At 60.6% G+C, this 115343-nt stretch carries 109 protein-coding genes, 1 tRNA gene and 1 riboswitch (1 of these 111 only partly in view); of the genes, 62 read left to right on the forward strand and 48 right to left on the reverse strand.

The window, feature by feature from the left end; genetic code table 11:
* Window positions 1-6 precede the first annotated feature (6 nt).
* The 8 genes from motA to HY795_09285 all read right to left on the reverse strand — a co-directional run bounded on the left by motA (window position 7) and on the right by HY795_09285 (window position 5494).
* Window positions 7-867, reverse strand: coding sequence for a flagellar motor stator protein MotA (gene motA / locus HY795_09250; GenBank protein MBI4805408.1), 861 nt, complete (start codon window positions 865-867; stop codon window positions 7-9).
* Between the two features lie 20 nt (window positions 868-887).
* Window positions 888-1862 (reverse strand): OmpA family protein, encoded by a 975-nt coding sequence (locus HY795_09255; protein ID MBI4805409.1) that lies wholly within the window; start codon window positions 1860-1862, stop codon window positions 888-890.
* A gap of 362 nt (window positions 1863-2224) precedes the next feature.
* Window positions 2225-2494 carry a 50S ribosomal protein L27 gene (rpmA, locus tag HY795_09260; protein MBI4805410.1) on the reverse strand — a complete coding sequence of 90 codons (270 nt, stop codon included), beginning with the start codon at window positions 2492-2494 and terminating at the stop codon, window positions 2225-2227.
* A 10-nt stretch (window positions 2495-2504) separates the two neighbouring features.
* The gene (rplU, locus tag HY795_09265; protein ID MBI4805411.1) at window positions 2505-2816 is read right to left on the reverse strand and encodes a 50S ribosomal protein L21; all 312 of its coding nucleotides are present in this window, start codon (window positions 2814-2816) and stop codon (window positions 2505-2507) included.
* A gap of 65 nt (window positions 2817-2881) precedes the next feature.
* Window positions 2882-3409 (reverse strand): ComF family protein, encoded by a 528-nt coding sequence (locus HY795_09270; GenBank protein MBI4805412.1) that lies wholly within the window; start codon window positions 3407-3409, stop codon window positions 2882-2884.
* A 185-nt stretch (window positions 3410-3594) separates the two neighbouring features.
* A complete protein-coding gene (locus HY795_09275) occupies window positions 3595-4221 on the reverse strand; it encodes a flavodoxin family protein (GenBank protein MBI4805413.1) in 627 nt (208 codons plus the stop codon).
* A gap of 117 nt (window positions 4222-4338) precedes the next feature.
* Window positions 4339-4965, reverse strand: coding sequence for an MBL fold metallo-hydrolase (locus HY795_09280; protein ID MBI4805414.1), 627 nt, complete (start codon window positions 4963-4965; stop codon window positions 4339-4341).
* Window positions 4955-5494, reverse strand: coding sequence for a nitroreductase family protein (locus HY795_09285; GenBank protein MBI4805415.1), 540 nt, complete (start codon window positions 5492-5494; stop codon window positions 4955-4957). Before HY795_09285 ends, HY795_09280 begins: the two co-directional genes overlap by 11 nt.
* A 121-nt stretch (window positions 5495-5615) precedes the next feature.
* Here HY795_09285 and HY795_09290 point away from each other — a divergent pair, with 121 nt between their 5' ends.
* Window positions 5616-8003 (forward strand): diguanylate cyclase, encoded by a 2388-nt coding sequence (locus HY795_09290; GenBank protein MBI4805416.1) that lies wholly within the window; start codon window positions 5616-5618, stop codon window positions 8001-8003.
* Window positions 8004-8091: 88 nt separating this feature from the next.
* On the opposite strand, the gene HY795_09295 is transcribed toward HY795_09290, so the two are convergent.
* Together HY795_09295 and HY795_09300 are read right to left on the reverse strand one after the other, a co-directional pair.
* The gene (locus tag HY795_09295) at window positions 8092-9000 is read right to left on the reverse strand and encodes an MCP four helix bundle domain-containing protein (GenBank protein MBI4805417.1); all 909 of its coding nucleotides are present in this window, start codon (window positions 8998-9000) and stop codon (window positions 8092-8094) included.
* A 107-nt stretch (window positions 9001-9107) separates the two neighbouring features.
* Window positions 9108-11573, reverse strand: a complete 2466-nt coding sequence (locus HY795_09300; protein MBI4805418.1) for a copper-translocating P-type ATPase — start codon at window positions 11571-11573, stop codon at window positions 9108-9110.
* A 35-nt stretch (window positions 11574-11608) separates the two neighbouring features.
* On the opposite strand from HY795_09300, the gene HY795_09305 reads away from it, so the two are divergent.
* On the forward strand, window positions 11609-12424 hold the full coding sequence (locus tag HY795_09305) for a sirohydrochlorin cobaltochelatase (GenBank protein ID MBI4805419.1): 816 nt from the start codon (window positions 11609-11611) through the stop codon (window positions 12422-12424).
* On the opposite strand, the gene corA is transcribed toward HY795_09305, so the two are convergent.
* Window positions 12414-13499 carry a magnesium/cobalt transporter CorA gene (gene corA / locus HY795_09310; GenBank protein MBI4805420.1) on the reverse strand — a complete coding sequence of 362 codons (1086 nt, stop codon included), beginning with the start codon at window positions 13497-13499 and terminating at the stop codon, window positions 12414-12416. The two genes, HY795_09305 and corA, sit on opposite strands and share 11 nt — an antisense overlap.
* Before the next feature lie 99 nt (window positions 13500-13598).
* Window positions 13599-16172 carry an alpha-glucan family phosphorylase gene (gene glgP, locus HY795_09315; GenBank protein ID MBI4805421.1) on the reverse strand — a complete coding sequence of 858 codons (2574 nt, stop codon included), beginning with the start codon at window positions 16170-16172 and terminating at the stop codon, window positions 13599-13601.
* 187 nt (window positions 16173-16359) lie between these two features.
* On the opposite strand from glgP, the gene dut reads away from it, so the two are divergent.
* From dut to HY795_09365, 10 genes are all read left to right on the forward strand, one after another.
* A complete protein-coding gene (dut, locus tag HY795_09320) occupies window positions 16360-16803 on the forward strand; it encodes a dUTP diphosphatase (protein MBI4805422.1) in 444 nt (147 codons plus the stop codon).
* Window positions 16804-17004: 201 nt separating this feature from the next.
* Window positions 17005-18204: an aspartate aminotransferase family protein gene (locus HY795_09325; GenBank protein MBI4805423.1), complete on the forward strand. Its 1200-nt coding sequence runs from the start codon at window positions 17005-17007 to the stop codon at window positions 18202-18204.
* Between the two features lie 69 nt (window positions 18205-18273).
* The gene (locus HY795_09330; protein MBI4805424.1) at window positions 18274-19173 is read left to right on the forward strand and encodes a 50S ribosomal protein L11 methyltransferase; all 900 of its coding nucleotides are present in this window, start codon (window positions 18274-18276) and stop codon (window positions 19171-19173) included.
* 93 nt (window positions 19174-19266) lie between these two features.
* On the forward strand, window positions 19267-19968 hold the full coding sequence (locus tag HY795_09335; protein ID MBI4805425.1) for a hypothetical protein: 702 nt from the start codon (window positions 19267-19269) through the stop codon (window positions 19966-19968).
* A 75-nt stretch (window positions 19969-20043) separates the two neighbouring features.
* Window positions 20044-20994, forward strand: a complete 951-nt coding sequence (locus tag HY795_09340) for an SDR family oxidoreductase (protein ID MBI4805426.1) — start codon at window positions 20044-20046, stop codon at window positions 20992-20994.
* A gap of 167 nt (window positions 20995-21161) precedes the next feature.
* Window positions 21162-22112 carry a glycosyltransferase family 2 protein gene (locus HY795_09345; protein MBI4805427.1) on the forward strand — a complete coding sequence of 317 codons (951 nt, stop codon included), beginning with the start codon at window positions 21162-21164 and terminating at the stop codon, window positions 22110-22112.
* Window positions 22113-22115: 3 nt separating this feature from the next.
* The gene (locus HY795_09350) at window positions 22116-23102 is read left to right on the forward strand and encodes a glycosyltransferase (GenBank protein MBI4805428.1); all 987 of its coding nucleotides are present in this window, start codon (window positions 22116-22118) and stop codon (window positions 23100-23102) included.
* A complete protein-coding gene (locus HY795_09355; protein MBI4805429.1) occupies window positions 23103-24575 on the forward strand; it encodes a radical SAM protein in 1473 nt (490 codons plus the stop codon). It begins immediately after the preceding gene.
* Window positions 24576-24712: 137 nt separating this feature from the next.
* Entirely contained in the window at window positions 24713-25639 is a 927-nt protein-coding gene (locus HY795_09360; GenBank protein MBI4805430.1) for a glycosyltransferase, read from the forward strand.
* A 91-nt stretch (window positions 25640-25730) separates the two neighbouring features.
* On the forward strand, window positions 25731-26816 hold the full coding sequence (locus HY795_09365) for an NAD-dependent epimerase/dehydratase family protein (protein MBI4805431.1): 1086 nt from the start codon (window positions 25731-25733) through the stop codon (window positions 26814-26816).
* A 60-nt stretch (window positions 26817-26876) separates the two neighbouring features.
* Here HY795_09365 and HY795_09370 read toward each other — a convergent pair whose 3' ends face one another.
* Window positions 26877-28553: a hypothetical protein gene (locus HY795_09370; GenBank protein MBI4805432.1), complete on the reverse strand. Its 1677-nt coding sequence runs from the start codon at window positions 28551-28553 to the stop codon at window positions 26877-26879.
* Between the two features lie 66 nt (window positions 28554-28619).
* Window positions 28620-29798: a GGDEF domain-containing protein gene (locus tag HY795_09375; GenBank protein MBI4805433.1), complete on the reverse strand. Its 1179-nt coding sequence runs from the start codon at window positions 29796-29798 to the stop codon at window positions 28620-28622.
* 205 nt (window positions 29799-30003) lie between these two features.
* Here HY795_09375 and HY795_09380 point away from each other — a divergent pair, with 205 nt between their 5' ends.
* Together HY795_09380 and HY795_09385 are read left to right on the forward strand one after the other, a co-directional pair.
* Entirely contained in the window at window positions 30004-31140 is a 1137-nt protein-coding gene (locus HY795_09380) for an MFS transporter (GenBank protein ID MBI4805434.1), read from the forward strand.
* Window positions 31141-31222: 82 nt separating this feature from the next.
* Window positions 31223-32302: an NAD-dependent epimerase/dehydratase family protein gene (locus tag HY795_09385; protein ID MBI4805435.1), complete on the forward strand. Its 1080-nt coding sequence runs from the start codon at window positions 31223-31225 to the stop codon at window positions 32300-32302.
* A 127-nt stretch (window positions 32303-32429) separates the two neighbouring features.
* Here the strand turns inward: HY795_09385 and HY795_09390 are convergent, their stop codons facing one another.
* The 9 genes from HY795_09390 to HY795_09430 all read right to left on the reverse strand — a co-directional run bounded on the left by HY795_09390 (window position 32430) and on the right by HY795_09430 (window position 43697).
* Window positions 32430-33557, reverse strand: a complete 1128-nt coding sequence (locus HY795_09390; GenBank protein MBI4805436.1) for an acyltransferase family protein — start codon at window positions 33555-33557, stop codon at window positions 32430-32432.
* A 118-nt stretch (window positions 33558-33675) separates the two neighbouring features.
* Window positions 33676-34200, reverse strand: coding sequence for a DUF488 domain-containing protein (locus HY795_09395; GenBank protein ID MBI4805437.1), 525 nt, complete (start codon window positions 34198-34200; stop codon window positions 33676-33678).
* A gap of 45 nt (window positions 34201-34245) precedes the next feature.
* Entirely contained in the window at window positions 34246-34848 is a 603-nt protein-coding gene (locus HY795_09400; GenBank protein ID MBI4805438.1) for a hypothetical protein, read from the reverse strand.
* 68 nt (window positions 34849-34916) lie between these two features.
* Window positions 34917-36986, reverse strand: coding sequence for a ribonucleoside triphosphate reductase (locus tag HY795_09405; protein MBI4805439.1), 2070 nt, complete (start codon window positions 36984-36986; stop codon window positions 34917-34919).
* Window positions 36901-37641 (reverse strand): radical SAM protein, encoded by a 741-nt coding sequence (locus HY795_09410; protein MBI4805440.1) that lies wholly within the window; start codon window positions 37639-37641, stop codon window positions 36901-36903. The genes HY795_09405 and HY795_09410 overlap by 86 nt, the downstream gene beginning before the upstream one ends.
* A gap of 225 nt (window positions 37642-37866) precedes the next feature.
* Window positions 37867-38064, reverse strand: a riboswitch (cobalamin riboswitch).
* A gap of 17 nt (window positions 38065-38081) precedes the next feature.
* Entirely contained in the window at window positions 38082-38669 is a 588-nt protein-coding gene (gene plsY, locus HY795_09415) for a glycerol-3-phosphate 1-O-acyltransferase PlsY (GenBank protein MBI4805441.1), read from the reverse strand.
* A 138-nt stretch (window positions 38670-38807) separates the two neighbouring features.
* Window positions 38808-40865, reverse strand: coding sequence for an RNB domain-containing ribonuclease (locus tag HY795_09420; GenBank protein MBI4805442.1), 2058 nt, complete (start codon window positions 40863-40865; stop codon window positions 38808-38810).
* Between the two features lie 204 nt (window positions 40866-41069).
* The gene (locus HY795_09425; protein ID MBI4805443.1) at window positions 41070-42266 is read right to left on the reverse strand and encodes a DUF697 domain-containing protein; all 1197 of its coding nucleotides are present in this window, start codon (window positions 42264-42266) and stop codon (window positions 41070-41072) included.
* A gap of 153 nt (window positions 42267-42419) precedes the next feature.
* Window positions 42420-43697, reverse strand: a complete 1278-nt coding sequence (locus HY795_09430; protein MBI4805444.1) for an IMP cyclohydrolase — start codon at window positions 43695-43697, stop codon at window positions 42420-42422.
* Between the two features lie 122 nt (window positions 43698-43819).
* Here HY795_09430 and HY795_09435 point away from each other — a divergent pair, with 122 nt between their 5' ends.
* Window positions 43820-44170 (forward strand): hypothetical protein, encoded by a 351-nt coding sequence (locus tag HY795_09435; GenBank protein MBI4805445.1) that lies wholly within the window; start codon window positions 43820-43822, stop codon window positions 44168-44170.
* Here the strand turns inward: HY795_09435 and HY795_09440 are convergent.
* Window positions 44160-45140 carry a hypothetical protein gene (locus HY795_09440; protein MBI4805446.1) on the reverse strand — a complete coding sequence of 327 codons (981 nt, stop codon included), beginning with the start codon at window positions 45138-45140 and terminating at the stop codon, window positions 44160-44162. The two genes, HY795_09435 and HY795_09440, sit on opposite strands and share 11 nt — an antisense overlap.
* A gap of 385 nt (window positions 45141-45525) precedes the next feature.
* On the opposite strand from HY795_09440, the gene HY795_09445 reads away from it, so the two are divergent.
* Both HY795_09445 and HY795_09450 read left to right on the forward strand, forming a co-directional pair.
* On the forward strand, window positions 45526-46806 hold the full coding sequence (locus HY795_09445; protein ID MBI4805447.1) for an adenylosuccinate synthase: 1281 nt from the start codon (window positions 45526-45528) through the stop codon (window positions 46804-46806).
* 3 nt (window positions 46807-46809) lie between these two features.
* Entirely contained in the window at window positions 46810-47667 is an 858-nt protein-coding gene (locus HY795_09450) for a DNA polymerase III subunit delta' (protein ID MBI4805448.1), read from the forward strand.
* Window positions 47668-47794: 127 nt separating this feature from the next.
* Here HY795_09450 and HY795_09455 read toward each other — a convergent pair whose 3' ends face one another.
* A complete protein-coding gene (locus tag HY795_09455; protein ID MBI4805449.1) occupies window positions 47795-48007 on the reverse strand; it encodes a hypothetical protein in 213 nt (70 codons plus the stop codon).
* Window positions 48008-48010: 3 nt separating this feature from the next.
* Here HY795_09455 and HY795_09460 point away from each other — a divergent pair, with 3 nt between their 5' ends.
* From HY795_09460 to pyrF, 4 genes are read left to right on the forward strand one after another with little or no spacing between them, the layout of a single operon-like run.
* Window positions 48011-49171, forward strand: a complete 1161-nt coding sequence (locus HY795_09460) for an amino acid ABC transporter substrate-binding protein (protein MBI4805450.1) — start codon at window positions 48011-48013, stop codon at window positions 49169-49171.
* Window positions 49172-49174: 3 nt separating this feature from the next.
* Entirely contained in the window at window positions 49175-51433 is a 2259-nt protein-coding gene (locus tag HY795_09465) for a response regulator (protein MBI4805451.1), read from the forward strand.
* A 40-nt stretch (window positions 51434-51473) separates the two neighbouring features.
* Complete coding sequence (locus tag HY795_09470) at window positions 51474-53759, forward strand: DUF3536 domain-containing protein (protein MBI4805452.1); 2286 nt, start codon at window positions 51474-51476, stop codon at window positions 53757-53759.
* Complete coding sequence (gene pyrF / locus HY795_09475; protein ID MBI4805453.1) at window positions 53756-54481, forward strand: orotidine-5'-phosphate decarboxylase; 726 nt, start codon at window positions 53756-53758, stop codon at window positions 54479-54481. The genes HY795_09470 and pyrF overlap by 4 nt, the downstream gene beginning before the upstream one ends.
* Before the next feature lie 64 nt (window positions 54482-54545).
* Here the strand turns inward: pyrF and trmFO are convergent, their stop codons facing one another.
* Entirely contained in the window at window positions 54546-55856 is a 1311-nt protein-coding gene (gene trmFO, locus HY795_09480) for a methylenetetrahydrofolate--tRNA-(uracil(54)-C(5))-methyltransferase (FADH(2)-oxidizing) TrmFO (protein MBI4805454.1), read from the reverse strand.
* A 78-nt stretch (window positions 55857-55934) separates the two neighbouring features.
* Here trmFO and HY795_09485 point away from each other — a divergent pair, with 78 nt between their 5' ends.
* From HY795_09485 to HY795_09495, 3 genes are read left to right on the forward strand one after another with little or no spacing between them, the layout of a single operon-like run.
* Window positions 55935-56912, forward strand: a complete 978-nt coding sequence (locus tag HY795_09485; GenBank protein MBI4805455.1) for an ABC transporter ATP-binding protein — start codon at window positions 55935-55937, stop codon at window positions 56910-56912.
* Window positions 56909-57856 (forward strand): ABC transporter ATP-binding protein, encoded by a 948-nt coding sequence (locus HY795_09490; protein MBI4805456.1) that lies wholly within the window; start codon window positions 56909-56911, stop codon window positions 57854-57856. Before HY795_09485 ends, HY795_09490 begins: the two co-directional genes overlap by 4 nt.
* A gap of 32 nt (window positions 57857-57888) precedes the next feature.
* Complete coding sequence (locus tag HY795_09495; GenBank protein MBI4805457.1) at window positions 57889-58383, forward strand: hypothetical protein; 495 nt, start codon at window positions 57889-57891, stop codon at window positions 58381-58383.
* Between the two features lie 217 nt (window positions 58384-58600).
* Here the strand turns inward: HY795_09495 and HY795_09500 are convergent, their stop codons facing one another.
* From HY795_09500 to HY795_09515, 4 genes are all read right to left on the reverse strand, one after another.
* Window positions 58601-59959: an NAD-dependent succinate-semialdehyde dehydrogenase gene (locus HY795_09500; GenBank protein MBI4805458.1), complete on the reverse strand. Its 1359-nt coding sequence runs from the start codon at window positions 59957-59959 to the stop codon at window positions 58601-58603.
* Between the two features lie 72 nt (window positions 59960-60031).
* Window positions 60032-61141 (reverse strand): D-alanyl-D-alanine carboxypeptidase, encoded by a 1110-nt coding sequence (locus HY795_09505; protein MBI4805459.1) that lies wholly within the window; start codon window positions 61139-61141, stop codon window positions 60032-60034.
* A gap of 259 nt (window positions 61142-61400) precedes the next feature.
* Complete coding sequence (locus HY795_09510) at window positions 61401-62024, reverse strand: hypothetical protein (protein ID MBI4805460.1); 624 nt, start codon at window positions 62022-62024, stop codon at window positions 61401-61403.
* 191 nt (window positions 62025-62215) lie between these two features.
* Window positions 62216-62734 (reverse strand): hypothetical protein, encoded by a 519-nt coding sequence (locus HY795_09515; GenBank protein ID MBI4805461.1) that lies wholly within the window; start codon window positions 62732-62734, stop codon window positions 62216-62218.
* 265 nt (window positions 62735-62999) lie between these two features.
* Here HY795_09515 and HY795_09520 point away from each other — a divergent pair, with 265 nt between their 5' ends.
* The 10 genes from HY795_09520 (at window position 63000) to HY795_09565 (ending at window position 71226) form a co-directional block, all read left to right on the forward strand.
* Window positions 63000-63236 carry a hypothetical protein gene (locus tag HY795_09520; protein MBI4805462.1) on the forward strand — a complete coding sequence of 79 codons (237 nt, stop codon included), beginning with the start codon at window positions 63000-63002 and terminating at the stop codon, window positions 63234-63236.
* Between the two features lie 73 nt (window positions 63237-63309).
* Window positions 63310-63522: a hypothetical protein gene (locus HY795_09525; protein ID MBI4805463.1), complete on the forward strand. Its 213-nt coding sequence runs from the start codon at window positions 63310-63312 to the stop codon at window positions 63520-63522.
* Window positions 63523-63530: 8 nt separating this feature from the next.
* Entirely contained in the window at window positions 63531-64262 is a 732-nt protein-coding gene (locus HY795_09530) for a 1-acyl-sn-glycerol-3-phosphate acyltransferase (GenBank protein MBI4805464.1), read from the forward strand.
* Window positions 64250-65899, forward strand: coding sequence for a ribonuclease J (locus HY795_09535; protein MBI4805465.1), 1650 nt, complete (start codon window positions 64250-64252; stop codon window positions 65897-65899). The genes HY795_09530 and HY795_09535 overlap by 13 nt, the downstream gene beginning before the upstream one ends.
* Before the next feature lie 261 nt (window positions 65900-66160).
* The gene (gene rpsB, locus HY795_09540) at window positions 66161-66961 is read left to right on the forward strand and encodes a 30S ribosomal protein S2 (GenBank protein MBI4805466.1); all 801 of its coding nucleotides are present in this window, start codon (window positions 66161-66163) and stop codon (window positions 66959-66961) included.
* A 2-nt stretch (window positions 66962-66963) separates the two neighbouring features.
* Window positions 66964-67575: a translation elongation factor Ts gene (tsf, locus tag HY795_09545; GenBank protein ID MBI4805467.1), complete on the forward strand. Its 612-nt coding sequence runs from the start codon at window positions 66964-66966 to the stop codon at window positions 67573-67575.
* Between the two features lie 335 nt (window positions 67576-67910).
* Window positions 67911-68624: a UMP kinase gene (locus tag HY795_09550; GenBank protein ID MBI4805468.1), complete on the forward strand. Its 714-nt coding sequence runs from the start codon at window positions 67911-67913 to the stop codon at window positions 68622-68624.
* 10 nt (window positions 68625-68634) lie between these two features.
* Window positions 68635-69189, forward strand: a complete 555-nt coding sequence (frr, locus tag HY795_09555; protein ID MBI4805469.1) for a ribosome recycling factor — start codon at window positions 68635-68637, stop codon at window positions 69187-69189.
* A 172-nt stretch (window positions 69190-69361) separates the two neighbouring features.
* Window positions 69362-70093 (forward strand): di-trans,poly-cis-decaprenylcistransferase, encoded by a 732-nt coding sequence (gene uppS / locus HY795_09560; protein MBI4805470.1) that lies wholly within the window; start codon window positions 69362-69364, stop codon window positions 70091-70093.
* A 47-nt stretch (window positions 70094-70140) separates the two neighbouring features.
* Window positions 70141-71226 carry an acyltransferase gene (locus HY795_09565; GenBank protein ID MBI4805471.1) on the forward strand — a complete coding sequence of 362 codons (1086 nt, stop codon included), beginning with the start codon at window positions 70141-70143 and terminating at the stop codon, window positions 71224-71226.
* Here HY795_09565 and HY795_09570 read toward each other — a convergent pair.
* The gene (locus tag HY795_09570) at window positions 71210-72598 is read right to left on the reverse strand and encodes a HAMP domain-containing histidine kinase (protein ID MBI4805472.1); all 1389 of its coding nucleotides are present in this window, start codon (window positions 72596-72598) and stop codon (window positions 71210-71212) included. The genes HY795_09565 and HY795_09570 overlap by 17 nt on opposite strands.
* A 196-nt stretch (window positions 72599-72794) precedes the next feature.
* Between HY795_09570 and HY795_09575 the strand changes: the two genes are divergently transcribed.
* Both HY795_09575 and HY795_09580 read left to right on the forward strand, forming a co-directional pair.
* Window positions 72795-72871, forward strand: a tRNA-Pro gene (locus HY795_09575).
* A 399-nt stretch (window positions 72872-73270) separates the two neighbouring features.
* Window positions 73271-74077, forward strand: a complete 807-nt coding sequence (locus tag HY795_09580) for an inositol monophosphatase (protein MBI4805473.1) — start codon at window positions 73271-73273, stop codon at window positions 74075-74077.
* Here the strand turns inward: HY795_09580 and HY795_09585 are convergent.
* Entirely contained in the window at window positions 74074-74799 is a 726-nt protein-coding gene (locus HY795_09585) for a GntR family transcriptional regulator (protein MBI4805474.1), read from the reverse strand. The two genes, HY795_09580 and HY795_09585, sit on opposite strands and share 4 nt — an antisense overlap.
* A gap of 716 nt (window positions 74800-75515) precedes the next feature.
* Between HY795_09585 and HY795_09590 the strand changes: the two genes are divergently transcribed.
* The 4 genes from HY795_09590 (at window position 75516) to HY795_09605 (ending at window position 79186) form a co-directional block, all read left to right on the forward strand.
* Entirely contained in the window at window positions 75516-76046 is a 531-nt protein-coding gene (locus tag HY795_09590; protein MBI4805475.1) for a DUF4337 domain-containing protein, read from the forward strand.
* A gap of 11 nt (window positions 76047-76057) precedes the next feature.
* Window positions 76058-76927, forward strand: coding sequence for a radical SAM protein (locus HY795_09595; protein ID MBI4805476.1), 870 nt, complete (start codon window positions 76058-76060; stop codon window positions 76925-76927).
* Between the two features lie 148 nt (window positions 76928-77075).
* Window positions 77076-78467: a PilZ domain-containing protein gene (locus tag HY795_09600; protein ID MBI4805477.1), complete on the forward strand. Its 1392-nt coding sequence runs from the start codon at window positions 77076-77078 to the stop codon at window positions 78465-78467.
* 140 nt (window positions 78468-78607) lie between these two features.
* Window positions 78608-79186 (forward strand): lytic transglycosylase domain-containing protein, encoded by a 579-nt coding sequence (locus HY795_09605; protein ID MBI4805478.1) that lies wholly within the window; start codon window positions 78608-78610, stop codon window positions 79184-79186.
* Window positions 79187-79189: 3 nt separating this feature from the next.
* Here the strand turns inward: HY795_09605 and HY795_09610 are convergent, their stop codons facing one another.
* The 6 genes from HY795_09610 to HY795_09635 all read right to left on the reverse strand — a co-directional run bounded on the left by HY795_09610 (window position 79190) and on the right by HY795_09635 (window position 86449).
* Window positions 79190-80143 (reverse strand): hypothetical protein, encoded by a 954-nt coding sequence (locus tag HY795_09610; protein ID MBI4805479.1) that lies wholly within the window; start codon window positions 80141-80143, stop codon window positions 79190-79192.
* A 12-nt stretch (window positions 80144-80155) separates the two neighbouring features.
* Entirely contained in the window at window positions 80156-80575 is a 420-nt protein-coding gene (locus HY795_09615) for a response regulator (GenBank protein ID MBI4805480.1), read from the reverse strand.
* Window positions 80576-80836: 261 nt separating this feature from the next.
* Window positions 80837-81826, reverse strand: coding sequence for a type I glyceraldehyde-3-phosphate dehydrogenase (gap, locus tag HY795_09620; GenBank protein MBI4805481.1), 990 nt, complete (start codon window positions 81824-81826; stop codon window positions 80837-80839).
* 102 nt (window positions 81827-81928) lie between these two features.
* Entirely contained in the window at window positions 81929-82852 is a 924-nt protein-coding gene (gene fba, locus HY795_09625; GenBank protein ID MBI4805482.1) for a class II fructose-1,6-bisphosphate aldolase, read from the reverse strand.
* Between the two features lie 286 nt (window positions 82853-83138).
* Window positions 83139-85391 carry a PAS domain-containing protein gene (locus HY795_09630; protein MBI4805483.1) on the reverse strand — a complete coding sequence of 751 codons (2253 nt, stop codon included), beginning with the start codon at window positions 85389-85391 and terminating at the stop codon, window positions 83139-83141.
* 29 nt (window positions 85392-85420) lie between these two features.
* Window positions 85421-86449: a sensor domain-containing diguanylate cyclase gene (locus HY795_09635; protein MBI4805484.1), complete on the reverse strand. Its 1029-nt coding sequence runs from the start codon at window positions 86447-86449 to the stop codon at window positions 85421-85423.
* A gap of 115 nt (window positions 86450-86564) precedes the next feature.
* Here HY795_09635 and HY795_09640 point away from each other — a divergent pair, with 115 nt between their 5' ends.
* From HY795_09640 to HY795_09660, 5 genes are all read left to right on the forward strand, one after another.
* Window positions 86565-86885: a carboxymuconolactone decarboxylase family protein gene (locus HY795_09640; protein MBI4805485.1), complete on the forward strand. Its 321-nt coding sequence runs from the start codon at window positions 86565-86567 to the stop codon at window positions 86883-86885.
* A gap of 174 nt (window positions 86886-87059) precedes the next feature.
* Window positions 87060-88499, forward strand: a complete 1440-nt coding sequence (locus HY795_09645; GenBank protein MBI4805486.1) for a UTP--glucose-1-phosphate uridylyltransferase — start codon at window positions 87060-87062, stop codon at window positions 88497-88499.
* A 3-nt stretch (window positions 88500-88502) separates the two neighbouring features.
* Entirely contained in the window at window positions 88503-89189 is a 687-nt protein-coding gene (locus tag HY795_09650; GenBank protein ID MBI4805487.1) for a response regulator transcription factor, read from the forward strand.
* Window positions 89170-90537 carry a HAMP domain-containing protein gene (locus tag HY795_09655; protein MBI4805488.1) on the forward strand — a complete coding sequence of 456 codons (1368 nt, stop codon included), beginning with the start codon at window positions 89170-89172 and terminating at the stop codon, window positions 90535-90537. Before HY795_09650 ends, HY795_09655 begins: the two co-directional genes overlap by 20 nt.
* 106 nt (window positions 90538-90643) lie before the next feature.
* The gene (locus HY795_09660) at window positions 90644-92023 is read left to right on the forward strand and encodes a DegQ family serine endoprotease (GenBank protein MBI4805489.1); all 1380 of its coding nucleotides are present in this window, start codon (window positions 90644-90646) and stop codon (window positions 92021-92023) included.
* Window positions 92024-92187: 164 nt separating this feature from the next.
* Here HY795_09660 and HY795_09665 read toward each other — a convergent pair whose 3' ends face one another.
* A complete protein-coding gene (locus HY795_09665) occupies window positions 92188-92613 on the reverse strand; it encodes a hypothetical protein (GenBank protein ID MBI4805490.1) in 426 nt (141 codons plus the stop codon).
* A 127-nt stretch (window positions 92614-92740) separates the two neighbouring features.
* Here HY795_09665 and HY795_09670 point away from each other — a divergent pair, with 127 nt between their 5' ends.
* Complete coding sequence (locus HY795_09670) at window positions 92741-94630, forward strand: potassium transporter Kup (protein ID MBI4805491.1); 1890 nt, start codon at window positions 92741-92743, stop codon at window positions 94628-94630.
* 93 nt (window positions 94631-94723) lie between these two features.
* On the opposite strand, the gene HY795_09675 is transcribed toward HY795_09670, so the two are convergent.
* Together HY795_09675 and surE are read right to left on the reverse strand one after the other, a co-directional pair.
* Window positions 94724-95140 carry a response regulator gene (locus HY795_09675; GenBank protein ID MBI4805492.1) on the reverse strand — a complete coding sequence of 139 codons (417 nt, stop codon included), beginning with the start codon at window positions 95138-95140 and terminating at the stop codon, window positions 94724-94726.
* 122 nt (window positions 95141-95262) lie between these two features.
* On the reverse strand, window positions 95263-96015 hold the full coding sequence (gene surE, locus HY795_09680) for a 5'/3'-nucleotidase SurE (protein MBI4805493.1): 753 nt from the start codon (window positions 96013-96015) through the stop codon (window positions 95263-95265).
* A gap of 119 nt (window positions 96016-96134) precedes the next feature.
* Between surE and HY795_09685 the strand changes: the two genes are divergently transcribed.
* The 7 genes from HY795_09685 (at window position 96135) to HY795_09715 (ending at window position 100985) form a co-directional block, all read left to right on the forward strand.
* A complete protein-coding gene (locus HY795_09685; GenBank protein ID MBI4805494.1) occupies window positions 96135-97166 on the forward strand; it encodes an HD domain-containing protein in 1032 nt (343 codons plus the stop codon).
* A complete protein-coding gene (tmk, locus tag HY795_09690) occupies window positions 97142-97786 on the forward strand; it encodes a dTMP kinase (GenBank protein MBI4805495.1) in 645 nt (214 codons plus the stop codon). The genes HY795_09685 and tmk overlap by 25 nt, the downstream gene beginning before the upstream one ends.
* 115 nt (window positions 97787-97901) lie before the next feature.
* The gene (locus HY795_09695; GenBank protein MBI4805496.1) at window positions 97902-98702 is read left to right on the forward strand and encodes a transporter substrate-binding domain-containing protein; all 801 of its coding nucleotides are present in this window, start codon (window positions 97902-97904) and stop codon (window positions 98700-98702) included.
* A gap of 45 nt (window positions 98703-98747) precedes the next feature.
* Window positions 98748-99530, forward strand: coding sequence for an amino acid ABC transporter permease (locus tag HY795_09700; GenBank protein MBI4805497.1), 783 nt, complete (start codon window positions 98748-98750; stop codon window positions 99528-99530).
* Window positions 99527-99778, forward strand: a complete 252-nt coding sequence (locus HY795_09705) for a glutaredoxin family protein (GenBank protein MBI4805498.1) — start codon at window positions 99527-99529, stop codon at window positions 99776-99778. The genes HY795_09700 and HY795_09705 overlap by 4 nt, the downstream gene beginning before the upstream one ends.
* Window positions 99779-99781: 3 nt before the next feature.
* The gene (locus HY795_09710) at window positions 99782-100129 is read left to right on the forward strand and encodes a ferredoxin:thioredoxin reductase (GenBank protein MBI4805499.1); all 348 of its coding nucleotides are present in this window, start codon (window positions 99782-99784) and stop codon (window positions 100127-100129) included.
* A gap of 208 nt (window positions 100130-100337) precedes the next feature.
* Complete coding sequence (locus HY795_09715) at window positions 100338-100985, forward strand: response regulator transcription factor (protein MBI4805500.1); 648 nt, start codon at window positions 100338-100340, stop codon at window positions 100983-100985.
* 28 nt (window positions 100986-101013) lie between these two features.
* Here the strand turns inward: HY795_09715 and HY795_09720 are convergent, their stop codons facing one another.
* From HY795_09720 to HY795_09740, 5 genes are all read right to left on the reverse strand, one after another.
* A complete protein-coding gene (locus tag HY795_09720) occupies window positions 101014-101280 on the reverse strand; it encodes an Hpt domain-containing protein (protein MBI4805501.1) in 267 nt (88 codons plus the stop codon).
* A 53-nt stretch (window positions 101281-101333) separates the two neighbouring features.
* Window positions 101334-102704 (reverse strand): sigma-54-dependent Fis family transcriptional regulator, encoded by a 1371-nt coding sequence (locus HY795_09725; protein ID MBI4805502.1) that lies wholly within the window; start codon window positions 102702-102704, stop codon window positions 101334-101336.
* A 54-nt stretch (window positions 102705-102758) separates the two neighbouring features.
* On the reverse strand, window positions 102759-104426 hold the full coding sequence (locus HY795_09730) for a PAS domain-containing protein (protein MBI4805503.1): 1668 nt from the start codon (window positions 104424-104426) through the stop codon (window positions 102759-102761).
* Between the two features lie 3 nt (window positions 104427-104429).
* Window positions 104430-105704: a DUF4405 domain-containing protein gene (locus HY795_09735; GenBank protein MBI4805504.1), complete on the reverse strand. Its 1275-nt coding sequence runs from the start codon at window positions 105702-105704 to the stop codon at window positions 104430-104432.
* A 153-nt stretch (window positions 105705-105857) separates the two neighbouring features.
* On the reverse strand, window positions 105858-106367 hold the full coding sequence (locus HY795_09740; protein ID MBI4805505.1) for a periplasmic heavy metal sensor: 510 nt from the start codon (window positions 106365-106367) through the stop codon (window positions 105858-105860).
* A gap of 255 nt (window positions 106368-106622) precedes the next feature.
* Here HY795_09740 and HY795_09745 point away from each other — a divergent pair, with 255 nt between their 5' ends.
* Window positions 106623-107600: a GDP-mannose 4,6-dehydratase gene (locus HY795_09745; protein ID MBI4805506.1), complete on the forward strand. Its 978-nt coding sequence runs from the start codon at window positions 106623-106625 to the stop codon at window positions 107598-107600.
* Window positions 107597-108688 (forward strand): GDP-mannose 4,6-dehydratase, encoded by a 1092-nt coding sequence (gene gmd / locus HY795_09750; protein MBI4805507.1) that lies wholly within the window; start codon window positions 107597-107599, stop codon window positions 108686-108688. The genes HY795_09745 and gmd overlap by 4 nt, the downstream gene beginning before the upstream one ends.
* A 198-nt stretch (window positions 108689-108886) precedes the next feature.
* Here the strand turns inward: gmd and gltX are convergent, their stop codons facing one another.
* Window positions 108887-110263: a glutamate--tRNA ligase gene (gene gltX, locus HY795_09755; GenBank protein ID MBI4805508.1), complete on the reverse strand. Its 1377-nt coding sequence runs from the start codon at window positions 110261-110263 to the stop codon at window positions 108887-108889.
* Window positions 110264-110558: 295 nt separating this feature from the next.
* Here gltX and HY795_09760 point away from each other — a divergent pair, with 295 nt between their 5' ends.
* The 3 genes from HY795_09760 to HY795_09770 are packed head-to-tail and all read left to right on the forward strand — an operon-like array spanning window position 110559 to window position 112814.
* Window positions 110559-110963 (forward strand): DUF2318 domain-containing protein, encoded by a 405-nt coding sequence (locus HY795_09760; protein MBI4805509.1) that lies wholly within the window; start codon window positions 110559-110561, stop codon window positions 110961-110963.
* Between the two features lie 10 nt (window positions 110964-110973).
* Entirely contained in the window at window positions 110974-112134 is a 1161-nt protein-coding gene (locus HY795_09765) for an ABC transporter permease (GenBank protein ID MBI4805510.1), read from the forward strand.
* A gap of 11 nt (window positions 112135-112145) precedes the next feature.
* Window positions 112146-112814, forward strand: coding sequence for an ABC transporter ATP-binding protein (locus HY795_09770; protein MBI4805511.1), 669 nt, complete (start codon window positions 112146-112148; stop codon window positions 112812-112814).
* Between the two features lie 100 nt (window positions 112815-112914).
* On the opposite strand, the gene HY795_09775 is transcribed toward HY795_09770, so the two are convergent.
* Entirely contained in the window at window positions 112915-113127 is a 213-nt protein-coding gene (locus tag HY795_09775) for a 50S ribosomal protein L28 (protein ID MBI4805512.1), read from the reverse strand.
* Between the two features lie 148 nt (window positions 113128-113275).
* Here HY795_09775 and HY795_09780 point away from each other — a divergent pair, with 148 nt between their 5' ends.
* The 4 genes in view from HY795_09780 to HY795_09795 are tightly spaced (at most 17 nt apart) and all read left to right on the forward strand, a layout consistent with a single transcriptional unit that may run on beyond the window.
* Complete coding sequence (locus HY795_09780; protein ID MBI4805513.1) at window positions 113276-113812, forward strand: DUF177 domain-containing protein; 537 nt, start codon at window positions 113276-113278, stop codon at window positions 113810-113812.
* 17 nt (window positions 113813-113829) lie between these two features.
* Window positions 113830-114015: a 50S ribosomal protein L32 gene (gene rpmF, locus HY795_09785; GenBank protein ID MBI4805514.1), complete on the forward strand. Its 186-nt coding sequence runs from the start codon at window positions 113830-113832 to the stop codon at window positions 114013-114015.
* Window positions 113999-115051, forward strand: coding sequence for a phosphate acyltransferase PlsX (gene plsX / locus HY795_09790; GenBank protein MBI4805515.1), 1053 nt, complete (start codon window positions 113999-114001; stop codon window positions 115049-115051). Before rpmF ends, plsX begins: the two co-directional genes overlap by 17 nt.
* An 11-nt stretch (window positions 115052-115062) precedes the next feature.
* Window positions 115063-115343 carry the start of a ketoacyl-ACP synthase III gene (locus HY795_09795; protein ID MBI4805516.1) on the forward strand. Its footprint extends 715 nt past the window's final position, so 281 of the gene's 996 nt are visible here — the first part of the coding sequence; its start codon is at window positions 115063-115065; its stop codon lies beyond the right edge, outside the window.

The raw sequence follows: 115343 nt of genomic DNA on the forward strand, positions 1-115343 counted from the left end.
TGCGGGCTATTTGCCCTTTGAGGCTTTGATGGCTTCCTCAAGCTCAACGAAGCTCGGGCGGTGGTGGTTGGGAATGGCCCGCCGACCGGCTTCCAGAGCCACAGGAGGGGGGTTGCCGCCCACGAAGGCCGCCAAAGCGCACTTCACCACCACCAGGCAGTGCTCGCCGTCCTTGGCCTTGGAGTCCATGTTGGCGGCGATGGGACCCACGATGCCGTAGCACATGAGCACGCCCAGAAAGGTGCCCACCAGGGCCGCGCCGATGTGATGGCCGATGACCTCGGGGGGCTCGCTGATGACGCCCATGGTGATGACAACGCCCAGCACCGCGGCCACGATGCCAAGGCCCGGAAGGGCGTCGGCCATTTTATTGATCGCTGCGGCCGGGGCGGCTGCTTCGTGAGAGTAGGCCTCGATATCGGCCTCCATGATGTTCTCGAACTCATGCTGCTCGATATTCACAGTTGAGAACACCCGCATGGTGTCGCACACGAAATCAACGATGAACGCGTTGGACTTGTCCTTTAAAAAAGCCGCGAATATCTGGCTGGATTCGGGCCCATCGATGTCTTTTTCGATGGCCACCAGGCCTTCGCGCCGGATCTTCATAAACAACATGGACAGCATGATGAGCATGTCCATGAAAAACGCCTTGCTGACCTTGGAGGAGCCGAACACGCCCCCCACGCCCTTGAGGGCTGCGATCACAACGCTCTTCGGTGAGCCAAGAATCATGGATCCAAAGGCCGCACCAAAGATGATCACCAATTCCGCAGGCTGCCAGAGCACGCTGAAATTGCCGTGTTCCAGCATATAGCCGAGAACGACCGCGCCCAGAACCGTTGCTATCCCGATGATGGCGAGCATGCGTTACGCTTCCGTACCCATTATTGTTTCCCTTTGATGGACTCGTCGTAAAGCCTTTCAATCTGCTGGTCCAGGATTTCCCGTTTCTCCTGTGGGATAGGAGACGGGGGAGGAGCGGGCGGCTCCTTGGGCTTGGCGAAAATGTTGTCCTTCTCCTTGGCTGCCGGGGCTGGCTTCTCGGCTTTCTTGGCCGGCTCCGGTGGCGGCGGAAGTTCCACAACCAGACGAATGCGCCGGTTTTTGGGGGCCAGCGGATTTTCGGGAACAAGGGGGCGCGTGGCCGCGTACCCGGCCACCACTCCGACGGAGTCTGAAGACACTCCCGATTTTTCCAGTTCACGCCTGGCAGCGGACGCCCTGTCCGTGGAGAGCTCCCAGTTGGTGAAGCGATCCCCGGCGTAGGTATAGGCGTCTGTATGGCCCTCAATAGTCAGTTTGCCCTTGCCTGCCTTGCCCACCTGAGGAGCCACGGCTGCCAGGGCACGCTTGGCGTCCACGGTCAGATCAGACTTGCCCAGGGCGAAAAGGGGCTTGCCTTTCACGTCCTCGGTCACTTCGATGATGAGCCTGCCAGCCTCGGTCTTGACGATGATCTGGTCCTTCAGGTCGGGAGTCGTGGCTTCGATGGCCTCTTTTACGGCCTCGGCAGCCTTTTCCTCCTCGGGCTTTTCCTTGGCCGGCCCGGAGGGGCTTTCTGATATGGGCTCCACGATGGCCATGGGATTTTGCTCAGGTGTGATCTGGGAGAGATCCGTAGCCGGGATGAGATTGGGTTTGCCGCCGGTGTCTATCAGGCTGAATGACTGGAAATATTGGGCAATTTGCTCGCGCTTCTCCACAGTGACGGAGTTGACCAGCCACATGACCAGGAAAAAGGCCATCATGGCGGTGACGAAGTCGGCGTAGGCCACCTTCCAGCTGCCGCCATGAGCGCCGCCGTGACCGCCCTTCTTCACCTTCTTTATGATGATCTTTTTGTGTTCCTTGTCTGCCATGGAGTTCCCTTCCGGGGCAAATTCATTGCAAAAACGAGGCCATGCAAGACGCACTGCTAAACAATCAAGGTATAGACGCTGCCAACACAAGGCGCAAGTGCTTCGGCGCAGACTTTCATGCGTTTCTGCGGCAACTGCGTCCGCACGTTGCCGGAAGCGGTTCGGAGGTCTGCACAGGTGTTGCGAAAGCTCCGCACATACGGTGCGTCATGATTTTGAAACCCAAATCGAACGTCGAATTTTCATGGCCGGGTTCATAGTGGGCCTTGCCGGCTGAAGCGTCAGCACCGCACTGATACAGTGAGCAATAAAAAAGGCGGCTCGCTTGAGCCGCCTTTTTTATGGAACTTTCGCAAACCTGCTTATGCAGCAGCGGGGACCACGTGAACGCGGGTCTTCACCTTGCGGTTGCGGGTGTACTTTTCAAAGGCCACGGTACCGTCCACCAGGGCGAACAGGGTGTAGTCCCTGCCCAGGCCGACGTTGTCACCGGGGTGAAACTTGGTGCCCAACTGGCGCACCAGGATGTTTCCGGCCCTGACCACCTGGCCGCCGTAGCGTTTTACGCCCCGGCGTTGTCCGGCGCTGTCGCGGCCGTTGCGGGAACTGCCGCCTGCTTTTTTATGAGCCATGGTGTTCCTCCTAGCCCTGGATCGACTTGATCTTCAGAGTGGTAAGGTCCTGGCGGTGACCGGTCTTCTTGTGGGAGTCGTTACGACGCCACTTGTGGAAGACCACAACCTTGGGCCCGCGCAGGTGTTCAACCACCTCGCAGGTCACCTTGGCGCCGGCGACATAGGGAGCACCGACCTTCAGGCCGCTGTTTTCGCCAACCAGGAGCACCTTCTCCAGAGCCACTTCCGCGCCAGCATCCGCCGTGAGCTTTTCCACGGTGATTTTGGCGCCTTCCTCGACGCGGTATTGCTTACCGCCAGTTTCAACAATAGCGTACATGATAGACCTCCGCAAACGGGGAAGCCGTATTTACGGACGGCCCCCAAAAAAGTCAACACCCTTTTTCAATCTCTTGCGAGAACGAGGATCTCCACCCGGCGCACCCCGGCCTGGCGCAGCGCCCGGCTCGCGGCTTCCAGCGTGGCTCCGGTGGTCATCACGTCGTCCACAAGAAGAACGTTCTTACCAGCCACCCGCGAAGCGTCCGCCACGAAAACTCCGGCCAGGTTCGCCTTACGCTCCCTGGCGCTGAGCTTGCTCTGGGGCTTGGTGTGACGCTTTTTGCACAGCACCCGGGCATCCAAGGGAACGCCGAGCAGCCTGGCTACGCCACGAGCCAGCTCCACGCTCTGGTTGTACCCCCGGGTCAAAAGCCTTCGCCAGTGCATGGGCACAGCGGTCACCAGGTCCGGCCCCTCCGGGGTGAAACCATCCTTACGATCCCGATGGATTTCGTACGCGCGCCAGATAAGCCCGCGTACAAGCCCCAGGCCCGCGAGCCTGCCTCCGAATTTAAGCTGAAGCACCGCGTCGCGCAGGGCGCCTGCGTACTCACCATAGAAGCCGAGCGCGTCCCAGGGTCTGGGTTCCATACGGCAGCTCGCGCACAAGGCGGCGGGCTGTTCGGCCACCTCCGCCAGGGCTCCGCATGCGGTACAATAGCCAGTAAGGCGCGGGGCGAGACGCTTGGAACACTCCGGGCACGGCCCGCTCTCACTGGTCGCGCAGGCGCATACCGGACAGCGCTTCCCCGACAAGCCCCGCAAGAATCCGAGCATTACCGGCCCGGGCCCTGCCAGGCCTCATATGCGTACCGCACCACCCGGTCCTTCGCTGGCTCAGCGCTGTCCAAATCGCCGGGCCTGTCCACCCCGGGCAGGCAGAGCGGTTCGGCCAGAGTAACGTTGAATGGCCAGAGAAAGTAGCGCAGGGTTAGAAGCGACCCTTCGAACAGACGCTCGCCCTTGGGCCGGCCCGCCACCAGGCAGACGTGCGCACGCCGGGACTCAAGCGACTCAAGCCCCGGGTCCCCCGCGATTTTCGCCTCGTAATAGCGCTGAGCCCTGTCGATGAAACCCTTGAAGGAGGCGGGCAGGTGGTAGAAATAGATGGGTGATGCGAAAAACAGCATGGGCGAGGCGACAATCAGCTGAAAGAGCATTTCGGACTGGTCTTTCTCCATGAGCACGCACCGGTGCCCGGCACTCTGGCCGCATGTCTGGCAGCCACGGCAGGGCAGAAGATCCAGGTCGCGCAGATGGATGAGCCTGGGCTCCGCTCCCGCGGACTTGAGCCCCCTGGCTATGAGCTCGGCGGCAAGATCGGAATTTCCTCCCTTGCGGGGGCTGCACCCCAGCACCAGCGGGGAATGCTCCTTTGGGAGATTCTGAATGACGCTTTCCATTACTTTGCCCCCAACCGTTCCGCGCCCGCATGGCTGGAACTTACAGGCGATGCGCCAGCTCCAGGCAGAGATTGCCGGGAACTCTCACGGCTCCAAAATCCACGGTCCAGACCGGCCTCAGCCGGTGAAGTCGCTGAAATGGGGGTTGTGCAGCCGCTCGTCTCCCACCACGGTTTCCAGCCCGTGCCCGGAATAGATGACCGTCTCGTCCGGCAGGGTGAATATCTTGGCCGTAACCGAATTAAGGAGAGATGGCAGGCTTCCCCCGGCGAAATCCGTGCGCCCGATGGAGCGGTAGAAGATGAGGTCGCCCGCGAAGACAACCCCTGCCTTTGGGAAATAAAACGACAGGCTGCCCAGTGTATGCCCCGGCGTGGCCAGCACGTGGCACGGTTGGCCCAGGAGCTCGGTCTCGCCTTCAGCTATCGGCGTGTAGGAGAACGCTTTTACTTTGGGGAAGCCCATGAACCCGCCTTGGCCAAGGTCGGATTGAAGCAGGTAGGCATCGTCGGCGCCAGCCAGTATGGGCGCCCCCGTGGCCTCGTGCAGGGCCTGGGCTCCATAGATGTGGTCAAAGTGCAGGTGCGTGAGCAACACATGGGTGAGCGTAAGCCCATTCTTCTCGATGTGCCGGAGCATGGGAGCGGGATTGCCGCCAGCATCCACGGCCACCGCCTCTGATCCCTGCACCGCCAGATAGCTGTTGGTCTCCAGCGGTCCAAGGGAAAAAACCTCAATCTTCATGTTCCCCATCCTCCTTCACCGGCTCCAGCAAAAGTTCGCTCATGGGTTTGCGCTGCGAAGAGCCCTTCTGCTCCGGCCTGCCCACGGCCAGGACGGCCATCAGCTCCAGGGCCTGCTCGTCAAGACCCAGGGCTTTGGTAACAGCGGGCTCCTGATTGATTATCTCCCCCAGCCAGACCGCCCCGAGGCCCAGGGAATGCGCTGCCAAAAGCATGTTCTGCAGGCAGGCGCCGATTCCCTGAAGATCCTTCGCCCTGTTGTAGACTCCCTCCCGGTCCAGAAACACGCAGAAGAGAACCCGGGCCTGGCGGACTATGTGGGCGTATTTGGTGTGCGTTGCGAGCGTTTCCTGGCGCGCCTCGCCCGCGCGCACCACCAGAAAGCGCCAGGGCTGGTTGTTCAAGCCGCTCGGAGCCCAACGCCCGGCTTCCAGTACGGCTTCGATCTCGCCTGCCGATACAGGCTCGGGCGTGTAGCGCCTGATGCTGCGCCGTTGGTGAATGGCGTCTAGAACGGGGTTGTCTGTCATGGGCACTGCTCCGGATGGAGCCTATAGCCCATGGCCTGTCCATGGGCAACCCCGGCACCTGTCCACTTGCCGTGGCTGGCCGCGCAAGCTACAGTCACTCATGCGACAGAGCACTCCCCACATGCGCCCATTGGGCGCCCGCCTTACCCGGCAGGACCTCATCGCTGGAGAGCACGCCCTCAAGGACTCACTCCAGGCATTTGTCACCTTCAAGTCATACAGCCTCTACTTCCCGCCGCCGGACTCCACGGGAGGGCCCTTGGAGGCCGAGTACCTTCGAGGCGAACAGAAGCTCTTGCTGCCGCTCATACTCGACGGCGTTTTTTTGGGCATGTTCATGGCGCGCGGGGTGAAGGCCGTCCAACCAAAAACGTTGCCTCTGCTCACCAGCGCCGCATCGCTGTGCCTGGAGAATATGCTTCTGGCCAAGATCTGCCGTTCAGACCCGGTCACAGGCCTCAACAACAGGGCCAACCTGATGCTGGCCATGGAGCGCGAGATAGAACTCGTGCAGGCCTGCATCCTGCCTGGCTCGGCCAGCTGTCTGGAAGCCGGCCCGGGTGAGGGGCGCGGCGGCTTCGGCCTGTTGCTCTTCGACGTGGACTTCTTCTCCTGGGTGAACCAGAACTACGGCTACCTCTTCGGCGAGACACTTCTGGCCGCCCTTGGTTCCATGCTGGCCGCCAAAGCTCCTGAGGACGCACTGTGCTCGCGGCTTGGGGAGGACATCTTCGCCGTGCTGCTGCCGGGAGCCTCGGCCGCCCGCTGCATGGAGCTGGCTGAATCCTTCCGTTCGGCAGTGGCCAAGGAGATTTTCGAATACCCGGTCAACGGCGAGCGCATCCAGCTCACGGTGAGCGCCGGGTTCGCCCTCTATCCCCGCGACCTGCATGGCGGGCAGTTGGCCGCGCCCGTGGGCGAAGCTGCCCGCATCCTGGTGCAGAAGGCTCGCAAGACCCTTTCTTGCGCCAAGGACCTTGGACGCGACCAGGTGATGAGCTTCTCCAAGCTTTTGCGCGAAGGGGGCCAAGTGCTCGAATGCCTGCCGCTCGGGCGCGTGGCCGTGAGCCTTGGGCGGGCTGTGGACGCCAAGGAGGGGCAGCGTTTCCTCGTGTGGTCGCCACGCTTCGACGGAGCGCACCAGTTGGTTCGCGAGGGCGGGCATCGTGTGTCCGGGCGCTATCCGGCCATGGTCAAGGGCGAGATCATCCTCATGGAAACCCAGGAGGACGTGTCGTTCGCCGAGGTGTTGCATCTGACCGACGCATCCTGGTCCATCGAACCGGGCGACAGGCTGCTGCTGGCCCAGGAGCCAGAAGACCGCTACGCCTCCGACCCGGAACCATCTGCTCCTCCCCAGCGCGACATGGTCAGCGGACTCTTGAATCACCGCGATTTCATCCGCCACATCTCGCTGGCCCGCGAAACCCAGACCGTTTTCACCCTTGCCCTTATCCGCCTGCCCGAGCCCGGCAAGGAGCGCCATCCTTCGGGCGGCTCCTCGGCCGAGGTCCGGGTACAGGAGGTAACCGCCCTGTGCCGCGAATGCTTCGGCCAGGACGCCCTGGGCGGCCGATTTTCCACTGGCAGCCTCATACTGTTCATTCCGGCCATCGACCCTCTGGTACTCAGGGAACGCTTCGCATCGTTTATGGATCTGGCCGAAGTGCGCCTCTCGCTCAAACTGGCCGTGGGCCTGGCCGGGTACCCGTTCTTAAACTTCGGCAAGGCCGATGTGCTGGATAACTGCCGCAAAGCCCTTGAACACTCGCTGCTCATGTCCAGCGGGCGAAAGCTGGCGGTGTTCGACTCCATCTCGCTCACCATCAGCGCGGACAGACTCTTCACCCTGGGCGACGTGTACGGGGCGGTTGAGGACTATAAGCTGGCCCTCCTTGCGGACGAGCATAACCTGCTGGCGCGAAATTCCCTGGGCATCTGCCTGGCCAGGCTCGGGCGCATGGCCCAGGCCAAAGTCGAGTTCGAACGGGTGCTGGCCAAAGAGCCCAAGAACGTCATGGCCCTCTACAACATGGGACACGCCTGCCACCGTCTGGGAGAGGAAGCATTGGCTCGCAAGGCGTTCCAGCGCTGCCTGAAGCTCAATCCCCAGGACGTGTACAGCCTGCTTCGGCTCGGGCGCATGGCGGAGGAAACCGGCAAGCTGGCTAATGCCCGCAAGTACTATGAGAAAGCGGCGGATCTGCCCTCTGGCAAGGGACTGACAGTGCGCCATTTGGCCAGGGTGGAGCTGGCCTCGGGTCGGGCCGAAAAGGCCAGGGAATACCTGCACCAGGCTCTGGTGCACGACCCCAAGGACGCGTTCTCTCTGAATCTGCTGGCCAAGCTCTATCTGGATGGCGGGGAAGACCCGGCCATTGCCGAAGCCCTTGCCAGGCAAAGCGCGGCGCTTCGCCCAGAACAGAAACAATTCTGGAAGGAATTGGCCAGAGCCTTGGATCTTCAGGGAAAGAAGGAAGAGGCGCAGCAGGCGCGCAGCAGGGCGTGATCCCTAACATGGTGGCCAGATTTGCTCCTTGACCTACCGATGGCCACCTCACTGCGCCGAGCCTTTCCTCCATTCAATTCTTAGACCCTTACTTTGTGGCCTTGAAGCCCCTGTCGAAAGCGGCCTTTTTCAGCGCGCTCAGAGTTTCAGAGCAAGCCGCCGTCAGCACCCTTTTGCGGCTCAAAGAGAGCCTCAGCGAATCGACGTTGGTGTTCTGGCGCGACAAGGCCACTATTTCCGCTGTCACTAAGAGATATTCGTTCAGAATGCTCGTAGCTGCCGCAAGCGAAGACGCTCCCTGGCTGCCTGCCAGAGAAGCCGCCATCTCCAGGGCTTTACGGGCCTTGGACTCCTTGGCCTTCATCTCCTGCTCGAGCGCGTCCATTTTCTTCGCGTCGGCCTCGTCGTTGTGGGAATCAAGCAATATCTGAATCCACTGCACCGCCTGCAATGCCTCGTCTCCCATAAGCCTGGCCTTCATGCTAAGAAGCTGATCTCCGGTCGCTGGAGCAGCGACCATAAGCGCCTCCCCGAACTTGCCGACCAGGGCCAGGGCTTTTCCCTGGGACAGGCGAGCAGCCTTGAGGTTCGTGTTCTTCACGGCCAGGCTAAGTATTTCCGCATCAAGCTTTTTGTATTCCTTCCAGCAGGTGTCGAATTCCGTAAGCAGGGTCATTTCGAATTTGGCCTGGCGCGAAAGTTGAGTGAGTTCATCGCGACTTTTTTCCAACTCCTCGCCAAGAGTCCTGGCCTTATCCGCGAAGGTCTGGGACTCCTCGTCAGTCACGGCCATGACAGCCAGCTTTTCGGCCTCGCTCATGGCGAACAGGGCCGACTCCATGGAGGTTATCAGTTTGATTTCGCGCAGTTGCTCTTCAAAGCGTGTTTGAATGAGGTCGGTCTGCGCCAAGGCCCCCCCTGTACGCCCAAAGAACATGAGCGCCAGGAAGAAAACCAGAAAGACACTCCAGCGGCCAGTGTTTTGGCGTTCCCGCATGCCATCCTCCCTATCGAGCATTTGCTGCAGCACTCCGGTCTCACGGTTTTCCAGATTAAACCTGATGAAGGTTCCTATTTCACCATGGCCTGTCAAGAGTCGCCTTCCTACCCTTTGAAAAACCTGAGCCTAAGGGCGTTGCTCACCACGGACACCGAGCTCGCGGCCATGGCCGCGCCAGCGATCATGGGCGAGAGCGTTGGGCCCCCGAAGGCGTGCAACAGGCCTGCGGCCACTGGGATTCCAAGCACGTTGTAGGCGAAGGCCCAGAACAGATTCTGCTTGATGTTTCGCACTGTGGCTTTGGAAAGCCTTATCGCTGTCAAAACTCCGCGCAGATCTCCGCGCATGAGCACGATGTCCCCGGTTTCGATGGCCACATCTATGCCCGTGCCCATGGAGATCCCCACGTCCGCCGCTGCCAAGGCCGGGGCGTCGTTTATCCCGTCCCCCACCATGGCCACTGTGAGTCCCTCAGCCCTAAGCGCGTTCACCGTGGCAGCCTTGCCCTCTGGCGGCATCTCGGACTGCACTTCAGAGACGCCAGCCGCCAAGGCCACCGCTTTGGCCGTGCGAGTGTTGTCTCCGGTGAGCATGACAACCCGGATGCCCATGGAAGAAAGCTCGCTCACCACTCCGGGGGATTCTGGCCGCAGGGCGTCGGCCACGGCCAGGATGCCGATCACCCGGCCGGACTCGGCCACGTAAAGCGGGGTTTTGCCCGCAGCCGCAAGCGTTGCCCCCTGGGATTCAATATCTTCCGGCCGCAATACCCCTTCCCCGGCGAGCCAGCCGAGACGCCCAACCAGTACGCGAGTTCCAATCACCTTGGCGGCCACTCCCTGCCCGGGCACAGCCACGCCCTCCGATGCGGGCGGAATATCGAGCTGGCGCACCTGGGCCGCCTGCACCACGGCCTGACCCAGAGGATGGGCCGAGAGCATCTCCACCGCTGCGGCCTGAGCCAGAACGTGCTGGCTGGTCTCTTCGGCCAAGGGGATCACATCGGTAAGAAGGGGCTTGCCAAGGGTCAGCGTGCCTGTCTTGTCCAGAACCACGGCGCTCACAGCGCTGGCGGCCTCCAGGGCCCGCCCGCTCTTTATGAGCACTCCGAGCCGGGCTCCGCGCCCGGTTCCCACCATGATGGACGTGGGGGTGGCCAATCCCATGGCGCACGGGCAGGCGATGACCATGACCGAAACGAAGATGCGCAGGGCGAACGGCCAGCCCTCGCCAGCTATGAGCCAGGCCAGGGCCGCGCCCACAGCCAGGGCCATTACCACCGGAACGAAATACAGGCTTACCCGGTCAGCCAGGCTGGCGATGGGTGCCTTGGAGCCCTGAGCCTCCCTGACCAGCCTGATGATGCGGGCCAGCACCGTGTCCTGGCCCACCCGCTCGGCCCGCATGGTAAGCGCTCCAACGGTGTTGAACGTTCCGGAGTTCAGCAGGTCTCCAGCTGCCTTGGCGACCGGCAGGCTCTCTCCTGTGAGCATGGATTCGTCCACTTCCGAGACTCCCTCCACCACCACCCCGTCCACCGGAACCCTCTCGCCGGGCTTTACCAGTACCATGTCACCAGGCCGGACCTTGTTCACCGGAACAGTGGACATGGCCCCATTCGTAATGAGCGTTGCGGTATCCGGAGCCAGGGACAAAAGCGAACGCACCGCTGCCGTGGTCTGGGCCTTGGAGCGGGATTCGAAATACTTGCCCAGGGAAATAAGCGCTATGATCACCGCGGCCGACTCGTAATAGAGTTCGTGGACCTTGTGGCCGGCATCATGGCCCAGGAGAATTTCCAGGGTGCTCCACAGCGAGGCCGCGAATGCCGCGCCCGTTCCCAGGGCGATGAGCGAATCCATGTTGGGCCCGCCTCGCAAAAGCGCTGGGATGCCGCCGGTGTAGAAGCGGCGACCGAGCCAGATCAGGGGGGCGGTCAGGGCCAGCTGGAGCAGGGCGTATGCCGCCGGGGCGCTCTGCGGGGCCATGAACGACGGCAGCGGAAGGCCGACCATGGGTCCCATGGCCACAGTGAGCACCAGAGCGCCGAGAACCAGCTGCGGGCCGAGAGCCCGTTTCTGAGCCGCAAGTTTTTCAGCGGATTCACGCTGCTGCGCCTCGTAGAGCGATTCGTCTTCGTCTTGCAGGGGAGTGGCCGTGAACCCAAGCCCGGCAATGGTGCCGATCACCACATCAAGGGTGGGGCCTTGAGGCAGAAGTTCCACCTCGCCGGTCTCCGTGGCCAGGTTGACCCTCATGGCGGCCACGCCACTTAAGTCTCCCACCACCTTTTCTATGCGCCTGGAACAGGAGGCGCAGTGCATGCCCCCAATGGCCAAACGCACGACACCGGAGGTTTCGGGGAGCACTGCCTCGAAGCCAAGCTCCTTCACCCGCTCCGCGATAACCGGGAGGGTGACCGCCGCCGGGTCGAAAGCCACTTCCATGGTTTCACTGGCCAGGTTGACGCTGGCCTGCGAAACACCTGGCATTTGCCCCACCGCGCGCTCGATGCGGCTGGAACATGAGGCGCAGTGCATCCCCTTGACCGGGACCGTTCTTTTTTCCATGCGACACTCCAGGGCATTGGCTCGGGGAGGGAAGTTTGGTACGCCACCCTCCTCCCATGAACAAACCCGAATCCGTTCTCGTTCTGGCCGCCCACGGCTCCTCGCACCCCTTGGCGCGCCTGTCCTTGGACGGCTTCACCGCGCTCGTTCGCCGGGCACACCCAGGCATCCGCGTTCTTCTGGCCTATACCGCTTTGCGGCGCACCGGCAACCATCCGGCGCTAAATTCGGGAAGCGGACTAGCAGAGGTGCTTGCAGAACTCGAACATCTGGGACCGATTGCCGTGCGCGTGCAATCCCTGCACGTCATCGCCGGGGACGAATTCGACCGCATGCGCGAGATGTTGGACGATTTCTCCCGGCGTTGCGGCGCGGCGCACACTCTTTCTGGCCCGCTGCTTGGAGGGCCGGAAGACATTTACGGCGTGGCTAACGCACTGGTTAAGAGTGTGGGAACGCTTAGGCAGGACGAATCCGCGGTGCTCATGGGCCACGGAACCACCCATGAGGCCCAGGACCTCTACCGCAGTCTGGCGGAATGCCTGAAGGGAATACTTCCCTCCGCCCGCTTGGGCGTACTGGAAGCCGCCGACCCGGCCGATCCGCTCTCCATCCAGGCCATTGCCAGCGACCTGCACGGGCGCGGCGTGCGATCTGCAAAGCTGATCCCGTTTCTCACCGTGGCCGGACGCCACGCCCATAAGGACCTGGCCGGGGACCAGCCCGGCTCTTGGAAGTCTGTACTGGCCGAACACACGATTGCAACCCAGCCCGATCTGGCCGGACTCCTTGAGCGTCAGGCCTTTGCCGCCATATGGCTCAAGAGACTGGGCTCCCTTCTTACCGGCTAGCCTTACCGATCCACCCCTTGCGTCTGAAGAAGAAGAGCATGCACACGGCCGTGGTGCCCATGACGCAAAGCACCCCGTAGTACCCCCACTCCCACTCAAGCTCCGGCATGTGCTTGAAGTTCATTCCATAGAGCCCGGCCAGGAAGGTCAGGGGAGTGAACAGGCTGGCGAACATTGCCAGCACCTTCATGATCTCGTTCATTTTCAAGCTGATGTTGGAGAGGTAAAGCTCCACCATGCTGGCCAGCATGTCCCTGAAGGTCTCCACCGTGTCCATCACCTGGATGGTGTGGTCGTACAGGTCGCGAAGGTAAAATATGGTATTGTCCTTGATCAGGTCGGTACCGCCCTTTTCCAGCTTGGCCACCACCTCGCGCAGGGGGAAGATGTACTTGCGCAGATAGAGCGCCTCGCGGCGAAGCCCGTGCAGCGCTTCCAGATGCTGCGGTTTGGGGGAACTCAGGAGCTTTTCCTCGATGTCCTCTATATCCTCGCCCATGCGCTCCAGCACAACGAAGTAATTGTCGGCCACTGCGTCCATGAGCGCGTACATCAGATAGTCCGGCCCGAGCGTACACACTCTCCCCTTCTGAGACAGGACGCGCTTGCGCACTTCGCCGAACACGTCGCCTCCGGGCTTCTCCTGGAAGGTGAGCAGGTAGTGCTTGCCCAGAATGAAACTCACCTGCTCGTCCTCGATACGGTGTTCCTTCTCATTGTAGGTGAGCATGGTTACGATGACGAAGAGGTTCCCGTCGCGCAGTTCCTCCATTTTAGGTCTCTGCCCGGTATGAACGATATCCTCCATCACCAGGGGATGGATTTTGAAGACTTCGGCCGCCTGGTTGACCACCGTCATGTCGTGAAGGCCGTCGATGTTGATCCAGGTGACCTTGGGACCGTCGCCAAAGCAGGAACATTCGCTGAGGTGCTTGGGAAAAACGGATTCGGCCCCGCCCGCGTCGTAGGTGATCATCTCAACCTTGACGGGGTCGGTGCGATCCGCGCCCATGTACATGGGAGTTCCGGGGGGGTGGCCGGCGGTCTTGCTTCGGCGGCGGAGGTATTCGAACATGGACGTGAATCTCCTTGTTGCCCTGGCTCTAAACGAAAACGGCGCGGAGGCTCAAGCCCCCGCGCCGGAATGCGGCGTTTGATTACCGAATCGTCACGTTCAGCCCTGGTCCGCCCATTTGATAAGCCCGAGCGAGTGTGAATCCAAAAGCAACGGATGGTGCGGCAGGATACGCACGGTGAACCCGAAACGCCCGGCCTCGATAGGCATCACCTCTCCCCTGAATTCCTGCCAGCCGTCCTGCAGGGCACCGCTGGGCTGCATGATGGTGGTTTCGCGCTGGCTGAACTTGCCCTCGAAATCCACTGGCCCGGAATAGATTTCCACCCGGACGTCCTGAGGCCTTATGCCGTTTAAGCTGATCTCCGTGGTGACCACGATGGGCTCGCCCACGAACACCTGCTGCGGGTCAGTGGCGTGGACGTTGCGGATGGCCAGGCTTGACCACTTGGTCATCATTTCCATGCGCCACTGGGCCAGGTCCTTGGCTGCGGCGAAGTCCTTCTTCACCAATCTGTTGTAGTTCTCGATGGCCGGGCCGTAGGCCACCTTGGCGTAGTCCTCCACCATGCGGTGCGAGGAGAACACCGGCCCGAGGAACTTGATCGAGTCCTTCATCTTCCTGATCCAGGTGCGCGGCAGGTTGCCGTGCCCCCGGTCGTAGAAGGTGGGGATGATCTCGTTTTCCAGCACATTGTAGAGGGTCTGCGATTCCACGAAGTCCTGGTACTGCACGTCCTCGTACTCTTCGCCAAGGCCGATGGCCCAGCCGATGGAGTTGTCCGGCCTCCAGGCTTCGGCCCACCAGCCGTCCAGGGTGGAGAAGTTGAGCCCGCCGTTCATCATGGCCTTCATGCCCGAGGTGCCGCAGGCCTCCAGGGGACGGCGAGGGGTGTTCATCCACACGTCGCAGCCCTGGTACATGTAGGAGGCCACTTCCATGTCATAGTCTTCCAGAAAGACCATGCTGTAGCGGCATTCCGGGGTCTCGCACTGCTGCACCAGCTGCTGGATGAGCTTCTTGCCCTCGTTGTCATGCGGGTGGGCCTTGCCCGCGAAGATGAACTGCACCGGGCGCGGCGACTCGGAAAGAATCTTGATGAGCCGTTCCTGGTCGGAAAGGATCAGGGTGGCCCGCTTGTAGGTGGCGAAGCGACGGCCGAATCCGATGGTCAGGGCCTGGGGGTCCAGGACCTCCTCGGCCATCTGGAGTTCCTTGCGCTTGGCTCCGCGCATGAGCAGCTGGTCGTGCAGCTTGCGGCGCACGTAGTCTATCATGCGTTCGCGCAAGCGCTCGTGGGTGCGCCAGAGTTCAGCGTCGGAAATGGCCTCGGCCTGGTCGAACACCCGGGCGCAGTCCGGATCCTCGCGCCAGTTGGAGCCCATGTAACGGTCGAACAGAAGGGCCATGTCCGGGGCCACCCAGCTGGGGGCGTGCACGCCGTTGGTCACCGCACCGATGGGCACGTCCTCCACGGGATACTGCGGCCAGACCCGCTTCCACATGTTGCGAGAAACGTAGCCGTGCAGAAGCGACACGCCGTTGTTGATCCGCGAAAGCCTGAGCGCCAGAACGGTCATGCAGAAGGGCTCGGCGTCATTGCGCGGGTCCTCGCGTCCGAGCGCCAGAAACACCTTCCAGGCCAGGCCAAGCTTGCGGGCGTAGTCCTCGAAATAGGGCTGCATCAGGTCCGGCGGGAAGCGGTCGTTGCCTGCCGGAACCGGGGTGTGCGTGGTGAAGATGGAGGAAGAGGCCACCAGTTCGGCCGCGGCCTCGAAGGTCAGCTTGGAATCCTCCATGAAGCGGCGGATGCGCTCAAGACCGGCGAAGGCGGAATGGCCCTCGTTCATGTGGATCACCTTGGGCTTGTAGCCCAGGGCGTCCAGGGTCTTGATGCCGCCGATGCCCAGGAGAATCTCCTGCCACAGGCGCATCTCCAGGTTGCCGCCGTAGAGCCTAGTGGTGATCTGCTTGAACTGGGGCTGGTTCTCGGCGATATTGGTATCCAGAAGATACAGGCTGATGCGCCCCACCGCCACTTTCCAGACCTGGGCGAATACCTTGTCTCCCTTCAAGTCCACGGACATGAGCATCCGCTTGCCCTCGGCGTCGGTGGCCAGGGTCATGGGCATCTGCTCGAAGTCGTAGATGGGGTAACGTTCCTGCTGCCAGCCGTCGGGGGTGAGGTACTGGCGGAAATAGCCCTGCTGGTAGGCGATGCCTATGGCCACCAGGGGCAGGGAGAGGTCACTGGAGGATTTCAGGTGGTCGCCCGCCAGGATGCCAAGTCCGCCCGAATAGATGGGCAGGGCCTTGGACACACCGTATTCCAGGCTGAAGTAGGCGATGACCGGTTCCTGATTCTCTCCTTCCGGAAAAGGAATGGAGGTGGTCGTCTTGGAAAGATAGTGCTCCAGGCTTTTGCGCAGCTCGGACAAGCGGTCCAGGAAGAACTGGTCACCGGCTAGGCTTTCCAGGGTGCGTTGCGGCAGCCTGTTCAAAAAGGCCACCGGGTTGTTCTCGCATTCGCGCCAGAGTTTCTGGTCCACCTGGGCGAACAGCTCGGTTATTTCATTATTCCAAGAGAACCAGCAGTTGTAGGCCAGCTCCCACAGGGGCTTCAGCTTGGGGGGCAGCTTGGGAACGACGCTGTAGACGCGCAGGGGCTGCATGAGGGCTCCTCGAGAAAGAGTTTAAGCATGGGCAGCATGCCAGTCGTTGGGCCAAATGGCAAGAAATCCGGAAACATTCGTCTTCGCACCTATTTTTTCACTTTTGCAGCGAACCCAAAAGCGCTAGGGACAAACGACGCCCAATGACCAAGGAGCACATGTGAGCCTTTCCGAGACCCAAGTCCCCATGAAGGTGAAATACCTCCACCCGGTGTGGAGCGAATTCCCTCTCGAGCCCGCCACCCCCGGCTCGGCCGGCATCGACCTACGGGCCTGCATGGACGAACCGTCGGTGGACATCCCGCCGGGCGGACGCCACGCTTTTGCCGCGGGCCTGGCCATCGAGATATGCGAGCCGGGCCTGGCCGGCTTCGTGTATTCGCGCTCCGGGCTTGGGGCCAAGCACGGGCTCACCGTGGCTCAGGGAGTGGGCGTCATCGACCCGGACTACCGGGGTGAGATCGTGGTCTGGCTTCTGAACACCTCCGAGACCCACAAAACCGTTGCGAGGGGAGAGCGCATTGCCCAGCTCGTCGTCATGCCCTACCGGCAGGCCCGGTTGGAGATCGTGGACGAACTGGGCGAGACCTGCCGAGGCGGCGGGGGCTTCGGGCATACCGGCAAGGTATAGCCTGGCGGGCCAGCCTTCCCCGTGTACTCCGTGGGAGCTGGCCACCGTCATCTCCCCTGGCTTGCTGATCGCCATTTGTGCTGACGGCAGGGGGAAAGGCCTCCGGCGGCCACAAGGCGCAGCCCTTGGACACCCAAGTATAGTTTGAGCATGTAACGATCGCTTTTCGCTTTGAGAGCGAAACGCGATGACGAGGATTCCATGAGCAACAAATTCGACGCACTCAAGGACCGGACAGCCAAGTCCGTGATGAATACCTACGGCCGCTACCCCCTGGCGATTTCCCGGGGCAGCGGCTGCGCCCTCATCGACCTGGACGGGCGCGAATACCTGGACCTTCTGGCGGGCATAGCGGTCGCCAACCTGGGGCATTGCCATCCCGAGGTGACCGAAGCCATGTGCAAACAGGCCAAGGAGCTTGTGCACGTGTCCAACCTGTTTTTCCAGGAACCCCAGGTGGCCCTGGCCGAAGCCCTGCTGCGCACATGGCGGCCAGGACGGGCCTTTTTCTGCAACTCCGGCGCCGAAGCCAACGAAGGGGCCATCAAGCTCGCCCGGCGCTTCATGCACAAGGTGAAGGGCGTGGCCCGCCATGAGGTCATCACACTGTCCGGCTCCTTCCACGGTCGCACCCTGGCTACGCTCACCGCCACCGGCCAGGACAAGGTCAAAGAAGGGTTCGACCCCCTGCCCGAAGGTTTCGTCACCGTGGAAGCAGGCAACCTGGAAGCAATGAAAAAGGCCGTTACGGACAAGACCGCCGCGGTGCTCCTGGAAGTGGTCCAGGGAGAGGGGGGGGTTAAACCATTCCCGCCGGACTACCTGAAAGGCGTCCAGGATCTGTGCCGGGAAAACGGCATCCTGTTCATGGTGGATGAAATTCAGACCGGGCTGTGCCGCACCGGAAAGTGGTGGGCGCACCAGCACTTCGATCTTGAGCCGGACGTGATCACCATCGCCAAGGCCCTGGCCAACGGCCTGCCCATGGGCGCGGTGCTGGCCACTGAGGATGTCGCCAGTGGATTCGAGCCCGGCTCGCATGCCACGACCTTCGGCGGTGGGCCGGTGATCGCGGCCGCGGCTCTCAAGACCCTTGAGGTCATGGAACGCGACAGGATTACTGAGAGGGCGCTTCGCATGGGCGACTTCGCCCAGGCCCTGTTCGCGGACGTGGCTGAGAGTAACCCTGGCAAGATCGCCCAGGTACGCGGACTAGGGCTGATGCTCGGCATCGAGCTCTCCATAGATGGGCAGAAGGTCTGGGAAGAGCTCATCAAGCGCGGCTTCATCCTGAACCTCACCCAGGGCACCGTGCTCAGGCTCCTGCCGCCGCTCATCATCGAACAGGGCGATCTGCAGCGTTTCGCCCAGGCCCTGAGCGATGTGCTGAGCGAATTGTAATCTCATTTCAAAGAACTCTATCAGGGCCGGGCCATTCAGGTCCGGCCCCTTTTTCTGAGGTTTCAGACCATGTCCCGACTCATTAAGACCGAACTCGTCATTCCCGGATCCATGGCCGAAGCAGAACAGGAGGCGATAGGAGAGGAACTCTCCGGCTGGTTGGCCGCCAACTCCCTGCAGGGGTGGGAGGAACTGACCGCACCGGCCAGCCGCGACCTCACCTTCCGCTTCTACATGGAACCCGAATCACCCCTGGCCCAATCGATCGCGGAGTACACCGCCCAGCGCTGGCCCATGGTGAAGCTCTTTACGGAGTCCATGGAACAGCAGGACTGGTCCGCTGCCTGGAAGGAATTCTTCACACCTATCGACATCGGCGGTCGTTTCGAGATCGTTCCCCCGTGGCTGGCCGACGCCGACCACCACGGCCTGGAGCCCATCATCATCGAACCCAAGATGGCTTTCGGCACCGGCCACCACGCCACCACGGCCCTGTGCCTCGGGGGAATCGCCAAGCTGGTGGAGACCGGCCGTTTGGCCAAGGGAGCAAGTTTTTTGGACCTGGGCACCGGGTCCGGCATTCTGGCCATCGGGCTGGTGAAGCTCGGATGCACCGGGGTTGCCCTGGACATCGATCCCCAGGCCATCCTCTGCGCAGCCGAGAACCTGGCTTTGAACGGCCTTCCCGAATCCGGCACGCCCGGGGCGCCGGTACACCTGGCTGTGGGAGGGCTCGAAAGTCTTCACCCTGACAAGAAATTCGATTGTATCGTGGCCAACATCCTGGCCCAGCCGCTCATCAACATGGCCCCATACATTCTGAAGCACCTAAAGCCCGGCGGAGCGCTCATGCTGTCCGGCATTCTGACCACCCAGGCGGACGACGTGGCCAGGGCCTACACCACGCAGGGCATGCCCGAACCGGAAAGGCGGGACGACGGGGAATGGAGCGGATTGTTTTGGGTGTGAGCGGCAACGGCCACTCTCAAAAGATCAGTGCATTGCATTGAATAACACCCGCCCAAGATTGAGCGGCCAGATATTCATAGTCACCCCGCACCCATGAACACCCTGCGCCGCATCCTCGACCACCCCTTCACTGAACTCGCGGTGGGTCTGGTGCTTCTCGTCGCCGGGCTTCTCGAACTGCGCGACATCATCCTGGTGAAAATGCCGAACAAGGGTCCCATGCTGCCCCACGCCGCCGCGACCATCGGCGCGGCCCTTGTCCTGCGGTCGCTTCCCGGCATGTTCCTGGGGTTCGAAATCGCGGACAAGGCCTTCCAGGGGGTCACCCTGCGCCCGGCCCTGGCATTTCTGGACCGCCTGGCCCACTGCCACGCGGTGGACCTGTTCATGGGAGTCATACTCATCAGCGCGGGCGCGGCGGACCTCATCGACATCATGGTCTCCGGGGTTTCCCCCATGGCCGCAAGCTCCGTTTCAGGGGCGGTGGCTTTTGGCCTGGCGCCACTGATCAACGCCTTCCTGGCCTTTTACAAAGGTTTCAAGCGCCTGGACTATGAGCGCCCGTCGCTCTTTCTGGACCGTGCGGTCAAGAATCCCTGGGTCCAGTCCTGTGCCGGCCTTTTCATGCTGGGCGGAGGGCTCGCGGAAATCTGGAGTACCCTCCAGGGCGGCCACGCTTTCGGCCACAGCCTCGCCCTGCCCGGCGGACTCGCCGTCCTGGGGCTCTTCGGGCTTCTCTCGGGTCTTCCGGGCATCTACCTGGGGCTCAAGGCCCTGACAGCCCCGCGAACCTGATTTACAAACATTCGAAAGGGGTTTACAGCCCTGGGCTAAGGACTCTTTCATCTCACCCATAAAGGATCATCCGACATGCACTTGAACAAACGTGTGCTCGTCACCGGCGGCGCGGGCTTTCTTGGTTCCCACTTGTGCGAACGCCTGCTTTCCGAAGGCTGCGAGGTCGTGTGCCTGGACAACTATTTCACTGGCACCAAGCTGAACATCCAGCACCTGCTGGACAATCCCAGCTTTGAACTCATGCGCCACGACGTCACCTTCCCCCTCTACATCGAGGTGGACGAAATCTATAATCTGGCCTGCCCGGCCTCGCCCATCCACTACCAGTTCGACCCGGTGCAGACCACCAAGACCAGCGTGCATGGCGCCATCAACATGCTGGGTCTGGCCAAGCGCGTGCGGGCCAAGATCATGCAGGCCTCCACCTCCGAGGTCTACGGCGATCCCTCGATACACCCGCAGCCGGAGTCCTACTGGGGCAACGTGAACCCCATCGGCTTCCGCTCCTGCTACGACGAAGGCAAGCGCTGCGCCGAAACACTCTTTTTCGACTACCGCCGCCAGCACAACTTGAAGATCAAGGTCGTTCGCATCTTCAACACATACGGGCCGCGCATGCACCCCAACGACGGCCGCGTGGTGTCCAACTTCATCGTGCAGGCTCTGCAGGGCCAGCCCCTCACCGTGTACGGCGAGGGCCAGCAGACCAGGTCCTTCTGCTATGTGGACGACCTGATCGACGGATTCGTGCGCTCCATGAAGACTCCTGACGAGTTCACGGGTCCCGTGAACCTGGGCAATCCCGGGGAATTCACGATCATGGAGCTGGCCAAGCTGGTGATCGAATACACCGGCTCAAAGTCCAAGATCGAAAAGCGCCCCCTGCCCTCCGACGATCCCAAGCAGCGCAAGCCGGACATCACCCTGGCCAAGAGCGCCCTGGGCTGGGAGCCCACCATCAAGCTGGCCGACGGCTTGAAGAAGACCATCGAATACTTTGACTGGTTTTTGAAAAGAAAATAAGGATGCCTCCGGCGGCCAGGGGGAGGTGTCTCCCCCTGGACCCGGCATTTTGCTTCGCGGGATTCAACGAATCGTCGCTCATGAGCGCGAAGCTACTTGAAAAGTTTTTGAAGGAGAGTTTGAGAGGAACTTTTTTTTAGAAAGTTCCTCTCAATGTTATTCGTAACATGCCCGAGTCCTCACAGAAAACTCTGGCCGTCGTCGTGCCGGTCTATAACGAATCCCAGGGACTCGACGCCCTGCACCAACGACTCCGGGCCGTGCTGGAATCTTTGCCCTACGACTGGCAGATCATTCTGGTGGACGACGGCAGCCCCGACTCCTCCTGGGCCAAGATCAAAGAGATCTCGCAGAGCGACTCCAGGGTGAAGGGGCTCATGCTCTCTCGCAATTTCGGCAAGGAGATGGCCCTTACCGCCGGGGTGGAGCTCTGCCCCGACGTGGACGCGGTCATCTGCATCGACGCCGACCTGCAACACCCGCCCGAGCTCATCCCCACGCTCACCGCCAAGTGGGAGGAGGGATACGAAATCGTGGCCACCGTGCGCGAGGCCGTGGCCGACTACTCGGCCATGAAGAAGCTCGGGTCCAAGGCCTTCTATTGGGTCATGACCCGCTTCTCAGACCTGGACATCCCCCCCTCCAGCACGGATTTCAGGCTCCTGGACAAGAAGGTGGTCAAGACCCTCCTTCAGTTCACCGAGCGCACCCGCATGTTTCGCGGCCTGATCGACTGGATGGGCTTTAAAAAAATCTACATTCCTTTCGTGGCTCCGGCCCGGGACACCGGCGCGGTGGGTTATTCCTTCAAGAAGCTTTTCAACCTGGCCGTGAACAGCTTCACCTCCTTCTCGCTTCTGCCTCTCCGGTTCACAGGCTACCTGGGCCTTTTCATCATCGCGGTCTCGCTCCTTTTCCTGGCCCTCATGATGACCGGCAACGTGCTCTGGGGGGCCAACTACACCCCCATGGCCTTTTTCATGGTTTTCAACACGTTTCTGATCGGCATCGTGCTCTGCGGGCTGGGCATGGTGTCTTTGTATATCGGCCATATCCACACGGAAGTGGTGCAAAGACCCCTGTACATCATCCGCGAACGTGCCGGGCGCTGGGAGTAAACAATGGCGGACACCCCCCTGTTTTCCATCATCATTCCCTTCAAGGAGCCCGGCGTTCTGGTGGAAGAATGCCTGCGCCACATCTTCCTGCTGCATGAGAAGCGCTACGAAGTGATCCTGCTTCCTGACGCGGCCATGGACACCGTCAAAGGCGTTTACGCGCACCCATCCGTGAGCATCATCCCCACGGGCGCGGTGAGCCCGGCCGTAAAGCGCGACATGGGCGCCGAGGCTGCCAGGGGCGCATACTTGAGTTTCATCGACGACGACGCCTACCCGGAGCCTTACTGGCTCACCTTCGCCCTGCAGGCTTTCGAGCGCGAGCCCGATGTGGTGGCCGTGGGCGGGCCGGCCCAGACCCCTGTTTCCGACCCGTTCTGGGCCAGGGCATCCGGCGCGGTATTTCTCTCTCGCTTCTCCGGTGGTTTCCCGCAGCGTTACCTGCCGCTTCCTCCGCGCCGTTACGTGGACGACTGGCCCAGCGTGAACCTCACGGTCCGCCGCGACGCCTTCCTTGAGATCGGCGGCTTCGACAACGAATACTGGCCCGGAGAGGACACCAAATTCTGCATGGACCTGGTGGCCAAGACCGGGGGCAAGATTCTCTACCTTCCCGAGATGCTCGTCTGGCACCATCGCCGCGAGGGCCTCTGCAAGCATCTGAGACAGGTGGGCAATTACGGTGCGCACCGCGGCCACTTCGCCCGCAACTACCCAGAGACCTCGCGCCGTCTGCCCTATTTCTTCCCCGCACTGTGGCTTCTGTTCCTGGTGCTGGGAGCATTCATTCTTCCCTGCTCCGTGTACCAGGCAGGACTTTTCGTCTATTTCGCGGCCCTTGCCGTTGCCGTTGTCGACATTTCGCGCCACGAACCCCTCGACGTAACCCTGGCCTCGGTCCCCTACATCTTGCTTACCCATCTGTGGTACGGTTGGCGGTTTATCCGCGGCTGGTTCACCAACGATTTAAAGAGCACCCTCGGCAGATAAATGAAAGTATCCGTCTCCTACCCGCCCCTTGAGTCCGGCAAGGGCGTGGCCCTTCTGTCCCAGAACCGCCAGTTCCAGTGGTTCACCAACCCCACCTACATCTACCCCATGGTGCCGTCCTATGCGGCCAGCCTGTGCAAGGCCCGCGGGCACGACGTATTCTGGGACGACGGCATAGCAGAAGAGATGACCTACGCGGACTGGCTGGCCCGCATCAAGCGCGAAAAGCCAGACCTTGTCGCCATGGAGTCCAAGACCCCGGTCATCAAGCGGCACTGGAAGATCGTGGAGGAGTTGAAGCGCGAACTGCCGGATTCCAAGATCGTTCTCATGGGCGACCACGTCACCGCCCTGCCTCGCGAATCCATGGAGAACTGCCCGGCCGATTTCGTGATCGCTGGCGGCGACTTCGACTTCATGCTGGCCGACCTGGCCGACTTCGTTTCCGGCAAGTCCCTCACCGCTCCAGGAGGCATCTGGTACCGCGAGAACGGCGAGATAAAGGACACCGGACCGGCCTCGCTCGAACACGACCTGGACAAGCTGCCCTACATCGACCGCGAGCTCACCAAGTGGCAGCTCTACGCATACAAGAACGGCAACTTCAAATACACGCCCGGCACCTACGTCTACGCCGGGCGCGACTGCTGGTGGGGCAAGTGCACCTTCTGCTCCTGGACCACCCTGTACCCCGGCCGCAACTATCGCACCGTCTCCGTCGAGCGCCACCTGGACGAGATCGAACAGCTGGTGAAACTCGGCGTGAAGGAGATCTTCGACGACTCCGGCTGCTTCCCCAAGGGAAAATGGCTCGAGGACTTTTGCAACGGCATGATAAGGCGCGGCCTGCACAAGAAGGTGGTCATGGGCTGCAACATGCGCGTGGGCGCACTCAGCCAGGAACAGTGGAACCTTCTGAAGGCCGCCAATTTCCGCTTTATCTTGATTGGGCTGGAATCCGTTGTGCAGTCGACGCTGGATCGCCTGGTCAAAGGCATCAAGGTGGCCCAGATCGAGGAGACCCTGCGCATGTGCAAAAAGGCCGGCTTGGCCCCGCACATAACCACCATGGTGGGCTACCCCTGGGAGACCAAGGACGACGCCCGGTCCACCATCGACTTCGCCAAGCGCATGTTCACCGAGGGCTACTTGGACACGCTCCAGGCCACCATCGTGGTGCCCTACCCCGGCACGCCGCTTTTCGAGGAAGCCAAGAACCAGGGCTGGCTGACCACCCAGGAATGGGACGACTACGACATGCGCCAGAGCGTGTGGAAATCGCCCATCTCCAATGAAGATGTCTTGCAATTCAAGAACGAACTTTATAAGGCCGCGCTCACCCCGGCGTTTTTGCTGCGCAAGGTTCTCTCCATCAGAAGCTTGGACGATATCGCCTTCTTCTGGCGCGCCGGAGGGAAGCTGATCGGGCATCTGCTGAACACCCGCAAGGGATGCGCGGAGTGTAAGAAATAAAACGGGACGCTGTCCCGAACCCCGGCAGGGCGCTGCCCTGCACCCGCTGGGGGAAATGATTTCCCCCAGACCCCCTCGACAGGGGGGTCTTTGTTTTGAGCATACTAAGCAATTTAGGTGACAAGTCAGGCGAAATAATGAACGGCGAACGCGTCTCGGCCATCATCACCACCCGCAACGAATCGAAAAACATCGGCAATTGCCTGGAGTCCATCAAGGCCCAGAGCTATGCGCCGGAGTTGATCGAGATCATCGTGGTGGACAACCAGTCCACTGATGACACCAAAGCCATCGCCGCCAAATACACCGACAAGATTTTCGACAGGGGACCGGAACGTTCGGCCCAGCGCAACTTCGGTTTCGAAAAGGCTTCCGGGGAACTCTTCATGTTCCTGGATGCTGACATGATCCTTTCCGCCACGGTGGTCGAACGCTCGGTGGAAAAGATGCGCCGCGAAAAGCTGTGTGCGCTCTACATCCCGGAGATCGTGCTGGGGAAAGGATTCTTCCCCGCCGTTCGCCGCTTCGAGCGAAGCTTCTACGACGGCACAGTGATAGACTGCGTGCGCATCTTCACCCGAGAGGCCTTCACGGCCACCGGAGGGTTCGACGAGTCCCTCACCGGCCCAGAGGACTGGGATTTCGACAAGCTCATACGCGGCCATGGCCCTGTGGGAGTGCTCAGCCAGTACGATTTCGACCGGGTGGACGCCTACGTGTCCAGCCTGCCGGATGCGAACTTCACGCCCCGGCTCACCGGGTATGAGAATTTCTCCAATGACGACACGCCGCTTCTTTTCCATAACGAGGCGGCCTTCGACCTGTGGAGATACCTGACCAAGAAGACCTACTACGGCGGCTCCTTCGAAGCCTACATGGCCAAATGGCCAAAGGACGACCCGGACCTGGTCCGGCAGTTCGGGGCCGCCTACCGGTTCTTCGGCGTATTTTTGGAAAACGGCCGCTGGCGCAGGCTCCTTTCACACCCGCGCCTTGGGTTCGGCATGTATCTTCTTCGTTTTCTCGTGGGTTTCATGTTCGTACTTGGCAAACTGAAACGCTAACACCCGTCCCCATTGAGGGGGACCGGGGGAAATCATTTCCCCCGGCGGGGGTTTGGGGGCGGCGCCCCCAACTCATCTTAAGGAGCATCGCATGTCTGTCGCCATCGTCACCGGTTCTGCCGGGCTTATAGGTTCCGAGACCGTCCGCTTCTTCGCTGAAAAGGGTTTCGACGTCGTGGGCATCGACAACAACCTTCGCAAAACCTTCTTCGGCGAGGACGCCTCCACCGAGTGGAACCGCCAGCGCCTTGAAGGCGACCTGAAGGGCTACACCCACTACGACGCGGACATCCGCGACCACGACGCCATCAGCAAGATCTACGGCCGCTACGGAAAGTCCATCAAGGCGGTGATCCACTGCGCGGCCCAGCCCTCGCACGACTGGGCGGCCTCCGACCCCTACATGGACTTCACGGTCAACGCCAATGGCACCCTGGTGATGATGGAGAACTTCCGCCAGCACTGCCCCGAAGGCGTGTTCATCTTCACTTCCACCAACAAGGTATACGGCGACACGCCCAACTACCTGCCCCTGGTTGAGCTGGAAAAACGCTTCGAGATCGAGAAAGGCCACAAGTGGGAGCAGGGCATCGACGAGACCATGTCCATCGACCAGACCAAGCACAGCCTCTTCGGCGCTTCCAAAGTTGCGGCCGACGTGGTGGTGCAGGAATACGGCCGCTACTTCGGGCTCAACACCGGCGTGTTCCGCGGCGGCTGCCTGACCGGCCCGGCCCACTCCGGCACCAAGCTGCACGGGTTTTTGTCCTACCTGATGCGCTGCTGCATCACCGGCAAGAAATACTTCATCTACGGCTACAAGGGCAAACAGGTCCGCGACAACATCCACAGCTACGACCTGGTGAACTCCCTGTGGCACTTCTTCGAGAAGCCGCGCGTGGCCGAGGTGTACAACATCGGCGGCGGGAGATACTCGAACTGCTCCATGGCCGAAGCCATCGACATGTGCGAAGAGATCACCGGCAACAAGATGAACTACGAATACGACGACACCAACCGCATCGGCGACCACATCTGGTGGGTATCGGGGCTTAAGAAGTTCGAGGAGCACTACCCCAACTGGAAGATGACCTACGACGTGCCCAAGATCCTGCGCGAGATTTATGAAGTGCAGAAGGACGTGGTGAAGGAAGGCGGCGCAGGCGGAAGCTGCTAACACAGTCAAGAAATAAGATACCTCCGGCGGCCAAAGGAACGAAGTACCTTTGGAATCCTATCAGGCTTCGTGCCGTCCATCGGTTTTCCGGTGGGCGGCGCTTCTCATTTCAATAACGGCGATTGATTTAATTCTCATTGAGGGTCCAGGGGGAGAGCCCCTGCAAAACCCCACCATCGCGACTACTCCCGACAGCGCGGCCAGCACGAACACCGGATCGAACGGATTGCGGAACTGGATCACCGCGTCAGTGCCCATATAGGTAGCCACAAGGATCACCATGCTCGCGCCGAGCAGCCATTTCACGGCCGAACATCTGGGAGTGGTTTCAAAAAAACACAGAAGTCCCAGAAGCGGCAACATGAAAAACCACTCCGATGCCTGAGCGAGACCTATCCAGAGTTTCATCGCCCAAGGCTGCGAGTTCACGGCGTCCAGAATCCAAGGATACTTGGCCTGGTACTCCTCCTCCAGGGCTTTCACCTCCAGATAATCCGCATCCACATGAGGAAATCTTCCCGACCCGGACGAAAGCCAGTACACGCTCGAGGAGGCCAGTATCTCGGTGTTGCCGGGCAAGGCTGGGGCGCCCATGCCTATTCGCTTCTTGTGGGCGGTGGCGTCCGGATGCTCCGGCCAACTCTCTCGTATCTTGTCGAAAATGTCGTGCTCGCTGGAAGAAAACACCAGCCAAAGCGTAACGGCCAACCCGGAGAGATACGTGCAGGGATGGGCCGCCACAGCCTCCAATGCAGCCCGCCTGAGCATTGAGTAGTTCGCATCCCAGCCCCACGTCCGGTCGGACAGGGCTACGAGGTCCGCGAACATGAAGCTGTCGCCGGCCTTGAAAAAAAGGTCCAGATCCACCTGCTTTTCCCGGTATTCCGGCCGGGGCAAAAGATCGCTGGCCACGGCCGCAGCGAGTTCTTGTGAAGCCGGGCCGTTCTTCGGGCTCATGATCCGGTCCCACAAAAAAACCCGATAGGCAGGTATCAATGCAGTCCCCCCCCGGGCCAGAGTGAACTCCCCGTAGCGAGTGTAATTGTGAACCATCCACAGGGAGCTCAAGACAAGAAACGGAATCAGCATGGCCGCGCAGAGCCTGACACGGATGGGGAAGGTGCGCCCTCTCAGGAATAAGGGAGCGATGCACAGCAGTGCGAAGAGCTGACATGACGGCCGGATCATGGTCAGGAGAAAAACCAAGAGCCCACATGTAGCCCAACGAGCTGGCGTGGGGGTTTTGAACGCTCCCAGACAGGCTGAGCCGAGCAAAGCCACGCCGGCACAGGTAAGACTTTCGCTGGCCACAGTGTGCCAGGCCCAGTTGTAGGACGGCAACAGGCTGAGCAGGCCAAGCAGAATTGAGGCAACAGGGATGCTCCAGGCGGAGCGGACCGCCCTGAAGAGGCACGTCAGGCTTGCCGCGAAAAAGAGGTTGAGCGCGGCGTCGACCAGCACCGGCCCGCCGAGCCTGTCCAACCCGCCAAAGAACAGAGGAGCGCCCGGGGTTCGAAAGAGCATGAGCAGATGATCGACGGGTTCGGTCCTGAAGTATTGGACGAAGTAGGACATGTAGGTGACGAAGTCCCGACCCTGCTGCAAGGGCATGACCAGGGACCAAGCCCGGTATACCCCAATGAGTGTCAGGAACGCGGTCAGCTCAGGCAGCCAGCCCCCAACAGAAGGGTGTCGTACGCCGTTTCCCAGAGAGAATGCTGCGCGAGACGATTCCATGGATGCACGTTTCTACCTGCAACCGGAACATGTGCCAAGCTTCCAGGTGATGGACACACCCTCGGCTCACAGTGTCACGCACACCCGGTCCCGGCCTTCCCGCTTGGCCTGGTACAGGCAGGAGTCCGCCCTCTCCACCATGTCCTCGAAACTGCCGCCGTTTAGTTCCGCCACGCCAAAACTCGCCGTGGTTCGGATATCCATGCCAGGTACCGGTTTGAATGCGCTGATCATAATCCGGAGCCGCTCTGCCGTCTGCCTAGCGCCGACCAAGTCAGTCTGGGGCATGAGCACGGCGAACTCTTCACCGCCCCAGCGGGCCAGGGTGTCCACGTCGCGCATCGCGTCTAGGCATTTGCTCCCAATGGCTGCGAGCACTTCGTCTCCCATTGCGTGCCCATAGGTGTCGTTGACTGCCTTGAAATGATCGAGATCGAAGATGATAAGACTCACCTTGTGCCCGTACCTTCTAGCCAGTTTCAAGTCGTGGGTGGCGATCTCCGTGATCCCTCGCCGGTTGACCAACCCAGTTAGGGCATCGGTGTTGGCCAGGTCCTGGAGCCTGGCCTGGGCCTCGAGCAGTTCATCCTCCAGGCGTGAGTGCATCAGAGTGATGAATCCGAACACTTGGATCACATTGACGAACATCCCCATCACAAGCACGAATTTGAGCCACACATCTTGCCTGAACAGATCGGAATAGACCGGATGTACGGCTGAGGCTGCTCCACGCATCAAAAGGCATACTCCCCCGGCCATGAGCGCGGCGGAAATGATCATCTGAATCTGATAACGCTTCACTTTGTTGAGAATCGGCTCGATGCCCGCGCAGAGGACGATGAACGCCATACCGAGCGAACTGCCTATCACCCGCATGTTCATGTCGTTGGTGCCGAACCGGAACCAGTAGATGAGCGCCAGACACAGCACTGCCACGCAAACGTTCACTGTCATCCACAGCCTGTCCCGGTCATAGCCGTAAAACCGGGCCATCCCGTTGCGCAAAAGCAGGGCGTAAAGAAGGTAGAGAGGGTTCGCCAGAATCACCGAAACGGATTCGCTAACTATAACATCCCTAAAATAAAAGAAGAAACTCGCAAGAACCCAGCAAGCCTGCCCGATGGTCCAGGTACGGAACCCCGGGTAGGTTTTGCGGGTAAAGTACGTCTGCAACATCACCAGGGCCAATGCCGAATGCAGCATGAGCCCTATGATCACTATGGTCTTCAGGTCCAAGAGACCCATCAGCCTCTATCCATCCTTGAATCCTCTTGCTCGACGAATCCAGGATACAGGTATTCATTCTTGTAATCCAGCACATTGGACCGAAAACCAACTACAAATCCTTTTGGTCTTGGAACTGTCGCGCGGTTTTGAGCATGGCATGCCTCGACCTGGTGAGGCTTTTCTGGCATCAATCAGCCCTCGCAACGCTCATCCAGGATTGCCCATGTCCACTGCCCAGCGCCGAATGTACTTATTTCTGCTCGTGACCACCATTGCCTCCCAGATCGGGATGCAGGGTTGGGTCACGCTCATCAACAACTTCGGGGTCGAGGCCGCCGGACTGAACGCGTTTCAGATGGGCATGGTGCAGTCCGTTCGCGAAATCCCTGGGTTTCTCTCGCTTCTTGTCATCTACGTGCTGCTTGTCCTTACAGAACACAGGGCCGCCGCCCTGTCCTTACTGCTGCTTGGCGTGGGCGTGGCTGCTTCCGGACTTGTCCCGAGCTTCTGGGGCATCGTGTTCACCACTCTTCTGATGTCCACGGGGTTCCATTATTTCGAGACCCTGAACCAGTCCTTGTCGCTGCAATACTTCAGCCTGGAAATGGCCCCGGTGGTGCTCGGCAGGCTGCGGGCCGCCTCGGCCATAGCCAACATCGCGGTCGGCCTGCTGATATTTTTTCTGGCTTCCAGCTTAAGCTATCCGTTGCTGTTCATGATCGTGGGGGGCGCTGTGGCCCTGATGGGTCTGTGGGCCGTGCTTCAGGACCCTTCGGACAAGTCACTGCCTGCGCAACACAAGAAGATGATCCTGCGCTCGCGCTACTGGCTCTTCTACGCCCTCACCTTCCTTTCCGGAGCCAGACGCCAGATTTTCATGGTGTTCGCCGCATTTCTGCTGGTGAAGAAGTTCGACTATACCCTTACTGCCATGAGCGCCCTGTTCGTGGCGAACAACCTGGTGGCCTGGGTGGCCAACCCCATCATCGGGCGCATGATCAACCGCTTCGGAGAGCGGGCGCTCATGAGCCTGGAGTACGCCTCCACCATCCTGGTGTTCTCCGTATACGCCTACACCGACTCGCACATCCTGGCCGGTGCCATGTTCATAATCGACAACCTGACCTTCAACTTCTCGGTGTGCATCCGCACCTATCTACAAAAGATAGCGGACAAGCCGGACATCGCCCCGTCCTCGGCCGTGGGCTTCACCATCAACCACATCGCTGCCGTTTTCATCCCGGCCATGGGCGGCTGGCTGTGGATAGTCGACTACCGCATCCCCTTCCTGGCAGGAGCGGCCATGGGGGTCATGTCCTTGGCCTTGGCCCAGTTCGTGCGCACCGAACAGGCGAGCTAGCCCCTTTTCTTTCCAACCCGCGCCTGTTACCCAGGCCCGGCTTATTCACCAAACAAAGACAGACCACCGGAGGCACCGCTCCATGAAAAAATACGACAACGCGATCCTGATCACCGGCGGAGCCGGGTTTGTGGGCTCCAACTTGGCCATGGCCTACAAGGCCCGCTACCCCAAGCAGGAAATCATCATCCTGGACAACTTGAAGCGCCGGGGTTCCGAATTCAACCTGCCCCGCCTGGCAGACGCGGGCATCAAGTTCGTGCACGGCGACATCCGCAATCCAGAGGACTTGAGCTTCGAGAGCAAAATCGACCTGCTTCTGGAGTGCTCGGCCGAACCCTCCGTGCTGGCCGGATTCGGCGGCAGCCCCGAATACCTAGTGAACACCAACCTGGTGGGCACCATCAACTGCCTGGAGATGTGCCGCAAGCAGCGCGCCGATGTGGTGTTTCTCTCCACCAGCCGCGTCTACGCCTACGATCCCTTGAACGCGATCCCCATCACCGAAGGCGCCACCCGTTTCGTGTGGGCCACCGAGCAGGGTCCCGAAGGCTTTAGTCCCCAGGGCGTTGACGAGCGCTTCCCCATCTACGGGGCCAAGTCCATGTACGGAGCAACCAAGCTCTGCTCGGAGTTCGTGCTGGAGGAATACCGGGCCATGTACGGCTTGCGAGGGGTGGTGAACCGCTGCGGCGTGATCGCCGGGCCCTGGCAGTTCGGCAAGGTGGACCAGGGCGTGTTCTCCCTGTGGATGCAGGCCCACTATTTCAAGCGCAAGCTCAAGTACATCGGGTTCGGCGGCCTGGGCAAACAGGTGCGCGACCTGTTCCATCCCGACGACCTCTTCGACCTCTTGGAACTCCAGCTTGCCGACTGGTCCAAGGCGGACGGGGGCATCTTCAACGTGGGCGGCGGCCTGGAAGTGAGTTTGTCCCTTCTGGAGACCACCATGCTCTGCGAGGAGATCACCGGCAACCGCATCCAGGTGGACGTAGACCCGGAAAACCGCCCGGCGGACATGGCCATCTACATTACCAACGCCAAGAAGGTTCGCGACACCTTTGGCTGGGAACCGAAGCGAAGCGCCAGGACCGTGATGGAAGACCTGTACCACTGGGTGAAGGCCCACGAGAAGGAACTGGAGACCCTGGCGAAATTGTAAGAGTCCGGAGAAAGAGAATATGCCTCCGGCGGCCAAAGGGACAGTGTCCCTTTGGAATCCCATAAAGCAAAGCGCCCGTTGCCGAAAGTCCGGCAACGGGCGCTTTGCTTTGGGGAATAAGAGGGTGTCAGGAGCGGACCATCAGCTTGATCACCGGTATGGCCCGTACCACCCGCGCAACCAGAAAACTCGCAGGCAGCGCCACCGCGCTCACCAGCAGGAATTTGGGGATGGCGGCCAGATCAACCGACCGGAAAACCTGGGAGAGAAAGACCAGCACCGGCGGGTGAAACACGTACACCGCGAAGGCGCTGGCCGACATGCTCTGGGCGAGTTTTCCCTGGCTGTTCCAGCGCTCGCGCATAAACCCCACCAGCCCGAAAGACATGAACACCCCGGTGAAGGACTCCCACACGGCAAAGGCCAGGCTCTGCCAGTGCATTCCTCCCCGGAAGGGCTGGCTGCCCTCCAGAGCATCCCCGTATACGGCCAGCGCCAAGAGCAGCGGGATGCTGCAAAAGGCTGCGGTTAGATAGCGCTTGGATACGCCGTAGCCGATGGTGGAAAACCATCCCCGGCTGTGGGCCGCGATACCCACGCAGAATAAAATCACGTATTGAGAGAAGAAGCCCAGCTGCATGTTGTACACGTTGGAGCCTATGGGCCACTTGAGACGAAGAAGAAACGCCCCGGCCGAGGCTGCCAGAGCAATTCCTACAGGCAGCAAGGCCGGAAAAGGGTGCTGCTTGGCGGGCTCAGGCTGAGCTGCCCTGCCGGATAGCGCCTCCGCCAGGGCGTAGACCACGCAGAACAAAAGAAGCGCCACCGCGAACCACATGGGTCCGGACCCGCCGATGAAGTGGAGGTCCAGCACGTAGCGGGTCCAGTAGGAGGAGAAGCTCACCGGGAAGAGGGTGCGGTCCCAGTCCTTCAGGTAGTAGATGGTGGCCGGGTTGATGGCCAGCATGTAGGCGAGCGACGGAACGCCAAGGCGAACCGCGCGGCCCTTGAGGAACTCGGCCGCTCCCTTGGACTTGAGCGAGGCCGCAGCGAAATAGCCAGCCACCATGAACAGCGCCCCCATGAAGAAGGCCTGCAAAAAGGCCTGAAACCCCAAAAAGCACAGGAAGGATCCCGTTCCAAGCGGCCGTCCTTCCTTGTAGTACCAGTCCCCCAGCCCGCTGTAGGTCACCGCCACGTGCAGCACCACAACCAGCACGATCACCGTGAGGCGCAGGTTGTCGATAAAAAACATCCGCTCCTGGTTCATCCGCCGCCTCGCTTGGCTTTGCCGCATGGGGCCGGGATATCCGAACGCCGCCTGTTTGCGAAACGTCTACACGAGACACTCGCGCGCAGCCACAGCAATTCCGTCAGGAAAACAGTGAGTTTTGGGTCTGGCCGATTTTTCTGGATTGGAGCGTCTTGAGTTCTTCATCCTCCACCACGCTGGAGTCGCCCAGGATGTGGCTTACCCTGACGCCGCGCACGGCCAGGGCAGGGGCGATCAGGTGGTGGCGGTGGCAGTTTGCCGGATTCTCCTCGCCGCACATGAGCGCGATGGTCTGGCGGGAAGCGCCTTTCACCAGGCGGTCGATCCCGGCTGCGAATTCGGGAGAGGCAGCGATGCGGGCGTAATCGGGCTTGCCGTCAGAGCCGAGAAGTTTGGGATCGTCTGGCTTGCCCCCTATCTGGTTCCCCAAGAACACGTAGTGGATGCCTGCCCCGCGCAGGAGCCGCTCCACCTGCTCCCGGCAGAAGTGTTTGGCGTACTTGGTGTAGGGTTTGGAGCGCACGTCAGCCACGGCGGTGATGCCATGGGCGCGCAAGAGTTCGAGAAAGTGCTCGGCCGGATGGTTGGAGTGGCCGATGGTGAAGATTACAACAGGGGTTGTCACGCGTCCTCGCGATGAGCCGTGTAGGCGCATATTTCCTCGTCCATGCTACAACTCGAAAACGATCTCATAGACAAGCCAGCCCAGCACGATCATCTCCAAATAAAAATATGATAGTAGGTTCGCCCTGAACATGGTCGATTTAAGCTGCTGTCTGCCCGCGTCAGGCAGCAGCTTGGCTGCCACCTTGTACTCCAGCCACCAGGACACGAAAAAGCTCGGAACCAAAAGCCACATGGTCGCGGCAGGAACCATCCAATAGAGATTTTTGTTTGCCTCGTAAGGGATCATCCAGGCCCCTTGCCATGTCACCGCCAGGAACTTCTTGAATGGGGTGTCGATTCCGTAAGCCTGCCCGCCGCCAGTGACCATCTCCAAAGCGACCAGGAGAATCCAGGTGATCGGTATGCCAGCGAAGGTGGTGGCAATGTTCGCCCAGGCGGAGACTTTGAACGCCGTTTCACGCGGCAGATCCAGGCGTTTTCTAATGACCACCATTTCCAGAAGGATCACTGGGATTAACGCCAGGACCATGCCCGGCCAGGTGAGGAAGATCATGGGAACGCCGCTGTTGGCGCGAGCTTCACCCGGCGTTAGAAGTGCCACGGCGAAACACAGAGCAACAAAAAGTGGCAATCGCCTGTTGGTCATTTCGAGCCCTCCATAAACAGAGGGGGGCCAAAGCCCCCCTCATTCACATTAATTGCTCAAATTGGTTCTTACAACTGCCCAGGCTCACACCCACACACGCCCATATACGTCACCCTATCCGCGTACTCGGCCTTCTTGCCCTTGTTCCAGCGAGACACCGGGCGATAGTACCCCACGATCCTGGTGAACACCTCGGAGTCCTCCCCGCAGGTGGTGCACTCGTGATGTTCGCCGGACATGTACCCGTGCTCCTTGCACACGCTAAACGTAGGCGTGATGGACAGGTACGGGATCTTGGTCATGCGGAAGGCCTTGACGATGAAGTTCTTGAGCGACTCGGTGTCGGCCACGGCCTCGCCCAAAAACGTGTGGAACACCGTGCCGCCCGTGTACAGGGGCTGGAGTTTGTTCTGGTGCTCCAGGGCGGCGATCACGTCTTCGCATTGGCCCACGGGCAGGTTGGTGGAGTTGGTGTAGTACGGGGTGCCGTTGCCCGAGGCCTGGATGTCCGCGTAGAGATTCTTGTCGATCTTGGCCAGGCGGTAGCTGGTGCCCTCGGCCGGGGTGGCCTCCAGGTTGTAGAGGTTCCCGGTCTCTTCCTGGAAACGGCTGGTGATCTCGCGCAGGTGGTTGAGCGCCCGGGTCATGAGCCTGACGCCCGCCTCGGTCTCGATGCCCTTGCCCAGAATGTTCAGGCAGGCCTCGTGGCCGCCCACCAGGCCTATGGTGGAGAAATGGCCCTTGTAGCCGTGCTTCAGGTAGCGGCTGGAATAGGGGAACATGCCCCGGTCCAGGTGGCCCTGGATGAGCTTTCGTTTGAACTCCAGGGCGTCCTTGGCCAGGGTGGCGTATTCGCCAAGAAGATCCAGGAAGTCCTCCTCGCCATGGGACAGATAGGCCAGCTTTGGCAGGTTCAAGGTTACCACGCCGATGGAGCCGGTCAGGTCGCCAGCGCCGAAGAGCCCGCCCACCTTGTTGCGCAGCTCGCGCAGGTCCATCTGCAGGCGGCAGCACATGGAGCGCACGTCCTCGGGCGAGAGGTCGGAGTTGATGAAGTTCTGGAAGTAAGGAGCCCCGTACTTGGCCGTGAGATCCAAGAGGCTCTTGCCGATCTCGGAATCCCAGGGGAAGTCCTCGGTCACGTTGTAGGTGGGAATGGGGAAGGAGAATATCTGGCCGTAATAGTCGCCCTCGGCCATGACCTCCAGGAAGGCCTTGTTGAACATGTCCATCTCGGCCTGGAAGTCGCCGTAGTTGTCTTCCTGGAACTTGCCGCCGATGATGGCCGCCTCCTTGGCGATGTGCTTGGGGGGCGTGAGGTCGAAGCTCAGGTTGGTGAACGGGGTCTGGCCGCCCCAGCGCGAGGTGGTGTTCAAGTTGAACACGAACTTCTGCACGGCCTGGCGTACCTGCATGTAGGAGAGGCCGTCGTGCCGGATGAAGGGGGCCAGATAGGTGTCCACGTTGTTGAAGGCCTGGGCCCCGGCCCATTCGTTCTGGAGGGTGCCCAGGAAGTTGACCATCTGGCCCAGGGCTGAATCGAAGTGCTTGGCCGGTCCGGCCGAGGACCGCCCCTCCAGGTTGAAGCCTTCAAGCAGGAGGTCGCGCAGGCTCCAGCCCGCGCAGTATCCGGCCAGACCGAAGGAAAGATCGTGGATGTGGAAGTAGCCGTGGTCGTGGGCGGCCCGGACTTCCTCGGGGTATTTCTCCAGGGCGTAGCGGGCCTGCACCGTGCCGGAGAGGTGCAGCATGAGCCCCTGGAAGGAATGGGCCATGTTGGCGTTCTCGGCCACGCGCCAGTCGGCCTTGGAGAGATAGTTGTCGATGGTCTCCGCGATGTCCAAGTACGCGGCCTTCTGTTCGCGCAGAGTGCGCCGTTTCTCGCGGTAGATGACAAAGCGCTTGGCCACGTCGAAAAGGCGCGACTCCATGAGCACGCGCTCGACCATGTCCTGCACGTTCTCCTGGAGGGCGACGTCGCAATCGGCGAGCTTCTCCTCCACCTTGCGGGCCAGGCGTTTGGCCAGCAGAGGGTCCTGGACGCCGCTGGCTTTAAGGGCCTTCAGTATGGCAAGTGCGATCCGGTCCAGGGACCAGGTTTCCAGGCAGCCGTCGCGTTTCTGAATCTGCAGGGGCATGGGGGGTCTCCTTGCCGTAAACGGGAGGTACGAAGGGTTGTTCTTTCAGGGTAAATCCCGCTGGCAGGTACCCACCTGCCACGCGGACATCGTGCGGGGTGAGCCCCGGAACCACGGTGATGCGGAAATCAAATGAGCCGGGGTTAGTTGAGGCCAGATGAAATACGGCTTTCAGGCGATCCCGGGCGTCTGGCCCGGAAACCGCCTGGCCGGTCAGGCCCGGATACTTCTCCCAGGGGCCTTTCACGTCCACCGCGAACAGCGTCTGGGGGCACCTGGAAAGTATCCCGGCGACCACCTCGGGGCGCATGCCGTTGGTGTCCACCTTGACCGCGAGACCAAGCCCGAAGAGCGCCTCCACCAGGTCGGGCAGGCCAGGGTCCAGAGTGGGTTCGCCACCGCAGACCACCACCCCGTCCAGCCAGCGTCTACGCGCTGCCAGGCCTTTTAATACGGCTGTAAGCTCGAGTGCGGGGTGAAAGTTCGGGGTGAAGGCCAGGGAGGCGTTGTGGCAGGTGGGGCAGCGCAGGTTGCATCCGCCCACGTAGACGACTGATGTGTTCTTCCCCGGCCAGTCGCACAGCGACAGGGGGGTCACGGCCCTGATGCGGGCCTGAGCAGCTGTTCTATTATCCTGTGACGATGCGTTTTCCATGCTCATCCGGAATTTCGTTTGCTCGTAGCAGATGCCCAACGTCTGTTGAAGCGAAATAAATCCACAACATATCGGCCGCTTGCAACGAGGCTAATGCGCCACTTCAAACCGGTTGCCGAATCGAAAAACAATGCACGCAAAAGAAAAACGCCAAGAGAATTGGTGGTGGTCTCCGGCCGCTTGAGCGGCTCGGACCGTAGCGGGAACCATGGCCCATTCGCGGGGCCTGGCCGTTGCTCCCCAGGAACGTCTTCTGACTTCCGGCCGGGTGGTGCGCGGCGCCTTCCCGGGTTATTTACCCAGTGGCTTACCGCCCGTTTTGTGCCGGTTACAGCAGCGCGCCTGCGACGGATTTGCACCGTCTTCCGTTTTCCGGGGCGTACGAATCGAAATTAAAAGGCATCCCAAACACTGTCAAGCTGCATTTTACAACTACTTGGCTACGCTGACTTTTTTTTCCAGGGTTTCTCTTCTCCGGCCAGAAGCCGGCGGATATTGGCCTCATGCTTCCAGATGATCAACCCGGCAACCACCAGGCTCACCGGCACCAGTTGGAAGCTCGTAGCCCACCACACCGTAAACGGCAGACTGGCGGCCAGAAGGAGCGACCCAACGGACACGAACCCCGAGATGGCTATTGCTGCGGCGCAGAGAAGCCCGGAAACGACGGTGGCCATGGGCGAGAGCGCCAGAAACGCGCCGATGGTGGTGGCCACGCCCTTGCCCCCCTTGTAGTGCAGAAATACCGGGAACATGTGCCCGGACACGGCGGCCAAGGCAGCCAGGCCAGCGAACCAGCCATCACCCATCTGCCAGGCCACGGCTACGGGGGCGAAGCCCTTGAGCGCATCCAAGACCAGAGTGGCCACTCCAAGCTTCGTGCCGCACTGCCTGGCCACATTGGTGGCGCCGATGTTGCCGCTGCCGGCCTTGCGGGGGTCTATGTTGCAGGAGGCCTGGGCGATGAAGAGCCCGAATGGGAAGGACCCGGCCAGGTAGGCCAGCACGAGCCACAGAATCTTGGCGATCACGTCACTCTCCTTAATTTCTCTCTCCCAAAGAGTGCCAGAGCCGCCCCGCCTGGTCAACGCGCCTTACACAGTACGCCCAAGCGCATCTGCCAGAATCGGCCATCCACGCGGCTCGCGGATGTGTCCGCCCAGTTGTTAGTCAGCCAGTGGCGGCCACTCCCCGGGGTCCGGCTTGTCTTCCATTTCGCGCGCCGAGAGCACCCTGAACTCGTTGGTCAGCGGGTCCACCTTGCCAAGCTTAAACCAAAAGCGCTGCCCCTCCTGAGTCTTGCCCCCAAGGGCCTCACGCCCGCAGCGAACGTACATCTGAAGCTCCGTAAGACTGAGAACCGCAACGGGCCCGCACTCCTCGACAACAACGGCCTCGAACTCGCGCTCCCTGCACTTGTCGCGCATATAGCACAGTTTCCAGTAACGCGGCCGGAACCTCTGGATTTGCCCCACCGCGTCAAGCCGGGCCGCGATTCCCGGGAGCTTGGCCACAAGCTCGTCGCGGGTAAATTTCGGCGAGCCCGAGGCAAGAAAGGACTCCACCTGCCCCAGGTTCACAAGGTCCGTGAGCCTGCGCAGCGGAGAGGTGATCGGCGAGTACGCCTCCGCCGCCAGGCTGGCGTGACGTCCGGGCCGGACTTCCAGGGTGGCGCCGGAGAGCTGTTTGACCACGCGGTGCATGTCCACCGGATTGGTCCACACCCCGGCATACCCGTGCGGTATGGCGATATCCTGCACGCGGTGCAGCAGGGCGACGTCATGAGCCTGGGCCCAGGCCGCCACGGACGTGTTGGCCAGGATCATGAGTTCGCTCACGGCCATCTGCGCGCCAGGGTATTCCGGCTCCTGTTCGATCCGGACCCGGACGTTTTCAGGTTGGCCCTCCAGACGAATCTTGGGTTCGGGCCTGTCGATGACCACGGCTCCCCGCTGGATGCGCGCGTCCCTCAGCAGCTGAGCCAATGCATGGGCCGCCGTTATGCCCTGCGCTGCCGAACCGTCCTGGAGGGCTGTTTCCACGCCTTCGTAGGTGAGGTTTTGCGACACGCGCACCCAGGAGAGTCTGGGTGCAAAGTTCGTCACCGCGCCCACCTCGTCCAGAATCCAGTCCAGAATAAGGGCGGGGCGGTCCTCGCCGGCCTTCAGGCTGTAGAGATCGCAACCGAGGGACTCGGGGAGCATATGGCTCACGCCCTCGGGCAGGTACAGGCTCGAGGCCCTCTGCCAAACGGCCCTTCCCAGCCCGCTTTCGAAGTCCCAGGACAAGGTGGGCCTGGCCAGGGCCATGCTCACCCGCCAGCCGTATTCGGTCCGCTCCACATGGAAGGCGTCGTCGATGTCTCGGGTGGTGGGCGAATCCACGCTGACGTACTCGCCAGGTTCCGGCTGGCCCTTCTTGGCCTGAAAATCGGCCAGGAGCTGCGATATGCTCTCGCCATGTGCGGCGCTCCAGGCGTCGCCCGCGTCATATCCGGCCTGATCAAGCAGCGCGTTGTGGTGGGGGGGCACAATGCCCCACTCCATGGCGATTATAAGCGCCTGATGGGGATGCTCAGGCAGCCCCTTGCGCAAGCTCTGCCACAGAGGAGCCAGTTCCTGGCTTTCAGGATCGGCCAGCAGGCCCCGCAACAGTCCTTTCAGTTTCTCGGCGGCCTCCGGGTCCAGGTGCGCGGCAAGCCTGGCCACGTCCTTTCGCCTGCCAGAAGCCCAACCGGTCCAGAGTTCGTGAAAGAAATCCTGCCCGGCAGTCACCACCAATTCGCGTTCGCGGGCTGTCTCCTGCTCGGCCAGGCGGCGTTCCACCATGTCCGTAGCGTACACTTCGAAATTGGGGGGCTGAAACTTGAAATGGGTTTTAAGGCTCAAGAGCGCCCGGCCCATGGCCGCCACCTGGTCAACATCCGGATTCTCGAAGGCCAGACCGGCGAACCAGGCGGCCGAGGACTGGGTGACCTCCCCTTGGGCGAGTTCCCAGATTTCCAATGGATCAATGTTTCCGGCCAGTTCCTCGCGGCGCTTGGCGTGCTCGCGGAGTTTCTCAAGAACCGCTTCCTTGTTGAACTGGCCCTCGAAACGCGGCCCGGCCCAGGGGAGCAGTCGAGACGAAGCGAGCTTGGTCTCGCGTTTGTTCAGGGTGTACAGGCGAAGCTTCTCTCCAGAGGCTTCCTCAACCCATGCCATATGGGGCTCGTTGCCCTGCATGAACTCCACGATGCAGCCAGGTGTGGGCACGGTTTGAATGGACGGATGTTTGGTCAAGAAAAGATGCCTCCGGCGGCCGGGAAGAGCGCCTCCAACAAGTCGCTCCCCGCCCTCCCTGCGAAATATGAGTTCATAGTGAGCCTGCTTCCACCAGAAAGTCGGTTGGACAATGCCGGATGCGGGTCGCGACCCGGCGCGAACCAATCACGGTGTTTCAGGTTCGGCTTTCTTTTTCCCCTTGAACAGGGAAGCCACTTTATGGCCGGCCGAGGATATCGCGCCGACCGCCTTCTGTGCTCCGGCCACTGTCCCGTCCTTCATGGACCCGCAGGCGTCCACGGCCCGCCCGCGTGCGGCCTTGGCCCCAGTTGCGACGCTGCATCCGGCCGAGGACACCGCTTCGGCGGTTTTCTGAACACCGGACTTGGCGCCATCAGCTACCGCCCCGCAAACATCCCCAACTCGTTCGGAAGCGCTCTTGGCGGCTCTGGCCGTTTTTGTCTTCAGCTTCTCAAGCGGGGCGGAAGCGACTTCGCACAGGGCGTTCTTCAATTCCTTGAACGAACCTGTGAACACATCCCTCGCAAAGGACACCGCTTCCTGAAAGGAGCTCTTCCTGAGGCCGTTGTCCAGGTCGTACCCCATGCTGATATAATTCTTCGTAAGAAGCCCCACACGGGATACCAGGATGCAATTCACGGCTCCGTGGAAAAAGGCGTTGGCAAACGAGGACGTTATCGAGGAAACGATGGGCACATGGCCGACGGCATGGGCCATCAACGGCTCAACCAGGGCATTTATCTGCGTTTTGATGTCGATCTCATCGATGCCGTACGACACGAACGACGAGCCGACGACATTCAGATATATCGAGTACATCTCCTTGAGCGACGGGCGTTGATTGTAGATGTGCGACACCTTCCACACGAGAAACGCTGTACTGAGAAAAACCACAAGAGAGTCCAGTCTTCCATTCTGCGAGACTGCCGTGGAGAGAAAAACCTTTTTCGCCGCGCTCCGTATCTCTTCATTCGCCATGGCCTCGAGCACAGACAGTTTGATCTCGATGCTGTCCGATTCCCGGCACGTGCCGCTTTGCCGCAGCAGCTTGTTTTTTCGCAAGCGCCGGTCAAGTCTCTTCAGGTAGCGCGCCTTTTCTTCGGGCGTGGGATCAACGGGAGGAATGAGGGCTTCCGGGCGTATCACGAAAGCGCCCAACAGCCAGCAGAGACCAGCCAGAACAAGAAGAGACAAGGCATATTTGAGAAAGAGCCCGGCCCCGGGATGAAGTGACGACACCAGGTCCGACATCACGACAATATTGTGGAACAGAAACACCACGAGAGAGAACACCAGGAAGATGGAGAAGGCTAAGAGCAGGATGTTTACGTTCTTTTTCATAACCAGCACTCGGCTCGGGCATTCGGCAAACGGCTCTTATGACAGCACATCCGGAGCGGAAGCCGTACATTCCCCCATTACCGCCTGCGCAAAGAGTCCAAAACACCATTTGCACAGGCGGCAGACATATCGGAGGGAAACGCCCTAGGCTCCCTAATGCTTGAAGGAACGCTGACCCGTGAACACCATGGCCACGGACGGGACCGCCTCGTTGACGGCCTGCACCACCTCCCAGTCCCGGATGGAGCCGCCGGGCTGGGCGATCGCCGTCACTCCCTGGGCAATGGCCAGGTCTACGCCGTCGCGGAAGGGGAAGAACCCGTCGGAGACGAGCACCGAGCCGGGCAGTCCGCCCCTGTCGGCCTTGGTCTGGGCCTCGATGTCCGCCAGGGCCTTGGCCAAGGCATCGTCCGTGGCGGCCTTTTCGCGCAGCTCGTGAATGGAGAGCTTGTGGCGCTGGAAGGCCAGAAGGTCGGCATACTTGGTGTAGGCCTTGTAGATGGTGAGCTGCACCACGCCAACGCGGTCCTGCTCGCCGGTGCCGATGCCAACCGTGGCGCCGTTTCTCGCGAAGATGACCGAGTTCGAGGTGACGCCTGCCTCCACGGCCCAGGCGAAAAGGAGGTCGTCGGCCTCCTGGGGGCTGGGGCCACGGGCCACGAAGGCCTTGCCGTCCTTGGTCTCACCCTTGGCAGGAAGGAAATCGTCACCCGTGAGGATGCGGTTGCGGAAGGAGAACTGCACCACCATGCCGCCGTCCATAAGGGATTTCACGTCCAGGAAGGGCTCGCCCACAAAGGCCGTCAGGTCGCTTATGCCTGGGATGGCGATGATGCGCAGGTTCTTTTTTGTCTTTAAGATATCAAGGGCCTCGGGCTCGTAGTCCGGGGCGGCCACCACTTCGAAGTAGTTGGCCACGATCTGCTCGGCTGTGACCTTGTCCATGGTGCGATTGACCACGATGGCCCCGCCGAAGGCAGCGATGCGGTCGGACAGGTTGGCCCGCTCAAAGGCCACGGCCAGACCTTCGTTGGTCCAGGCAGCGCCGCAGGGGTTGTTGTGCTTGAGGATGACCGCTGCCGGCTTGGCCGAAAGGTACTGCAGAATGTTCAACCCGTTGTCCACATCCGTAAGGTTCGTCTTGCCGGGATGTTTTCCGGACTGGATCAGGTGTTTTTCCGTGAGCGCCGAGACCAGCCCGCGCTTTGGCCCCCTGAAGGTGACGCCGTCCAGCTCCAGGGAGTTTTCCGTGAGCTGGTACAGGGCGGCAGGCTGATCCGGATTTTCTCCGTAACGCAGCCCCTTGGCCTCTCCCTCTATTGTCCAGGTACGCTTTTTGAACTTCAGGGTTTTGTCGCCCAAGGTAATTGTCATATCTTCCGGGAAGGGGTCTCCCTGGATGGTGGTGTACATTTTTTTGAGATCACTCATGGTGTGTGCTCCAGTGTGCGTGATGGGAGGATACAGCTATCACAGGCGGCTTCCGGCGGCAAACGGGCATTGGCCGCGCTGGGAATTCATGGTAGACACGGGGTGTCGGATGCGGAGGAAACGTGGAAAAAGTTTTGGTGAAGCTGGCTAAGCAGCTCAACAACTACGACGAGGCATCGCTCACGAGCCTGTGGGAACGCTACGCCGACCAGGTGAAGCGTTTCGAGCCGTCCAAACGCTGGGAAGAGGCGGTGCTCATCCTCTCCATGATCCAGGCCATCCGCTTCAAGAACCAGCTCTTCAACCTGAACTGGTCCGAGGGAAGAACCCCGGGAGAATCACCTCCCCCTAAAGCCATCATCGAGGCGGTTCCCCACCTGCCCGCGTCCGCTCCGCAGCATCAGGCCAAACCCAAGACGAAGGGCAAGGTCCTCAACTTCAAGGCAAAAGAGGAACACGGCCCTACGGAGTAGGTTCCGGCATTCCGAACTCGCCCAGTTTGTCCGTGGCTTCATCCGGCTCCGGAGCGAAATTGGGGAACTCCTCCTTGTCCAACAAAACCCAGGTCAGCTCGTGCTTGTTGTTGAAGAGATGCACCAGACGCGATCCTGGGAATGCCCAGAACTTGGCCGCGGTCTCGTGATCGGTCGGTCCCTGGAATTTGAGGGTGCACACGAAGTTGCGCACCTTGCCGAAGGTGCGCCAGCGGTCCACCAGGCGCCACAGCCTGTCCGGATAGCAGGCCACGTCGCAAAAAAACCAGTCCACCTCCCCCACTTCTCGCGGGTCGAGCGCGAATGCGGAGAGCATGCGAAAGTCCACATTGGGCATGGCGTCTATGCGCGGGTCAAGCTCCGCCTTGTCCACGGTGAGCACCTTGCACCCCAGGCTGGCCAGCACCCAGGACCATCCGCCGGGGCTTCCCCCCATGTCCAAACAGAAGCTGTCGGGCTTGGGAGCGGCTTCGAGAAGGGTGAAAAGCTCCCAGAGCTTGAGATAGGCCCGGTTGGGAGGGTCCTTCTTGTTCTCCAGAAACTGAATTTCGCCGTGCGGGAAGGGGCTGGAGCAGGCGGGTGAGGCCACGATCACGTCGCGCTCCAAAAGCGTCCAGGCCCCGAGCGGAGCCCTGGGCGGTGGGGTGCCGATGACCACGGGCTTGGGCTTTACCGCCGGCAACTGTTCTTCGATGAGTCTGGCCCGCCGGTTGTGCCGCACGGACCACAGCGACCAGTTGCGCTGCAGGGCTTTTAATTTATTGGCCCCGTCGCTGATGGATTCTATCTGGATGCGTTGCGGGTTGAGCCATATGTTCTGAGCCCAGGCCACCGGACGCGGCGGGCCCGGAGCGAAGACCAGACGGTCCACGACCTCGGCCACGTCGCCAAGCTCGTACACGAGTTCGTTGGTGAATCCCCTGGGGGCGAGATAGACTGTGAATTCCATGAGAATGAAGCTGCCTCCGGCGGCCAAAGGAACTTCGTTCCTTTGGAATCCTATATTGCTACGCGCTCACAGCGGACAGCCCATTATGGGCGGCCTGCCTATCCTGCCCGCAGAGCACCCGCCGGGTCAAGGAAGTCCCATCTTTACGGAACATGCCCTCAGAATACCCGGCCGTCAGTTCGCCGTATTTCGTTGACAACACTGGTGGGGTTTTTTACGCAAAAAAGCCTTTTGTGAAAGGGCTAACTTACGGGGCCGATCGCGGCGCCCGACGACAATCAAATCGCAGAGGTTCTGGGGAGCATCTTCCTCAGGCATGTCCAGGGCTTATGCCCTGGAGCAGGTTCGGGAAAAGGTCCCCGGGCTTCGACCTCTTGGAGGCTCAATGGCTGGCATGGTGGTTCACGGCGCCCAATGGGGCGACGAGGGCAAGGGCAAGATCGTCGACCTTCTCACGGAGAAGGTAAGCCTTATCGTCAGGTTCCACGGCGGCAACAATGCGGGCCACACCCTGGTGGTGGGCGGCGAGAAGACCGTTCTGCACCTCATCCCCTCCGGCATTCTGCACCAGGGGAAACGCTGCGTCATCGGCGCGGGAGTGGTGCTCGACCCCGAGGTGTTCCTGATGGAGGCGGACAAGCTCGCCGCCAAAGGCGTGGACATGTCTCCGGCCAGGCTGGCCGTGAGCTATCGCACCCACGTCATCATGCCATACCACAAGCTGCTTGACGCCGCCCGGGAAACCGCCAAGGCCGGGGGCAAGATCGGCACCACCGGCCGCGGCATCGGCCCCTGCTACGAAGATAAGGCCTCGCGCGTGGGCATCCGCGCCGGGGATTTCCTGGACGAGGCATTGCTGGCCGACAAGGTGAAGCATGCCCTGGACGAGAAAAACGCCTTGTTTGCAGGCCTTTACGGCATGAAGCCTTTGGACCACGCCACGGTGATGGCCGAACTTCTGCCCTTGGCCAGGCGCATAGTCCCCTATCTGGCTGACGTGTCCGCACTGGTCCAGGATTCCCTGACCTCCGGCTCTGGAGTGCTTTTCGAAGGCGCCCAGGGGACCCATCTGGACATCGACCACGGCACCTACCCCTTCGTAACCTCCTCCTGTTGTTTGACAAGCAACGCCGCCGCAGGGGCCGGATGCTCTCCCAAGGATCTTGGCGACATCATTTCCGTGGTGAAGGCCTACACCACCCGCGTGGGTTCCGGGCAGTTCCCCACGGAGTTGACCTGCGCCCAGGGCGAACACCTGCAGTCCGTGGGCGCCGAGTTCGGAGCCACCACGGGGCGAAAGCGCCGCTGCGGCTGGCTGGACATGGTGCTCCTGCGCGAGGCCGTGCGCTTAAACGGCACCACGGGCCTGGCCGTCACCAAGCTCGACGTGCTGGGCGGCCTGGACTCGCTTCAGATCTGCACATCCTACCGCTACGAAGGCAAAGACATTCTCTACCCGCCCCAGCGCGAAGGGGCCCTGGCCCATGTGACCCCCAACTACGAGACCCTGCCGGGCTGGAAGGAGGACGTCACGTCCTGCCGCTCCTGGGACGATCTGCCCAAGGCGGCGCGTGACTACCTCACCAGGGTGGAAGAGCTTTCCGGAGCCCCGGTGCGCATCATCTCCGTGGGGCCGGACCGGGCGCAGACCATCTATAAGGGATAGACCATGGACGCCGCCTTTTTCGGGCTTTCCCCCCGCCAGGACCCGGCGAGGCGGCGACTGGACCAGCTGGCGGACAATCCTCCCCAGGTGCTTGTGCTGGAGGGGGGGACCGCCACCGACCGCGAAGCGGCCGCCCTCTACTATGCCGCGGCATTGAGCTGCAGCGAGACCGGCGCTTGCGGAGCGTGTGACTGCTGCACCCAGGTCAGGGACAGGGTCTATATGGACCTTGTTTTCCTGGACGGCAGCGAGCAGTCCATCAAGGTGGACGACATCCGCGAAGTTCGCTCCAAAGTGGGGGAGCCGCCGCGTGGCCCCGGCCACCGGGTGGTGATTCTCACCGAAGCCCAGGGCCTTACCCCGGCAGCGGCGAACGCGCTGCTCAAATCCATGGAAGAACCCAGGCCAGGCAACTGTTTCGTTCTGTTGGCCCCCCAGAGGGAGCGTCTTCTTCCCACCCTGGTCTCCCGATCCTGGACCCTTACCCTGGCCTGGCCCGATGCCGGGGAAGCTCAAACCCCTGACGAGAAGCGGTCAGCTGCGGAATGGCTGGAAGCCCTGGAACACTTTTGGCGCACCGGCCTTGGTCTTTTCGCCCTCACAGGCACCAAAGGAAAAATCACCCGCAACACGGCCCAGCATGTAATCCTGGCTCTGTCCAAAGAACTTGCCGACGTCCTGGCGGAGAGGTCCACGTCCAGCCTGGGTTCATTTCTCCTCGAGCGTTTGGGCCTACCGGGCCTGCGCCGTCTGGATCTTCTCCTGGAGAGTTCCCAGGAGATCCTGGTGGGACAGGTGAATCCGACTCTCACCCTGGAGTGGTTCGCCACCCGCGTTGCCTTGTGGGTACGCAGACAATGAATGAAACTATGAACAATATGCTGTGCATAATTTGTTCGTAACTTCATTAATCCTTTGTTTTCATGCTTTGATTCTTCCGCCCTTTTTTTTGTGATGCAGTCTTGACCGATCGATTCGCGATCGGACATCATTCATTCGATGCTCCAAGCTTTTTCCCGCTTCTTTCACAGTGGCGTGTTCCTTTTCCATTGTTTGTCCTGTCCCAACTCATTTCTCTCGCGTAGTTGAAAAAATAATTTTTTGAAAAATCAGGGACACAACAAAAAAATTCTTCAACCCCCTGTTCATTATTTCCGTTAGAGAGTATGTTGGAAACGAAAATCCGTAAAAGGACGTTCATTCCGTGCGTATCCTCTTGTTGTTTATCCTGGCCGCCACTGCCGCCCTTGTCGCCGGAGCTCAGGCCGTGCAAACGGACAGCCCCGTCAGGGTGGGAGTATCAGCGAGCTTGAGCGGCGAGTACGGTTCATCAGGCGATATGTACGAGAAGGGCCTCAGAATCTGGGTGGCGGAGGTGAACTCCAGGGGGGGCATCTTGGGCCGCAAGGTTGAGCTGGTGGTAAAAGACGACGCTTCGGATCTGGCAAAGACCGCCGCTGCCTACGCTGATTTCATCGCCAAGAAGGAAGTCGACCTGCTCCTTGGTCCGGACAACACGTTCCTGGTTTTGGCCATCATCCCAACCCTTGAAGAATCCCAAACCCCCTGCGTGTTCCCTGTTGGCGCCTCGGACGCCTTATGGAAGAGCGGCAAGGGCCTGTCCTTCGGGGTTCAGTCCCCCCTGTCTGAATGGTCGGCCGGTTTTTTCGAACTCATCTCCAAAGCAGGGCTCGAACAGGTGGCGCTGCTTGTGGCGGACCACCCCATGAGCGCTGCCGTGCTGGAAAACTCAACCAAATGGTCCAAACGTTACGGGCTGGAGTTGGCCATGAAGGTTTCCACGGGGGTCAAAGGCCTCCCGGGGGCTTTGCACCAGATCACCAGGGTCAAACCAGACGCAGTGGCAGTGTGGGGCAGCCAGGAAGGCTGTGCCGAGGCCGTTCGCCTGCTCAGGCGGTCCACCTGGAAACCCAAAGCCATCTACATTTCCTCCAGCCAGGGAATCAACAAGGCCCTCCGCGACCTTTCCAGCCGCGAGATGGACGGCACTTTCACCACCGTCCCCTGGGAGATCCGAATCGCCAAGGCCTTCCCGGGCGGGGAAGCGTTCGTGGAACGGTTCCGGAGCGCCTACCGGCAAGACCCCGACTCCATGGCGGCTTCATCCTATGCCGGAGGCCAGATTCTTGAGGCAGCGGTGGCCAAGGCACAATCTCTGGACAAAAACAAAATCAGGCAGTCTCTGACCGGGCTGGAAACCGTTACCATCCTGGGCCGCTACGGAGTGGACCCGTCCGGCATGCAACTGCGCCAGTTCCCTCTCACGCTTCAATGGCAAAAAGGCAAACGGGAGATTGTCTGGCCCGATGAAATGCGTACGGCCAAACCGGCCATTGCGAGGTAGCACGTGCTCAACCGCCTTTCGGTCCGCCTGGCCCTGCCCGTCATCGTCGGGGTGCTCCTCTTGTGGGGATTCCTCACGATCTTCGTGCTCGGTGCCATTTCCCGGTTCGCCCACGAACGCACCGAACGCGACCTGAAAAGCTACGGCCGAGAGATATCAGACATTCTGGGCAACACGTACGACCACTTGGCCAGTTCCGGAAAACTCTCGGACCCGTCTGAAGTACGGGTAACCAAGGCCAGGGCCCTTTCCCGGCTGGAAAAATACCTGCGCCTCACCGACATCAAGGCGGTCCTCACGGATGCCGAGGGCGCCGTGCTGCTGAGCCATGGGCTGGACTCCCCGGACAAGCTGCCCGCGCTCCCACTGGAAACGCAAAAACTGGTTTTGGCGGACATCGGCGGGCTGAAGTTTAACACCTACCAGTTGGAGTTCAGCCTCTGGAAATGGCGCGTGATTCTGGTGGAGAATCCCAGCGACTACGAGCAGCTGTCCGGCAGTATCCGTCACATGTACCTGGGCGCAGGCGGTCTTCTGGTCCTGGCTCTGGCGGGATTTTTGTACTTCTCGCAGCGGACGGTTTCCCGCCCGGTTGCGCTCATCGCCCGGGCCTTGAAACAGGGTGAACGGCCCGCCTACTCCGGAGTCGAAGAGTTTGCCTCGCTGGCACGTTCCATCCGAGAGATGATGGAGTCCCTGGACGAACGCGAACGTCTCGTGCGGGTGAGCCGCACATGGTACCGCCAGATGTTCGAGTCGGCCCCGGTCATGATGTTCTCGCTGGCCCCGAACGGCTGGTTCAGCGATGTCAACCGCAGCCTGTGCGACCAGACCGGCTTTTCCAGGGAAAAACTGGTCTCCACACCAGCCACAGAAGTCCTCGCCGTGGATCGCGACCGCCTGGAGCAGCTGTGGGTGGGCATGCCTTTACGGCGGCTCCCGGCCGAATTGCGTACCGCCCAGGGTCGAACCAGACAGATACTCCTCGATGCGCTGCTCACCGAAGACCCTTCGGGCGAGCGTGTGGTTCTTGCCGTGGCCATCGACATAACCGAACAGCTCAAGACCCAGCGCGAGCTCGTCGCAGCCAAGGAGGCAGCCGAGGAGGCCAACCTCGCCAAAAGCGAATTCCTGGCCAACGTGAGCCACGAAATCCGCACCCCTTTAAACGGCGTTTTAGGCATGCTCCAGCTCCTGGAGAAAACCCATCTCGACACACGCCAGCAGGGATGGGTGAAAAACGCCCTGGACTGCGGCCGGTCGCTCCTGACCCTTTTGGGAGACATCCTCGACCTCTCCAGCCTGGAGTCGGGAGGCCAGCAGTGCAGTCTGACTCCTTTCGCCCCGGCGGACATCCTGGCCGAGATCGCCCAGCTCTATTTGCGGCAAGCCCAGGCCAAGTCCGTAAGACTCACTGTGGAATCCGATGCCGATTTGCCGCGTACGTTCATGGGCGATGGAGGGAGGCTTCGCCAGGTGCTGTTCAACCTGGTGGGCAACGGCGTGAAGTTCACCGAAAACGGCACGGTGACTCTGAGAGTGGATGGCGTGCAACAGAACAAGTTCGGGGTTTCCACTCTTCTGTTCGCCGTGGAGGATACGGGCATAGGCATCGACAGCCACAAACTCGGCAAGGTCTTCGAGCCTTTCACCCAGGCGGACGGTTCCCATACCAGGCTCTACCAGGGAGCCGGACTCGGGCTTGCCCTGGTGAAGCGCTTGGTGACCCTGTGGGGAGGCACCCTTGGCATAGACACCGAACCCGGAGCAGGCACAACCGTGTTCTTCTCCATGCCCGTGCGCGTCGCCCCCATGGGGACCGAAGCCCCCATGCAGGCCCCAGCTCATCCGGGAGCGATCTTGCCTGGTTCCCGGGTGCTATTGGCCGAGGACGACCCCATAAACACCGTGATGACAATGGATATGCTTGAAAGCCTGGGCTACCGGGCCACAATAGTGGAAAACGGAGCCGAAGCGTTGAAGGCCTTGGCCCAGGAGGATTTCGACTGTCTGATCATGGACATCCAGATGCCCAAGATGGACGGCATGGCCGCCACGAAAGCCATCCGCACGGCTCCGGCCCTGGGCGACAAGGCGCGAATCCCCATCATCGCGCTCACTGCTCACGCCCTTCCGGGTGACCGCGAGCGTTTCCTGGCCGCTGGCATGGACGACTACCTGGCCAAGCCCGTGGAATTCGTGGACCTGGCCGGGGTGCTGGCCCGGGCCATGGGCAAGCCCTGGCGGCAACGACCCACCTGACCTCTACCAAAAGGCCTACAAAACGTTTATGGCACAGGCCATGGACAAACACCTCTGCATCCATGGCCATTTCTACCAGCCTCCCCGCGAGGACCCCTGGCTGAATACCATTCTCCCCGAGGGCAGCGCCGCACCCAGCCTGAACTGGAACCAGCGCATCACCCGCGAGTCCTACGCGCCCCTGGCCCGGGCCAGACGACTGGACGGGGCGGGACGCATCGCGGAGGTGATGAACTGCTACGAATGGATATCCTTCAACGCAGGCCCCACACTGCTCAACTGGATGGCCACGGCCTACCCGGACACGGTGCGCCTCATGGTGGAAGCGGACAAGGCCAGCCTGGCCCGCCTGGGACACGGCAACGCCATGGCCCAGGTCTACCACCACCAGATACTGCCCCTGGCCTCGCAGCTTGACAAGGAACTCGAGGTGTCCTGGGCCGTGGACGACTTCACGGCCCGCTTCGGCCGTGCTCCCGAGGGCATGTGGCTGGCCGAAACCGCCGTGGACACAGCTTCCCTGGAAGTCCTGGCGGCCAACGGCATCGCCTTCACCGTGCTCGCTCCGGGCCAGGCCAAGGCTGTGGGCCCGCTCACCAACGGCCACTGGACCCCGGTGGACCAGGGCAGCCTGAACATCAGGCGCCCCTATCTGGTGAAGCTGCCATCAGGGCGAAGCATCAGCGTGTTTTTCTACGACGGCCCCCTGTCCCAGGCCGTGGCCTTCGAACACCTGCTGGCTGACGGCGAGACTTTCTGGCGCAGGCTCTCCCAGGCGGCCAGCCCCGGTCTTCTGGCCCTGGCAACCGATGGCGAGACCTACGGCCACCACTTCACCTTCGGCGAGATGGCCCTGGCTTTCGTGCTGGACCAGGCCAACCACCGCCGCGACGGGCTTGCCCTTACGAATTTCGCCTCCTTCCTTGCCGCCAATCCGCCCGAAGAGCAGATACGCCTCCACGAGCCCTCGGCCTGGAGCTGCGCCCACGGTGTGGAGCGCTGGCAGTCCAACTGCGGCTGCACCGACGGCGGGCACCCCGGCTGGCACCAGCGCTGGAGGGGGCCTTTGCGCCACGCCCTGTCCCGCATGAAGGAGATGGCCGACCTGCACTACTTCCAGCGCGGTGCGACCTGCTTTGCCGACCCCAGGGCGGCGCTTACGGAGTACGGCAAGGTTCTGGCCGGGCTCATGGACCAGGACGCCTACGCCAAGCTCCACTTCCGCAAATCCTTGCCCCCTGCCGAAGAGGCCGTGGCCTGGAAGCTTTTGGCCATGCAGCAGTGGGGCCTGGCCTCGCTTGCCAGCTGCGCCTGGTTCTTCGACGAAATCTCCCGCATCGAGCCGGTGAACGGGCTCACCTACGCTCTGAGGGCCATGGAGCTGGCCGCGCGCACCGGCGGCCCGGACATGGAGCCGGAGATCCTGCCAATTCTTAAAACCGCTGAATCCAACCTGCCCGAATTGGGCGACGGCAAGAATGTCTGGCGCACCATGGTGGTCCCCCGCCGCGAAACCGAAGCGTCTCTTACCGCACAGGCCCTGCTGACCCTCTGGGCAGAGAAACGCCTGCCGGCTCGCGGAAAGACCGCTCAGGCATGCTGGCCTGGAGTCAGTGTGACCATAAAGGCCTCATCTCCCACGGAAGGCACTGCCAGCATTTCCTGGGCCCTGGAAAGCGGCGTGGATGAGGTTCGCTGGACATGGGACGCTCCAACAACCGGACACCATCCGGGCGCAACAGCCGATGGAGCCACGGCGGGTCTTCCCGCCCTGGTCGATCCGCTGAACATACCCGTCACTGTGCGCGGACCAGGGGGAGACGCGACCTTCATCCCCCGGGAACTACCCGTGAACAAACGCCAGGCCCTGGCCGACGCCTTCGCGGTTCAGGCCTCGGACAACCTTTGGATCCAGGCCGTCGAACGCATGTCCTGCGGTGCGAATCTGATTACCGAAATTCAGGAAGCCCAGACCACCATGACCCTGGCACCACGCTGGGCCGGGATGTGGGACTCTCTGTCATGGGCCTACGTGTGGGGACTCGATCTTTCACCCAAGCAACGCGAGCTTCTGCTGACGTTTTTACGCCAGAGCACCGGCAGCGGATTTGAGCGAAACGATCTCATGGAGCGGGTGAACGCCCTGGCGCTAGCGGAGACCGCTTCATCCTCTCCCGATTGGGAGGGCTTAAGCCGCATGGTGCGCCGGGTGCGCGAGCTTGGCCTGCCCGAGGACTGGTGGGCCGTGCAGAACCTCATCTGGGACAGGCGGCTGCACACGGGCGAGGGGCGCTCATTCGCATCGCTTATAGGATTCGCGGTATGATCATCCGGGATATTCCGCTCCGCGAACGGGTGATCTTCGCCCTGGACGTTCCCACCGGTGCCGAGGCCCTCGACTGGGTGAACCGCCTGGGCGGGACCATCGGCTATTTCAAGGTTGGGTTGCAGCTCTTTCTGGCCGAGGGGTTCGGTCTGGTGGACCGCATAATTGGCACGGGCCACAAACTCATGCTGGACCTGAAATTCCTGGACATCCCCCAGACCACGGGGCTGGCCATGCGCGAGGCCGCCAAGCGCGGGGTGCACATGGCCACCATGCACGCCCATGTTGGCAGCGTGACCAGGGCCGCCGTGGCCGAGGCAGGAGACACGACCGTGCTCGGTGTGACGGTGCTGACCAGCTACGGGTCGGAAGAGCTGGCCGAACTCGGCTTTCCGGGTTCCATCGAGAAGCTGGTGGAGGTCCGGGCCGGAATCGCCCTGGCCTCCGGGTGCGGGGGCATAGTGGCCTCGGCCCGGGAAGCGTCCATGCTCAGGCGCGTGTATGGGGATGATTTTCTTATCGTTACGCCAGGAATTAGGCCCTCGGACCACAAAACCAAGGACGACCAGACCAGGGTGATGACGCCCGGACGGGCCATCGCGGCCGGGTCGGATTATCTGGTGGTGGGAAGGCCCATCAGCCAGGCGGAAAAGCCGGTTGAGATGGCGGAAAGGATTCTGGAGGAGATTGGGGAGACATTAGCTGGAGTGGGGGGGAGTTAACCCCTTGCACCACCGTTCATGTCGCCTTTAGCTACTCACTGTCCTGGTCCATCAATCTCCGTGGCTACGTGTCCGCATCAGTGGGGCCACTCCTCCATTCCTCCCACGCCTTCCTGGCCCGCGCGGCATACAGCGCCTTCCTCGAATCCTTCTTGGCCCGTTCGGTAAGCTCGGGCGTAAGCCCGTAGTTCACGTTCGAAGGCTGGAACTTCTTCACCGGCCGCCTGAGATGCGCCAGAAGCGCCCCGAGCGCGGTCTCTTCCGGCGGGGGAGTTAGCCCGTGCGCCAAGTGGTGCCCCAGCCATAATCCGCATGCGGCGCTCTCCACATACCCTTCAACCCCGGTGATCTGCCCGGCCAGGTACACTCCGGGCCTTGCCGCCAGTTCAAGTTCCGGCGTGAGCACCTTGGGCGCGTCCACATATGTATTGCGGTGGATGGACCCCAGCCTGGCGAACTCGGCCTTCTCAAGTCCGGGGATCATCCTGAAGACCCGCTCCTGCTCCGGGTATTTGAGCTTGGTCTGGAAGCCCACCAGATTGTAGCAGGTCAACTGGGCGTTCTCCGGACGCAACTGCACAACGGCATACGGCCGCCTGCCCGTCTTCGGGTCCGTGAGTCCAACCGGTTTTAGCGGCCCAAACACCAGGGTCTTGAACCCGCGCTCGGCCAAGGCTTCAACCGGCATGCAGCCCTCGAAGTGGATCTCCTTCTCGAACTCGCGGGCCGCCACCTTCTCCCCGTCCAGAAGGGCCTGGTGAAAGGCCGTGTACTCGTCCTTCTCCATGGGGCAGTTCAAATAATCGCCTTCGCCCTCCTCCCAGCGCGACTGGGAGAAGACCTTGTCCCTGTCGATGGAGTGGGCGAACACGATGGGTGCGATGGCGTCGTAGAAATAGAGGCTTCCCGCGCCGATGGCCGCGCCCAGGCTTTCGGAGAGCTCGGGCGAGGCCAGGGGCCCGGCTGCCACGATGATTTTGTCGAACCCGGCCAGGGCCGGATCGTCCAGGGAGGACACCTCTTGGCGAACCACGCTGATGTTCGGTTCAGCCCCGATCAACCCGGTGACGTGTGCGGCGAACAGATCCCGGTCAACGGCCAGGGCCTTGCCAGCCGGAACAGCCGTGGCCCGGGCCGCCTGGATGACGATGCTTCCAAGGCTCTCCATCTCACGCTTCAAAAGCCCTATGGCCGCATCGGGTTCGTCCGAACGCAGCGAGTTGGAGCACACCAGCTCCGCCAGATCGGGGCTTAAATGCGCCGGGCTCATGCGCTGGGGCTTCATCTCAAATATCGTTACTTTGTGGCCCGCCTTGGCCAGAACCATGGCGCACTCGCATCCGGCCAAGCCGCCGCCGACAATTGCATACCTCATCACCTTATCCGGCCTCCTTGCCATACATCCGCGAAAGTCTTAAGCGTACGGGCCTGACGCGAGGCTCACAAGGGAAAAATGGAACCCCTCCTGCGACTCGAAAACTTCAGCACCGCTTTCGACACCTCCGACGGCCCGGCTCCCGCCGTGGACGAGGTGAGCTTCACTTTGGACCAAGGCGAAACCCTGGGCCTGGTGGGCGAATCCGGGTGCGGAAAGACCGTTCTTTCCCTCTCCATCCTGGGGCTCACGCCGCCTCCCGGAAGGATAACCGGCGGCCGGGCCCTGTTCGAAGGGCGCGATCTAGCGGCCATGTCCCAGGACGAGCTGCGGGCCGTGCGCGGCGCCCAGATCGGCATGATCTTCCAGGAGCCCATGACTTCGCTGAACCCGGTGATGCGGGTGGGCAGGCAGGTGGCCGAGCCGCTCTTGCTGCACAACAATTTTTCCTCACATCAGGCGCGGGAACGCTCTCTCGAGCTCTTCTCCCAGGTTGGGCTGCCCAAGCCGGCGGAAACCCTTGAGGCTTATCCCCACGAGCTCTCGGGCGGCATGCGCCAGCGGGTGATGATCGCCATGGCTCTGGCCTGCGGCCCCAAGCTCCTCATCGCGGACGAGCCCACCACTGCCCTGGACGTGACCATCCAGAAGCAGATCCTCGAGCTTTTGCATTCGCTGGCCACAGCGCACGGCCTGGCCATGCTACTTATCACCCACAATCTGGGCGTGGTGGCCCAGACCTGCGAACGGGTGGGCGTGATGTACGCGGGCAGGCTGGTGGAGCTCAGTCCCGTGAACGCTCTTTTCGACGGGCCGCTGCACCCATACACCCAAGGGCTCATGGCATCACTGCCCAGGCTCGGGTCCCGCCACGAACGCCTAAGGCCCATAGAGGGCGCGGTGCCCCCGCTCACTGCCCTGCCAGCCGGGTGCCATTTCCACCCGCGCTGCCCCCACGCCTTCGAACAGTGCAAGTCCGATATTCCGCCTGTGTTTCGTCCGGAACCCGGCCGGGAGGTCCGCTGCTGGCTCTTCTCCGGGGAGGGCAAGGCATGAGCGCTTTTCTGGAGTTCCGGGACGTCCGCAAGACCTATTTCACCAGGCGCGGCGTCCTCAGCGCCAGGGTCGAAATGGAGGCCGTGGCCGGGGTGGACCTGGCCGTGGCCCAAGGGGAGACTGTGGGGCTGGTAGGCGAATCCGGCTGCGGGAAATCCACCCTGGCCCGTCTGGCCGTGCGCCTGGAGCCCCCCAGCAGCGGCCATATTCTTTTGGATGGGCGCGACCTCTGGGACGATACTGACCTGCCTGGCCAGATGCCTGAGATGGCCCAGATGGTCTTTCAGGACCCCTTTTCCTCGCTTAACCCGCGCATGACCGTGGCCGAGTCGGTAGCCGAGGGTCTTGTCGCCCGCAAAGTCGGCGACAGGCCGTCCAGGCAGGAGCGCGTGCTTGAGCTCCTGGACATGGTGGGGCTCACCCCGGAACATGCCGGACGCTACCCGCACCAGTTTTCCGGCGGGCAACGCCAGCGGGCCGCAATCGCCCGGGCCCTGGCCTTAAACCCCAGGCTGGTGGTGTGCGACGAGCCCGTATCCGCCCTGGACGTCTCCATCCAGGCGCAGGTGATCAACATTCTGGAAGACTTGAAGAACCGCCTGGGGCTCACCTATCTGTTCATCTCGCACGATTTGGCCGTGGTCAGCCACTTGAGCGACCGGGTGGCTGTGATGTATGCGGGCAGGCTGGTGGAGCTTGCGCCTGCAGCAAGCTTATACGCCGCGCCGTTACACCCCTATACCCAGATGCTCTTGGCGGCCATTCCAGCCCCCGATCCCAGGGCCAAGGCCGCCGCACGGGAGATACAGGAAGTGGCCCGCGCCCAGAAAGGCCCGTGCGCCCTGGCTCCGCGCTGCCCCGAGGCGGACAAAAGCTGCGAGACAGCGCCCCCGCCATGGCAAGAGGCGACTCCGGGCCATTTCGTGCGCTGCCACAGACTTTAACCAAGACCTTCATGACAAGGAGTTTGCCGCATATGATCGACCAGGACGAAATCATCATCAAAGACATCTTCCGCGTGTTCATCCTCGAACACTGGGCGAGATTTTATTTCACCAAGGAACGTGACGGAAAGACCTTCCTGGAAATACCGGAGGAGGAGCTTGAGCAGTGTCGGAAAGCACATCCCGACCTCGCCCCTCTTCTTGAAGAAAGCACCGGCAAGGAACTTACGTATGAGTCCTCATGCCAGAATGTCGGCGCATTCGTGTGCCGCATCTTCGACGGTGAGAAGTATCCTCCCGGCAAGGTCTCGCGCACCTTGGATTCGAGGCCCTTCCGCATCGAGATGCATCTTTTTTCGCTCTGGCTTCAGGGACACGAGGGCTACCTTGAGCAGAAACTGCTGAGCTTCGACGACTGGCTGGAAATGTTCGTGAACTGGAAGCAGATGGACCAGGTCAAGGACTTCATCGCCAAGCTGCAGCAGTCGCCTCCCGCGGAAGGTTCCAAGGCCAAGACGACCCATTAGCCAAGACCCATTGCCGGAAGGGCTGGGAGCACTGCCCTTCTCCTGCGCTGCCCGCCTGGCATCGCCTGAAAGTTCTTACGTGCCAGACAAAAACGGCTCCGGGAATACTTCCCGGAGCCGTTTACTTTTTGCCATGTTTTCATCCGCGCCAGCGTGGCGCGGCAACCCCAAAATTGAGCCCAGCGTTCTTTTGGATAATCTGCCCGGTGTCTTCGCCTCAGGGTATGCGAAGGGTCTTCACGCTCACGAATTCCATGAGCCCATGGCGGCCCAGCTCGCGGCCGAACCCTGAATCCTTCACTCCGCCAAAGGGTAAGCGGGGATCGGACTTGACCAGGGCGTTCACGGCCACGGTTCCGGCCTCGATAAGCCCCGCCATCTTGCGCGCCAGCCGCGCGTTGGAACTCCATACGCTGCCACCAAGGCCAAACCGGGTGCTATTGGCCAATCGCAAAGCGTCCTCGGCATCGCTCACGGTGGTGATGCTGGCCACCGGACCGAAAACTTCCTCCTCGAACACGGGCATTCCCGGGCGCACGTCCGCCAGGATGACCGGCCTGAAATAGAACCCCGGCCCTGCTTCAGGGCCGCCCTCCAACACCACCCGCGCCCCCATGGCCACGGACTCGCTCACCTGGCGCTCCAGGTTGCGGCGCAGGTCGTCGCGGGCCATGGGTCCGATTCGAACCTCGGGACGGGTGGGATCGCCCATTTTGAGAAGCCCCACCCCGTGAGCCATCCGTTCGATGAAATCGCCCACCACAGGCCGCTCCACCAGGAACCGCTTGGCCGACACGCAGGTCTGCCCCGCGTTGTAGAAACGCGCCCCCACGGCGGCCGTGGCGGCCTGGATGATATCCGCGTCAGCCAGCACGATGAAGGGATCGGACCCGCCAAGCTCCAGCACAGCTTTCTTGAGCGAGGCTCCGGCGAGGGCGGCCACCGCTGCCCCGGCCCGGCAGGAGCCGGTCAGGCTGACCGCGCGCACACGCCGGTCAGCGATCACGGAAGCAACACGTTCTTCCGCCAGGATGAGCGTGCGCATGAGATCTGGCGGAAAGCCGCACCCCGCGAAAATATCCTGCACTGCCAAAGCACAGCCTGTAACAGAGGGGGCGTGCTTGAGAAGAAAGGAGTTTCCGGCCATGAGCACCGGCGCGGCGCAGCGAAGCACCTGCCAAAAGGGGAAATTCCAGGGCATGACGGCCAACACCGCGCCCAGAGGGTCAAACACAACGCTTGCGTCTTCCGGTGCCCCCGCGGGTTTCTCCGGGCGAAGCATCTCCTCGGCGTTGTCCGCATAGAAGCGGCACACGTTCACGCATCGCTTCATTTCGGACAAGGATTCGCCGATGGGCTTGCCCATTTCCAGGGTGATGAGTCCGGCCAGTTCCTCCGACCGCTCGGCCATGCGCTCCGCCGCCTTGTGCAGGCAGGCGGCGCGCTCGCTCAGGCTGTGGTTCCTCCAGCAGTGCAGGGCCATCTGGTTGGCGGAAAGAATCTGTTCAACCTGGGTCGGGGTATGTTCGTCATATTCCGCAACGACCGCTCCGGTGGCGGGATTGATGCTCTTCATGGATGCTCCCTAGCAAAAAAGGCGTCCAGCCGTATGGCCGGACGCCCGGATTCCCGAATATGGCGGCGTTGTCTACGGATTCATTGCCACTTGCTTGCCAGGCATGGCCTTCTCGGCCGCAATAATCTTGAAGCCTTCCTCAAGCAAGCGGGTTGCCTCGCGTTCGCGCACCCGGCGGTTCTTGGCCCCGAGCACCACGGCCACCAGACGGGTGTCTCCGCGTTTGGCCGTGACCACGATGTTGAAACCGGAAGCGCAGACGAAACCTGTTTTCAGCCCGTCCACTCCTTCAACCTTGCCCAGCAGCGAGTTGGAATTATGGCGCACGCGGTTGTTGTGCATGAACTCGGTCATGGAGTGGATGGATAGGCTTTCCGGAAAACGCTTGAGATAGGCCTGGGCCAGGACGGCCATGTCCCTGGCCGTGGTCACCTGACCCTCGGCGGGCAGGCCGTTGGGATTGAAGAACTGGGAACTGGCCATGCCGAGTTCCTTGGCCTTGCGATTCATTTCATCCACGAACGGCTGGGCGTCGCCCTTGCCGAGGTACTGGGCCAACGCCACGCAACCGTCGTTGGCCGAAGCAATGGCGATGCCCTTGATGAGGTCATCGAGCGTGACGTTCTCTCCGGTCTTCAACCGCATGTTGGACCCACCGGCATGGCTGGCTTCCTGGGTTACGGGAATGGCCTCATCCAGGCGCATGGTCCCGGCCTTGAGGCGTTCGTTGACCAGATAGAGCGTGAGGACTTTGGTAAGGGATGCGGGCGCAATGGCAGCGTCAGGTTCTTGCGCGAAGAGTACCTTGCTGGTTTCCATGTCCATGACCATTGCGGCCTTTGTATCCACCCCGAACTCGCCTTTGTACGAATCCGGCACGGGAGTGGCCTTGGGCTTGGCTGGCGCTTCGGCCTCCATCCGCTTCTTGCCCTTGGATTTGGACTTGGACTGTTCCTGGACCTTGGGAGCGTCCTTCGCGACCAGCTTGGAAGGAGAATGCTTCTTGTCCTCCTTCTTGGAGGATTTGGAAGCGGATGTTTTATGCTTGGAGGATTTGGAGGAGGTCTGAGCCTGCTTTGTGCTCTTCGTATCCGTAGTGTTGGATTTGGCCAGCACAATGTCGGCTGGGAAGAGCATGGATAGGATGGTAAAGGCGGCTACGAACACCGTCCATCTGCGCATTCCGTCGATCTCCTTGGCGGCTAATAGCCGGTTGGCATCTTGGCTTGAGCCCGCACTGTCGGCCGATTTCCAGCCCAGTGCGTGAGCCCTGATCCTCCTGGCTGGCAGGGTACGTTCACGTCAATGAAGACGAGAAACCCCTAACGTACCAGGGAGGGCGTATGCAACCATTTTTTTCAGTTCCGTAAGCAACACAACATGTCACTGCTGTAATGTTGCAGTGCGAGCCACAGTTAATGCAGTACAGTGCAGAGGAGCATCAGGGATTCTGCGTCTGGGGATCGGGCTGCTTTCCCTGGATGACATCACCTTGATTTTCCTTGCTTTTCTCGCCAGGCTTCGTCTCTGCAGGCACCCCAGATGCGGCTTCCTGCCTGGGTTCCGGAGGGGTCAACCGCGACAGGTCGCCCTCCAGTTGTCCCACAAGCAACTCCGCGGCAGTTGCTATGGAGCGCAGGTCGGATTTGGCATAGGCGCTGCGGGCGGCCACGATATTGCCGCTGGCCACATCAACAAGCCGCGCGTCCAGGCGAACCGAATTGCCGGTTTTGGCCACCGACCCGGTGAGCACCCCCTGGGCCCCGACCATGGAGCCAATGGCCTGGGCCGCAGTGCCCGGAGAGTTGGACCCTTGGCCGAACTGCATTTCGTCCAGCACTTTCTTAAGGGCCGCTCGCTCCACGACACCGAACGAACCGGAATTCACGGCAGCCGTGAGAAGAAACTCGGCCGAAACCCGGCCCAGGTTCTCTTTTTCAGCCTCGGTGGTCACCGGGTCGAATTCCAGGATGGCGATCTTGAAGAGCTTGGGTTTGGCCTGGGCAAAAGCCCATGCGGGACAAGCCAAAATCAAGAAGATGAGCATCAATGCGAGCTTACGCATAAGAGCCTCCAAAACGCGCGGAACATACCCGGAAGGGACGCAAGCCGCAAGGCCGGTTTGGACACCATCGGGCCGCAAGCTCATTCGAGGCAGGAAAGACCCCTCGGCTCCGTGCCAAACCGATTATTACCAATAAAAACGCCGGGTGGATCACCACCCGGCGCTGAAATCAGTCTTTGACAACGTCTAGGCTACTGCCTGACGGAACGCTCGAAGCGCGATTCCTTGCGCTCAATCAGGTAGCGGGCGAAATCCGCGGCGTCCATGAACACCACGTCCGGCGAACCGTCCGCCTGAGCGATCGGAGCGAACTGGCCCAGCATTCCGGCATCCTCGTGGATCCACCACTTTCCAGCCGGGATATTGGTGCCGCAGCAAGGCGTGGTCAGGCCTGACTCCGCATAGCCCCAGCGCTGCCCCTTGAACTTGGGCATGTTGGTGCATACGCTCTCCACCAGGGCGTCGATGTCGGCATCGGTGATCTCTGACTTGTGCTTCCAGTAGTCCAGGCGGCGGACTTCAACAGCAAGTTTGCGGATTTCCCCGTACAGTTCATCCAGGGTGGGGGTGGCGTGGGAGAAGGTGCGGCGGCGCTTGGCAGGATCCAGCACATAGAAATATTCGTACCCTCCGGCGGGGAGTTCCTCGCCGGTCTTGGCCACCTGGTACCCTTTGGGCAATACGTCCTCCACCAGTCGGCGGAGATTCATTGGAACCTGATTCATTGTTTAAACTCTTGAAATGCGGATGTTTTCTTTCCACTCTCGCTGCACAGCCCAATGTCATTATGCTCTGTTGCGTTACTTGTAAAGGGCCATTGCATTACATTTCGCTTTAAATCGCCGTTTTTCGCACACGCCTTCACGTGATTGCGTGGCTAAGCCTCAAAGACCCGACCCAACAGTCAGTGTCAGCTGGCCGGAACTGTCGACATCTTCCATGAAACAGCCTACCTAATCTTCCGGAGGCCGTTCCATGAAGTACATCATTTTTGAGGATTTCGCCGGACAACCCGCTCCCATATTGTTTCCCGGCAGGATAAGCCATGGCGAGATGCGCGAGCTCGTTCCCTACTCCAGCGTGATTTCAGCCGGCTATGTGGAGATTACGGACTCAACCTTCCATGTACACGGGCACTCCGTGTCGCTTGGCGTGAAATCTCGCCCTCAGGACTTGGAAATCATAAAGCGCCACCTGGCCCCCGAGGCCTAGATTTTTGCCCCCGTCGAGGGTACAGACCCCCCTGTCTTGCTCCCATCTCATACATCCTAATTTGGAGAATCACGTGGAAGAATTTGAAATTGATCCCCAGGATCTGCTCCTGGAAAACGCCTTGCGCGTCGTTTTCAAGGCTGCCGACATGCTTGACGCCGAGGGCCTGACCCCGTCGCAACTCAAGGACCTGTCCGGAGCACTCCGCGACGCAACCGAAATCGTGCTGTCCATCGAATCCGCCTGCGGTTGTGATCACGATCACGACATCGAGGAAACCGAGTAGCGCCCTTGATGGCAATACTCCATCGAACTCTCTTTATCCTTATCTTTCCGCCCCTTACGGCCGTGATCTCCAGCTTGTGCTGGCTCACGGCCGGGGTCGGGGAGAACGCTCGCCTGGCGCATTGGATTGAACGCCAGTGGGCCAGAATCGGCCTCTGCCTCGCCGGGGTACGTGTCCATGTGGACCTGTCCCGGCTCGATCCGGCCGCGCCTTACGTATTCATGGCCAACCACCAGAGCCAATTCGACATCCTGGTGCTGTTCGCCGTTCTCAAGCACTGGAACCTGCGCTTCGTTGCCAAGGAAAGCCTGTTCAAGATTCCTCTGTTCGGCCCTGCAATGCTTCGTACCGGGCATATCCCCATTCTGCGCGAAAACTCGCGCAAGGCCATGAAGTCCATCGATGACGCGGTGGAGGCGGCCAAACGGGGAATCTCCGTGCTCATCTTTCCGGAGGGAACACGCTCGAACGACTGCGAGCAACTGGGTGAATTCAAGATCGGCGGCATGATAATGGCCCTTAAATGCAAGATTCCCGTGGCCCCGGTCATCATCACCGGGACATGGCCCGTTCTGCCCCGTGGATCCTGGCTGCCAAAACCCGGAGAGGTCCGCGTGGAGGCCCTGGAACCGTTCGACCCTTCCGAGCGTTTCACCATCAAGCAGCGTGAACAATTCAAGGCATGGTTCAAGCAGTTTATGGACGAGGCCTACCAGGAGAGAAACTCATGTCCGGTGTGACCATCTACCCCCTGGGCGGCCTTGGCGAGATCGGCATGAACTGCATGCTCATCGGCTCCGGGGACAGCATGGTCCTGGTGGACTGCGGCCTCATGTTCCCCGAGGACTACCTCTTCGGCGTGGACGTGGTGATTCCTCGCTTCGACTTTATCCTGGCCCGCAAGGAAAAGCTCAAGGCCATCGTGCTCACCCACGGTCACGAGGACCATATCGGCGCCCTGCCCTGGCTTCTGCCCTATGTGGACGCCCCCATCTACGGTTCGCCCTTCACCCTTGCCCTGGTCTCCAAGAAGCTCGACGAGCACGACCTCCTCAAGTTCGCGGACCTGCGCCCGGTGAAACAAAACGACCGCGTGGAGATTGGACCCTTCGCCTTCAACTTCTTCCAGGTGTGTCATTCCATTGTTCAGAGTTTCGGCCTTGGCATAGAGACTCCGGCCGGGCGCATCGTTCATACAGGCGACTTCAAGATCGACCGCTACCCCCTGGACGGCCACCAGACCGACCTGGACGCCTTCCGCTCCTTCTCCGACCCCGGGGTTTTGTGCATGCTCTCGGATTCCACAAACGTGGAACGCGAAGGCTTCGCCCTGACCGAGATGGAGATCAAAAAATCCCTGGGCGAAATTTTCCGCCAAGCCACCGGGCGCATCATCGTCACGCTTTTCTCCAGCCATATCCAGCGCATGCAGGAAATATTCGACCTGGCCCACGACACGGGCAAACGAGTGGCGGTCAACGGCAAGAGCCTGGCCACCAACATCGAGCTGGCCCGGGACCTGGGGTACCTGCGAATGCCCCCCGGAGTGTGGGCTTCCATGGACGAGATGCCCGGGCTGCCCCTGGACAAGTCCGTGCTTATGGTCACCGGTTCCCAGGGCGAACCGCTTTCCGCGCTCTCACGCCTAGCCGCGGGAGAGCACCGCCAGCTCAAGGTGCAGCCCGGCGATTTGGTGCTCATGAGTTCCCGCTTCATTCCAGGCAATATCCGGGCCATCCACAAGCTCATCGACAAGCTCTACCGCCTGGGGGCGGAAGTTCTGTATGACCGTGTGCAGGCCATCCACGCATCCGGCCACGCCCACCGCGAGGAATTGGCCATCATGCTTGACACCGTGCGCCCCAAGTTCTTCATCCCGGTGCACGGCGAATACCGCCATCTGGTCAAGCACCGCCGCCTGGCCCTTGAGCACGGCGTTACCCCGGAGCGGGCCATCATCGTGGAGGACGGCCAGCCCATAACCTTCCTGGAGGAAGGGGGCATACGCCTGGAGGACTCCATCCTGGTGGAGCAGGTCTACGTGGACGGCAAGGGTGTGGGCGATGTGGGGCAGAGCGTGCTCAAGGAGCGGCAGCTCCTGGCCGGCGAGGGGATGGTGGTGGTCATGCTGGTCATGGACGACAAGACCGGCGAAATAATGATCGGGCCCAACCTCATATCCAAGGGTTTCGTGTTCGAACAGCAGTATTCCCATGTGCTCGAAGACGCCAAGTGTGTCATCTTGGACACCATCGACAGCGTACCTCCCGGCAACCCCGACAAGTTGAAGGAGCGTATCCGCTCCTCGCTGCGCCGCTTCTTCCGCAAGGTGCTGGAGCGCGACCCGGTGGTGGTGCCGCTGGTCATCTCTCTCTAGAACGCACGGCGGCACGGCGGAGACGGATCCCTACGCCTTTCCGCTGTCCCAGTTCTCGGCTGAATCCTCACCTTCCAAGGCTACGCCCACCTTCTTGTGAGCAAAAAGCACCAGAGATGGAAATTCCCACTTGCCAAAGCGGACCGATCGTCGTAGCTAGTCCTGCTTTCTAACTTCACACACGCCGGAAACTCCCCGAGGGTGCCCGCAAGGGCCGGAGGATGGACCCCGGTGTGGAGGAACAACCCAAAGGAGGGCCACATGGCCTACGTAACTATGAAGCAGCTTCTGGAGACCGGTGTTCACTTCGGTCACCAGACCCGCCGTTGGAACCCCAAAATGCGCCCCTTCATCTTCGGCGCCCGCAACGGCATCCACATCATCGACCTGCAGCAGACCGTCAAGCTGTTCCAGAAGGCCCACGATTTCCTGGTTGACACCGTGGCCCAGGGCGGACGCATCATTTTCGTCGGCACCAAGCGCCAGGCCCAGGAAGCCGTGAGGAAAGAGGCCGAGCGTTCCGGCCAGTTCTTCGTCACCCACCGCTGGATGGGCGGCATGCTCACCAACTTCCAGACCATCCGCGGTTCCATCGACCGCTTGAAGAAGCTGGAGACCGCCTTCGAAGACGGCTCCATCCACAAGCGCTACCATAAGAAAGAAATCTCCATGTATGGCCGCGAGGTCACCAAGTTGAACGCTACCTTGGGCGGCATCAAGGACATGGACGGGCTGCCCACGGCCGCCTTCATCATCGACCCCAAGCGTGAAGAGATCGCCGTCCAGGAATGCCGCAAGCTGGGCATACCGGTTGTGGCTGTCGTGGACACCAACTGCGATCCCGATGTCATCGACTATATCATCCCCGGCAACGACGACGCCATCCGGGCCATCAAGCTTTTCGTCACCTGCGTGGCCGACGCCTGCCTGGAAGGCGAAGCCTCCCGCAAGGACCAGGGCGCCGAAGCACGCGAGCAGAAAGAAGAAGTGAAGCCCGAGCCCGCGGCTGAAGCTGAAGTTGCAGCCGAGGCCGAAGCGGCCGTGGAACAGGAGGTTCAGTAATCATGGCTCAGATCAGCGCCAGCGCGGTCAAGGCACTGCGCGACAAGACCAGCGCCGGTATGATGGATTGCAAGAAGGCCCTGGAAGCCTGCAACGGCGACGCCGAAAAGGCTGTTGCCTGGCTGCGCGAGAAGGGGTTGTCCAAGGCCGCCAAGAAGGCCGGCCGCGCCACCTCCGAGGGCGTCATCGGTTCCTATATCCACTCCAACGGCAAGATCGCCGTTCTGGTGGAGATCAAGTGCGAGACCGACTTCGTGGCCCGTGGCGAAAACTTCCAGGAATTCGCCAAGAACGTGGCCATGCAGGTTGCTGCTGCCAATCCCCTGTGTGTTTCGCCCGAGCAGCTCCCCGCCGATGTGGTGGAGAAGGAAAAGGCCATCTACATGGCCCAGACCAAGGCCGAAGGCAAACCCGACAACATTGCCGAGAAGATCGTCGAAGGGCGTATCAAGAAGTACTACAAGGAAGTGTGCCTGCTCGAGCAGCCCTTCATCAAGGACGACAAGCTCACCATCCAGGACTTGCTCAAGAACCTTGTGGCAACACTTGGAGAGAACATCCAAATCGGCCGATTCGTCCGCATGCAGCTGGGCGAAGACGCCACCGAAGAATAACGCAAAAAGCGGGCCGCAAGGCCCGTTTTTTTTGGGGAACTGTTTTTGGTGAATCCGCGGGCGGGACTTTTTGCGAAACTTTCCCCTCGCGCTCCCTTGCAAAAACTTTTAAATAGCTTCGCGTCGTTCATGGGAATTCCGTGAGGAGGCCAGAGCGCCGCCCCCTTGTACGCGGGACTCTGGCCACGGCGACCAGAATGCGGGAGTTGGCGCACACAAGCGTCTTCAAACCCGTGACTGGCACGGATCAAGACACATCATTTCCCCGGCGAATCCAGGGCTATGCCCTGACGGGGGCATGGGGCGCTGGCCCCATCTTTCCAGGATCAGTTCACATGGAAAATCTTCGTTACAAGCGCATTCTCCTGAAACTCTCCGGCGAGGCCCTTGCCGGGCCCAAAGGCTTCGGAATCGATCCTGAAACCGTTAGCGCCTTTTGCAAGGAAATCGTGGAAGCGGCCTCCCTTGGCGTCGAACTGGCCATGGTCATCGGCGGGGGCAACATCTTCAGGGGGATGTCGGCCTCGGCCTCCGGCATGGACCGCGCCAGCGCCGACTACATGGGCATGCTGGCCACCGTGATGAACGCCGTGGCCGTGCAGGACGCCCTGGAAAAACTCGGGCTTTCTACCCGTGTTCTCTCCGCCATCACCATGCAGGAAGTCTGCGAGCCCTATATCCGCCGCCGCGCCATCAGGCACCTGGAGAAAGGCCGGGCAGTCATCTGCGCGGCCGGCACCGGCAACCCCTACTTCACCACCGACACCGCGGCCGCCCTCCGGGCCATGGAGCTCAAGAGCCAGGTGATCATCAAGGGAACCAAGGTTGACGGCATCTACGACAAGGATCCCAAAAAGTTCGACGACGCCGTGAAATTCGACAAGATAAGCTACATGGACGTATTGGAGAAGCAGCTCAAGGTCATGGACTCCACTGCCGTGTCCTTGGCCATGGACAACAACATGCCCATTGTGGTCTTCAACATGTTCGATCCGGGCAACCTGAAAAAAGTCGTTACCGGCCAGACCGCCGGGACAACCGTGGAATAAGGAGAGCAGCATGGATACCGTGCTCAAGGACGCCAAGACCCGCATGGAAAAGGCCGTGGCCGCCTTGGAGAAGGAATTCTCCCATTTGCGCACCGGAAGGGCCTCCGTGACCCTCTTGGATGGGCTGAAAGTGGATTACTACGGGACTCTGACCCCCATCGACCAGATCGCCTCTCTCTCTACGCCCGATAGCCGGACCATCACCATCCAGCCTTGGGACCGGGCCGCGTTCGGATTGGTGGAAAAGGCCATCCTGAAATCCGACCTGGGGCTCACCCCGGTCAATGACGGCAAGATCATCCGCATCGGCATCCCTCCCCTCACGGAGGATCGCCGCAAAGATCTGGTCAAGGTGGCCAAGAAATACACCGAGGAAGCCAAGGTGGCTGTGCGCAACATCCGACGCGACGCCAACGACGCCTTGAAAAAGCTCCAGAAGGACAAGGCCATCTCCGAGGATGACCTGCGCAAAGGCGAGGCCGACATCCAAAAAACCACCGACTCCTATGTGACCAAGCTCGACCAGAGCCTAGCCAGGAAGGAGAAGGAGATCATGGAGATCTAGCGGACGTTGCCCCTTCCTTTCGTGCAAAGCGGCGGTGAACCCAAGACGCCACGTGGAAGGGGATTCCAAAGGGCGTACCCCCTTGGCCGCCACAGGCTCTCACCCAACGAGTTTTTGGCCCCCAAGACGATCCGCCTTGGGGGCCGCGCTCTTCACTCAGCAGGAAACGCCGATGTCTGACACTTCTCGCCCAATTCCACGCCACTTGGCCGTCATCATGGACGGCAACGGCCGCTGGGCCCAAGCGCGCGGGCTTTCGCGCAGCGAAGGGCACAAGGCCGGCACCGAGGCCGCCAAACGGCTGGTGACCCGCTGCCGGGAAATTGGCGTGTCGCACCTGACGCTTTACACCTTTTCCAAAGAGAACTGGAAACGGCCCGAGGATGAGGTCCGCACCCTCTTCGACCTTCTGGTGCGCTTTTTAAACAATGAGCTTAAGTCGCTCCTGGAGCAGAACATCCGCCTGAACGTCCTTGGAGAGCTGGAGGATTTCCCCTTTGCCGTGCGCCAGGTGCTCAAGCATGTGCTCAAGAAGACCGCCAAATGTTCTGCCATGACGCTGAACCTGGCGCTCAACTACTCGGGCCGCGCCGAGATCCTTCGGGCTTGCAGGCGTCTTATTGAGCAGGGGGCAAAACCCGAAGAGGTCACGGAGGAGCGGTTTTCCAACGAGCTCTTCACTGCCGGCCAGCCTGACCCGGACCTGGTCATCCGAACCAGCGGCGAAATCCGCATCAGCAACTATCTTCTGTGGCAAAGCGCCTACGCGGAGTATTATTTCACCGACGTTGCCTGGCCGGACTTCGATTCGGTGCAGCTGGATTTGGCCCTCGAAGCCTACGCCAGCCGCCAGCGCCGGTTCGGACTGACCGGCGAACAGGCTTCTGCCGAGGATACCCGGTAAGCAGCGGCGCCAACACCCTAATATCTTGCCCTCGACCGGCTTTTTTCATGACCGCACCCCTGGTAGACGCCGCCACATCCCGCCGCCTGACCGCCCTGCGCTCTCTATTGATGCTCGCGGTGGTGTGCATCCACACGGAGAAAGGCCTCCTGTTCGCCCTTGCGGCCGAGGCCCCTCTGGCCAAGGCGGTGCTCAATGTCTTTTGCCGCCACGTATTCCAGACCGCGGTCCCCCTGTATTTCGCCATGTCCGGCTACTTGCTTTTCCTGCGTTATGATGGCGGCCTGGGAGGATACCCAGGCCTGATTGTCAAACGCTTCCGAACCATCATGCTTCCCTTTCTCCTGGCCAATCTTTTCTGGGTGGTGTTCATCCTGGTGGAGGGGGGCATTCCCGGCATCGGCGGCACCACCTACGTCAAGGAGCGCGGCTTTGTGGGCCTTATTTTCGGCCTGAACGGGCTGCCCCTCATCTACCCGCTGTGGTTTTTACGTGACCTGTTCATCCTCTTCCTGCTGGCCCCCGGGATTTCCTTTGTCATCCGCCGCCTGCCGTATCTTGGTCTGGCGGGCTTCTGGCTGTGCTGGAATTTCATGCTGCAGGAAGGCATCCCCCTGGAGTTCAGTGGGGCTTTCTTCTTCTATCTGGGCGGGCTCTTGGCCGAAAAACGAACGGATTTGGACGGACTCAGGCCTTACATCTGGCCGGTCTGCCTGGGATGGATCGGCCTAGTCGCTGTCAGTTCAACTATCCAGATATCCGGAACCGAAACCATCTGGCGCTACCCTGCCTGGAGAGCCAGCGTACTGGTAGGCGCGGTAGCCGTGTGGTTGCTCTCCGGGAAGGTCCATTGGGGTGGGAATGATGGAAAGGACGAGAGGGGAGAGACCAATTGGAAGCGAGCAATTTTTCTGCTCTCCCCCTATATCTTCTTCATCTACCTGCTGCACGAGCCGGCCCTGTCCTTCATCGCCAGCTGGACCAGCTGGATGGTTTCTCCGGACAGTTCCCCCGCCCAACTGGGCTACGTCCTCTTCCTGGCCGTGGCCACCATGGCAGCCACACTGGGCGTGGCGTGGATGCTGAAGCGGTTTGCGCCTCCGGTGTACTCGCTGCTTACGGGCGGCCGTTAGGGCCGTCGGGCAGACGTACCCGCACAATGGTTCCCTGGCCCATGCCCGTGTGGAGTTCGATGCTCCCGCCGTGCACTTCGGCGATCATCCTGGCCGTGTAGGTCCCCAGCCCCGTTCCGCTTTGCTTGCCCCAGGTAGCGTACTTCTCAAAGAACCTCTCCCGGATCTCCTCAGGCACATCCCTGCTGTTGGCCACCTCCACCACAGCCCAGCCTTCTTCCCGGAAAAGCCGCACCGCCACGGTCTCACCGGGTTTGGACGCTTCCAGGGCATTGTTTATGAGGTTGGCCAGCATGGTGTAGCACAGGAGTTCCTCCCCGAGCACAAAGAACTGCGGCTCTGGCGTCTGAAGATCCAGTCCCATGCGCGCCGAGCGGTAGGGGCCTCCTCCCTCTTCCCATATGGAGCGAACCAATGCGGCCAGGTCCAGTGAGTCCGCCGCAAGTTCGTAGGTGCCCCGCTCCATGCGATAGAGCGAGAGGGAAAGGGTTATCATTGATTGCATGCGCCGGCCAGCCACCAGCATGAGCCGGACCATCTCTTTCTGGCGGTCGGTCAGGTTGTCGGCTTCCAGCAAAAACTGCGGCAGGGTCAGAATCGCGGACAGGGGGGATTTGAGGTCGTGCCTGGTGATCAATTCCACGTCTTCTCGCAGTTCCTCGGCCTTGCGCCGGTCCGTGACGTCCACTACCGCGCTGGCCAAGGCATCGCTGAAGTGCTCCATATAATCCGTGGCCATGTCCAAGCGGTAGCGGTCGGGACTTAAGTCCGTCAGCAGGATGAGGCCGGCCCATTGTCCTTCGTGAAAGCGGTCTTCCAGGGGATAGGCGTAGCATGACCCCCAGCGTCTGGCTTCAGCCGGGGTCAGAAGCCCCGGGGGAGCTTGCAAGGCCGGACCAACGTAACTTCTAGAACCAGCGGACAGAATGCTCCCGGCCATGGCCCGCAACTCTTCGGAGTCAAGCAGCGGGAAACCTTTGGGGAGGTATTTCCCGTACTCGTGCTGGTCCATGTACAGCCGAAACATCCCCACCTTGAAAAGCCCACGCAGTCTCTCCAGCATGTCCGGTAATTCATCCAGGCTGCGTAACGATTCGATGATCTCGAACCCCTGCCGGAAACGCTCGAAGGAACGCAGAGTTTCTTCGTAGCGCCGCCTGTTTTCTTCAATGCCCATCTCCAGGCGCTTGGCCTTCATGACGGCTATGGCCGCGGTTTCCTCCAGGGCCGACCTCTCTGCCACAACCCCAATCACGGATTGCCGCAAGGCCTCGGTCTGGCCGGCGAGGAGGGGCATGCGAAGTTCCCTGGCGGAACGCTCGAGCGAGTCGAGCTGCCCGAGCAGGGCTGAGAGCAATGGGTGGCCGTACATGGTGAACCTGTAGCTCATGGAACAGTAAGTGAAAAGCCATGCTTAGTCGTTTATCCAGGAAAGGAGCTGATTTCATTTGCTGGGGTTGCGCCGGCAACATATCTTCCGTCTTCTGATGAAAATTGATCAAAGCCCGACCGCATGCTCACATCACTTGCCAGAGTCGCGAGAATTCTCTAGGGATCACGTCTCCGGTCGGGGCGTAGCGCAGCCTGGCAGCGCACCTGCCTTGGGCGCAGGGGGCCGGAGGTTCAAATCCTCTCGCCCCGACCAGCAAATCCAGCGGGTTACGGTTACACGCCGTAGCCCGTTTTCATTAACGACATGTTGTACGATTTTTGCTCCTTGATCCCCACAATTACCCTGCCGCCTTCCTTGAGCCTAGAGCTCCCGAAGCTGAGTATGATGGGCCCATGCGGGTGCTGTCGTAGTGGTTTCGCAGAATCATCTCCGCGCTGATTCCAGCCGTGTTGGCGATTCACGGCGCCAGCCCCTGAGCCAGGCTGCGGGACCCAAGGGGGTAGGGCCGTCCATGCTGACCAGTACGATGTGGCCCCCCCCAACTCAACCAAACCTGACACCAAGCTCCACATTTTTATACCTTCCCGCTATTCTTTACTTTTTGTAGGCCTTTTGAAGCTGTGATACACTGTCTGCCAGGATGGTGACACCATGATGAACATGCCTCCACTCGATCTGGACACAGCCATGGACGTGGCCATGGACGCTGTTCGGGCCGGGTGCTCGGTACTGGCTGAAGGCAGCAAGAGACTCGAAAGACTCGGCAAGACTTCCAAGAGCCCTGGAGATGTCAGCACCGAGATTGACCGCCTAGCCGAATCGGCCATTCTCGGCCGTATCCGCGAGACATTCCCCTCCCATGCCGCTGTTGGCGAGGAGAGCGGCGCTAGCGGACAGTCCCCGTTCCGTTGGATCGTGGACCCGCTGGACGGCACCATGAACTACATACGCGGCCTTCCCTACTACGGCGTTTCCGTGGCCCTTCAGGAGCATGACACCGTGGTGCTGGGGGTCGTAGCGGATCCGGAGCGGGAAGAGTTCTTCACAGCCATTCGTGGCCGTGGCGCATTCTGCAACAACAAAAGAATCCAAGTGTCCCGGTGCCCACGGCTGGACGAAGCCGTGGTGGGCACGGTGGTGCCGCCGCCCAAGTGGCCAGGACTGGACAACTATCTGGAGATGTTCTGCCGGGTGGCGCGCAATGCGGCTGCAGTGCGCAGGGCTGGCGCTGCGGCGTTGGACCTGGCCTATGTGGCGTCAGGACGGCTGGATGCGTTTTTCGTCTTGAGTCTGAAAACCTGGGATGTCGCGGCTGGTTCCTTGCTGGTGACCGAGGCAGGAGGAGCAATCGCCGACATCGACGGACGCCCGGACCCACTCGAGACGAACCGGCTGGTTGCCGCAACGCCCGGAGTGCTCCCGCAGCTGCTGTTCACGCTTAGGAATGTTTCAGGCTAACGCAGTTGAATGTGGTAGGAATGCTCCGAAGTGTTGCACCTGCTCAGCCGGAGTTCCACAGGCCTGTCTTCCAGATCCAGGGCAATACGCCGGATGGAGAGCAAGGGATAGCCGACAGGGACTTCGAGTCGTTTGGAGTCCGTTGCATCCGCGGCAACAGCCTTCAGGTCCTCGAAGATCTGCACGATGGTAATCTGAAATTTCTTTTGAAAAAAATCGTAGAGCGTGTTGGGCAGCGTATTCGCTCCGTAGCTTTCAATGCCGGGGAAACATGCGCAAGGCATATAGATCCGCTCGTTTATGACCGCGACCCCTTCCAAAACGCGGATACGCTCCAAGCGAAAGACCTTGTCCCCTTTCTCTAATTTCAAAAAAACTTCGACCTCTTTAGAAGCTTTTTCCACCCGGGCACTAAGAATTTGCGAAACAGGAAGTTCATGGCGCCCCTGCTTGTTCACAATCTTGAAGAACCGGTACAGATGCTGGTCCGCATCGAAGGTCGGCACGGCCGTGCCCTTTCCTTGGTAGCGAACAACCCTCCCCTCGGAGGTCAGCTCGTTCAGGGCCTTGCGGAGAGTGCCTTGACTGACGCCATACTCTTTGGCCAAGGCATATTCGCTTGGCAAGAAGGTGCCAGGCGGCCAATCTCCGGCAGCAATGCGTTTGAGAAGGGTGTCTTTGACCTGCTGGTAGAGAGGCTGAAACGATGGTTTGTACGACACTCTGGCACCTAAGTATGATGTAGTATCTTGACTATTTCTTAGATTCCACAAGATGTCAAGAATGATCTTGCCATCCTTTCACAGCGCTCCACTACAACATCCGCTCCCTCGAGTACAAGCATCCTGGCAGTTCCGGAACTGAAGCCTTTGGAGCATACACGAAAGCTGTACTTGCTCACCACATCGCTGCAATGGTTTATTTTTTGTAAAATGACCTGTGGACTATAAATGACAATCTTTCTTCAAAAGTATACCCTGTTTCATAACCGGTATAAAGAGAAAACCATCAGATCATTCTCCACAATATTCACTTCCTTACAAAACGCTTTCAACAATATCCTTTCTTCTTCATAGAGCATACCTATGCGAGAACACTTCGCATGCCTCTCCAGGACCACCTTCAGCGTCCTTGTGCTGAGCGCATACCGGAATGCATACGAATCATACGGTACGTGCTGCTTTCACTCATGAGATTTCTCGAACTTGATCTCCTGCCATGCTTCTACATAATATTTCTCACTGCATTCATCAGCAGTCACGGGTTTACTCATTCACCCATCACCCGGACAACGTGGCCTCACAATTGCTAAATGGCGCATCCCTATATCACGTTCCGCATGAGTTCTTTCCTTGCGGACTTGAAACCACGTCGGTTTGCCGGTACGTTCCCGTCGCCAAAGACCATCGCCGTGGAGCATTTTCCTGTGGGGGATCACATGCCTGAAGAAAAGAAAGATACATGGTTAAGCTACGTTTCAGTTTCCACTATCATCTTTGCTGTCTGCGCCACGCTTTCCACATTCAAGGGGGGGCAATATTCCACAAAAACAGTATTAAACCAGCTAAACGTCGCCAATTCATGGGCATATTATCAATCCAAGGACTTGAAGAGCTACCTGCATGAGATCCAAAAGGACCAGCTTGAACTCGCGGTCAGACATTCGTCCCTGACAGGAGAGGCTGCCGAGCAATACAAGAAGAAGATTGCCGCCTATGACGAAAAAATAATGAAGTACGATGTACAGAAAAAGGATATTGAGCGCGATGCCAAGGCTTACGAAGCGGATATCAAACTCACCCAGGGCTACTCCCAAAATTTTGGAATGGCGGTTATTTTTCTTCAGATCGCCATTTTGTTGGCATCAATATCCGCTCTTATGAAAAAGATCTCCCTCTGGTATGGAAGCCTTTCCGTGGGTTCCATAGGCATCGCATACTTCTGCAACGGCTTCTTTTCCTTTTTTTAAACGGAGGCACCCTGCACTACGAAGGAAACATCATCCGCCCTCCGAGCGAAGCGGACAGCATCCTCCTGCAGGTAACCGTGGGATGCTCCCACAATTCGTGCGCGTTTTGCGGAGCATACATGGGCGAGCCTTTTCGCATAAAGGACGAGGGAACCGTTTTTGAGGACATCGAATTCGCCGCCCGCTACATGACCAAGCAGCGCAGGCTCTTTCTCTGCGACGGAGACGCCCTGACCATGCCTCTTGAACGGCTTACGCGTATACTGAACCGCATCGGCGAACGCATGCCATGGTTGACCCGTATAGGCGCTTACGCCAGCGCCAGAGGCTTGCGCGGCAAGAGTCAGGACGACTTGCGTTTCCTCAAGGAGCAAGGGCTGTCCATGGTCTACATGGGGCTCGAATCCGGTGACGACGCCCTTCTGAAGTCCATGGGAAAGAAGGCCTTGGTGAAGGACATGCTGGAACAAGCAAACAAAGTGCGCCAGGCCGGACTCAAGCTCTCTGTCACAGTGATTGTCGGACTCGCTGGCGCCAGCGATTGGCAAAAGCACGCCCGCCTTACAGGGGAAGCATTGACTGCCATGCAGCCTGACCATGCCGCGGCCTTGAGCCTCATCCCTGTTCCCGGCACCCCGCTCTGGCAAGACATCGAGGCAGGCAAGTTCCAACAGCAGGACGCGCTTGGCCTGGTCCGGGAGCTCCGAATGCTCCTGGAACATACCCAGATGTCCCGCGGCCTGTTCCTTGCCGACCATGCGTCCAACCATGTCCCCTTGAAGCTGAGGCTACCCCGGGACAAGGCTCACGGATTACAACTTTTGGACGCAGCCCTTGCCGGTAGAAAACCTCTCAAACCGGAACGTGCTCGTGGTTTGTAAACGACTTCCGCAATTTCGTGTTTCCCGCGCTTTCGCTATAATCCGTGACAGGTTACAGTAACTTGAACAGATGCATAAACAACCCACTGTGCGGCAGGCACAACACCATCAGCACGGAATGGCCTCAGCAGGCCGCCCTGGTACAATCATGAACGGCATGCATTCCTGCGGAACGCACCGGGCCGCGTCTGACAAGGGCGATGGCGCATGCCTTTTCCTTTCACCTGGACAAGTTCTCTCGCTCCAGCTTCCGGGAGAAGACCGCGGGAATCGAGCCTCGGTCCTGGGTGTCAAATCCGGTGAATTCATCATTATCAAAGCTTCCCCGGTTCTGGTTTCCAGGCTTAATTCCGACACTGAACATCCTGTTCTCATCCGCCTTGAGGACAACGGCACCATCTACGGCTTTGAAGCATCGGTCCTCAGCGTGCTCAAGCATCCCCTGCCGCTCCTGTTCGTCGCCTACCCCAAAACCTTCGAGGAGCATTCCCTCAGGCGCCACCCCCGGATCAAGTGCTTGGTCCCCACGTTGATCGAAAGCCCGGATTTCGTCTCTCCCGGGCACATCTGCGACATGAGCATGGGTGGCTGCCGGGTGGTGGCTCCCCAGGACTCCGTCAGGGGCAACTCCCTGGAATACGGTGACCACGTCAACATCTGCCTGCCATTGGACGGACTGCGCATCGAAAAGCTTCCCTGCCAGGTACGGGCCCACAAAGTGGACAACGGCTCAGTAAATCTGGGATTGGCCTTCCAGGAAGGCAACGACACTTATGCCGTTGCGGCTCATTTCCTCGACAGGCTGCACAAACTGGAGAGCCTGCGATTTCTCTTGAACCAGGAAGCAGCCCGGGAGGCTCTTGCAACGCCCCCCCTTCCAAGCGACATGCGCGACCTGACCCCCCTGGTGGGCGACGGATTCCAGGTCTCCCTGAAGGCCCAGGAATCCATTGAGCTCCAGTTCACGGGCAGCCATCTCTACGATCAATCATACATTTTGGGTGTGGACGGTACGGATACGGTCATTGCAGAAATGCCCATGAGCACCGGCCTCAAAAGTCTGCCCAAACCCGGCATGGGTCTTCAGGCCCGTTTCGAGAACCACGGCTCCCGCTACGGATTCCGCACCTCGGTCACGAAATTCATCACCAAGCCTCGCCCGATGGTTTTTTTCGCCTACCCCAAGAAGATCGAAATCCTCATGCGCAGGCGCCACCCCAGGGTGAGGTGCCAGCTCCCGATCAGTCTTGAAAACGAGCACTTCAAAGCCACAGGATACATATCAGACATCAGCCAGGGCGGATGCCGGGTGATGGCCAACCTGGACAACGGGGAGATGGTCTGCAACGTCATGACCGGAGACACCTTGAACATGTCTATGCCGCTGGATGGTCTCCGAGTCGGCAGTCTGAGGGCCAAGGTGAAAAGCATCAATTACCAGGAGAACACCATCACCATGGGGCTTGTCTTCGCTCCAGACAAAAAGATGGCTCATTCGCTTGAGGACTTCATCGCCCAGCTGGAATCCGTAGCGAACTGATAAGCGCCCTGACATACTGATTTGCCGTTCCTGTCCCGCTTCCCGTTTGTTATTTGTTCCAGTCAGTTCTCCGCCTGACGAAACACGCCCCATCACACCAAGGCTGGACATCCAATGCCAGCTTTGAGAACCTTATACCAATGTTCATTCGTCCCCCCATTCCAGCCGTTGCCTTGGCAGCGCTCCTGTTCTTTCTGCCGCCGGTTCTGGCCGCCGGGGCGGAACACACTCCTGGAGAATTCAACTTCAGAGTTCCAAAGGGCTCAACCAGCACCCAGGTGAAGGCCTGGATCAAGCAGGCAGCGGCCAAGCACGGCCTGGACCCCAGCCTGGTGCAGGCCCTGATGGAAATAGAATCCGGAGGGGACGCGGCAGCGGTGTCTCCCAAAGGGGCGCAAGGCCTCATGCAGATCATGCCCGGCACAGCCAAGGAGTTGAACCTGAGCGACCCGTTCGACCCTTCGGCCAACATCGATGCCGGAAGCCGCTACCTGCGTGATCAGCTCAAATCGTTCGGGGACGTGCGCCTGGCCCTGGCAGCATACAACGCAGGGCCCGAGGCTGTGCGGAAATATGCCGGCATCCCTCCGTTCCCGGAAACGCAGCGTTATGTGGCGGCCGTGTCCAACCGCTTCATCGTCTTGAAGACCGGAGGAAACCTGGAGGCCTTCGTGAAAAAGGCCCTGGAGAGCCCCAACAGGCCCGCGGAAGTGAAATAAGAATCAGGCCTTGGCAGCCAGACCCGCCTGCTCGCGTGACGCTGCCCACCTGGAAAGCATCGCTGTCACAGCCAGTGAGAATAAAAGCCGCCCCACCAGCGACCCCCAAGGGCTCGTGCCAATCAAAGCCAGAAGCAGCGTGTCCTCGATGAGGGCATGGGAAAGACTCATAAGCGATACCGCGGCGAAGACGTCCTTTTTGGATATGTGCCCGGCCTGGGTCTCATGAATGATAAGCCCGCCACCGTAGGTCAACCCCATGGTCATACCGATGACCGTCACTGTTGCCGCAGTGGAGCCGATGCCCATGAGCTTGAGGAAGGGCGTGAGCAGTATCTCCAAGAGACGCGTGAGCCCAAGGGTGTTCAAAAGGCGCATGAGCCCCATGAGCGCAAGGATGATGAGGAATATGTAGCCCAGATTTTTCGCTTCTCCAAAGGCCCAGCCAAGAAGCGAACTCTCCGCCGGAGGAGGAAGCCAGAGCATGACGGCCGGGCCGGAAAGAACACCGGTAGCCGAAAATATCACATGGAGCAGCCAGGCGCAGGCGAATGCCCCGCCGATTCTAAGAAGGTTCTGTCCGAAGAAACTCACGCCGCAGCGTTTGGTGACTTGGCCTTCGACCAGCAGGTTGTGGGCGATAAGCATGAGCACGCCAAGCACTGTAACCTGGGCTTCGGTGAGCTGGCCGGTCTCCCCGGCCAGGGTCTGAAAGACTATGAGGCCCGAGTAGATATTCGAAAGCATGGCCGTGGCCCAGGCCAGCCCGAGGCCTGCCGGCAGGCCAACCAGCTCCATTACTGGACCGAGAGGTGCCGCCAGATACTCGATGCCTCCGAGTTCCTTGAGTACCTTCACCACCAGGATGATGGGCACCATGACCTTGAAAAGCGCCAGGCTCACCTTCACCGCGTCACGGACAAGCCCGGTCAGGGCAGCAAACGGAACCGGATACAACTGGAACTCCCTTTAATCGCTCTTTCGGCTTAACGCCTTTATGATCTTCTGCTTGAGCACGGAGCCGTCAATAGGTTTGGCCATGTAGTCAGTGGCCTTAAACCGCAATGCCTCCATCACCATCTGCTTGTCCGGAACACCGGTGATCATGATGAAGGGGATGTTTTCAAAGCGCTCATCCCGGCGCATTTTTCTGAGCAAATCCAAACCGTTGATTCCAGGCATGAGCCAATCGGCCACGACCATGTCCACCTTGCCTGACTCGAGCATCCGCCAGGCTTCCTCGCCGTCGCCCGCCTGGAGTATCATGTGCAGCCCCAGCGGTTCGAGAATACCACTTAGAGCGTCGCGGATGATAGGGGTATCATCCACCACGAGCAACGCGGTTTCGCCGAGAAGCCGTCTCAAGCGTTGAATGGATCGTTGGTCCATACGGGCTCCGCTGTGAATACCAAGAATTATTCCGGACTCGCGCGTCCGCTGTTGAGGCATTCATCCTATCAGACTGAGCGCGATAAAGGCTACTCTCTTCTTGACGGGTTCCGCATACTGGATTTGCCCGGATAATAATTCGCCAGGCTTGCCGCATGAGTCTTGATTTCCGGCACGATTCACCGTCCGTCATGGGTGCACCCAAAAGAAAAGGCCGGGGCTATTAAAGCCACCGGCCTTTAACGAGTACCATGCGGAGCGCTATTTCTTTGTCGCCACAAGATTGAGCAATCGGATCAGCTGATGGGTGAACCCGGCCTCGTTGTCGTACCAGATCACCACCTTGAGCAGGGTTCCGTCCAGCACCGTGGTGAGCAGGCCATCCACCACGCCGCCATGGGTATCGCCCAGATAGTCCACCGAAACCAGAGGTTCCTCGGTGTAGCCCATGTTCTCGTTGGCCTTGGACTTGAGTAGCGCGTTGACCTCTTCCTTGGTCACCGGCTTTGCCATCTCGCAGGTGAGATCCACGATGGAACCGTCGGCGGTGGGGACCCGGATGGAATAGCCGTCAAGCTTGCCCTTGAGTTCGGGCATGACCGCGGTCACCGCCCGGGCGGCCCCGGTGGTGGTGGGGATGAGGGAGACGCAGGCGGCGCGGGCCCGACGGGGGTCCTTGTGGGAGCCGTCCAGGATGCGCTGGCTCATGGTGTAGGAGTGGATGGTGGTCATGAGCCCGTGCTTGATTCCGAAAGCGTCGTTCAAGGCCTTGGCCACGGGAGCCAGGCAGTTGGTGGTGCAAGACGCCGAGGAAATGATGTTGTGCTTGGCAGGGTCGTATTCGTGGTCGTTGACGCCCATGACGATGGTGCAGTCAGGCTCTTTGGCCGGAGCGGAGACGATGACTTTCTTGGCGCCGCAGGTCATGTGGTGGCCGGCCTTTTCGCGATCGGTGAACTTTCCCGTGGTGTCCACAACGATGTCGATGCCGTAATCGCCCCACTTCCACTCGCAAGCGGCATGCCGGTTGACGTGGATCTTTTTGCCCTGGACGGTGATGCCGTCCTCCCAGACGCCCACTTCACCGGGGAACGTGCGATGGACAGAGTCGTATTTGAGGAGCCTGGCAAGTTCCTCGTTGCCTGCGCGGGCATTGATGACCGCAATCTCGTAGTTCTTATCGTCCGCCAGTATGCGGGTCAGGTAACGGCCGATACGGCCAAAACCGTTCACGCCGATTTTGGTTGCCATGGGGTTCCTCCTTAAGTTCTCTCAAAAAAAGTAACGAAATATTCTTGAAACATCCCGGGAGCAGCTTTTTCAAGAAGAGCCCCTTGGATGAATCCCTCTTTATTATGCCTTCCCGGAGCAGCCCAGGACGTTTCTGATCTTGTGGGCCACCATGTCCCTGACCGCGTCGCGGGCAGGGGTGAGGTACTGCCGGGGATCGAAATGTTCCGGGTGCTCGGCGAAATGTTTGCGGATCACCGCGGTCATTGCCAGCCGGATGTCGGTGTCGATGTTGATCTTGCACACGGCCATTCCCGCGGCGCGCCGCAGCATATCCTCAGGCACGCCCTTGGCGCTGCCGACTTTGCCACCGTATTTATTGGCCATTTCCACGAACTCCTGAGGCACAGAGGAAGATCCATGCAGCACCAGGGGATAGCCGGGAAGAAGCTTGCCGATTTTATCCAGGCGATCGAAATCGAGCTTGGCCTCGCCCTTGAACTTATAGGCTCCGTGGCTGGTGCCTATGGCAATGGCCAGGGAATCGCACCCGCTGCGTTCCACGAACTCAACCGCCTGGTCGGGGTCGGTGTAGACGCTGTGCTCGGAGCTGACCTCGTCCTCCACGCCGGCCAAACGGCCGAGTTCCGCCTCCACGAACACGCCCTGGGCATGGGCGCATTCCACCACCCGCTTGGTCTGGGCGATGTTTTCCTCGAAAGGAAGGTGTGATCCGTCGTACATCACCGAGGTGAACCCTGCTTTGATGACCATCTCGCAGATTTCAAAATTCTGGCCGTGGTCCAGGTGCAGCACCACCGGCAGGTCGGTGTCGACCATGGCCGCTTCCATGAGTTTCATGATGTAGTTCTCGCCGGCATACTTGCGGGCTCCGGCCGAGACCTGGAGAATGAGAGGCGAGCGTTCCTGATTGCCAGCGGCGATGATGCCCTGGACGATTTCCATGTTGTTGACGTTGAATGCGCCGACTGCGTAGCCGCCAGCGTAGGCTTTCTTGAACATTTCCTTGGGCGATACCAATGGCATAACGCTCTCCTCCTTGGCGGGGCATGGGCGATTGGGGACGAGGGTGAAAAAGGCGCGAGATGCGCCCCGATAGGCGGGAATATAGCCCTGGAAACGTTTTTTTGTCAATTAACAGCGGGATTTCCCGGCCTTGACGGCTTGCGCAGTTTGCTCATGGCCTTGAAACAGAAGGCCCCATGGATGGTGCGGCATGCACACGAGAAGAGAAACAAAAAACGAGAGAAACCTGCTTACGTCTCCACCAGGGGTGTACCTGGCTCGCGACCACCCAAGGCGCACTTCGGGATCAAGCCTTCTCGCTAAAGCTCCGCCCTTTTCCCAAGATTTCAGGCGTGTCCAACGCGGCGGCGAGCGCAGCCGAACTCACGGGTTTCTGGAGAATGACATCCGCCGCTCCCGCGTATGAAGCGGACTCGTCCCTGTCCGAGAGCAGGACGAGTTTCGCTTCTTTGTCCACATTGCGGCACGACTGCAAAAAGGACCTGCCCGACACACCATGCAAATCCTCTCCAGCCAGGACCACGTCGAACTTCTCGGGTATACGGGAAAAGGCGTTCAGCGCCTTGGTGGCATCGCGCATCATGGTTGTCTTGAAGCCCAATTCCCCGAGGGTCATGGCTATCGCCCTGCGTGCAAATGCATGCGTGTCAACAACCAGAGCTCGCCGTTTCTGCCCCGTCTGAGCCTGGCGCGGCGCCGGTCCGGCCAGGGGAAGGTACGCCTCGAACCGGCTTCCCTTGCCCAGTTCGCTCTCCACGCGCACGCCTCCTCCCAGGGAACGGACAATGCCGTGCACGGTGGACAGCCCCATACCCGTACCCTCGCCGGGTTTACGCGTGGTGAAGAACGGGGTGAAGATGCGCTCCATCAATGACTTGTCCATACCATGCCCGGTGTCTTCCACAGCGAGCACGGCATACTCTCCCGGGGCAAGCGGAGTGTCCCCAGTGCTTTTTTCCGGATCGATCTCGCGTTTGGCGAGCCCAATGGTCAGGGTACCTCCCCGGCCCTGCATAGCGTGCAGTGCGTTGTCCGCGAGATTTTCCACCATCTGGTGCACCAGGCTCGGGTCCGCCAGGATTTCCAAGGGTTCTCCCGCATCCTCCAGCCGGACTTCCACATCCGGGGGCAGTCCCGCCCGCATGAGTCGCAGGGTCTCCTGAACAATGGGCTTGAGTTCGATGCGCGTGGCGCGGAGGTCGCCCCGACGGCTGAACACCAGTATTTGCTTGATGAGTTGGCGGGCCCGCCCTCCCGCCTGGATGATCTCCTCCAGGGGCCTTCGCAGGATGTCTCCGGTCTGGAGAAGCTGCATGCCCACTTCCGCGTTGAGAAGAATCGGAGTGAGGATATTGTTGAAATCGTGCGCGATGCCGCCAGCCAAGGTTCCCACCGCTTCCAGCTTGTGCGCTCGGCTCAGCCGTTTCTCCAGGCGGTTCTGGTATGCGATGTCGCGCAAGAGCAGCACAATGTTCGTTATTCTCCCCGCCTCGTCGCGCACGGGAGAGAACACCGCCTCGGCAGCGAGCGGCTTGGATCTGGATGACGAGTCCTTGATCATTCCTGTCCACTCCAAACCTGCCTGCAAAGCGTGACGGATGTCGCGCGATGGAAGCGGCGGACGGCACCCCGAGAAGAGGTCGAAGAAATCCCTGCCGAGAACATCAGCCCGCTCCAGCCGGGCAATTTTCCCGAACGCGGGATTGGCGTATTCCACCTTCCAGGTCCCGCCGGTAATGATCGCCACGCCCTCCACTGCCTGCTCCACGGCTGTGGCCAAGAGCATTCGCTCGGATTCGGCCTGCTTGCGCGCTGTTATGTCCTCCAGGATCCCCTCGATGCGCGACACCCCGCCGCCAGACTCCCCGCGCACTACCCACAAGCTTAATGAAACCCATATCCCGCGCCCGTTACGACGCAGCATGCGCAACTCCCTGCCCTCGACAGTTCCTTTCTCCATCAGCTCCGCCAGGACTTTCCGGCGGGCCTGGGCATCCGCGTATACCTGGGACTCTATGTCGGTTATGAGGGTCACCGCTTCCTGCGCGGAGTCATACCCAAGAATGCGGGCGCAGGCCGGATTCATCCACAAGAACCGCCCTTCCGGTGTGCACTGGAAAAGACCTTCCATGGCGTTTTCGGAGATACTGCGCAGCCTGGCCTCGGATTCCTTGAGAGCCTGTTCAAAGGCCGACCTCTCCTCAACCACATAGGCGCAACCGAGAATCTCCATCGGCGTGCCGTCCTGGCCGCAACGCACCATCATGTGTTCGCGCACCCGGCGCCACTCCCCGTCCTTGCAGCGCAGCCGGTATTCAAGGGCGAGTTCCCCCGCATCGTTCAGGCCTGCCAGTGCGGCAGCCACTTCCGCCGCGTCGTCAGGATGGATCATCGATCTCCAAAAATCAGGTGAAGCCACGCATTCCTCGGGTGTGCAGCCCAGTTCGCGCTCCGCGGAAGCGCTCACCATGGTGGCGCGCAAGGTCGTTGGTTCCAGGGAGAAAAACACCATGGGACCGTTCTTCTTCCCTTTATCCATTGCCTGAAAGCTCTTCGGAGTTGAGGAGTTCATGAATCGAGCGGACCAGGGCCTTCCTGGCGGGTGATGCTTGAATAAAATGCGAAGCTGGACCGGATGTGGTTCTTTACGAAATACATGGCTTGGTCGGCTTTCTTGACGAGTTCCCAGGGATCGTGCCCGTCGTCCGGATAGAGGCTTATGCCCACGCTGCCGCTCGGGCCTGTCTCCCCCTTCAGGCTCGCGTAGGGCTTGTGGAGCGCATTGATGATCTTCCGGGCCACCTCGGCAGCGCCCGATTCGCCTTTCAAGTTCGGCAAGACAATCACGAACTCGTCCCCCCCCACCCTGGCCACGGTATCCGAGCCGCGGACCTCGCCCAGGATGCGCGTAGCCACTTCCTTGAGCACCTCGTCCCCTACAGCGTGGCCCAGACGGTCGTTGACGGGTTTGAAATTGTCCAAATCCAGAAAGAGCAGCGCTGCCTTGGTCCCCTCGCGTCTGGAAGACGCCACCACCCTGGACAGACGGTCCATGAGCAATGGACGGTTGGCCAGCCCCGTGAGAGGGTCGTGGAGGGAGGCGTGCATGGCCTTCTCCTCCATCCCCTTGGTTTCGGTAATCTCCTGGATGATTCCGTCATAGAAGGCCACACGCCCGAACACGTCACGCCGGATCACGGGAGTGTTTCGCACCCAGCGAACCGAGCCGTCCTTATGCAGAATGCGGTGTTCGAGAGGCGGGGCGTCCTCGCCGCGCATGAGCCTCTCGGCCAGCTCCAGCACGGCCGGGCGATCATCCTCGTGGACCATGCTGAGCCAGAGCAGTGGGTTTAACTCGTATTCAGCGGCAGTGTAGCCCGTAAGCTTGGCGCAGCCCTCCCCGTGGGTCGTGGACTGGGCCCTGCCGTTTTCCACCTTCACGGTGTAAATATAGTCGGTCACGGTTTCCAAAAGCTTGCGATAGCGTTCTTCGGACTCGTGCACCGCGCGCAAGGCGTCCTCGAGCCTTTCGGCACGAAGCCTAAGCTCGCTGATCTCCGCCTGGAGATCTTCCGGGGCTCTGCACGCTTCGCTCATGCATAAACATTTGCTCCAACCGGTCCTTCGCGTCAACAGCAGCCGTTTTTTGTTTCAGATACGGAGGACTTCGTGATAGAAATACCTCTCGCACACAAACACAAGGAGACTTCCCATGAAGGACGCACTCAAGCCCAAACACTATGAGATAATGCGCTCGAAATACCCAACCTACATCGAAGCGGTGGAGTCCCTCGGCAAAGCTGTTCGCGACGCGGGCCCCCTCGACGAAAAGACGCTCCTGTTCGTACAGCTCGGTGCAGCAGCCGCCGCCCACTCGGAAGGATCGGTGCTCTCCCACGCCCGCAGGGCCATGGCCGCCGGAGCGAGCCTCGAGGAAATCTACCACGCCCTGATGGGGCTCACCTCCACCATCGGTTTCCCCACAGTGGCCGCCGCCATGAGCTGGGTCAGGAAGAATCTTGAAGGGGAATAGTTAGAGTTAGAACCCAGGTTACAACCACTGCGGCCCGCAAGGGCCGCTCCTTCGGGAAGGGGCCGGATGTGCAAAAGGCCGCACCCGAAGCCCCACCGCCCTTGACGCAACCTTCCATTTCACGCACACGGGGAACAGTTGCGACCATTACCACTCCTTCGCGAGGACAGCCCCATGATCATGGATTGCATGAAGACCGCCGACCCTTCGATGATCGAAATGTTTCGCCCCTTCGGACTCAAGATGGAGGAACAAGGCATCCCTCCCATCGTCATCAATATCTTTAAATGCTACTTTGCGCGCCTGCTGTACGGCGCCCAGGGCAAGCTTCCCGAGGACGAACTGCTTCCCCTCACCGACCGTGAGGTGCCGGACTATGAAGCTCTTGCCTCTTACGCCGAGGTCGGTCGCCAGGCCATGCCCCACGCTGTGGTCATCAAGCTAAACGGTGGGCTGGGCACTTCGATGGGGCTGGAGAAGGCCAAAAGCCTTATCACAGTAAAAGACGGCATGAGTTTTCTGGATCTGATTCTGGCCCAGATGCGTGCATTGCGCGAAAAGCATGGCAAGGCCATTCCCATCCTTTTCATGAACAGCTTCAAGACCCACCTGGACACCATGCTCAAGGTGGAGGGGTTCGACAACGGCCCAGGCGGCATGCCCCTGGCCTTTCTGCAGCACCGCTACCCCAAGATTCTGCACAAGGATCTGACACCGGCTGTCTGGCCCGGCAACCCGGAGCTGGAGTGGAATCCCCCCGGCCACGGCGATTTGTATACCGCCCTGGTTACGTCCAAGGTTCTGCGCAAGCTCCTGGATCGCGGCGTCCACTACGCGTTCATCTCCAATTCGGACAACCTGGGCGCGGTCATGGACGAACGGTTGCTGGGATACATGGTCAAGGAAGGAGCGCCATTTCTCATGGAGGTGGCCGGGCGTACCGCCTCGGACCGCAAGGGCGGCCACTTGGCCAGGCTTCGCACCAACGGCAGGCTCGTGCTGCGCGAGATCGCCCAATGCCTGGAACGAGACCTGGACGCCTTCCAGGACATCTCCCGGCACCGTTTCTTCAACACCAATTCGCTCTGGATCGACCTGCGGGCCATGGAGAAGGTGTTCGTGGCCAACGGCATGATGCCCCTGGACCTCATCTTGAATCCCAAGTCTCTGGATCCGCGCGACCCCAAATCTCCGGCCGTGATCCAGATCGAGACGGCCATGGGTTCGGCCGTCTCAGCCTTCGAATCCGCCCAGGCGGTAAAAGTCCCACGCACGCGCTTCGCTCCGGTCAAGACCACCTCTGACCTGTTGGTAGTAATGTCCGACTGCTACGAGATAAGCCCCGAAAAGACCGTGGTGCCGTCTCCCAAACGGACGGACCCCATGCCAATAGTCACTCTTGATGGCAAGTTTTACAAAAAAATCGACGACTTCATGGCCAGATTCCCCCACGGTGCACCCTCGCTTCTTGCCTGTTCGAGCCTCACCGTGAAGGGCGACGTGCTTTTCCAGGCAGGGGTCCGGATTACCGGTGAGGCCCACATCATAAACGAATCCGGCAAACAGGCCGTGCTCGCCGAGGACACCGTCGTCACCGGCGAACTGAGGCTCTAGACCATGCGTATCCTCCTGGTTGAAGACGACCCCCAGGCCGCGTCCTATCTGGTCAAAGGTTTGAAGGAGCAAGGAGTGGCCGTGGACCACGTGGTGGACGGACGGGAAGGTCTTTTCAGGGCCACTTCCGGCGGCTACGATGTGATCATCCTGGACCGGATGCTCCCAAGCCTGGACGGCCTCTCCATCCTCAAGGCGGTTCGCGCCGCCGGGGACACCACACCCGTACTGGTGCTTTCGGCCCTCTCCGACGTGGACGCCCGGGTGGAAGGACTGCGCGCGGGCGGGGACGACTACCTGCCCAAGCCCTTCGCCTTCGCCGAACTCATGGCCCGGGTGGAGGCTTTGGGACGACGCGGCCGGGCCGAGAAGCCCCTTACCATCTTGAGCCTGGCCGATCTGGAGCTGGACCTCACCGCGCGCACCGTAAAACGGTCCGGCAAGGTCATCGATCTAAAGCCCAAGGAATTCGCTCTGCTCGAATACTTCATGCGCCACGCAGGGCAGGTGGTCACCCGCACCATGCTGCTCGAACGGGTCTGGGATTACGCCTTCGACCCCCAGACCAACGTCATAGACGTGCATGTCTCCAGGCTGAGGGGAAAGATAGATAAGGATTTCGACAAACCTTTGCTGCACACCGTGCGCGGCGCGGGATACATGCTGCGTGATTCGACCGAAACTTCTTAAAACCTTCAGCTTCAGGCTGGCCCTGTGGTACGTGGCCCTGTTCGCCATTTCCGCCACAGTGGTCTTCGGTTTCATCTGGTGGGCCGCGGTGACCTTCATGCTCCGCCAGACCGACGAGATCATCGAATCCGAGGTCTGGAGCCTGGTGGAACAGTATGACGAGCGGGGCTTGGCCGCGCTGTCCATGCAGATATCCAGCCGCCAGCGCAACGAGGCTTCACGCTCCAACATCTACCTTCTGGTTGACCGCGAATTCCACTACCTGGCGGGAAACATGCGCCAGTGGCCCCGCAATATCGATCCCAAGGGCTACCCCGAATGGCACACCATCCCGGTCACGGCCGAGGACGATCCGAAGCAGCTCGAGGCCAGGGTCCGGGTGGTCACGCTCATGGGCAAGGTGCACCTGCTGGTGGGGCGCGAGCTCTCGGATGTATTGCGGGCCCGGACCATCATGGCCCGCTCCATGGCCATCGGCATATTCTTCACCGTTATCATGGGGCTTATCTGGGGCAACGTAATGAGCGTGAAGCTTTTACGGCGCCTGGAAGAGGTCAACAGCGCCAGCCAGGAAATCATGGGAGGGGCGCTGGAGAGGCGCATTCCCCTGGCCGGGTCGGGCGACGAGTTCGACCGCCTGGCCGCGAACCTGAACGACATGCTCGACCGCATAGGCGAGCTCCTGGCCACGGTGCGCCAGGTGAGCGACAACATCGCCCATGATCTGAGAAGCCCGCTGACCCGTCTGCGCTCGCGCCTGGAACTGGCCCTGCTCGAACCTCCTGACGCTCTTTCCCAGCGCGTGGCCATGGAGGAGGCCATTGACCAGGCGGAATCCATCATCGCCACGTTCAACGCCCTTCTCACCATTGCCCAGGCCGAATCAGCCACTGCGCGAAGCAGTTTCGAAAGCCTGGACCTGTCCGCCCTGGTGCACGACGCGGTGGAGCTTTACGAGCCGCTGGCCGAGGACAAGGGAATCGCCATGTCCGTCGTGCTGACCGGCAGCCTCACGGCCAGGGGCAACCGCCACCTGCTCTCCCAGGCCATGACCAACCTGCTGGACAATGCAGTGAAATACACCCCCGAAGGAGGTTCGATCCGGGTGAGCGCGGAGCGTGACGGAGACACCGTCATCCTGAGGGTGGCCGACTCGGGCCCTGGCATCCCTCCGCAAGAGCGGGATAACGTGCTCAAGCGCTTCTTCCGATTGGACGAAAGCCGCAACACGCCAGGCTCCGGTCTTGGGCTCTCCCTGGTGGCCGCCGTGGCCAGGCTTCATGCAGCCAGGCTGGAACTTCTCGACAACGATCCCGGCCTTATCGTGAGGATAAGCATCCCCGGATGAACATCTGTTCATTTCCGGGAAACATTCCTGTCATTTACGATCCCTACTTCCTCGCATCACGGAAGCGGCACACGCTTCATACCTCAGGAGAGAATCCATGTACCGGATGAAACCGTTAAGAATCACCCTCGCAAGCGCACTCTTCGTTCTCCTAGCCGCTGGCCAGGCTTTGGCCCAAATGCCCAAGTTCGCGGACCTGGCAGAAAAGGCCGGGCCCGCTGTGGTGAATATCTTCACCGAAACCGCTCCCAAACAGACCCAACGCCAGCCGCGCATGCAGACCCCGCGCGGCACGCCCTTCGACGATTTCTTCGACCAGTTCGACCAGTTCTTCAACCAGCAGCCCCAGCGACGCTCACGTTCGCTGGGTTCTGGTTTCCTCATATCCGCCGACGGTTACATTCTCACCAACAACCACGTGGTGGAGAAAGCCGACAAGATCAACATAAAGCTCCAGAAAGGCGAAAAGACCTTGCAGGCCAAGGTTATCGGAACCGACCCGGAGACTGATCTTGCCCTCATCAAGATCGATAACGGAAGCAATCTGCCGTTTCTGAAGCTCGGCGACTCGGCCAAACTGCGCGTGGGCGACTGGGTCATGGCCATCGGCAACCCCTTCGGCCTGTCCCACACGGTCACGGCGGGCATCGTCTCGGCCAAGGGCCGGGTCATCGGGGCAGGAGCATACGACGACTTCATCCAGACCGACGCCTCCATCAACCCCGGCAACTCCGGAGGTCCGCTCATCAACCTCGACGGCGAGGTGATCGGCATCAACGCGGCCATCATCGCCTCCGGCCAGGGCATCGGCTTCGCCATCCCCTCCAACATCGCCAAGGATGTGGTCAACCAGCTCAAAAGCAAGGGGAAGGTCCGCCGTGGCATGATGGGCGTCACCATCCAGCCCTTGGATGAAAACACGGCCAAGGCCCTTGGCCTTTCCACGGATAAGGGCGCGCTGGTAAGCCAGGTCAATCCTAACAGCCCGGCCGAGAAGGCCGGACTGGCCTCTGGCGACGTGATCACCGAAGTCAACGGCCAGGCCGTGACCGACGCCCACGACCTGACCACCCGCATCGGCGCAATGCCCCCGGGCGATTCCGTGAACATCACGTATACCCGCAAGGGCCAGACCAAGACCGCCAAGGTCACCCTGGTCGAACGCGATATCAAGCAGTTCGGCCAAGCGGGCGAGGACGACTCCGCCCAGAGCGGCAACACCTTGGGCATGACTCTGTCCGCGGCCGATCCCCGCACCGGCCGCCCGGCGGGTGGACTCCTCGTGGTGAACGTGGAGCCGAACTCCCCGGCGGCCGAGGCCGGCATCCGCAAGGGGGACGTGATCATGGAAGTCAACCAGCGCCAGGTCGCCACTCCCGAGGAAGTTGCCTCCATCGTCGCAAAGGAAGGCAAGGCCAACGGCGCGGTGCTGGTTTTGGTCAAACGCCAGGGGCAGCCCGTCTTCCGGTCCATCCCCGTGCAATAAGGCATGTCTCGTATACCCGGCGAAGAGATGACCGCCGGGCCCTCTTCCACCCTCGCTTGAGCCCCCCTCTGGGGGGCTCAACTATGTGGTGAGAATAAACGGCCGCCCGGAACTCCGCTCCGGACGGCCGCACTCTCATTGAAAGACCAAACAGCAGACGGAATCTACGGTTTCATGCCGCACCCTGAATACCAGCTGTTGCAGCTTGAGATGCAGGCATCCACATCATACTTGCTCTTATTATCCGGGTCGGATTTGCACTTGGCCACGCACTGCTGGTACTGTTGCTGGCAGTATTCGGAAGTTTCCACCACGCCCGGAGCCTGCTTGCGGCGCTCTCCCTGCACCGGCGGCGGGGTGACGGGCACCATGCCGTCCTGAGTTGTCAAGCGAAGCCTGGCCGCGCAGACCATGTTGCAGTCCACGCATTCATAGTTGCAGGTCACACTCGGGTTGCCCGATGTGTCGGCTACGGTGCAAACCACCGTTCCGTCAGGGCGAACGCACTCGTAGATACGCGGTTGTTGCTGGGCATAAGCAGCCGGGGAGGCCGCGCAGAGGATGACGAGCATCAATAAAACTCGTTTCATGTCCGTTCTCCTTGGTTCGCTCAAAATTAGCCTGGAAATACCCTGCGGCCTGGTTTGCCGCAAGAGTCTTGATGTTTTTCATTCCCAGAATTTGACAGCATTCGACGCCAGACGGTAGACACTTCGTATGAGCACGACTGGCGAATCCGCGCATTCCGGGAAAAAAACGACCCTCGCCTTGTCCCTCGGCGCGCTTGGGGTGGTCTACGGGGACATCGGCACTTCCCCCTTGTACTCCATCAAAGAATGCTTCCACGGACTGCATGCCATCGAGCTGACCAGCGCCAACGTTCTTGGCGTTCTATCGCTGATCTTCTGGTCGCTCACCGTGGTCATTACCGTCAAGTATGTGTCCTTTATTCTTCGCGCGGACAACAAGGGCGAAGGCGGCGTGTTCGCCCTGCTTGAGCTCTTGCCCAAAAAGAAGTTCGATCCGCGAACCGTGGTTGTAACTTCACTGCTTGGACTCTGCGGGGCGTCGCTCTTGTGCGGCGAAGCGGTGATAACCCCGGCCATTTCCGTGCTTTCGGCCATGGAGGGTCTGGAGATCGCCACGGACACGGCCCGCCCGCTGGTGGTGCCCTTGACGCTCGTCATCCTTTTCGGGCTTTTCATGGCGCAAAAACACGGCACCGACGGGATCGCCCGCGTCTTCGGCCCGGTTATGGTTCTCTGGTTTCTGGTGATCGGGGGGCTTGGTCTTTACCAGATTATGCAGTCCCCGGACGTCCTCATGGCCTTGAACCCCTCCCATGCCCTGGACTTCTTCGTACGCAACCGTTTTCACGGCGTCGTGGTGCTTGGTTCCGTGGTGCTGTGCATCACCGGCGGCGAAGCGCTCTATGCGGACATGGGGCACTTCGGCAAACGGGCCATCCGCCTTTCCTGGCTTTTTTACGCCTATCCGGGACTATTGCTCAACTACTTCGGCCAGGGAGCCGGCCTTATCTCCAATCCGTCCATCGTGATCCATCCCTTCTACGGCATCGTTCCCAAGGCCTGGATCTATCCCATGGTGGTCCTCTCCACCATGGCCACCATCATCGCCTCCCAGGCCATGATCTCGGGCATATTCTCCATTATCCGCCAGGCCGTGCAGCTCGGCTATTACCCCCGGGTGCGCGTCATCCATACCTCGCGCTACATGGAGGGACAGATCTACATCCCCGAGGTCAATGCCTTCCTCATGTGGGGATGCATCGCCCTGGTGCTCATCTTCAAGGAGTCCAGCCGCTTGGCCGCGGCCTACGGCATAGCCGTGACCGCCACCATGACAATTACGTCCTGCCTGTTTTTCCTGGTGGCCCGCAAACGCTGGAACTGGCCGCTCTGGAAGGCCCTGCCACTGCTGCTCCTGTTCTGTGCATTCGATGTCAGTTTTTTCGGCTCCAACCTGCTCAAGATGTTCGACGGGGGTTGGATTCCCGTGGTCATCGCCATCACCGTGGTCACCTGCATGAGCACCTGGAAAGCTGGGCGCGCCGCCCTTGGCAAAGTGCTGCTCGCGGAGACCGTTCCCCTGGAGTTGTTCCTGAACGACGTGGCCGCGAAAAAGCCCCACCGGGCCAAGGGTTCCGCCGTCTTTCTTTCGGTTTCCCCCACTGGCGCGCCGGTGACGCTGCTGCACTTTTTCAAGCACACCAAAATGCTCCACGAGAAGGTGGTCATCATGTCCATCCAATCCTCGGACGAGCCCTATGCCAACATCGGCCAGAATCTCACCATCTCCTGTCTGGGCGAGGGGTTCTATCGAGTGGTGGCCACATACGGCTTCATGCAGACCCCGGACGTTCCGCAGATTATGGAATACGCCAGGATCGGCGGGATTGACGCCGATCCCGCGGACACCACTTTTTTCCTGGGGCGCGAATCACTTTTCACCACGGGCAAATCCCCCATGGCGCATTGGCGCAAGCGTCTGTTCGAGTTCATGAGCCGCAACTCGCGTCCGGCCTCAGCATACTTCAACATTCCGGCCGGGCGGGTGATGGAGCTTGGCGTGCAGGTGGAATTGTAGCTGCGCGGGGAAAGGGGAAAAATGTACGACGCCTGTCTCGCGGAATGCTCCGCTCCAGGCGTTCACCCGAAGAGCCCGATGTTCAGGCCCTTCTCACTCCGGCTTCCGGGAGGTCACCAGCCCCATCTCGCGCAGTGCTTGAATGAACCGTTCGTTTTCCAGCGGTTTAGTCAGGTAGAAGTCCGCCCCGCATGCGTAGAGGGCGTCTATCTGTGTTTCGCGCTCGTCAACCGATGAGAGCATGACGATTTTGGGACGGTTTTCCAGAGGGACTTTCTGTTCGTTATAGAGCGTGACGATCTCACGCACTGTGGCCAGACCGTCCAGGCCCGGCAGCATGACGTCCATGAGGATAAGGTCGTAAGGTTCCCCACCGGACAGTGACTCCTCCACCCGGGCGATGGCCTCCTCGCCCGTATAGGCCATGCGGCATCGCCCCACTTCCAGGAGAAGCTGGCTTACGTGGAACTGGGTGACCTCGTCGTCGTCCACTGTGAGCACATTCAACATGCCATTTCCCTCTAACGGCTGGTTGTGTGCATGAAGATCGTGCTTGTTCCCTACATCTTTTTTTCGGCCCGGCAAAGAAAAAGCCCCTTTGTAAGGGGCCCCTGGCGAATAGTATCACCTGCTCAGAACGACAACCCGGAAAGTCTCCCCATGGTCTCGTGGTCCGTGAAATCGAAGCGCAGGGGGGTGAGCGTCATGAACCCCTCCGTGAGTAGCGCCCTATCCTGGCCCGCTGATACCATGTCCGGAGGGATAACCCCGGTAAGCCAGTAGTACTTCCGGCCGCGCGGGTCCACGCGCTCCTCATACCAGTCTTCGTAGGCGGCACGGGTTTGGGGGCACACCTTGAGGCCCTTCACCTCACCCATGGGCAGGTCTGGAAAGTTGAGGTTCAGGACGCAGTGCTTGGGCAGGCCGTCCCAGTCCACTTTGGAAAGAAATGACGCGGTGAAATCCCCCTGGGCGGAGAGGTCCTGGGGGCTGAACCCGTCGAAGGACACCGCCAGGGCGGGCAGGCCCATGAGCGCTCCTTCCGTGGCCGCGGACACCGTGCCGGAATAGAGGATGTCCACCCCCACATTGGCCCCGGCGTTGATGCCGGAGACCACCAGATCCGGCTGCGTGGCAAGGAGCGTAGTGAGACCGAGCTTCACGCAGTCCGCTGGGGTGCCGGAAACCCCCTGGCCGACGAACTCTGGCTCCTCGAAGGTCTTGACGCGAAGCGGCGCTGCCAGGGTGACCGCGTGCCCCACGGCGCTCATCTCCGTGACCGGGGCCACCACGCTGACCTCGTGCCCGGCCCGGACAAGGGCGTGGTAGAGTGAGCGCAGTCCCACGGCCTGGATGCCGTCGTCGTTGGTGAGCAGTATCTTCATGCACCTCTCCGGTAATGCGGTGGAATCTTCCCCTGTCGATTGACAAGCGCCCGGACCTCGGGGCAGTTTTGCCCAGGCATTGCGGGCAACTATCGTATGCCCCTGATGGAGGCAAGCCGGTGACTGAAAAACGCATTTTCGTACGCGACCTGTCCGTGGGAGACCAGGTACGCGAGTGTTTCCTGCTGGTACAGGCCACCAAAGGCCAGTCCCGCAACGGTCCCTTCTGGTCGCTCAAGCTCCAGGACGCCTCTGGTTCCATTGAAGCCAAGCTCTGGTACCCGGCCTCCCAGGCCTTCGAAGAGCTTCCCCACGGCCAGTTCGTCATCGCCGCCGGAACCGTCACCTCGTACCGCGACCAGCCCCAACTCAACCTCGACAGTCTGTCCGCCCTGGGGGCCTCTCCGGAAGGCATCGACTTTAGCCATTTTCTGCCCGAAAGTACTGAAAAGCCAGAATCGCTCTATGCCAAGCTCGAGGAGTTCCTTTCTATAAACATTGGCCACGCTCCCTGGAGACGCTTCTGCCGCAAGGTGCTCTCCGACCCGGAGATTCGGGAGAAGCTCCTGGCCGCGCCCGGCGCCAAGGCCATGCACCACGCCTACCGGGGGGGACTTTTGGAGCACACCCTGGCAGTGTGCAAGGTTGTCCTCTCGCTCTGTCAGCTTTACCCCGAGCTTGATCGCGATACCCTGTTGGCAGCAGCGGCCTTCCACGACATGGGAAAGGCTTGGGAAATCTCCTCCGGGCTTACCAGGGAATACACGGATGAAGGCCAGATGCTCGGCCACATCGTAATCGGCATGACGCTTCTGGAACCGTTCATGCGAAAGGCCAAGAACCTCGACCCGGCTCTCATCCTGCACTTTAAGCACATGCTGGTGAGCCATCATGGTGAACTTATGTTCGGTTCACCCAAAACCCCCATGACTCCCGAGGCCATGATCCTGCACTTCGCGGACAACATCGACGCCAAGGTGCACCAGTTCCTCGGCGCGGTGGAAGACCCGGAGAAAATCGGCGTAACCGGTTTCGTGCGCGCCCTGGACCGGTACGTGTACAACCCCGCGCGGGTGAAACCTGACAATGGCGCGGCGAGAAAACTACAGGAAAAAGGGCCTTCCCAATGTTCGTTACCTTTGAAGGTGTAGAAGGCTCGGGTAAGTCCACCCAGATAGCCCTGGCCGAAAGCTGGCTCAGGGGGCTCAGGCGCGAGGTGCTCACCACCCGCCAGCCAGGCGGCTGCGCCTTGGGTCTGGAACTGCGCCGTATCCTGCTGGACGCGCGCAACACCCACCTAGACCCGACGGCCGAGCTCTTCATGTACCTGGCGGACCGGGCCCAGCATGTGGCCGAGGTGATCCGCCCTGCCCTGGCCGCAGGAAAGGTGGTGCTGTGCGACCGCTACCACGACTCGACCGTGGCCTACCAGGGATACGGCCGGGGGCTTGACGTAGAGCGCCTGATACACCTGGGCGAGATGGCCACCGGTGGTCTGGTCCCGGATATCACCGTGATCCTGGACTTGTCCGCGGAGGAAGGGCTCGCCAGGGCCAAGGGCCGAAACAAGGCCGCCGGAGCCTGCCAGGCTGAAGGGCGTTTCGAAGCCCTGACCATCGACTTCCACCAGCGCGTACGGGACGGTTTCTTGTCACTGGCCGCTCGGGAACCCGGACGTTTCACCGTGGCCGACGCCTCGGGGGTTCCCCAGGCCGTGTTCGAACGCATCCGCGCCGCCATCGAGGCCCGCCTGGGCAGCCAGACCCCGTAAGTTTCACCCTGAATTCCCGTTCCCCGGGAAAGGCCACGCCAGCCTAGAAAAGGCTTTTCTGCGCTCAATGTTTCAGGCTAGGAAGACACCATCCCCGGTTTCCAGGAGGTTTTCAATGATTCGCCGCACCCTGCTCGTTCTGATCGTCGCGGTCTTCGCCGCCCAGGCGGCGCTGGCTCAGACTGCCTTCGACATCAACAAGCAAAGCCTGCTCACCGAGATCGCAAGCCGCAAGAAACTGGTTGTGGGCATGGAGCTCAAATATCCGCCCTTCGAATCCACCGACGCCAAAGGCCAGCCCATCGGCCTGGATGTGGAGCTGGCCAGGCTCGCAGCAAAAGACCTGGGCGTGGAATTAGAAATCAAGGACATGGAGTGGACCGGGCTCATTCCGGCCCTGCAGACCGGAAAAATCGACATCATCATCTCCGGCATCACAGGCACCCTGGAACGGGCAAAGACCATCACCTTCACCAGCGCCTACTTCACCACGGGCCTGTGCGCCCTGCTCTCCAGCAAGCGCGCCCCGGACGTAACCAAAGTGGAGGAGCTTAACGACGCCAAGCGTGTCATTGCGGTCAAGACCGGAACCACCTCCGACCTCTTGGCCTCCAAGCGCTTTCCCAAGGCCACCATCAACCGCTACAAGGACGAATCCGCCTGCGTGCAGGAAGTGGTCAACGGCCGGGCCGATGCTTTCATCTACGACCAGCTCTCCATCGCCAAACACCTGAAGGAATACCCCGGCGTCACCAAGGCCATCCTGACCCCGTTCACCTATGAGCCCTTCTGCATCGCCATGCGCAAAGGCGACTTCGACCTGTGGAACTGGTTCGAGATGTTCGTGTCCCTGCGCAAGGCCGACGGCACCCTGGATGATTTGCGCAAACAGTTCGTGCAGCCCCTGTTGCAGTAACCGTCCTACTGGCCCCGGCGCCAACACGCCGGGGCCGCCAGACCAATGTCCAAAATACTCTTCGTCCGCCTTGTTCTTCTTGCTGCCGCCGCCGCAGTGCTGGTCTCCATGATGTCCACCATCCACTACAACTGGAACTGGTGGGTGGTCTGGCAGTACCGGGAGCTTTTCCTCCAGGGGTTCGTAAACACCATCCTGGTCTCCTGCGGGGCCATCTGCCTGGGTCTTGTCATCGGCATCCTGGGCGGGCTCGCCCGAGTGTCCGAGAACATCTGGTTCAAGGAACTGGCCACGCTCTACGTTTGGGGATTCAGGGGCACCCCGCTGCTCACACAGATATACATCTTCTATTTCTGCTTCGCCGTTATCGTGCATGTGGACAGCCCGTTTCTCACCGGCATGGTCACCCTGGCCTTTTTCGCAGGCGCCTACATTACGGAGATGGTCCGGGCCGGAATCGAATCGATCTCGCCCGGCCAATGGGAAGCGGCCCGTTCCTCCGGTCTCACCCACGGCCAGGCGCTTCGCCACGTGATTTTTCCGCAGGCGCTCAAACGCATCATCCCCCCGGTGACCGGGCAGTTCGTTTCACTCATAAAGGACTCCTCGCTTTTGTCCGTGATCGCCGTGCGTGAGCTGACCAAGGGAGCGGAAATCGTCAACAGCATTACCTACAAAACGTTCGAGGCCTACCTCCCGCTGGCCGTCTTCTACCTCCTGCTCACCTACCCCTTAAGCATCTTGACCTACCGTCTGGAACGGCGGATAACCTACCAATCCGCTCCGAGGAGCCGGATGCCCGTCCAGCCTAAAGGAGCTGATCGATGAACAAGTCCGTAAAAGTCTTTGCCCTGTCCACATGCATCCACTGCAAACACTGCAAGGAGTACCTCGACGAACGCGGTCAGCCGTACGAATGCGTCTACGTGGACAAACTCGCGGGCGACGAACGCAAAAACACCATCGAAGAGATCAAGAAGGTCAATCCCACCCTCTCATTCCCCACGGTGATGGTGGGCGACAAGGTCATCGTCGGCTTCGACAGGCAAGAAATCGACAAAGCCCTGGAGGGATGAGCCATGGACGCCAAGGAACTCTACGGCAAACTCAAATCCTTCCAGGAAAAGAAGGGCTACTTTTTCAATAAGGACATGGCCATGGTCATGGACCTTCTCGAGATGCTCCTGGTCAACAAGGAGCGCTACGGCCACATGGCCTGCCCCTGCCGGCTGGCCTCGGGCGACTTCGAAATGGACAAGGACATCGTCTGCCCATGCGTCTACCGCGAGAAGGACGTCGCCGAATACGGGACCTGCTTCTGCGGCCTGTACGTCACCCAGGAATGGAACGACGGCAAGGTGCCTCACCGGGTAGTGCCGGAGCGCCGCCCGCCCGAGAAAGTGCTCGCCGGTCTCGGCCTGGGATAAACCAACCCAACCCCGCCCTCCGGCGGGGTTCTTTTTTGGCTGCCGCGCCCACGACATGCCAGTTACGAGAATTTTTCCATTCTCCATTCCCGAACGCAGTTTATGGACGATTTGCCCCTAAATCCCCGTGATTACTATTGACTCTTTTCGCATCTTTGCTAACGTGCCAAGAAACGGAGGCCTTTTTAACCTTAACACTCCGGAACATATGAAAAAAATCAGGATACTCCTTGCAGAGGATATGGAAATCGTTCGCAAGGGGCTGAAAGCGCTGCTCCTGGCGAATTCCGGATTTGAAGTCGTGGGGGAGGCCCCGGACGGCCATCTAGCCGTCAACCTGACCGGACGGCTCAACCCGGATGTGGTTCTCATGGACCTCTCGCTGCCGCGTATGGACGGAGTGGAGGCCATCGCCGAGATAAAGCGGCGCTACCCCAGGGTTCGCATCATCGCCCTCACCGCCTACGGCAAGGAAAATTATCTCACTTCGGCCGTCCAGGCCGGGGTGGATGGCTATCTGCTCAAAAACAGCCCCAGCGAGGAGCTTTTCTCGGCCATCAACGCCGTCTCCGCCGGGCAGACATATTTCTCCCGCGAAATTTCAGCTATGCTGGCCCAGGTCTGCCGTCAGGGCAACAAAACCGCTGACCCGCTGGAGCGTCTCTCCAAGAGGGAGCGGCAGGTGCTGAAGCTTGCGGCCAAAGGCCACACCAACAAGGACATCGCGGAGGCCATCTTCGTGTCCGTCAAAACCGTGGAAAAGCACAAGACGAACTTGAAGAAAAAGCTCGGTCTGCGCAGCTCCCTGGAATTGGCCGCCTTCTGCCTTGAGAATGGATTGATCGAGGAAGATTAGAAGACTATAATCAGCTGCAAAACTCCGGCTACGACTGACCAGCCTGCACGCAGGTTTCGAGTTCCGCCAGAAGACCGGAGAAATCGTCCAAAGCCGAAGAAGCCCCCTTTAGGTCTCCAGATGCGGTGCTGTCCTCCGCCCGAGCCGCCAAAGCAGCCAATTCCTCCAGGCCAAAACGCATCGCCGCTCCTTTAAGCCCATGAGCCGCCACGCGCGCGCCGTCCTTATCCTTCTTGCCAAGGGCCTGAACCGCTGCCGCGAATGATTCACGCAGCGCTGTACACACCTCCGGCATCAGTGATCTCAGCACCTCCGGGACCGCCTGGAGCATCTTTTGCGCCCGGGTGCTCATCGTTTTGCCAGGCCAAACTTTTTTAATTTGTACTGCAATGTCCGGCGGCTGATGCCCAGGGCCTCGGCTGTTCGCTCGCGGTGTCCCTCGTTGGCTTCGAGCGCCGTCACCACAGCCAGACGCTCCGCCTCTTCGAAACTCACCGGAGCATCCCCAGCCGACGCCTGCGGGAGGTGCTTGGCCACCGACTCCACAAGATGGGGAGGAAGCGTCTCCGGAGTCAACGTATCCGAACGTGCAAGGATTACAGAACGTTCCAGCACGTTTTCCAGCTCGCGCACGTTTCCAGGCCAGGCATACCGGGTCAGTATGTCCAGATACGCGGGGCTCACCGACCTGACGTTCTTTTTATTTCGCGCGCCAAGCTTGGTCAATAGATACGCGACCAGCTCCGGCAGGTCCTCGATACGCTCCCGAAGGGGAGCAATTCGAATCTCCAGCACAGCGAGCCTGAAATACAAATCTTCCCTGAACGCTCCCCTGGCAACTTCCGCCCGCAAATCGCGGTTGGTGGCCGCCAGGATGCGTACATCCGTCTGTACCGGTTTCACGGAACCAAGGGGTTCGACCGTTCGTTCCTGCAACGCCCTGAGCAGCTTGGCCTGGAGGCTGAGCGGCAGCTCTCCCACTTCGTCCAGAAAGAGCGTCCCTCCGTTCGCCAGTTGGAACCGGCCGGGTTTGTCCTTTACCGCACCGGTGAAAGCGCCCTTCACATATCCGAAGAGCTCGCTTTCCAAGAGGTCTCCGGGCAGGGCCGCGCAATTGACCTTGATGAGCGGGTTGTCCCGTCTGGGGCTCATGGCGTGGACCAGTTCCGCCACCAGTTCCTTGCCCGTTCCGGAATCGCCGAGGATGAGAACCGTGGCTTCCGCCGGGCCCACCTGTTGCGCCAATTCCCGCACCTGGCGCATGGCCGGGCTTGCACCTATGAGCCTGGCGGCCGCATCCGTTTCGCCGACCTTGCGTTTGAGGTCGCGGTTTTCCGACAACAGCCGGCCGTATTCGAAGGCCTTGTGCAATACGGCCTTCAATTCCTCGTTGTCGGCCGGTTTGGTCAGATAATCGAACGCTCCTCGCTTCATGGCCTCCACGGCTGATCCAACGGTACCGTAGGCCGTAAGCATCACCACCGGAAGCGCCGGGGAGATTTCCCGAATTCCAGCCAAGGCCTGCATGCCATCCATGCCGGGCATTTTCATGTCCAACAGCACCACGGACGGGCAGTTCGCGCCTGCGCAGGCGCGAAGGAGCCTGAGCCCCTCTTCAGCGGATGCGGCCTCGGACACGGACCAGCCCGCATCCTCCATGACCGCCCGGACCATCAGACGATGGCCGGGCTCGTCGTCTATGACCAGCAGTTTCTTCATAGGTATTCGTCAACCGACACTGTGGACTTCAACACCGATTCATCCTTTGTCCGGTCACCCATTTTTCTCCGACGTGAAGCTCATGCTCACCACTGTTCCCTTTCCAGGTTCGCTTTCAATATCGAGAGTTCCATGATGGTCGCGCACGATCTTGTGCACGATGGCCAATCCCAGGCCCGATCCTTCCTTGCGGGTGGTGAAGAACGGCTCCAAGGCACGGCCGCGTTCTTCCTCGCTCATGCCCCGGCCTGTGTCCGCCACGCATACCGACACCCCATCGGCAAGAACTTTACTTGAAAGCGTTATGGTCCCGCCTGCCTCGGGCATTGCGGCCAGGGAGTTGAGCACCAGATTGATGAGCGCCTGCTTGAGTCCGTCCTCGTCGGCAAGAACCTCGGGGGCTTCAAGGTCCAGGACCAGTTCGGCCCTGGCGCGTTCCAGGTCGAAGCGCATGAGCTCCCGAAGATCTCCGGCCAGGACAGCCAAGTCCACGGAGCGTGGTTCCAAGGGCCGTGGCCGGGCCAAGTACAGAAGGTCCGTAACCACCCTTCCCAGCCGGTCGGCTTCCTGGACCATGGTGTTGGCGTAGGATTCCTCCGGATCTTTTCCCTTGAGCTTGGAGGCGAAAAACTGGGCGAAGCCGCGCAAGGCACTCAGGGGATTTCGTATTTCGTGGGCCACCCCGGCGGCCAAACGGCCCACGGCCGCAAGATGCCTGGACTGTTCCAGATCGCGCTCCAGGGACCTAAGCTGAGTACGATCGCGCACCAGCACCATGGTCTCGCCGTCCAGGGGCGCGGCCAGAGTTTCCAGGTTGCGTCCCTCAAGCTCAATCTGCACCCAGGCGCGGGATTCTCCGTGTATGTCCAGGCCCCGTCCCAGGGGAAGTTGTGCAAACGGTTTCCCCACCAGGTCCGGACCGAGGATATTCTTTGCGGCGGGGTTCACTCCCGACACCAATCCGGACGAGTCCACCGTCAGGAGGCCCTCGGGGAGCGAATCAAGAAGCTTGGAATGGAAACTCTCCAGCCTGGTGAGACGCTGCCCCTGGGCCCGGCGGCGAAGATAGGCCAGAATGAGAATCCACAAGAGCGCTGCGGTGCCCAACACGAAGCCGGTCTGCATCAGGGCGGCGTTTCTGAAGTTGGTATACTGGGCATAGTGCTCGTCCAGGCTCATGCCAACCAGAAAGTAGATCGGAGGCTGTTTGCCGGGCGGGACATCCTTGGCACCGGGGCAGAACTTGGCCATGCCGGGGCGCATGCGGGCCGCGTAGCCGAGCATGGTCATCCCACCCATGGGCATTGACCCGAACCACTCCCCGGTGAGCGCCAGATCGGAAAGGGCCAGTGGGTCCAGAGGGACCTGGAGCTGTCCCTGGGCCTCCTTGGGAGCCGACGAAAGCAGTTGCCGGCCTTCGGCGTCGTACACGCCGATGAACAACACATCCCCGGATTCGGCCATTTCCCGGAACACGTCCTCGAGCCGTTCCCTGGCCACTTCAGGCTGCATGCGCCCGAGCATGGGCATCACGCGCATGAGGTTGGACTCCACACCCCGCAGGATGGTGCGCGCCGCGTACTGCACGTGCTGGTCGATAAGCTGGCGCTGCTCCACGAGGTTGCGCCAGGTCACGGCCGAGAGGGCCGCCCCCAGGAGCACCAGGGCCAGGGCGGCCAGGGCCAGCAGGCTTTTCGGAGTACGCGGAGAGGAAACGTCCATATCTTACTTGACCATGAGGTCCATCACCTGTTCGGGGGTGAGGTTGTTCTCTATGGCCAACTCTCTAAATGTCATGTCCGAGAAGGCCACTATTCCCTTGGCCTTGAGCTTGGCCAAGGATTGAGCCGTTTCCAGCCCGTGGTCGCGGCAGAAGGAGGCCAAGGTCATTGCTCCCAGACCTTCGGGAGCGGCAATGGCTGTGGAGGCCGGAGCTTGTTGCGCGGAGGGGGGCTGGACCTGCCCTGGAGTTTGCGGCTGCTGCGCTGCCGTGGACTGTTCAGGCAGCGCACCCGGGGGTGAAACCGCGGGGGACTGCGGTACCACCTGCTCTGAAGGAGCGGGAAGAGCCGGAGCGGCCTGGGGCTGGGGCTGCGCAGCCGGAGGCGTTGACGCTGGGACCACAGGCGATTGAGGCTGCTGGGGCGTGCCGCGCAAGGCGTCGTACACCTCGATGGGCAGCATGAGGTTGTTCTGGGCTATCTGGCGAAGCGTCATGTCGCCCGAAGCCTTGATGCCAGACTTGCCGAGCTTGTCCACTGCCGTGTTCAGGTTCAGTCCGTACTGCTCGCAGACATCGGCCAGTTTGAGCCTGCCCAGGCCCGGAGGAGGATCGGCCGGTAGCTGCGGCGGCGGGGGAGGCGCCTGGGGTCTGGGCGCTTCGGCTTGGGCTGCGGCAGGGGCGGGAAGCCTGGGCTCCTTGCCACCACGAAGAGTCTCGTACACCGCGGCCGGCGCTAGTCCGTTCTGTCTGGCTATCTCCGCGATGGTGGCGTCCGGCAAGGGCAGCTTCACATTGTGCGCCGCCAGGTTGGTCAAAGCCTTGCCCGGGTCCAGGCTCAGCCGTTTGGCAAGCTCCGTGGGCGAAAGATTTGCAGCACCGGCCAGAGGCGGTTCTCCGAAACTTTTGGCGTGCCACGACTTGAGCGACGAGGACATCCCCACCAGTGTCCCGCCTGGCGGCAGCATGAGCCCGCTGGCCAGAACGAACACGGCGAACACGATGATGGCCGTAATCCAGACCGGCGCCGCGTCCGGCTCCTCATCGGACGCCCCCATCATTCTGGTCCCGCCAGCGATCAGGCTGACCAGACAGGAGAGAACCAGCAGAACACCCAGTCCGTAGTGAAGGGATTCCCAGCGCGGCCGGGAGAGCCCCAGAAAGCTCCAGTCAGACCAGAGGGCCACTTCTGCCGAGGGCCCAGCGAAAAGCGCCAGGGACGATGCCGTCAGGCCGGCCATGGAAAAAGCGAGCAAGAGCCAGAAAAGTCGGCGTATCATTGCATGCTCCAAGAGAGAAATGGGGGCTTTACGCCCTCTCCACATGGCATCTATCACCCGGGGTGCAGTCAGTGCAATCGCCCCCCTGAATGAAGGAACCCCGCCGATGGGGGGCGGGGTTCCAGAGGTGAGGGGACAGAAGGCGTATGGGAACTATTGGGACTGGCCTGGGGTCTGGCAACACGGAGGCTGGGCCTGATTGCCGGCCTGGGCGCCGCGACCGTAGCCTCCGACCATGGGGCAGCCGCCCGCACCGTAACCCGGACCGCCGCATCCACCCGCCCCAAAGCCGGGGGCACCGGCCAGGGGCAGATTGACGCCTGTTTCCTTGAGAATGCGCTGCTGCAGGGCCACGCGCTCCTGATACACCATGGAGCTCAGGTTGCCGATTTCCTTGGCCAGGGCTTCAATCTTGGAGGCTTCGGGCTTGGGCGATGCCAAAAGAGCGTTCAGTTCGGCCTGCTTGGCCCACTTGCGGCTCTCCAATTCATACAGTTTCTGGCGGCCTTCGGTGAAGAGCTTGGCCACCTGCTCCTGCTTCTCTTGCGGAACTCCCGCCAGCCAGCCGCCCGGGCCACCGCCCTGAGGATAGGCCAGGGCCAGGGACGAAGTGGCCAGGAAAGCGGCCACCACCAGCGACAAGGTTATCATTCTCGATTTCATGCTCGTATCTCCTCCATGGGGCTTGCTCATTACGTTGTCTGCCAATCAAAGCAGCATCCGTGCCAACAATTTAATTCTTTTATTCAAAGGCGTTAACCCGCGACGGCCATAAGGAGCAGCCGAAACGTGCAGCAATTTGCACATGTATGTGCACACCATTCTGCACATGTCCGGCACGTCCGGCAGCGCCGACATTGACAGGCGTGGACGTTTGGACCATGAAGGATCGCTTCTGCGAAACATCCCGGAAAAGACATGAAATCCGCTCTCATCATAGGCATAACCGGTCAAGACGGCGCATTCCTGGCCAAGCTTCTCTTGGACAAGGGATACACCGTTGCCGGCACCTCACGCGACGCGCAGATGGCCAACATGACCGGCCTGACTGCTCTAGGAGCCGCAGACAGCGTCACCATCCATTCGGCCTCGCTTACGGATTTCAGGGGGCTGTGGCAGGTGATCGAAAAGGTGGAGCCCGAGGAGATATACAATCTCGCGGGCCAGAGTTCCGTAGGCCTTTCCTTCGAGCAACCGCTTGAGACCTTCGAATCAGTGGCCGTGTCCACCTTCAATATACTGGAACTCTTACGCCTCTTGGGAAAACCGGTGCGCCTCTACAACGCCTGCTCTTCCGAATGCTTCGGCAACGCTGCGGACAGGGCAAACGAGACCACTCCTTTCATGCCCCGCAGCCCCTACGCCGTGGCCAAGGCGGCCTCCTACTGGGCCGTTTCCAACTATCGTGAGGCCTACGGACTGTTCGCCTGCTCGGGCATCCTCTCCAACCACGAGTCGCCGCTTCGCCCGGCCCGCTTCGTCACCCGCAAGATCGTATCCACTGCCTGCCGCATAGCTGCCGGGAGCGGCGAACGGCTGAGCCTGGGCAACACCAGCGTGGTGCGGGACTGGGGCTGGGCCGGAGAATACGTGGACGCCATGTGGCGCATGCTCCAGGCCGATACGCCCGAGGACTTCGTTATAGCCACGGGCGCGAGTTATTCCCTCCAAGACTTCACAGCCCGGGTCTTTTCCGAGCTGGGCCTCGACCATACAGAACATGTGGACACCCGAAACGACCTCTACCGTCCCACGGACATCCTGGTGAGCCGCGCCGACCCCTCCAAAGCCAGGGAAAAGCTTGGCTGGCAGGCCACAATGGCCATGCCCGAGGTGGCCGCGGCCATGGTCAAGGCCGAACAGGAACACATGCCTCCCAAGGAGAACCGTTCATGAAGAAGAAGGTCGCCCTCATCACTGGCATCACCGGCCAGGATGGAGCCTATCTCGCTGAAATGTTGCTGGAGAAGGGCTACGAGGTTCACGGCATCAAACGCCGCTCCTCGCTTTTCAACACCAATCGCATCGACCATCTCTATCAGGATCCGCACATCACCGGACGCCGCTTCATCCTGCACTACGGTGACATGACAGATTCCACCAATCTCATCAGAGTCATCCAGCAGGTACAGCCCGATGAACTCTACAACCTGGCCGCCCAGTCCCATGTGGCGGTCTCCTTCGAGACCCCTGAGTACACCGCCAACTGCGACGCCCTGGGCACCCTGCGCGTCCTGGAAGCCATCCGCATCCTGGGGCTCACCCAAAAAACCCGCATCTACCAGGCGTCAACTTCGGAGCTCTACGGGCTCGTGCGGGAGACCCCCCAGACCGAGAAGACCCCCTTCTATCCGCGCAGCCCCTACGCCGTGGCCAAGCTCTACGGCTACTGGATCACGGTGAACTACCGCGAAGCCTACGACATGTTCGCCTGCAACGGCATCCTGTTCAACCACGAGTCTCCCATGCGCGGGGAGACTTTCGTCACCCGCAAGATTACCCGGGCCATGGCCCGTATCAAGCTGGGCCTTCAGGACTGCCTCTACCTGGGCAACTTAAGCGCCAAGCGCGACTGGGGGCATGCCCGCGACTACGTGGAGATGATGTGGCTCATGCTGCAGCAGGACAAGCCGGACGACTTTGTCATCGCCACGGGCAAGCAGTTCAGCGTCCGCCAGTTCGTGGAGACCGCAGCTGCCGAATTGGGCATTCCTCTGCGCTTCGAGGGCACGGGCAAGGACGAAAAGGGCTACCACGCCCAGACCGGCAAGTGTCTGGTGGCCGTAGACCCGCGTTACTTCCGCCCCACCGAGGTGGAGACGCTCCTGGGCGACCCAACCAAGGCCCGCGAGAAACTCGGCTGGCAGCCGCGCATCACCTTCGAACAGATGGTTTCGGAAATGATCAAGGCCGACCTGCGCGACGCCGAGCGCGACAGCATGTGCCGCGACAAGGGGTTCAGGACCTTCGACTTCCACGAATAGAAAACCGGAGGATGAGAAGCCTCCGGCGGCCAAAGGGCCCAGGCCCTTTGGAATCCCAAATAGCTTTGCGCCCGCCACCGGCATGCCGGTGGCGGGCGCAAAATTTATTGAGGGTCCAGGGGGATCATCCCACTGGCGGGTCCGGGCGAAGCCCGGCAAGGGTGCAGGGGCGGAGCCCCTGCCCTTACGTCAACCTCATTATACCCGGCCCAATCTCTTAAGCACCCGCTCGCGGCCCATGGCCTGCATCATCTCGAACAGTCCGGGGCTCGCAGTCCTGCCGGTGAGCGCCACCCTCAAGGGCTGGGCGATGGTCTTGAACTTGAGTTCCTTTTCATCCAGATACGCCTTGGCCGCCGCCTCCAGGGGTTCCTGAGCGAAATCTGGCGCGGCGGCGAATATGGCCGCCAGCGCGGCCAAGTGCGGCTTTACGTCGTCTGTTAAGAACTTGGCCGCGGCTTGGGTGTCCATTTCAGGAACGTCCGCCACGAACATCTCGGCCTGTTCGGCCATCTCCACCATGGTGCGCGAGCGCGGCTGCAAAAGAGGAATGAAAGCTTTCAGATACTCGCGGTCGCACCCCGGAAAACCGCGTTTGGCCAGGGTTTCGTCCAGATATTCGGCCAGGCGGTCCAGAGAGCTTTCCTTGATGTAGTGCTGATTGAGCCACAAGAGCTTCTCGCGGTCGAACACCGAGGCGGACTTGCCCAGAGCCTTCAGAGAGAAGGCCTTCACCAGCTCCTCGCGGGAGAATATCTCCTGGTCCCCGTGGGACCAGCCCAGACGCACCAGATAATTGAGCATGGCCTCGGGCAGAATCCCCTGGTCGTGGTACTCGAACACGGCCGTGGCCCCGTGGCGCTTGGACAACTTCTTCTTGTCCGGCCCGAGGATCATGGGCACATGCCCGAAAGCGGGCAAGGGCAGGCCCAGGGCATTGTAAATGAGAACCTGCTTGGGAGTATTGTTGATGTGGTCGTCCCCCCGGACAACGTGAGTGACGCCCATGGTGGCGTCGTCCACCACCACGGCAAGATTGTAGGTGGGGGTGTTGTCGGACCGGCGCAGGATCATGTCGTCTAATTCGGTGTTCTCGAAGGATACCGGGCCATGGACGAGGTCGTCCATCAGGGTAATCCCGGTAAGGGGGGCTTTCAAGCGAACCACGCGTCCGGGCCCTGGGCCAAGGCCGCGCTCGCGGCAGCGGCCGTCGTACTTGGGCTTTGTTCCCTTGGCCCGGGCGGCTTCGCGCATGGCCTCCACCTCGTCCGGGGTGCAGGAGCACCAGTAGGCAGAACCGGCCTCCACCATGCGGTCGATGTACTGATTGTAAAGATCGAAGCGCTGGGTCTGGTAGATGGGCTCTCCGTCCCAATCAAGCCCCAGCCACTTCATGGAGGCCAGAATCCCCTCGGTGTAGGACGTCTGGGAACGGACGGTATCCGTGTCTTCGATACGCAGGAGGAACTTGCCTCCGGCCTGACGGGCCAGAAGCCAGCTGAAAATTGCGGTGCGTGCCCCGCCAATGTGCAACTGGCCGGTGGGGCTTGGGGCGAAACGAGTGACGATGCTCATGGAGCCTCCGAAAATGCGTGTGGCCCGCTGGTACGCGCCGTTTGGGGTGGCTGTCAACGCGAGCACCAAGCATTGCACATTACGCCAGAATGTGCAGGTTGCTGCACATCTTAGTTCGTCTCCTTGTTAAAAAATATACAATTACAATAATTTAATTGGTGGCATGGATTCTGCTCAAAACGGTCGACTTTGACTGACCGGCAATCGTTCTTACCTGTTCACTTCGAACGGCCTGCCTGTCCCAACAAAAACTCCCGGCCCCCCGGCCGGACACCATTGAAAAGAGGTACCGCACGTGAAACGAATTCTCCTCCCCTTGCTCCTGCTTTTTGCCTTGCCCCTTGCCGCCCATGCCGCTGACGACGTGGTCAAGATCCCCCTCAAGGACGTGAGCGACACCGCCAAGTTCTACAAGCTCGACGTAGACGGAACCACAGTGAAATATTTCGTCATCAAGGCGCCCGATGGAACCGTTCGTTCCGCCCTGGACGCCTGCGACGTATGTTTTCCCGAGAAGAAGGGCTACAAGCAGCACGGCGAATTCATGCTGTGCGTCAATTGCGGCCAGAAGTTCCACGTCTCTCGCGTGGGTCTGGTCAAGGGCGGGTGCAACCCACATCCCCTGCCGAACAAGGTCGAAGGTTCGGACGTGATTATCGCCAAGTCCGACCTGGCACTTGGCGTCAAGTACTTCAAGTAAGGACAGACGAATGAACCTGCTTACCCTGCCGGTCCGCACCCTGCGGCGAAAGCTCACCCGCACCATGTTGCTCACGGTGGTTTTCGCGGCGGGCATCTGTTCCGTGGTGGCCCTCAATTACGTGTCCAAAGCCGTGGGCGACTCCATGGAGAAAAAACTCACGGCCTACGGGGCCAACATCATGATTCAGCCCAAAGTGGACACCCTGGCCGTGGGCTACGGCGGGTTCAGCCTGGGCAATGTTTCCTTTGACGTTAGGCATCTCACCCGGGAGCAGGTGGACAAGGTCCGCACCATAGAGCTCAAGGAACGCATCGCCTCAGTGGCGCCCAAGTTCCTGGCTCTGACCAAGGTGAAGGACAAGCCCGTGGCCATGATCGGCGTAGACTGGCCTGAAGAGATGTTGATCAAGAACTACTGGGGGTTCGACGGCCGCCCGGCGGACAAGCCCGGCGAAGTGCTGGTTGGCTCCAAAGCCGCGGAGACCCTGGAGATAAAATCCGGAGACGTCTTTAGGGCCGAGGGCCGCGACTTCACCGTGGCCGGGGTGCTCACTCCCACCGGATCGGAAGACGACAACGTGATTTTCGCTGGCATCGAGGATTTGCAGCAGGCCCTGGGGCAGCCCGGACAGATCCACTTCGCCGAAGTGGCCGCGCTGTGCTCCGGCTGCCCTATCGACGACATCGTGGCCCAGATTCAGCAAACCATACCGGACGTGGACATCGTGGCCATGCAGAAAGTGGTCAAAAGCCGCATGTACACCATCCACTTCGTGCAGCACCTGGCCCTTATCGTGAGCGTCATCTTGTTGCTTACGGCCTGCTTCATGATCGCCCTGTCCCTTTTGGCCTCGGTGAACGAGCGTAAGCATGAAATCGGTGTGTTGCGCTCTCTTGGCTACTCGCGCTCCTCGGTGTTCTCCATCTTCTGCATGGAAGCCCTCATCATCGGGGTTGTGGCCGGTCTGGTCGGTTATTTCGGCGGATTCGGGGTGAGCTTCAAGGTCATGGACATGCTTCAGATGGCCAAGGAGGCTGATCTCACAATGGAAGCCTGGCACCTGGCCGTTACCCTGGCCGGCGTGTCCGTCATTTCCTGCCTGTCCTCGGTCATCCCCGCGTGGAAGGCCGCCAACACCGACCCCAGCCAGGCATTGGTAATGCTTTAGGAGAGAGGACCATGCTTCAAGCCAAAAACGTATCCAAAACCTTCGGCGACACCCAGGTGCTGCGCGACGTGTCCGTAGACATCGAAGCGGGGGAGTTCGCCTGCGTGGTCGGACGCTCGGGATCGGGCAAGTCCACTCTGCTCAATGTGCTTTCAACGCTTCTGAAGCCTGACGCCGGGCAGGTTGTTTACCAGGGCAAAGAGGTCTCAGCCATGAGCGAAGGCCAGATCAACGGCCTGCGCCACAAGGACTTCTCCATCATTTTTCAGCTGCACCATCTGCTTCCGTATCTCACGGCCCTGGAAAACGTTATGTTGCCCTACATGAACACCTTAAAGCCCGTGAGCGAGGACATCCGGATCAAGGCAGCCAAATGCCTGGACCGGGTCGGCCTTTCCGGCAAGGAAGACCGCCTCCCTGGCAAACTCTCCGGGGGCGAACAGCAGCGGGTGGCCATAGCCCGCGCCCTGGTGAAGAGCCCGGGCGTGATGTTCGCGGACGAACCCACCGGCAGCCTGGACAAGAAAAACGGCGACGGCATCATCGAACTTCTGCGGGACCTGAACACGGAAGGCGTGACGCTGGTGATGGTCACCCATGACCTGGGCTACGCCAAGCTGGCCGGACGGGTGGTTGTCATGGAGGACGGAAGGATCATCGAAGGGGCTTTGGCCTGCTGAAGAACCATAGCTGCTGCACTGACGTCTGGAACGAGGAAAAGGCCGGACCGGGTTCTCCCGGTCCGGCCTTTAGAATTTCTGGATCAAAACCTGGAAGTGTCTACTCGGCCTTTTCGCGCACGGCGGGCTTCACAACCGTACCGGAGCGCAGGCACCGGGTGCACACGGTCATGGTGCACACTTCGCCCGAAGGCTTCACGGCGCGAACCTGCTTCAGGTTAGGCTCGAAGCGGCGCTTGGACTTGTTGTTGGCATGGGAAACGTTGTTTCCGGTCTGGGGCTTTTTGCCGCACTTTTCGCAAACCTTGGCCATATCGAACCTCCAACGGGGACAAACCCCAGGGAATAAAGTACTCATCGAAAGGGAAGCTGTGCTTACACGCACTTTTTTGCCCTGGCAAGCTTTTTGTTGACAGAAGCCGGGGGCGCGATTACTCACCGTTGTTTCCCGGAGGCGAACCATGGCCGAGCGTTGGCTGGACATAACCGACATACCGGCTGATGGCCGTGAATTCGTCGTCGACGACCAGGAGCTCTGGGCAGACGGGGTCCGTGAATTCAAGTTGGACGTCACCCCTGCCAAGCAGCTTTCGGCCACGTTCATGGTCATTCCTGAGTTGCGCGGGGCGCTGGTGCGGGGCAAGCTCACCGGAGCCGTGTCCGCCCCATGCGACCGTTGCGCAGGGGATGTCCTGGTGGAAATCGACCAGAGTTTCGACCTTTTTGAAGAAGAACCGCTCCCGGATGCCGAAGTCCTGGAACCGTCCCTTATAAGAAGGAAAGGACGCCGACTTGAGCTTGACGTCGGCGGCATGCTCTGGGAAGAGTTCGTGTTGGCCCTGCCGGTGAAGCCGCTGTGCGGCGAAAACTGCAAGGGCCTCTGTCCGTCTTGCGGGCAGGATTTGAACGCCGGGCCCTGCGGCTGCGGCGGGGCGGATCTTGACCCGCGGCTGGCTGCGTTGCGCGGGCTTACCATCGTCAAGAAAGACAAAGCTTAAATAAGAGGTATACGGAAATGGCCGTCCCCAAAAAGAAAATCTCCAAGTCCCGCAAGGGTATGCGCCGGTCACACGACGCTCTGACCCCTCCCAACGTCATCCTGTGCTCCTGCGGAGAGCCGACCCTGCCCCACAGGGTGTGCCCCAGCTGCGGCACCTACAAGGGCCGTCAGGTTCTCAAGCGGGATGAACCCCAGTCCTAGCAGGCCCCGCATCGCCGTGGACGCCATGGGAGGGGATTTCGGTCCCCACGTGGTAGTTCCCGGCGCTGTCCAGGCCGCCAAGCGCAAGCAGTTCGACCTGCTCTTGGTGGGGGACGAACCCCGAATCGCTGCCGAGCTTTCCAAACTCGACACGCGGGGTATCGTCGTTCGAGTCGTTCATGCCAGCCAAGTGGCCGACATGCACGACAAGCCCACCGAGGCCCTGCGCAAGAAGAAGGACTCTTCCATTCAGGTGGCCTGCAACCTGATCCGCGACGGTCAGGCCGACGGGCTCATCAGCGCCGGAAATACCGGTGTGGTGCTCACGAGCAGCCTCTTCACCCTGGGCCGCCTCGAAGGCGTGGACCGCCCGGCTCTGGCCACCATCCTGCCCACTGAGCGCACCCCGTGCGTGCTCATCGACGCTGGTGCCAACGTGGACTGCAAGGCCCACAACCTCTTGCAGTTCGGCATCATGGCCGACGTCATGGCCCGGGTGCTCTTGCACATCCAGGATCCAAAAGTGGCCATCCTCTCCAACGGTGAGGAAGAAGGCAAGGGCAACCAGCTAGCCAAGGAAGCCTTCGAGTTGTTCAAGCACTCCTCCCTCAACTTTGTCGGCAACGTGGAAGGGCGCGACCTTTTCACCGGCGAAGTGGACGTGGTGGTGTGCGACGGTTTCGTGGGCAATGTGGCCATCAAGCTGGGCGAAGGTTTGGCCTCGTCGCTGGGAAGGCTCCTCAAAGGCGAACTCCGGCGCGGGTTCTTCGCCAAGATAGGCACCACCTTGGCCTTGTCGGCCCTCAAGCGGTTCTCCAGGCTTATGGACTACGCCGAATACGGAGGGGCGCCGCTCTTGGGGCTCCAAGGCACGGTCATCGTCAGCCACGGCGCGTCCAACTTGAAGGCCATCGCCAACGCGGTGGACATGGCCGGAACCTTGGTTCGCCTGGAAGCCGCTGACCTGCTCAAAGCGGGACTCGCGGCCAACAAAGATTTCGCTCACTTCGTGAAACGCTCGGCCCACGCCGAATAAAAGACCCCCACATGCACGGACGCTTCACCATAGAAGGCTTCGGCCGTCACGTACCCGATCGCGTGCTCACCAACGCCGAGTTGGAGACCATGGTCGACACCAGCGACGACTGGATCACCACCCGCACTGGCATCAAGGAGCGTCACATCGCCGCTCCTGGCGAGTCTTCCAGCGACCTCGCTGTCAAGGCCGCCAAGAATGCCCTGGCGTATGCCGGCCGCGACGCCCAGGATCTCACGCACATTTACTACGCCACGTTCACCCCGGACGCGTTCTGCCCCCCGGCATCCTG

This window comes from Desulfovibrio sp., assembly GCA_016208105.1.
Classification (GTDB): Bacteria; Desulfobacterota; Desulfovibrionia; order Desulfovibrionales; family Desulfovibrionaceae; genus Fundidesulfovibrio.

Bases quoted from the DNA above. Each gene is read 5' to 3' on its own strand.
- motA (MBI4805408.1), bottom strand. From the start codon at position 867: ATGCTCGCCATCATCGGGATAGCAACGGTTCTGGGCGCGGTCGTTCTC.
- HY795_09255 (MBI4805409.1), bottom strand. From the start codon at position 1,862: ATGGCAGACAAGGAACACAAAAAGATCATCATAAAGAAGGTGAAGAAG.
- rpmA (MBI4805410.1), bottom strand. From the start codon at position 2,494: ATGGCTCATAAAAAAGCAGGCGGCAGTTCCCGCAACGGCCGCGACAGC.
- rplU (MBI4805411.1), bottom strand. From the start codon at position 2,816: ATGTACGCTATTGTTGAAACTGGCGGTAAGCAATACCGCGTCGAGGAA.
- HY795_09270 (MBI4805412.1), bottom strand. From the start codon at position 3,409: ATGGAACCCAGACCCTGGGACGCGCTCGGCTTCTATGGTGAGTACGCA.
- HY795_09275 (MBI4805413.1), bottom strand. From the start codon at position 4,221: ATGGAAAGCGTCATTCAGAATCTCCCAAAGGAGCATTCCCCGCTGGTG.
- HY795_09280 (MBI4805414.1), bottom strand. From the start codon at position 4,965: ATGAAGATTGAGGTTTTTTCCCTTGGACCGCTGGAGACCAACAGCTAT.
- HY795_09285 (MBI4805415.1), bottom strand. From the start codon at position 5,494: ATGACAGACAACCCCGTTCTAGACGCCATTCACCAACGGCGCAGCATC.
- HY795_09290 (MBI4805416.1), top strand. From the start codon at position 5,616: ATGCGCCCATTGGGCGCCCGCCTTACCCGGCAGGACCTCATCGCTGGA.
- HY795_09295 (MBI4805417.1), bottom strand. From the start codon at position 9,000: ATGCGGGAACGCCAAAACACTGGCCGCTGGAGTGTCTTTCTGGTTTTC.
- HY795_09300 (MBI4805418.1), bottom strand. From the start codon at position 11,573: ATGGAAAAAAGAACGGTCCCGGTCAAGGGGATGCACTGCGCCTCATGT.
- corA (MBI4805420.1), bottom strand. From the start codon at position 13,499: ATGTTCGAATACCTCCGCCGCCGAAGCAAGACCGCCGGCCACCCCCCC.
- glgP (MBI4805421.1), bottom strand. From the start codon at position 16,172: ATGCAGCCCCTGCGCGTCTACAGCGTCGTTCCCAAGCTGCCCCCCAAG.
- dut (MBI4805422.1), top strand. From the start codon at position 16,360: ATGAAGGTGAAATACCTCCACCCGGTGTGGAGCGAATTCCCTCTCGAG.
- HY795_09325 (MBI4805423.1), top strand. From the start codon at position 17,005: ATGAGCAACAAATTCGACGCACTCAAGGACCGGACAGCCAAGTCCGTG.
- HY795_09330 (MBI4805424.1), top strand. From the start codon at position 18,274: ATGTCCCGACTCATTAAGACCGAACTCGTCATTCCCGGATCCATGGCC.
- HY795_09335 (MBI4805425.1), top strand. From the start codon at position 19,267: ATGAACACCCTGCGCCGCATCCTCGACCACCCCTTCACTGAACTCGCG.
- HY795_09340 (MBI4805426.1), top strand. From the start codon at position 20,044: ATGCACTTGAACAAACGTGTGCTCGTCACCGGCGGCGCGGGCTTTCTT.
- HY795_09345 (MBI4805427.1), top strand. From the start codon at position 21,162: ATGCCCGAGTCCTCACAGAAAACTCTGGCCGTCGTCGTGCCGGTCTAT.
- HY795_09350 (MBI4805428.1), top strand. From the start codon at position 22,116: ATGGCGGACACCCCCCTGTTTTCCATCATCATTCCCTTCAAGGAGCCC.
- HY795_09355 (MBI4805429.1), top strand. From the start codon at position 23,103: ATGAAAGTATCCGTCTCCTACCCGCCCCTTGAGTCCGGCAAGGGCGTG.
- HY795_09360 (MBI4805430.1), top strand. From the start codon at position 24,713: ATGAACGGCGAACGCGTCTCGGCCATCATCACCACCCGCAACGAATCG.
- HY795_09365 (MBI4805431.1), top strand. From the start codon at position 25,731: ATGTCTGTCGCCATCGTCACCGGTTCTGCCGGGCTTATAGGTTCCGAG.
- HY795_09370 (MBI4805432.1), bottom strand. From the start codon at position 28,553: ATGGAATCGTCTCGCGCAGCATTCTCTCTGGGAAACGGCGTACGACAC.
- HY795_09375 (MBI4805433.1), bottom strand. From the start codon at position 29,798: ATGGGTCTCTTGGACCTGAAGACCATAGTGATCATAGGGCTCATGCTG.
- HY795_09380 (MBI4805434.1), top strand. From the start codon at position 30,004: ATGTCCACTGCCCAGCGCCGAATGTACTTATTTCTGCTCGTGACCACC.
- HY795_09385 (MBI4805435.1), top strand. From the start codon at position 31,223: ATGAAAAAATACGACAACGCGATCCTGATCACCGGCGGAGCCGGGTTT.
- HY795_09390 (MBI4805436.1), bottom strand. From the start codon at position 33,557: ATGTTTTTTATCGACAACCTGCGCCTCACGGTGATCGTGCTGGTTGTG.
- HY795_09400 (MBI4805438.1), bottom strand. From the start codon at position 34,848: ATGACCAACAGGCGATTGCCACTTTTTGTTGCTCTGTGTTTCGCCGTG.
- HY795_09405 (MBI4805439.1), bottom strand. From the start codon at position 36,986: ATGCCCCTGCAGATTCAGAAACGCGACGGCTGCCTGGAAACCTGGTCC.
- HY795_09410 (MBI4805440.1), bottom strand. From the start codon at position 37,641: ATGGAAAACGCATCGTCACAGGATAATAGAACAGCTGCTCAGGCCCGC.
- HY795_09420 (MBI4805442.1), bottom strand. From the start codon at position 40,865: ATGCAGGGCAACGAGCCCCATATGGCATGGGTTGAGGAAGCCTCTGGA.
- HY795_09425 (MBI4805443.1), bottom strand. From the start codon at position 42,266: ATGAAAAAGAACGTAAACATCCTGCTCTTAGCCTTCTCCATCTTCCTG.
- HY795_09430 (MBI4805444.1), bottom strand. From the start codon at position 43,697: ATGAGTGATCTCAAAAAAATGTACACCACCATCCAGGGAGACCCCTTC.
- HY795_09440 (MBI4805446.1), bottom strand. From the start codon at position 45,140: ATGGAATTCACAGTCTATCTCGCCCCCAGGGGATTCACCAACGAACTC.
- HY795_09445 (MBI4805447.1), top strand. From the start codon at position 45,526: ATGGCTGGCATGGTGGTTCACGGCGCCCAATGGGGCGACGAGGGCAAG.
- HY795_09450 (MBI4805448.1), top strand. From the start codon at position 46,810: ATGGACGCCGCCTTTTTCGGGCTTTCCCCCCGCCAGGACCCGGCGAGG.
- HY795_09455 (MBI4805449.1), bottom strand. From the start codon at position 48,007: ATGAACGTCCTTTTACGGATTTTCGTTTCCAACATACTCTCTAACGGA.
- HY795_09470 (MBI4805452.1), top strand. From the start codon at position 51,474: ATGGACAAACACCTCTGCATCCATGGCCATTTCTACCAGCCTCCCCGC.
- pyrF (MBI4805453.1), top strand. From the start codon at position 53,756: ATGATCATCCGGGATATTCCGCTCCGCGAACGGGTGATCTTCGCCCTG.
- trmFO (MBI4805454.1), bottom strand. From the start codon at position 55,856: ATGAGGTATGCAATTGTCGGCGGCGGCTTGGCCGGATGCGAGTGCGCC.
- HY795_09485 (MBI4805455.1), top strand. From the start codon at position 55,935: ATGGAACCCCTCCTGCGACTCGAAAACTTCAGCACCGCTTTCGACACC.
- HY795_09490 (MBI4805456.1), top strand. From the start codon at position 56,909: ATGAGCGCTTTTCTGGAGTTCCGGGACGTCCGCAAGACCTATTTCACC.
- HY795_09495 (MBI4805457.1), top strand. From the start codon at position 57,889: ATGATCGACCAGGACGAAATCATCATCAAAGACATCTTCCGCGTGTTC.
- HY795_09500 (MBI4805458.1), bottom strand. From the start codon at position 59,959: ATGAAGAGCATCAATCCCGCCACCGGAGCGGTCGTTGCGGAATATGAC.
- HY795_09505 (MBI4805459.1), bottom strand. From the start codon at position 61,141: ATGCGCAGATGGACGGTGTTCGTAGCCGCCTTTACCATCCTATCCATG.
- HY795_09510 (MBI4805460.1), bottom strand. From the start codon at position 62,024: ATGCGTAAGCTCGCATTGATGCTCATCTTCTTGATTTTGGCTTGTCCC.
- HY795_09515 (MBI4805461.1), bottom strand. From the start codon at position 62,734: ATGAATCTCCGCCGACTGGTGGAGGACGTATTGCCCAAAGGGTACCAG.
- HY795_09520 (MBI4805462.1), top strand. From the start codon at position 63,000: ATGAAGTACATCATTTTTGAGGATTTCGCCGGACAACCCGCTCCCATA.
- HY795_09530 (MBI4805464.1), top strand. From the start codon at position 63,531: ATGGCAATACTCCATCGAACTCTCTTTATCCTTATCTTTCCGCCCCTT.
- HY795_09535 (MBI4805465.1), top strand. From the start codon at position 64,250: ATGTCCGGTGTGACCATCTACCCCCTGGGCGGCCTTGGCGAGATCGGC.
- rpsB (MBI4805466.1), top strand. From the start codon at position 66,161: ATGGCCTACGTAACTATGAAGCAGCTTCTGGAGACCGGTGTTCACTTC.
- tsf (MBI4805467.1), top strand. From the start codon at position 66,964: ATGGCTCAGATCAGCGCCAGCGCGGTCAAGGCACTGCGCGACAAGACC.
- HY795_09550 (MBI4805468.1), top strand. From the start codon at position 67,911: ATGGAAAATCTTCGTTACAAGCGCATTCTCCTGAAACTCTCCGGCGAG.
- frr (MBI4805469.1), top strand. From the start codon at position 68,635: ATGGATACCGTGCTCAAGGACGCCAAGACCCGCATGGAAAAGGCCGTG.
- uppS (MBI4805470.1), top strand. From the start codon at position 69,362: ATGTCTGACACTTCTCGCCCAATTCCACGCCACTTGGCCGTCATCATG.
- HY795_09565 (MBI4805471.1), top strand. From the start codon at position 70,141: ATGACCGCACCCCTGGTAGACGCCGCCACATCCCGCCGCCTGACCGCC.
- HY795_09570 (MBI4805472.1), bottom strand. From the start codon at position 72,598: ATGTACGGCCACCCATTGCTCTCAGCCCTGCTCGGGCAGCTCGACTCG.
- HY795_09580 (MBI4805473.1), top strand. From the start codon at position 73,271: ATGATGAACATGCCTCCACTCGATCTGGACACAGCCATGGACGTGGCC.
- HY795_09590 (MBI4805475.1), top strand. From the start codon at position 75,516: ATGCCTGAAGAAAAGAAAGATACATGGTTAAGCTACGTTTCAGTTTCC.
- HY795_09600 (MBI4805477.1), top strand. From the start codon at position 77,076: ATGAACGGCATGCATTCCTGCGGAACGCACCGGGCCGCGTCTGACAAG.
- HY795_09605 (MBI4805478.1), top strand. From the start codon at position 78,608: ATGTTCATTCGTCCCCCCATTCCAGCCGTTGCCTTGGCAGCGCTCCTG.
- HY795_09615 (MBI4805480.1), bottom strand. From the start codon at position 80,575: ATGGACCAACGATCCATTCAACGCTTGAGACGGCTTCTCGGCGAAACC.
- gap (MBI4805481.1), bottom strand. From the start codon at position 81,826: ATGGCAACCAAAATCGGCGTGAACGGTTTTGGCCGTATCGGCCGTTAC.
- fba (MBI4805482.1), bottom strand. From the start codon at position 82,852: ATGCCATTGGTATCGCCCAAGGAAATGTTCAAGAAAGCCTACGCTGGC.
- HY795_09630 (MBI4805483.1), bottom strand. From the start codon at position 85,391: ATGGATAAAGGGAAGAAGAACGGTCCCATGGTGTTTTTCTCCCTGGAA.
- HY795_09635 (MBI4805484.1), bottom strand. From the start codon at position 86,449: ATGAGCGAAGCGTGCAGAGCCCCGGAAGATCTCCAGGCGGAGATCAGC.
- HY795_09640 (MBI4805485.1), top strand. From the start codon at position 86,565: ATGAAGGACGCACTCAAGCCCAAACACTATGAGATAATGCGCTCGAAA.
- HY795_09645 (MBI4805486.1), top strand. From the start codon at position 87,060: ATGATCATGGATTGCATGAAGACCGCCGACCCTTCGATGATCGAAATG.
- HY795_09650 (MBI4805487.1), top strand. From the start codon at position 88,503: ATGCGTATCCTCCTGGTTGAAGACGACCCCCAGGCCGCGTCCTATCTG.
- HY795_09660 (MBI4805489.1), top strand. From the start codon at position 90,644: ATGAAACCGTTAAGAATCACCCTCGCAAGCGCACTCTTCGTTCTCCTA.
- HY795_09665 (MBI4805490.1), bottom strand. From the start codon at position 92,613: ATGAAACGAGTTTTATTGATGCTCGTCATCCTCTGCGCGGCCTCCCCG.
- HY795_09670 (MBI4805491.1), top strand. From the start codon at position 92,741: ATGAGCACGACTGGCGAATCCGCGCATTCCGGGAAAAAAACGACCCTC.
- HY795_09675 (MBI4805492.1), bottom strand. From the start codon at position 95,140: ATGTTGAATGTGCTCACAGTGGACGACGACGAGGTCACCCAGTTCCAC.
- surE (MBI4805493.1), bottom strand. From the start codon at position 96,015: ATGAAGATACTGCTCACCAACGACGACGGCATCCAGGCCGTGGGACTG.
- tmk (MBI4805495.1), top strand. From the start codon at position 97,142: ATGTTCGTTACCTTTGAAGGTGTAGAAGGCTCGGGTAAGTCCACCCAG.
- HY795_09695 (MBI4805496.1), top strand. From the start codon at position 97,902: ATGATTCGCCGCACCCTGCTCGTTCTGATCGTCGCGGTCTTCGCCGCC.
- HY795_09700 (MBI4805497.1), top strand. From the start codon at position 98,748: ATGTCCAAAATACTCTTCGTCCGCCTTGTTCTTCTTGCTGCCGCCGCC.
- HY795_09705 (MBI4805498.1), top strand. From the start codon at position 99,527: ATGAACAAGTCCGTAAAAGTCTTTGCCCTGTCCACATGCATCCACTGC.
- HY795_09710 (MBI4805499.1), top strand. From the start codon at position 99,782: ATGGACGCCAAGGAACTCTACGGCAAACTCAAATCCTTCCAGGAAAAG.
- HY795_09715 (MBI4805500.1), top strand. From the start codon at position 100,338: ATGAAAAAAATCAGGATACTCCTTGCAGAGGATATGGAAATCGTTCGC.
- HY795_09720 (MBI4805501.1), bottom strand. From the start codon at position 101,280: ATGCCGGAGGTGTGTACAGCGCTGCGTGAATCATTCGCGGCAGCGGTT.
- HY795_09725 (MBI4805502.1), bottom strand. From the start codon at position 102,704: ATGAAGAAACTGCTGGTCATAGACGACGAGCCCGGCCATCGTCTGATG.
- HY795_09730 (MBI4805503.1), bottom strand. From the start codon at position 104,426: ATGGACGTTTCCTCTCCGCGTACTCCGAAAAGCCTGCTGGCCCTGGCC.
- HY795_09735 (MBI4805504.1), bottom strand. From the start codon at position 105,704: ATGATACGCCGACTTTTCTGGCTCTTGCTCGCTTTTTCCATGGCCGGC.
- HY795_09740 (MBI4805505.1), bottom strand. From the start codon at position 106,367: ATGAAATCGAGAATGATAACCTTGTCGCTGGTGGTGGCCGCTTTCCTG.
- HY795_09745 (MBI4805506.1), top strand. From the start codon at position 106,623: ATGAAATCCGCTCTCATCATAGGCATAACCGGTCAAGACGGCGCATTC.
- gmd (MBI4805507.1), top strand. From the start codon at position 107,597: ATGAAGAAGAAGGTCGCCCTCATCACTGGCATCACCGGCCAGGATGGA.
- gltX (MBI4805508.1), bottom strand. From the start codon at position 110,263: ATGAGCATCGTCACTCGTTTCGCCCCAAGCCCCACCGGCCAGTTGCAC.
- HY795_09765 (MBI4805510.1), top strand. From the start codon at position 110,974: ATGAACCTGCTTACCCTGCCGGTCCGCACCCTGCGGCGAAAGCTCACC.
- HY795_09770 (MBI4805511.1), top strand. From the start codon at position 112,146: ATGCTTCAAGCCAAAAACGTATCCAAAACCTTCGGCGACACCCAGGTG.
- HY795_09775 (MBI4805512.1), bottom strand. From the start codon at position 113,127: ATGGCCAAGGTTTGCGAAAAGTGCGGCAAAAAGCCCCAGACCGGAAAC.
- HY795_09780 (MBI4805513.1), top strand. From the start codon at position 113,276: ATGGCCGAGCGTTGGCTGGACATAACCGACATACCGGCTGATGGCCGT.
- rpmF (MBI4805514.1), top strand. From the start codon at position 113,830: ATGGCCGTCCCCAAAAAGAAAATCTCCAAGTCCCGCAAGGGTATGCGC.
- plsX (MBI4805515.1), top strand. From the start codon at position 113,999: ATGAACCCCAGTCCTAGCAGGCCCCGCATCGCCGTGGACGCCATGGGA.